112 protein-coding genes, 5 tRNA genes and 1 riboswitch (1 of these 118 running past the window's edge) are annotated in these 115,343 nt (G+C 36.8%); of the genes, 94 read left to right on the forward strand and 23 right to left on the reverse strand.

What is annotated here, in order from left to right; genetic code table 11:
- Positions 1-132 precede the first annotated feature (132 nt).
- From K7I92_RS01730 to K7I92_RS01750, 5 genes are all read left to right on the forward strand, one after another.
- Entirely contained in the window at positions 133-432 is a 300-nt protein-coding gene (locus K7I92_RS01730) for a hypothetical protein (protein ID WP_220281797.1), read from the forward strand.
- A 161-nt stretch (positions 433-593) separates the two neighbouring features.
- Entirely contained in the window at positions 594-2,066 is a 1,473-nt protein-coding gene (locus tag K7I92_RS01735) for an ABC transporter permease (RefSeq protein ID WP_220281798.1), read from the forward strand.
- Complete coding sequence (gene oppC / locus K7I92_RS01740) at positions 2,066-2,983, forward strand: oligopeptide ABC transporter permease OppC (protein ID WP_203244631.1); 918 nt, start codon at positions 2,066-2,068, stop codon at positions 2,981-2,983. The genes K7I92_RS01735 and oppC overlap by 1 nt, the downstream gene beginning before the upstream one ends.
- A gap of 11 nt (positions 2,984-2,994) precedes the next feature.
- Positions 2,995-4,104 carry an ABC transporter ATP-binding protein gene (locus K7I92_RS01745; protein ID WP_222150641.1) on the forward strand — a complete coding sequence of 370 codons (1,110 nt, stop codon included), beginning with the start codon at positions 2,995-2,997 and terminating at the stop codon, positions 4,102-4,104.
- Positions 4,097-5,035, forward strand: a complete 939-nt coding sequence (locus K7I92_RS01750) for an ATP-binding cassette domain-containing protein (RefSeq protein ID WP_203244629.1) — start codon at positions 4,097-4,099, stop codon at positions 5,033-5,035. The genes K7I92_RS01745 and K7I92_RS01750 overlap by 8 nt, the downstream gene beginning before the upstream one ends.
- Before the next feature lie 64 nt (positions 5,036-5,099).
- On the opposite strand, the gene K7I92_RS01755 is transcribed toward K7I92_RS01750, so the two are convergent.
- The gene (locus tag K7I92_RS01755; protein ID WP_220281799.1) at positions 5,100-5,429 is read right to left on the reverse strand and encodes a hypothetical protein; all 330 of its coding nucleotides are present in this window, start codon (positions 5,427-5,429) and stop codon (positions 5,100-5,102) included.
- Positions 5,430-5,523: 94 nt separating this feature from the next.
- On the opposite strand from K7I92_RS01755, the gene K7I92_RS01760 reads away from it, so the two are divergent.
- The 5 genes from K7I92_RS01760 (at position 5,524) to K7I92_RS01780 (ending at position 12,035) form a co-directional block, all read left to right on the forward strand.
- The gene (locus K7I92_RS01760) at positions 5,524-5,931 is read left to right on the forward strand and encodes a cell division protein SepF (protein ID WP_203244627.1); all 408 of its coding nucleotides are present in this window, start codon (positions 5,524-5,526) and stop codon (positions 5,929-5,931) included.
- A complete protein-coding gene (locus K7I92_RS01765; RefSeq protein WP_255594305.1) occupies positions 5,921-6,658 on the forward strand; it encodes a YlmH/Sll1252 family protein in 738 nt (245 codons plus the stop codon). The genes K7I92_RS01760 and K7I92_RS01765 overlap by 11 nt, the downstream gene beginning before the upstream one ends.
- A gap of 11 nt (positions 6,659-6,669) precedes the next feature.
- Positions 6,670-7,137: a hypothetical protein gene (locus K7I92_RS01770; RefSeq protein ID WP_220281801.1), complete on the forward strand. Its 468-nt coding sequence runs from the start codon at positions 6,670-6,672 to the stop codon at positions 7,135-7,137.
- A gap of 222 nt (positions 7,138-7,359) precedes the next feature.
- Positions 7,360-10,086 (forward strand): isoleucine--tRNA ligase, encoded by a 2,727-nt coding sequence (gene ileS, locus K7I92_RS01775; RefSeq protein WP_220282032.1) that lies wholly within the window; start codon positions 7,360-7,362, stop codon positions 10,084-10,086.
- 101 nt (positions 10,087-10,187) lie between these two features.
- Entirely contained in the window at positions 10,188-12,035 is a 1,848-nt protein-coding gene (locus K7I92_RS01780) for a flavocytochrome c (protein ID WP_220281803.1), read from the forward strand.
- Positions 12,036-12,211: 176 nt separating this feature from the next.
- On the opposite strand, the gene metK is transcribed toward K7I92_RS01780, so the two are convergent.
- Complete coding sequence (gene metK, locus K7I92_RS01785) at positions 12,212-13,306, reverse strand: methionine adenosyltransferase (protein WP_222150642.1); 1,095 nt, start codon at positions 13,304-13,306, stop codon at positions 12,212-12,214.
- 62 nt (positions 13,307-13,368) lie between these two features.
- Positions 13,369-13,455, reverse strand: a riboswitch (SAM riboswitch).
- A gap of 77 nt (positions 13,456-13,532) precedes the next feature.
- Between metK and K7I92_RS01790 the strand changes: the two genes are divergently transcribed.
- Positions 13,533-14,678, forward strand: a complete 1,146-nt coding sequence (locus K7I92_RS01790) for an AI-2E family transporter (protein WP_220281804.1) — start codon at positions 13,533-13,535, stop codon at positions 14,676-14,678.
- A 60-nt stretch (positions 14,679-14,738) separates the two neighbouring features.
- Here the strand turns inward: K7I92_RS01790 and K7I92_RS01795 are convergent, their stop codons facing one another.
- On the reverse strand, positions 14,739-15,041 hold the full coding sequence (locus tag K7I92_RS01795; RefSeq protein ID WP_203244620.1) for a NifU family protein: 303 nt from the start codon (positions 15,039-15,041) through the stop codon (positions 14,739-14,741).
- A 108-nt stretch (positions 15,042-15,149) separates the two neighbouring features.
- Between K7I92_RS01795 and K7I92_RS01800 the strand changes: the two genes are divergently transcribed.
- The 4 genes from K7I92_RS01800 (at position 15,150) to K7I92_RS01815 (ending at position 20,253) form a co-directional block, all read left to right on the forward strand.
- Positions 15,150-15,518, forward strand: coding sequence for a CvfD/Ygs/GSP13 family RNA-binding post-transcriptional regulator (locus K7I92_RS01800; protein WP_203244619.1), 369 nt, complete (start codon positions 15,150-15,152; stop codon positions 15,516-15,518).
- On the forward strand, positions 15,518-16,798 hold the full coding sequence (locus K7I92_RS01805; protein ID WP_222150647.1) for a glucose-6-phosphate isomerase: 1,281 nt from the start codon (positions 15,518-15,520) through the stop codon (positions 16,796-16,798). Before K7I92_RS01800 ends, K7I92_RS01805 begins: the two co-directional genes overlap by 1 nt.
- Positions 16,799-16,819: 21 nt before the next feature.
- Positions 16,820-18,175 carry an MATE family efflux transporter gene (locus tag K7I92_RS01810; RefSeq protein WP_220281806.1) on the forward strand — a complete coding sequence of 452 codons (1,356 nt, stop codon included), beginning with the start codon at positions 16,820-16,822 and terminating at the stop codon, positions 18,173-18,175.
- A gap of 98 nt (positions 18,176-18,273) precedes the next feature.
- Complete coding sequence (locus K7I92_RS01815; RefSeq protein WP_220281807.1) at positions 18,274-20,253, forward strand: FAD-dependent oxidoreductase; 1,980 nt, start codon at positions 18,274-18,276, stop codon at positions 20,251-20,253.
- A gap of 51 nt (positions 20,254-20,304) precedes the next feature.
- Here K7I92_RS01815 and K7I92_RS01820 read toward each other — a convergent pair whose 3' ends face one another.
- Positions 20,305-21,426 carry an FAD:protein FMN transferase gene (locus K7I92_RS01820; RefSeq protein ID WP_220281808.1) on the reverse strand — a complete coding sequence of 374 codons (1,122 nt, stop codon included), beginning with the start codon at positions 21,424-21,426 and terminating at the stop codon, positions 20,305-20,307.
- A gap of 114 nt (positions 21,427-21,540) precedes the next feature.
- Here K7I92_RS01820 and K7I92_RS01825 point away from each other — a divergent pair, with 114 nt between their 5' ends.
- From K7I92_RS01825 to K7I92_RS01860, 8 genes are all read left to right on the forward strand, one after another.
- Positions 21,541-22,839 (forward strand): RnfABCDGE type electron transport complex subunit C, encoded by a 1,299-nt coding sequence (locus K7I92_RS01825; RefSeq protein WP_220281810.1) that lies wholly within the window; start codon positions 21,541-21,543, stop codon positions 22,837-22,839.
- 3 nt (positions 22,840-22,842) lie between these two features.
- Positions 22,843-24,273 carry an RnfABCDGE type electron transport complex subunit D gene (locus tag K7I92_RS01830; protein ID WP_220281812.1) on the forward strand — a complete coding sequence of 477 codons (1,431 nt, stop codon included), beginning with the start codon at positions 22,843-22,845 and terminating at the stop codon, positions 24,271-24,273.
- 8 nt (positions 24,274-24,281) lie between these two features.
- Positions 24,282-25,184 (forward strand): FMN-binding protein, encoded by a 903-nt coding sequence (locus tag K7I92_RS01835; RefSeq protein WP_220281813.1) that lies wholly within the window; start codon positions 24,282-24,284, stop codon positions 25,182-25,184.
- A gap of 8 nt (positions 25,185-25,192) precedes the next feature.
- A complete protein-coding gene (gene rsxE / locus K7I92_RS01840; protein WP_220281814.1) occupies positions 25,193-25,849 on the forward strand; it encodes an electron transport complex subunit RsxE in 657 nt (218 codons plus the stop codon).
- Between the two features lie 2 nt (positions 25,850-25,851).
- Positions 25,852-26,424, forward strand: coding sequence for an electron transport complex protein RnfA (locus K7I92_RS01845; RefSeq protein WP_203244611.1), 573 nt, complete (start codon positions 25,852-25,854; stop codon positions 26,422-26,424).
- Entirely contained in the window at positions 26,424-26,618 is a 195-nt protein-coding gene (locus K7I92_RS01850; protein WP_220281815.1) for a hypothetical protein, read from the forward strand. The genes K7I92_RS01845 and K7I92_RS01850 overlap by 1 nt, the downstream gene beginning before the upstream one ends.
- A 1-nt stretch (position 26,619) precedes the next feature.
- On the forward strand, positions 26,620-26,898 hold the full coding sequence (locus K7I92_RS01855) for a (Fe-S)-binding protein (RefSeq protein WP_203244609.1): 279 nt from the start codon (positions 26,620-26,622) through the stop codon (positions 26,896-26,898).
- A 228-nt stretch (positions 26,899-27,126) separates the two neighbouring features.
- The gene (locus tag K7I92_RS01860) at positions 27,127-28,983 is read left to right on the forward strand and encodes an FAD-dependent oxidoreductase (protein WP_220281816.1); all 1,857 of its coding nucleotides are present in this window, start codon (positions 27,127-27,129) and stop codon (positions 28,981-28,983) included.
- Positions 28,984-29,226: 243 nt separating this feature from the next.
- On the opposite strand, the gene K7I92_RS01865 is transcribed toward K7I92_RS01860, so the two are convergent.
- Complete coding sequence (locus tag K7I92_RS01865) at positions 29,227-29,511, reverse strand: type II toxin-antitoxin system YafQ family toxin (protein WP_255594280.1); 285 nt, start codon at positions 29,509-29,511, stop codon at positions 29,227-29,229.
- 31 nt (positions 29,512-29,542) lie between these two features.
- On the opposite strand from K7I92_RS01865, the gene K7I92_RS01870 reads away from it, so the two are divergent.
- From K7I92_RS01870 to K7I92_RS01890, 5 genes are all read left to right on the forward strand, one after another.
- Positions 29,543-30,106, forward strand: coding sequence for a DJ-1 family glyoxalase III (locus K7I92_RS01870; protein WP_220281818.1), 564 nt, complete (start codon positions 29,543-29,545; stop codon positions 30,104-30,106).
- 72 nt (positions 30,107-30,178) lie between these two features.
- The gene (locus tag K7I92_RS01875) at positions 30,179-30,628 is read left to right on the forward strand and encodes a MarR family winged helix-turn-helix transcriptional regulator (protein ID WP_203244605.1); all 450 of its coding nucleotides are present in this window, start codon (positions 30,179-30,181) and stop codon (positions 30,626-30,628) included.
- Between the two features lie 12 nt (positions 30,629-30,640).
- The gene (locus tag K7I92_RS01880; protein ID WP_220281819.1) at positions 30,641-31,828 is read left to right on the forward strand and encodes a glycosyltransferase family 2 protein; all 1,188 of its coding nucleotides are present in this window, start codon (positions 30,641-30,643) and stop codon (positions 31,826-31,828) included.
- Complete coding sequence (locus K7I92_RS01885) at positions 31,825-32,673, forward strand: YwaF family protein (RefSeq protein ID WP_220281821.1); 849 nt, start codon at positions 31,825-31,827, stop codon at positions 32,671-32,673. Before K7I92_RS01880 ends, K7I92_RS01885 begins: the two co-directional genes overlap by 4 nt.
- A gap of 12 nt (positions 32,674-32,685) precedes the next feature.
- Positions 32,686-33,024, forward strand: a complete 339-nt coding sequence (locus K7I92_RS01890) for a hypothetical protein (RefSeq protein ID WP_220281822.1) — start codon at positions 32,686-32,688, stop codon at positions 33,022-33,024.
- Between the two features lie 44 nt (positions 33,025-33,068).
- Here K7I92_RS01890 and K7I92_RS01895 read toward each other — a convergent pair whose 3' ends face one another.
- Together K7I92_RS01895 and K7I92_RS01900 are read right to left on the reverse strand one after the other, a co-directional pair.
- Positions 33,069-34,238 carry a cation:proton antiporter gene (locus K7I92_RS01895; protein WP_203244601.1) on the reverse strand — a complete coding sequence of 390 codons (1,170 nt, stop codon included), beginning with the start codon at positions 34,236-34,238 and terminating at the stop codon, positions 33,069-33,071.
- Positions 34,238-34,582 carry a hypothetical protein gene (locus K7I92_RS01900; protein ID WP_203244600.1) on the reverse strand — a complete coding sequence of 115 codons (345 nt, stop codon included), beginning with the start codon at positions 34,580-34,582 and terminating at the stop codon, positions 34,238-34,240. The genes K7I92_RS01895 and K7I92_RS01900 overlap by 1 nt, the downstream gene beginning before the upstream one ends.
- 345 nt (positions 34,583-34,927) lie before the next feature.
- On the opposite strand from K7I92_RS01900, the gene K7I92_RS01905 reads away from it, so the two are divergent.
- From K7I92_RS01905 to mgtE, 18 genes are all read left to right on the forward strand, one after another.
- Complete coding sequence (locus K7I92_RS01905; RefSeq protein WP_220281823.1) at positions 34,928-35,887, forward strand: metal ABC transporter substrate-binding protein; 960 nt, start codon at positions 34,928-34,930, stop codon at positions 35,885-35,887.
- Entirely contained in the window at positions 35,880-36,530 is a 651-nt protein-coding gene (locus K7I92_RS01910; RefSeq protein WP_203244598.1) for a metal ABC transporter ATP-binding protein, read from the forward strand. The genes K7I92_RS01905 and K7I92_RS01910 overlap by 8 nt, the downstream gene beginning before the upstream one ends.
- Complete coding sequence (locus K7I92_RS01915; RefSeq protein ID WP_222150644.1) at positions 36,523-37,317, forward strand: metal ABC transporter permease; 795 nt, start codon at positions 36,523-36,525, stop codon at positions 37,315-37,317. Before K7I92_RS01910 ends, K7I92_RS01915 begins: the two co-directional genes overlap by 8 nt.
- A 13-nt stretch (positions 37,318-37,330) precedes the next feature.
- Complete coding sequence (locus K7I92_RS01920) at positions 37,331-38,791, forward strand: hypothetical protein (RefSeq protein ID WP_220281825.1); 1,461 nt, start codon at positions 37,331-37,333, stop codon at positions 38,789-38,791.
- Positions 38,792-38,854: 63 nt separating this feature from the next.
- A complete protein-coding gene (locus K7I92_RS01925; RefSeq protein ID WP_220281826.1) occupies positions 38,855-39,499 on the forward strand; it encodes a hypothetical protein in 645 nt (214 codons plus the stop codon).
- Between the two features lie 277 nt (positions 39,500-39,776).
- Positions 39,777-40,844, forward strand: coding sequence for a PTS sugar transporter subunit IIC (locus tag K7I92_RS01930; protein ID WP_220281827.1), 1,068 nt, complete (start codon positions 39,777-39,779; stop codon positions 40,842-40,844).
- A 25-nt stretch (positions 40,845-40,869) separates the two neighbouring features.
- The gene (locus K7I92_RS01935) at positions 40,870-41,793 is read left to right on the forward strand and encodes a 2-dehydropantoate 2-reductase (protein WP_203244593.1); all 924 of its coding nucleotides are present in this window, start codon (positions 40,870-40,872) and stop codon (positions 41,791-41,793) included.
- A gap of 94 nt (positions 41,794-41,887) precedes the next feature.
- A complete protein-coding gene (locus K7I92_RS01940) occupies positions 41,888-42,067 on the forward strand; it encodes a 4Fe-4S binding protein (RefSeq protein WP_203244592.1) in 180 nt (59 codons plus the stop codon).
- 140 nt (positions 42,068-42,207) lie between these two features.
- Entirely contained in the window at positions 42,208-43,221 is a 1,014-nt protein-coding gene (gene aroB / locus K7I92_RS01945; protein WP_220281828.1) for a 3-dehydroquinate synthase, read from the forward strand.
- Positions 43,197-44,282, forward strand: a complete 1,086-nt coding sequence (aroC, locus tag K7I92_RS01950; RefSeq protein WP_220281829.1) for a chorismate synthase — start codon at positions 43,197-43,199, stop codon at positions 44,280-44,282. Before aroB ends, aroC begins: the two co-directional genes overlap by 25 nt.
- The gene (locus tag K7I92_RS01955; RefSeq protein WP_220281830.1) at positions 44,270-45,460 is read left to right on the forward strand and encodes a shikimate kinase; all 1,191 of its coding nucleotides are present in this window, start codon (positions 44,270-44,272) and stop codon (positions 45,458-45,460) included. Before aroC ends, K7I92_RS01955 begins: the two co-directional genes overlap by 13 nt.
- Positions 45,457-46,473: a 3-deoxy-7-phosphoheptulonate synthase gene (aroF, locus tag K7I92_RS01960; RefSeq protein WP_220281831.1), complete on the forward strand. Its 1,017-nt coding sequence runs from the start codon at positions 45,457-45,459 to the stop codon at positions 46,471-46,473. The genes K7I92_RS01955 and aroF overlap by 4 nt, the downstream gene beginning before the upstream one ends.
- Positions 46,470-47,687, forward strand: coding sequence for a 3-phosphoshikimate 1-carboxyvinyltransferase (gene aroA / locus K7I92_RS01965; protein ID WP_220281832.1), 1,218 nt, complete (start codon positions 46,470-46,472; stop codon positions 47,685-47,687). The genes aroF and aroA overlap by 4 nt, the downstream gene beginning before the upstream one ends.
- Positions 47,684-48,118, forward strand: coding sequence for a type II 3-dehydroquinate dehydratase (aroQ, locus tag K7I92_RS01970; protein ID WP_203244586.1), 435 nt, complete (start codon positions 47,684-47,686; stop codon positions 48,116-48,118). Before aroA ends, aroQ begins: the two co-directional genes overlap by 4 nt.
- 317 nt (positions 48,119-48,435) lie before the next feature.
- Entirely contained in the window at positions 48,436-49,311 is an 876-nt protein-coding gene (locus K7I92_RS01975) for a 5'-nucleotidase, lipoprotein e(P4) family (RefSeq protein WP_220281834.1), read from the forward strand.
- A gap of 293 nt (positions 49,312-49,604) precedes the next feature.
- A tRNA-Cys gene (locus K7I92_RS01980) sits at positions 49,605-49,675 on the forward strand.
- A gap of 3 nt (positions 49,676-49,678) precedes the next feature.
- A tRNA-Leu gene (locus K7I92_RS01985) sits at positions 49,679-49,761 on the forward strand.
- Between the two features lie 90 nt (positions 49,762-49,851).
- On the forward strand, positions 49,852-51,207 hold the full coding sequence (gene mgtE, locus K7I92_RS01990; protein WP_220281836.1) for a magnesium transporter: 1,356 nt from the start codon (positions 49,852-49,854) through the stop codon (positions 51,205-51,207).
- Here the strand turns inward: mgtE and K7I92_RS01995 are convergent.
- Positions 51,184-52,209: a hypothetical protein gene (locus K7I92_RS01995; protein ID WP_220281837.1), complete on the reverse strand. Its 1,026-nt coding sequence runs from the start codon at positions 52,207-52,209 to the stop codon at positions 51,184-51,186. The two genes, mgtE and K7I92_RS01995, sit on opposite strands and share 24 nt — an antisense overlap.
- Positions 52,210-52,264: 55 nt before the next feature.
- Here K7I92_RS01995 and K7I92_RS02000 point away from each other — a divergent pair, with 55 nt between their 5' ends.
- A complete protein-coding gene (locus K7I92_RS02000; RefSeq protein WP_220281839.1) occupies positions 52,265-53,533 on the forward strand; it encodes an SLC13 family permease in 1,269 nt (422 codons plus the stop codon).
- A gap of 156 nt (positions 53,534-53,689) precedes the next feature.
- Here K7I92_RS02000 and K7I92_RS02005 read toward each other — a convergent pair whose 3' ends face one another.
- A complete protein-coding gene (locus K7I92_RS02005) occupies positions 53,690-54,679 on the reverse strand; it encodes a LacI family DNA-binding transcriptional regulator (RefSeq protein ID WP_203244581.1) in 990 nt (329 codons plus the stop codon).
- A 169-nt stretch (positions 54,680-54,848) separates the two neighbouring features.
- Between K7I92_RS02005 and melA the strand changes: the two genes are divergently transcribed.
- From melA to K7I92_RS02070, 13 genes are all read left to right on the forward strand, one after another.
- Positions 54,849-56,204, forward strand: coding sequence for an alpha-galactosidase (melA, locus tag K7I92_RS02010; RefSeq protein ID WP_220281840.1), 1,356 nt, complete (start codon positions 54,849-54,851; stop codon positions 56,202-56,204).
- Positions 56,188-57,480, forward strand: coding sequence for an extracellular solute-binding protein (locus tag K7I92_RS02015; protein WP_220281841.1), 1,293 nt, complete (start codon positions 56,188-56,190; stop codon positions 57,478-57,480). The genes melA and K7I92_RS02015 overlap by 17 nt, the downstream gene beginning before the upstream one ends.
- Positions 57,481-57,533: 53 nt before the next feature.
- A complete protein-coding gene (locus tag K7I92_RS02020) occupies positions 57,534-58,409 on the forward strand; it encodes a carbohydrate ABC transporter permease (RefSeq protein WP_220281842.1) in 876 nt (291 codons plus the stop codon).
- A gap of 3 nt (positions 58,410-58,412) precedes the next feature.
- Entirely contained in the window at positions 58,413-59,237 is an 825-nt protein-coding gene (locus tag K7I92_RS02025; RefSeq protein ID WP_203244577.1) for a carbohydrate ABC transporter permease, read from the forward strand.
- A gap of 16 nt (positions 59,238-59,253) precedes the next feature.
- Positions 59,254-60,348 (forward strand): ABC transporter ATP-binding protein, encoded by a 1,095-nt coding sequence (locus K7I92_RS02030; RefSeq protein ID WP_203244576.1) that lies wholly within the window; start codon positions 59,254-59,256, stop codon positions 60,346-60,348.
- Entirely contained in the window at positions 60,345-61,400 is a 1,056-nt protein-coding gene (locus K7I92_RS02035) for an amidohydrolase family protein (RefSeq protein WP_220281843.1), read from the forward strand. Before K7I92_RS02030 ends, K7I92_RS02035 begins: the two co-directional genes overlap by 4 nt.
- The gene (locus tag K7I92_RS02040) at positions 61,397-62,347 is read left to right on the forward strand and encodes an N-acetylglucosamine kinase (protein ID WP_220281844.1); all 951 of its coding nucleotides are present in this window, start codon (positions 61,397-61,399) and stop codon (positions 62,345-62,347) included. Before K7I92_RS02035 ends, K7I92_RS02040 begins: the two co-directional genes overlap by 4 nt.
- A 265-nt stretch (positions 62,348-62,612) precedes the next feature.
- The gene (locus tag K7I92_RS02045; protein WP_203244573.1) at positions 62,613-63,038 is read left to right on the forward strand and encodes a flavodoxin domain-containing protein; all 426 of its coding nucleotides are present in this window, start codon (positions 62,613-62,615) and stop codon (positions 63,036-63,038) included.
- A 207-nt stretch (positions 63,039-63,245) separates the two neighbouring features.
- The gene (locus K7I92_RS02050; protein ID WP_220281845.1) at positions 63,246-63,659 is read left to right on the forward strand and encodes a heme-binding protein; all 414 of its coding nucleotides are present in this window, start codon (positions 63,246-63,248) and stop codon (positions 63,657-63,659) included.
- Positions 63,659-64,771 (forward strand): iron-containing alcohol dehydrogenase, encoded by a 1,113-nt coding sequence (locus tag K7I92_RS02055; protein ID WP_220281847.1) that lies wholly within the window; start codon positions 63,659-63,661, stop codon positions 64,769-64,771. The genes K7I92_RS02050 and K7I92_RS02055 overlap by 1 nt, the downstream gene beginning before the upstream one ends.
- Positions 64,764-65,489: an HAD-IIB family hydrolase gene (locus K7I92_RS02060; protein ID WP_220281848.1), complete on the forward strand. Its 726-nt coding sequence runs from the start codon at positions 64,764-64,766 to the stop codon at positions 65,487-65,489. Before K7I92_RS02055 ends, K7I92_RS02060 begins: the two co-directional genes overlap by 8 nt.
- A 63-nt stretch (positions 65,490-65,552) precedes the next feature.
- Positions 65,553-66,269, forward strand: coding sequence for a ribulose-phosphate 3-epimerase (locus tag K7I92_RS02065; RefSeq protein ID WP_220281849.1), 717 nt, complete (start codon positions 65,553-65,555; stop codon positions 66,267-66,269).
- Positions 66,262-66,876, forward strand: coding sequence for a YitT family protein (locus K7I92_RS02070; protein ID WP_220281850.1), 615 nt, complete (start codon positions 66,262-66,264; stop codon positions 66,874-66,876). The genes K7I92_RS02065 and K7I92_RS02070 overlap by 8 nt, the downstream gene beginning before the upstream one ends.
- Here K7I92_RS02070 and K7I92_RS02075 read toward each other — a convergent pair.
- Complete coding sequence (locus K7I92_RS02075) at positions 66,869-68,374, reverse strand: transcription antiterminator (protein ID WP_220281851.1); 1,506 nt, start codon at positions 68,372-68,374, stop codon at positions 66,869-66,871. The genes K7I92_RS02070 and K7I92_RS02075 overlap by 8 nt on opposite strands.
- A 73-nt stretch (positions 68,375-68,447) precedes the next feature.
- On the opposite strand from K7I92_RS02075, the gene K7I92_RS02080 reads away from it, so the two are divergent.
- From K7I92_RS02080 to K7I92_RS02105, 6 genes are all read left to right on the forward strand, one after another.
- Positions 68,448-69,701 (forward strand): Sapep family Mn(2+)-dependent dipeptidase, encoded by a 1,254-nt coding sequence (locus tag K7I92_RS02080; protein ID WP_220281852.1) that lies wholly within the window; start codon positions 68,448-68,450, stop codon positions 69,699-69,701.
- Positions 69,702-69,783: 82 nt separating this feature from the next.
- Positions 69,784-71,379 carry a PTS transporter subunit EIIC gene (locus K7I92_RS02085; RefSeq protein ID WP_203244565.1) on the forward strand — a complete coding sequence of 532 codons (1,596 nt, stop codon included), beginning with the start codon at positions 69,784-69,786 and terminating at the stop codon, positions 71,377-71,379.
- A 205-nt stretch (positions 71,380-71,584) separates the two neighbouring features.
- A complete protein-coding gene (locus K7I92_RS02090) occupies positions 71,585-73,357 on the forward strand; it encodes a flavocytochrome c (RefSeq protein WP_220281853.1) in 1,773 nt (590 codons plus the stop codon).
- A gap of 64 nt (positions 73,358-73,421) precedes the next feature.
- Complete coding sequence (locus K7I92_RS02095) at positions 73,422-75,029, forward strand: sensor histidine kinase (protein WP_220281854.1); 1,608 nt, start codon at positions 73,422-73,424, stop codon at positions 75,027-75,029.
- Positions 75,030-75,031: 2 nt separating this feature from the next.
- Complete coding sequence (locus K7I92_RS02100; RefSeq protein ID WP_220281855.1) at positions 75,032-75,766, forward strand: response regulator; 735 nt, start codon at positions 75,032-75,034, stop codon at positions 75,764-75,766.
- 147 nt (positions 75,767-75,913) lie between these two features.
- The gene (locus K7I92_RS02105) at positions 75,914-76,684 is read left to right on the forward strand and encodes an alpha/beta fold hydrolase (RefSeq protein WP_220281856.1); all 771 of its coding nucleotides are present in this window, start codon (positions 75,914-75,916) and stop codon (positions 76,682-76,684) included.
- A 466-nt stretch (positions 76,685-77,150) separates the two neighbouring features.
- On the opposite strand, the gene K7I92_RS02110 is transcribed toward K7I92_RS02105, so the two are convergent.
- Together K7I92_RS02110 and K7I92_RS02115 are read right to left on the reverse strand one after the other, a co-directional pair.
- A tRNA-Trp gene (locus K7I92_RS02110) sits at positions 77,151-77,221 on the reverse strand.
- A gap of 13 nt (positions 77,222-77,234) precedes the next feature.
- Positions 77,235-77,308, reverse strand: a tRNA-Glu gene (locus K7I92_RS02115).
- Between the two features lie 99 nt (positions 77,309-77,407).
- On the opposite strand from K7I92_RS02115, the gene udp reads away from it, so the two are divergent.
- Positions 77,408-78,187, forward strand: a complete 780-nt coding sequence (gene udp, locus K7I92_RS02120) for a uridine phosphorylase (RefSeq protein ID WP_203244560.1) — start codon at positions 77,408-77,410, stop codon at positions 78,185-78,187.
- Here the strand turns inward: udp and K7I92_RS02125 are convergent.
- Complete coding sequence (locus tag K7I92_RS02125; RefSeq protein ID WP_220281857.1) at positions 78,184-79,221, reverse strand: A/G-specific adenine glycosylase; 1,038 nt, start codon at positions 79,219-79,221, stop codon at positions 78,184-78,186. The genes udp and K7I92_RS02125 overlap by 4 nt on opposite strands.
- 107 nt (positions 79,222-79,328) lie before the next feature.
- Between K7I92_RS02125 and K7I92_RS02130 the strand changes: the two genes are divergently transcribed.
- Entirely contained in the window at positions 79,329-79,997 is a 669-nt protein-coding gene (locus K7I92_RS02130) for a TIGR02206 family membrane protein (protein ID WP_220281858.1), read from the forward strand.
- Positions 79,998-80,100: 103 nt separating this feature from the next.
- Here K7I92_RS02130 and K7I92_RS02135 read toward each other — a convergent pair.
- A tRNA-Gly gene (locus K7I92_RS02135) sits at positions 80,101-80,171 on the reverse strand.
- 133 nt (positions 80,172-80,304) lie between these two features.
- On the opposite strand from K7I92_RS02135, the gene K7I92_RS02140 reads away from it, so the two are divergent.
- Positions 80,305-81,978: a Na/Pi cotransporter family protein gene (locus K7I92_RS02140; RefSeq protein ID WP_203244557.1), complete on the forward strand. Its 1,674-nt coding sequence runs from the start codon at positions 80,305-80,307 to the stop codon at positions 81,976-81,978.
- Positions 81,979-82,017: 39 nt separating this feature from the next.
- On the opposite strand, the gene K7I92_RS02145 is transcribed toward K7I92_RS02140, so the two are convergent.
- The gene (locus tag K7I92_RS02145) at positions 82,018-82,779 is read right to left on the reverse strand and encodes an ATP-binding protein (protein WP_220281860.1); all 762 of its coding nucleotides are present in this window, start codon (positions 82,777-82,779) and stop codon (positions 82,018-82,020) included.
- Positions 82,780-82,881: 102 nt separating this feature from the next.
- On the opposite strand from K7I92_RS02145, the gene K7I92_RS02150 reads away from it, so the two are divergent.
- Positions 82,882-83,838, forward strand: coding sequence for an L-lactate dehydrogenase (locus K7I92_RS02150; RefSeq protein WP_203244555.1), 957 nt, complete (start codon positions 82,882-82,884; stop codon positions 83,836-83,838).
- Between the two features lie 9 nt (positions 83,839-83,847).
- The gene (locus tag K7I92_RS02155; protein WP_220281861.1) at positions 83,848-84,729 is read left to right on the forward strand and encodes a ribokinase; all 882 of its coding nucleotides are present in this window, start codon (positions 83,848-83,850) and stop codon (positions 84,727-84,729) included.
- Positions 84,730-84,774: 45 nt separating this feature from the next.
- Here K7I92_RS02155 and K7I92_RS02160 read toward each other — a convergent pair whose 3' ends face one another.
- Positions 84,775-85,521 (reverse strand): nucleoside phosphorylase, encoded by a 747-nt coding sequence (locus tag K7I92_RS02160; RefSeq protein WP_220281862.1) that lies wholly within the window; start codon positions 85,519-85,521, stop codon positions 84,775-84,777.
- A complete protein-coding gene (add, locus tag K7I92_RS02165; protein ID WP_220281863.1) occupies positions 85,515-86,549 on the reverse strand; it encodes an adenosine deaminase in 1,035 nt (344 codons plus the stop codon). Before add ends, K7I92_RS02160 begins: the two co-directional genes overlap by 7 nt.
- A 158-nt stretch (positions 86,550-86,707) precedes the next feature.
- On the opposite strand from add, the gene K7I92_RS02170 reads away from it, so the two are divergent.
- The 9 genes from K7I92_RS02170 (at position 86,708) to K7I92_RS02210 (ending at position 95,813) form a co-directional block, all read left to right on the forward strand.
- Positions 86,708-87,826, forward strand: coding sequence for a BMP family ABC transporter substrate-binding protein (locus K7I92_RS02170; RefSeq protein ID WP_220281864.1), 1,119 nt, complete (start codon positions 86,708-86,710; stop codon positions 87,824-87,826).
- Positions 87,827-88,006: 180 nt separating this feature from the next.
- Positions 88,007-89,566, forward strand: coding sequence for an ABC transporter ATP-binding protein (locus tag K7I92_RS02175; protein ID WP_220281865.1), 1,560 nt, complete (start codon positions 88,007-88,009; stop codon positions 89,564-89,566).
- Entirely contained in the window at positions 89,559-90,695 is a 1,137-nt protein-coding gene (locus K7I92_RS02180; RefSeq protein ID WP_220281867.1) for an ABC transporter permease, read from the forward strand. The genes K7I92_RS02175 and K7I92_RS02180 overlap by 8 nt, the downstream gene beginning before the upstream one ends.
- Before the next feature lies 1 nt (position 90,696).
- Positions 90,697-91,665 carry an ABC transporter permease gene (locus K7I92_RS02185; protein WP_220281868.1) on the forward strand — a complete coding sequence of 323 codons (969 nt, stop codon included), beginning with the start codon at positions 90,697-90,699 and terminating at the stop codon, positions 91,663-91,665.
- 8 nt (positions 91,666-91,673) lie between these two features.
- On the forward strand, positions 91,674-92,624 hold the full coding sequence (locus K7I92_RS02190; protein WP_203244547.1) for a nucleoside hydrolase: 951 nt from the start codon (positions 91,674-91,676) through the stop codon (positions 92,622-92,624).
- Complete coding sequence (locus tag K7I92_RS02195; RefSeq protein WP_203244546.1) at positions 92,621-93,559, forward strand: nucleoside hydrolase; 939 nt, start codon at positions 92,621-92,623, stop codon at positions 93,557-93,559. Before K7I92_RS02190 ends, K7I92_RS02195 begins: the two co-directional genes overlap by 4 nt.
- 377 nt (positions 93,560-93,936) lie before the next feature.
- The gene (locus K7I92_RS02200; protein WP_220281869.1) at positions 93,937-94,737 is read left to right on the forward strand and encodes a MerR family transcriptional regulator; all 801 of its coding nucleotides are present in this window, start codon (positions 93,937-93,939) and stop codon (positions 94,735-94,737) included.
- A gap of 9 nt (positions 94,738-94,746) precedes the next feature.
- Positions 94,747-95,538 carry a Cof-type HAD-IIB family hydrolase gene (locus K7I92_RS02205; RefSeq protein ID WP_203244544.1) on the forward strand — a complete coding sequence of 264 codons (792 nt, stop codon included), beginning with the start codon at positions 94,747-94,749 and terminating at the stop codon, positions 95,536-95,538.
- Between the two features lie 29 nt (positions 95,539-95,567).
- Positions 95,568-95,813 carry a hypothetical protein gene (locus tag K7I92_RS02210; protein WP_203244543.1) on the forward strand — a complete coding sequence of 82 codons (246 nt, stop codon included), beginning with the start codon at positions 95,568-95,570 and terminating at the stop codon, positions 95,811-95,813.
- Between the two features lie 33 nt (positions 95,814-95,846).
- On the opposite strand, the gene yfcE is transcribed toward K7I92_RS02210, so the two are convergent.
- Positions 95,847-96,404: a phosphodiesterase gene (gene yfcE / locus K7I92_RS02215; RefSeq protein ID WP_220281870.1), complete on the reverse strand. Its 558-nt coding sequence runs from the start codon at positions 96,402-96,404 to the stop codon at positions 95,847-95,849.
- 49 nt (positions 96,405-96,453) lie between these two features.
- On the opposite strand from yfcE, the gene coaBC reads away from it, so the two are divergent.
- The 5 genes from coaBC to K7I92_RS02240 all read left to right on the forward strand — a co-directional run bounded on the left by coaBC (position 96,454) and on the right by K7I92_RS02240 (position 100,732).
- Positions 96,454-97,641, forward strand: a complete 1,188-nt coding sequence (gene coaBC / locus K7I92_RS02220) for a bifunctional phosphopantothenoylcysteine decarboxylase/phosphopantothenate--cysteine ligase CoaBC (protein ID WP_220281871.1) — start codon at positions 96,454-96,456, stop codon at positions 97,639-97,641.
- Positions 97,642-97,645: 4 nt separating this feature from the next.
- Complete coding sequence (locus tag K7I92_RS02225; protein ID WP_220281872.1) at positions 97,646-98,440, forward strand: type III pantothenate kinase; 795 nt, start codon at positions 97,646-97,648, stop codon at positions 98,438-98,440.
- Between the two features lie 76 nt (positions 98,441-98,516).
- Entirely contained in the window at positions 98,517-99,464 is a 948-nt protein-coding gene (locus tag K7I92_RS02230; RefSeq protein ID WP_220281873.1) for a 3-hydroxyacyl-CoA dehydrogenase, read from the forward strand.
- Positions 99,465-99,535: 71 nt separating this feature from the next.
- Entirely contained in the window at positions 99,536-100,414 is an 879-nt protein-coding gene (locus K7I92_RS02235; protein WP_220281874.1) for a YitT family protein, read from the forward strand.
- A 63-nt stretch (positions 100,415-100,477) separates the two neighbouring features.
- A complete protein-coding gene (locus K7I92_RS02240; RefSeq protein ID WP_220281875.1) occupies positions 100,478-100,732 on the forward strand; it encodes a hypothetical protein in 255 nt (84 codons plus the stop codon).
- Positions 100,733-100,941: 209 nt separating this feature from the next.
- Here the strand turns inward: K7I92_RS02240 and K7I92_RS02245 are convergent, their stop codons facing one another.
- Positions 100,942-101,712 carry a hypothetical protein gene (locus tag K7I92_RS02245; protein WP_220281877.1) on the reverse strand — a complete coding sequence of 257 codons (771 nt, stop codon included), beginning with the start codon at positions 101,710-101,712 and terminating at the stop codon, positions 100,942-100,944.
- Between the two features lie 74 nt (positions 101,713-101,786).
- Positions 101,787-103,259 carry a C69 family dipeptidase gene (locus K7I92_RS02250; protein WP_220281879.1) on the reverse strand — a complete coding sequence of 491 codons (1,473 nt, stop codon included), beginning with the start codon at positions 103,257-103,259 and terminating at the stop codon, positions 101,787-101,789.
- Positions 103,260-103,436: 177 nt separating this feature from the next.
- Here K7I92_RS02250 and K7I92_RS02255 point away from each other — a divergent pair, with 177 nt between their 5' ends.
- The 3 genes from K7I92_RS02255 to K7I92_RS07620 all read left to right on the forward strand — a co-directional run bounded on the left by K7I92_RS02255 (position 103,437) and on the right by K7I92_RS07620 (position 105,204).
- Positions 103,437-103,772, forward strand: a complete 336-nt coding sequence (locus K7I92_RS02255) for a hypothetical protein (protein ID WP_220281881.1) — start codon at positions 103,437-103,439, stop codon at positions 103,770-103,772.
- 82 nt (positions 103,773-103,854) lie between these two features.
- Positions 103,855-104,832 carry a DNA cytosine methyltransferase gene (locus K7I92_RS02260; protein WP_220281882.1) on the forward strand — a complete coding sequence of 326 codons (978 nt, stop codon included), beginning with the start codon at positions 103,855-103,857 and terminating at the stop codon, positions 104,830-104,832.
- 231 nt (positions 104,833-105,063) lie between these two features.
- Complete coding sequence (locus tag K7I92_RS07620; RefSeq protein ID WP_220281884.1) at positions 105,064-105,204, forward strand: IS3 family transposase; 141 nt, start codon at positions 105,064-105,066, stop codon at positions 105,202-105,204.
- A 70-nt stretch (positions 105,205-105,274) separates the two neighbouring features.
- Here the strand turns inward: K7I92_RS07620 and lysS are convergent, their stop codons facing one another.
- Positions 105,275-107,212 carry a lysine--tRNA ligase gene (gene lysS / locus K7I92_RS02270; protein WP_203244533.1) on the reverse strand — a complete coding sequence of 646 codons (1,938 nt, stop codon included), beginning with the start codon at positions 107,210-107,212 and terminating at the stop codon, positions 105,275-105,277.
- A 299-nt stretch (positions 107,213-107,511) separates the two neighbouring features.
- Between lysS and K7I92_RS02275 the strand changes: the two genes are divergently transcribed.
- The gene (locus tag K7I92_RS02275) at positions 107,512-108,243 is read left to right on the forward strand and encodes an HAD family phosphatase (protein ID WP_203244532.1); all 732 of its coding nucleotides are present in this window, start codon (positions 107,512-107,514) and stop codon (positions 108,241-108,243) included.
- A gap of 31 nt (positions 108,244-108,274) precedes the next feature.
- Here the strand turns inward: K7I92_RS02275 and deoD are convergent, their stop codons facing one another.
- Positions 108,275-108,988, reverse strand: a complete 714-nt coding sequence (gene deoD, locus K7I92_RS02280) for a purine-nucleoside phosphorylase (RefSeq protein ID WP_220281886.1) — start codon at positions 108,986-108,988, stop codon at positions 108,275-108,277.
- Positions 108,989-109,050: 62 nt separating this feature from the next.
- Positions 109,051-110,253, reverse strand: coding sequence for a D-alanine--D-alanine ligase family protein (locus K7I92_RS02285; protein WP_220281887.1), 1,203 nt, complete (start codon positions 110,251-110,253; stop codon positions 109,051-109,053).
- An 82-nt stretch (positions 110,254-110,335) separates the two neighbouring features.
- Between K7I92_RS02285 and K7I92_RS02290 the strand changes: the two genes are divergently transcribed.
- The 5 genes in view from K7I92_RS02290 to K7I92_RS02310 are tightly spaced (at most 12 nt apart) and all read left to right on the forward strand, a layout consistent with a single transcriptional unit that may run on beyond the window.
- On the forward strand, positions 110,336-111,571 hold the full coding sequence (locus K7I92_RS02290) for a patatin-like phospholipase family protein (protein WP_220281889.1): 1,236 nt from the start codon (positions 110,336-110,338) through the stop codon (positions 111,569-111,571).
- 3 nt (positions 111,572-111,574) lie between these two features.
- Complete coding sequence (locus K7I92_RS02295) at positions 111,575-112,063, forward strand: deoxyuridine 5'-triphosphate nucleotidohydrolase (RefSeq protein ID WP_203244528.1); 489 nt, start codon at positions 111,575-111,577, stop codon at positions 112,061-112,063.
- An 8-nt stretch (positions 112,064-112,071) separates the two neighbouring features.
- Entirely contained in the window at positions 112,072-112,926 is an 855-nt protein-coding gene (gene map, locus K7I92_RS02300; RefSeq protein ID WP_220281890.1) for a type I methionyl aminopeptidase, read from the forward strand.
- Positions 112,926-114,563, forward strand: a complete 1,638-nt coding sequence (locus K7I92_RS02305) for a putative manganese-dependent inorganic diphosphatase (RefSeq protein WP_220281891.1) — start codon at positions 112,926-112,928, stop codon at positions 114,561-114,563. The genes map and K7I92_RS02305 overlap by 1 nt, the downstream gene beginning before the upstream one ends.
- A 12-nt stretch (positions 114,564-114,575) precedes the next feature.
- Positions 114,576-115,343: the 5' portion of a ribonuclease Z gene (locus tag K7I92_RS02310; protein WP_220281892.1), read on the forward strand. Its footprint extends 141 nt past the window's final position; the window shows 768 of its 909 coding nt (coding positions 1-768); its start codon is at positions 114,576-114,578; the stop codon falls past the right edge of the window.

Raw genomic sequence — 115,343 nt, forward strand, 5'->3', positions numbered from 1 at the left:
TAATATTATATCAGATATTACATATTATTACAAATGAAAATCCCTGAATTTGACATGAAAACAGCAAAAAAGCTAGTATTTACTAGCTTTTTAAGAAAATATTAAATTCAAAACTGTCAAATTCCCGTTAAGTTGAGTGAGTATGAGTCCCTATTAGAAAAAGCGGATGCGATTTCTGATGATATGAATAAACGTTATGAAGCTTATGCGAAAGCGGAAGCTTGGCTAACCGATAATGCTTTAGAAATTCCAATATCTTGTACACCAATTGGTTATCGTGTTTCCAGAGTGAAGCCATTTACAGCAGCATACTCCGATGCTGGTCCGGGTGGCGAAAAGTACAAACACTGGGTTATCCAAAAGGAAATCGTGACAGCTGAAGAGTACAACAAGGCTAAAGAAGAATGGATGAATAAGCGTACTGCTAAATAAAAGTCGTTTGATAAGGGAGGTTCGTGAAAACTTCCCTTTTTCTATTTTTGTAAGATAAATGAAAAAGTTTTCATAAATTGTTTTGAAAAAAATGTCATAAATGACGTGAAAATGACTTAAGGTTATGATAAACTATAACAGATATAAGAAAGGGTGAGATTATGAGCCGTTATGTTATAGGAAGATTGATTCGCTCGGTATTCTCCATTGTTGCGGTTGTGATTATCGCACTAACACTGGTGTATACCCAAATCGATCGCTCGAAGATCTTCCAACAAGATCCAACATGGGTGAAGTTAAATGATGAAGATTCCAAAACCCGCTATATGAATAGCGTGTATCAACGTTTGGGTTATTTAGATTTCAAGGAACAAGGTGATATTTGTCGAGGTAAGGGAGATGGCTGTATGGTCACAAACTCGAATGAAGCCAAAGTTGCGTTTGATGAATTAAAAAATAAGGGTTATACCGTTAAGACTTATCGTACAGGACTATACTATGCAACAAAGGAGTATAGTATTTTAGACTTGGTTAAAAATTGGTTTGGGCATTTAATTGAAGTGGATCATCCATGGCGTGTTTCGGATGATCAAAATCCGAATTTAGAAAGAAAATTTTATATTGAAAATGACTATAATGGCTTACCGGCCATTAAAGGATCGGGAACGGTTCATAAATATCTTCTTTATTTCGATGATAAATTCCCTTTCATTCATCAAAACTTTATTGGTTTGAACTTTGGGGTTTCTTATCCGACTTTCGGTGGTGTGGATGTCAAAGATGTATTGACGCAAACACAGGGCTCCAGTAAGCCGTTACCAATTACTTTTGAAACAGGTAAGAAAGCCAATAGTGCTTTACAGTTGCATGCTTGTAAATATAAAGCAACGAGTACGATGGATGATTTAGATAAAGGTCGTTTCTTGGATAACTATGCGAATTGTGACAATTTACATGCGGATCCTTCTATGATTGCAACTTCCATGATGATGGGTATTATTGCCTTAATTATTACCTATCTCATTGGTATTCCGGCGGGTATGACTATGGCTTCGCATAAGGATAAATGGCAAGATAAATTAGGCACCATTTATATCAATGTTATGTCGGCAGTACCATCTCTTGCCTTCATTTACTTTGTTCAATTCATTGGTTTGAAGATTGGTTTGCCGGATAAATTTCCAACTTTGGGTGCCCATAATATTCGTTCGTATATTATACCGGTCTTAATTTTAGGCTTGATGTCTACGGGTGGTATTATGATGTGGATGCGCAGATTTATGTTGGATCAGGCAAGTTCTGATTATGTTAAGTTCGCAAGAGCGAAGGGTTTATCGCAAAGAGAAATCTTCCGTAAACATATTTTACGCAATGCTTCAATTCCCCTAGTGAATGGTATTCCGGCTGCAGTTATTTTAACAATTTCCGGGGCGGTGATTACAGAAACTGTCTTTGCAATTCCGGGCATGGGTAAGATGCTGCCGGATGCGATTAAGGCATACAATAACCCAATGGTTATTGCGATTACCTTTATCTTGACAACATTATCGATTATCTCATTATTGTTAGGTGATTTATTGGTAACGGTTGTTGACCCTCGTATTCAATTAACCTCGAAAGGAGAAAGCCGATAATGAATGATGAATTATTTACATTTGTGGATATTGATTCAGAAGCATCCGAACATATTGCCAGTCCTCATTACTCTTATTGGAAATCAGTTTCCCGTAAATTCTTTTCCAGTAAGACTGCTATTTTCTTCTTAGTGTTGTCCTTAATTGTTATATTAATGGCAATTATTTATCCATCTATTTCAGGCTTTAATCCAGCGTTGAAGCCACATGTTAACGACTTTTCCAGACGTTTTATTAAACCGAATGCGACTTTCTGGTTTGGAACGGATACCGTTGGCGATTCCTTATTTGATTCCGTTTGGTTAGGAACAAGGACATCTTTAAACTTAGCGATTATTGCGACCATTATCACAAACGTTGTTGGTGTTGTGGTTGGTGCTTTTTGGGGATATTCCAAGAAATTAGATGTCTTCATGTTAGAGCTTTATAATGTTATTGCTAATGTTCCATTCACGTTAGTGGTTATGGTCTTGATGTATGTTATCGGGCAAGGTTTCTGGCAATTGATTTTTGCTTTAACCGTTACTTCTTGGTTAGGAACGGCGTACTCTATCCGTATTCAAGTTATGATGATTCGTGACCGTGAATACAACTTGGCTTCCCGCTGTTTAGGAACATCAACACCAAAGATTATTCGTCATAATATTTTACCTTATTTGGTATCGGTTATTGTGACACAAGTTTCTCGTGATGTGCCAAACTATATTTCCTATGAGGTGTTCTTATCTTTCTTAGGCATTGGTTTAAGTGCAAACGACGTTTCTTTAGGACAATTGATTTCAAAATATTCGACTTTTATGACATCAGCAGCGTATCTATTCTGGATTCCTGTCTTCATGTCAGCGATTATTTCCGTATCGCTTTATATCGTTGGACAGACTTTAGCGGATGCTTCTGATCCAAGAACCCATATGTAAGGAGGGAAATCATGTCAGAGATGAAAATGAATTTAGATGCTTCTTTAGATAAAAATGGGAGTAAGAAAGCGGTCTTAAGTGCTCGGGATATTATCGTTAAATTTCATGTTCGTGAACGTATCTTAACCGCCATTCGTAATGTTTCGATTGATTTATACGATGGTGAAACTTTAGCGATTGTGGGTGAATCCGGCTCCGGTAAGTCGGTTTTCACAAAGACGTTTACAGGTATGTTAGAAGCTAATGGTTTTATTCCTCAAGGACGCATTATGTTTGAGGGAAAAAATCTATTGGATAATAAGAATGATAAGGAATGGGAAGCCATTCGTGGTAAAAAGATTGCGACTATTTTCCAAGATCCGATGACCTCTTTAAATCCTATTCGTTCCATTGGTTCCCAAATTACGGAAGTCATCATGAAGCACCAAGGTAAATCCATCAGTGAGGCGCGTGTTGAAGCGGTTAGCTTGATGAAGAAAGTTGGTATTAATAATGCCGAGAAACGCTTTGATGAATATCCTTTCCAATATTCCGGGGGGATGCGTCAGCGTATCGTTATTGCGATTGCCTTGGCTTGTCATCCCAAGATTTTAATCTGTGATGAGCCAACAACGGCTTTGGATGTTACAATTCAAGCTCAAATCATTAAATTGATTAAGGATTTATCGGCTGAATACCACTTCACAACAGTTTATATTACCCACGACTTAGGGGTGGTGGCGAATGTAGCGGATAAGGTTGCCGTTATGTATGCCGGTCAAATTGTGGAATATGGTACGGTAGAAGAAATCTTCTATGATCCAAAACATCCATATACGTGGGCATTATTAAGCTCTTTACCTCAGTTAGGGATCAAAGGTCAAGATTTATACGCCATTACCGGAACCCCTCCAAGTCTATTTGAAGAGATTAAAGGGGATGCCTTTGCGCCACGTAATCCATATGCGATGAAGATTGATTTTGAACAAGAACCACCCATGTTTGCGGTAACGAATACCCATTTAGCGAAGACTTGGTTAATGGATCCGCGAGCACCAAAGGTGGAAAAACCGGAAGCGATTCGCAACTTGCATGAACGTTTATTAAATACATTAGGAGAAGGAGGTATCTATCATGGCTAAGACAGATAAAGAAGTATTGATTTCAGCCAAGAATTTAGAAGTTACCTTTGGTTCTGGACATAATAAGTTTGTGGCGGTTAAGGATGTGAACTTTGATGTTTATCGAGGTGAAACCTTTTCGCTTGTGGGTGAATCGGGTTCCGGTAAGACAACCGTTGCCCGTGCTTTAATTCGTATTAATCCATTAAGCGATGGTGAAGTTATTTTTGAAGGTAAGAAAATTTCCGGTAAAATTTCAAAAGAATTGGATCGGGAAGTTGTTAAGAAAATCCAAATGGTTTTCCAAGATCCGGCCGCTTCTTTAAATGAAAGGGCAACGGTAGATTATATTGTTTCTGAAGGACTATCGAATTTCCATCTATACAAAGATGAGGAAGAACGTCGTAAGAAAGTAATCGATGCTCTTATGGAAGTGGGTCTTTTAGAGGAACATTTATCTCGTTATCCACATGAATTCTCAGGTGGTCAACGCCAACGTATTGGTATTGCACGTGCTATTATTATGGAACCGGAATTGTTAATAGCCGATGAGCCTATTTCAGCGTTGGATGTGTCCATTCGTGCCCAAGTTTTAAATTTATTGAAGAGGCTTCAAAAGGAAAGAAACTTAACAACCGTCTTTATTGCCCATGACTTATCGGTGGTTCGCTTTATCTCCGATCGTATTGGGGTTATTCATTTAGGTCGTATTGTTGAATTGGCGGAAACGAATGAATTGTTCCGTAATCCATTGCATCCATATACGCAATCATTACTGGCGGCTGTACCAATTCCCGATCCGCAAATTGAAAAGAACAAGATGGTTCCTTCTTATTCCATTGATGCCCACCATTATGATACGGATAAACCAAGTTTCCAAGAAATCAAGCCCGGTCATTTTATTTGGGCAAATGAAGCGGAAATGAAAGCGTATCGTAAGGAATTAAAATAAGACTTAAGCGAGCTTAAGTCTTTTCTTCCATCCAATCAATAAAAAATGGTTCTAGGAACCGGTATCAGTAAAATAAATGCAAGACTGCACAAAGAACTAATACAACAAAAGAAGCGTAAAAAATGTTGTTGGGAATATCTTTTCTTCTTTCGATGATATCTTCTCGGTAGGTCTTAAAATCATGGTGTTTGAGCTTTCGATAACTTAGAAAGGCATAATCCCCTTTAATCCAAGAAAGACGGAAAATTCCAATCGCAAAGTAAATGAAGCCAACCATGGCTAGGGTATTGATAAAATGCAAGAGTGTTTTTTGAAAGAAAAGGGAAATGAAAGCTAGCAAGATAGCTAGACCAACCCAGATCCAAGTATTTAAGTTGCGATAAGCTTTTAACATGTTAGTGGTATTATAAAAGAAAAAAACAAGAATGAAAAGTGTATTCTAAAAAGAAAACTGATATAATTTGAAAAGAGATAAAAGAGGTATAGATATGGGTTTTGATAAATTAAAGAACTGGATTGCTCCAATTGATGAAGAAGACGAAGATGCTTTAGAAGTCAATACACAAGAAATGGAAACCATTTCGCCGGTGAGCAGTTATGAAACAACGAAGTCGAATATAAAGAAAGTAGCAGGTGATACGCAAGTGGTATTATTTGAACCCCGTGATTTTAGCCAAGCGGAAGAGGTTGGCAAACATTTGAAAGAACGTCGTGCAGCGGTTGTTAATTTACATAAGTTACCAAGGGATGCAGCGCAACGCATGATTGATTTCTTAACCGGTGTTGTTTATGCTGTGGATGGTTCAATTCAAAAAATTGGTCATAATGTGATTTTATGCACACCAAAGAATGTTCCGGTAGAAGGCGCTATCAATTTAAACAGTGATGAAGACTAGGGATTTTGATACCTTAGTAGCTCATTTGCGTGACTTACAGTTAAAAAGTGAATTATGGAATACTTGTATCTGTTCAAACTTTTTAGAGGAAGCTGAACAAACAAAGCTATTACCTTTATTTCCTGAGAGTAGTTGTCTTTATTACTTTGGTGGATACAAAGGTGCCATGAAGAAAAAAGTCATCTTCTCACCAATGGGAGAGGATGGCTTTTCTGATATTGTTTGCCTAAAAGCAAAGATTGACCAAAGATTTCGTAAGATTGGTCATAAGGATGTTTTAGGAGCACTGATGAGCTTACAAGTGGAAAGAAGTTCCTTTGGTGATTTCTGGATAGAAAACGATGCGATTTATCTTTACACAAGTGAAGACATGGTTTCCTTTTTTGAGCAACATCTCACGCAAGTGAATCAGTTGCGTATTCATTGGGAAAGACTAACGGATTATCCTGTTTATGAAAGAGCTTTTCGTGAGTTTGAAGTGATTGTGGCTAGTTATCGAATTGATGCGATGGTATCTGCATTGATGAAAACATCACGGGAAAAAGCGAAGCACCAAATTCAAGCCGGACAAGTATCGGTAAATCATGAAATGATTGAAGATGCCGGTAAATTGTGCCATAATGGGACTACGATTTCTATACGTGGCTGTGGAAGATTTCAATTTATTGAGATGATTCGGCAGGCGAAAAGCGGTCGTCTGGTTGCGCATATGAAGCAATATATCTGAAAGGAGAGTCCATGGGTCAGCGAGCAAGATTTCGAAAAACCAAAAATGGTTATGATCGTTTTGCGGTTGACGCAAAAATGGAAGAAATGGAAGCTGGTTTATCTGTGCTGACACGAAAATTGGAGTTGTACCAAAATAGTATGGTTGAACTTCAAATGGAGAATGATCGATTGCGTCAAGAATTAGCACTTCTACAAAATAAAAGTCAAGAAGCGGAAGTTCAAGCCAACCAAATTAAGTCGTTAGCCCTCAATGAAGCAACGAAGATTATCAATACCGCTCATGAAAATGCGGACATGATGATTCAAGAAACGCTGGCGAATGCTCATTCTGTTCTAAGACAATTAACCGTTCTATACGAAGATGCGGGCATTGTGAAGAAGGAAATGAAAGAACAATTAGCGCAAATCAATAAGGAATTGGATGCGTTTAAGCTTCCTGATTTACCGGATCGGGAATGGCTAAAGTATTTTGAATAAGTGATTACGATGAACAGGACAAGCCAACTTGTCGGAAATATAGAGAGCCTTTGCTTGCTGGAAAAAGGCAAGAAGACAAGAAATGGATATCACCCGGGAGTAAACGTGATTCTGCGTTAAGGAAAAATGAAGGGTATGGTCTTTGACTATAAACTAAGGTGGTACCGCGTTTTAAAACGTCCTTAGAAGATAAGGACGTTTTCTTTTGTAAAGGAGGTCACAATGGATTACAAAGAAACTCTAAATATGCCAAAAACAGATTTTGAAATGAGAGGAAATTTGGCGAAGAAGGAACCAGCTATTTTAAAGAATTGGGAAGATAAGAAGCATTATGAAAGTATCCTAAAGCAACATGAAGGACAGCCATCTTTTGTATTGCATGATGGTCCTCCTTATGCGAATGGTAACTTACACGCCGGAACAGCGATGAATCGTTCCATCAAGGATTTTATTGTGAGAAGTCATGCGATGCTTGGTTATTACACACCATTCTTTCCGGGTTGGGATACCCATGGTTTACCAATCGAAAATGCGATTCAGAAATTGGGTGTGGATCGTAAGTCAATTTCAGCCACTGAATTCCGTCGTAAGTGCGAAGAGTTTGCCCATGGTCAAATGGCAAGCCAAATGGAAACGGAAAAGCGTTTGGGACAAATTGCCGATTATGATCACCCATATATTAGCTTACAAAAAGAATTTGAAGGTCGCCAAATTCGCAGCTTTGCGAATATGGCTTTGAAGGGAATGATTTTCCAAGGCTTAAAGCCGGTGTATTGGTCACCTTTTAATGAAACAGCCGTAGCGGATTCGGAAATTATCTATAAAGATGTCAAAGACACGACGATTTATTTGAAGTTTCCAATTGCGGATGGGAAAGGTGTTTTAGATGAAGAGGATAACTTCGTTATCTGGACAACAACCCCCTGGACCATTCCTTCTAATGAAGCCGTAGCGGTGCATCCTGATTTAGTGTATGCACAGGTATTAACCGATGCTGGTAAACTAGTGCTTTTAGAAAAGTTTGTTGAGAAATTATTAGCCAAATTTCAATTAGAAAATAAAGGTATTTTAAGAACCTTTAAAGGTCGTGAATTAGAAAACATTACCTATCATCATGTGGTCTTAGAGAAAGATTGTCCTTGTTTGTTAGGAAACCATGTGACCGATGAAGATGGTACAGGGGTTGTTCATACCGCAGGCGGTCATGGTTTGGATGACTATTTGGTTTGTCAAAAGTATGGTATTGCGCCAATTTGTTCGGTCAATGCACGTGGATACATGAATGAAGAAGCAGGTAAATATGAAGGCATGTTCTTTGAAGATTGCTCGAAGTCTATTCTTCATGATATGAATGAAAAAAAATTCTTATTGGCTGTAGAAAATATCACCCACTCGTATCCGCACGATGACCGTTTAAAGAAGAAGGTCATTTTTAGAGCTGTCAAGCAGTGGTTCTGTTCGATTGATAAAGTTCGCACACAAGCTTTAAAAGAAATTGATGAAGAAATTAAATGGCACAATTCCTTTGGTCAAAAGCGAATGCATAATATGATTGCTGACCGTGGAGATTGGTGTATTTCGCGTCAACGTCTATGGGGAGTTCCCATTCCCATCCTCTACAATGAAGATGGTAGTCCAATTATGGAAAAAGAAGTTTTTGAGCATATCGCTCATTTAGTAGATGAGTTTGGATCAAATATTTGGTTTGAAAAACAAGCACAAGATTTATTGCCGGAAGGATATACGAATCCAGCTTCACCAAATGGTTTGTTTAGTAAAGAAAAAGATATTATGGACGTTTGGTTTGACTCGGGTTCTTCTTGGAATGAACTAAGTGCACGTGGCTATGATTATCCATGTGACTTGTATTTTGAGGGTTCAGATCAATACCGCGGTTGGTTTAACTCATCCCTGATTGTTTCAACAGCTGTAAATGGTAGAGCCCCTTATAAAGAAGTGTTAAGCCATGGCTATGTGGTGGATTCAAAGGGTGAAAAGATGTCAAAATCACTTGGTAATGTTGTCAATCCATTGGATATTATTAAGGTGAATGGAGCCGACGTATTTCGTCTTTGGGCAATGGCTTCCGACTTTAAAGAAGATTTGAAGTTAGGGGATAGTAATATCAAACAAACTTCTGAACAATATCGTAAAATTCGTAATACTTTCCGTTTCTTGTTAGGAAATATTTCACGTGATGATTTTAATCCAAGCAAAGATTTAGTCGCTTTTGAGCAACTAGAAAAGGTTGATCAACAAGTTCTTGTGTTACTAAATGATCTTGTGAAGCAAGTCCGTAAGGATGTCGAAGAATACAATTACTTAGCTGTGAATAAGGAATTAATGTATTTCATGGTGAATGTGCTTTCTTCTTATTATTGTGATTTCACAAAAGATATTCTGTATGTGTCCGCAAAAGAAGATAAACGCCGTCGCCAAGTTCAAACGGTATACTGGACTTGTGTGGATGCTTTAGTGAAGTTATGGGCACCATTCTTAGTCTATACGATGGAAGAAATTTGGAGCCATTTCTCCCATTTAGGAAAAGAATCGGTTCATTATGAAGAATTCCCAAAGGTTCAAAATTATGGGCAAGAAATAGAATTACGAGAAGAAATCAATCGTTTATTCGATTTGCGTTCATTAGTCACCAAAGCAATTGAAGAAGCTCGTCATGAAAAAATAGTGGCTTCTTCACAAGAAGCGAAGCTTGTTTTAACTCTTAGCAAAGAAAACAAGAGCTTATTGGAAAGGAATTTAGGCTCTTCTTTAGCCCAATGGTTGATTGTCAGCCAAGTGGAATTGAATGTGGGAGAACAAAAGGTTGAAGTTCTAAAGGCAAGTGGTCAAAAATGCCCTCGTTGTTGGAATTATGATGAACAGGTGGATGAGAATGGTTTATGTCCCCGTTGTCATCAAGTGATGGAAACTTTTAAAATCATTCGATAGGATAAAATCGCTAGTGTTTCACTAGTGATTTTTCTTTATATAGACCATTAGTTTAATAGGTTTCTATGGTATGATAGTACTGCTGATAAGGGGGATAAATAATGAAAAAGTTTTTGTCAGTTATCTTGTTAGCTTTTACTTTGGTTTTGAGTGCTTGTTCACCAAAGTCTAGTTTAAGTTTTAAAGCCGGTACTTATACAGGTAGTGCTAAGGGCAGAAATGGTGATGTGGCAGTTGAAGTGACTTTAAGCGAAAAGAAGATTGAAACTGTTAAGATTACCAAGCAAGAAGAAACAAAGGAGATTGCATCGACTGCTTTGAAGAAGATTCCCGAAGAAATCGTGAAGAATCAATCTTTGGCTGTCGATAGTGTTTCGGGTGCTACTTTAACAAGTAAAGCTATTTTATCGGCTACGGAAGCAGCGATTAAGTCTTCCGGTGCTGATGTAAATGCTTTAAAGAAAGCTATTAAGAAGGAAAAAAAGAAAGAAGAAACATTAAACACGGATGTGGTCGTTGTTGGTGCCGGCGGGGCCGGGTTAACCGCCGCTATTACAGCGAAACAAGCCGGAAAGAACGTGGTTGTTTTAGAAAAGAAAGCCATTGCGGGTGGTAACAGTACTTTATCTACAGGTGGTATGAACGCAGCCAAAACAAAACTTCAAGATAAAAATAAGTTTGTTGAAGGTTCCGGTATTGAAAAGACATTGAAGAATGCTGAAAAGTATTCGGAATTAAAACCTTTGGCAGATAAAGTGAAAACACAATACACGGAATACAAAAAGAATCCAAGCGGTTATTTTGACTCTGTCGATTTATTCGTCTTAGATACTATGATTGGTGGTAAGAATTTGAATAATCGTACTTTAGTAGAAACATTGACTAAAAATAGTGCTTCAGCCATTGATTGGTTAAAAGAAAATGGGGCTGATTTATCGCAAGTTGGCTCTTTCGGTGGTGCTAGTGTTAAGAGAATCCATAAGCCGGTGAATGCGGAAGGTAAGACAATTGCGGTTGGTTCTTATTTAGTTCCAATTCTGCAAAAGAAAGCGGAAGAACTGGGTGTGAAGATTATTTATGAAGCGGCAGTAAAGGAAATATTAGTGAAGGACGGCAAGGCTGTTGGGGTTAAAGCGGATGGTTATACAGTCAATGCGAAATCGGTTGTTTTAACAACGGGAGGTTTTGCGGGTAACGCAGAAATGGTTGTAAAGTTAAAACCTGAATTAAAGAGTATGGCAACAACCAATACATCCGGTATCACAGGTGATGGTATTAAGATGGCAGAAGCCATTGGGGCTAATACAGTGGACATGAACCAAATCCAAATTCATCCAACGGTTGAGTATGAATCAAAATCTTTGATTACAGAAGGTCTTCGTGGTGATGGAGCTATCTTAGTAAATTCAGAAGGTAAGCGTTTCTTTGATGAAGTTGGTACACGTGATGCGGTATCACAAGCTGAATTGAAGCAACCGGGCGGTTTTGCATGGTTGGTTGTGGATCAGGCTATGGTAGATAAATCCAGTGTTATTGCCGGCTATATCAAGAAAGGTTACACCAAGACCGGTAAGAGTGCAGAAGAATTAGCAAAAGTGATTGGTGCTGATGAAGTAAATTTAGCGAACACCTTAAAGACATGGAATGGTTATGTTGCTAATAAGAAGGATCCGGAATTCAATCGTACAAGTTTTACAAATCCTTTAAATAAAGCACCATACTATGCAATTAAAGTAAGCCCCGGTGTACACCACACAATGGGCGGTATCCAAATCAATGAAAAGGCTGAAGTATTGAATAAAGAAGGAAAAACCATTGCGAACTTATTCGCTGCCGGTGAAGTAACTGGTGGGGTGCATGGGGCTAACCGTTTAGGTGGTAATGCGGTAGCTGACTTCGTTATTTTTGGGCGTATTGCCGGAACAAATGCAGCTAATAATGTTAAATAAGAATTGAAAAGTCAGTGAAAGCTGACTTTTTTAAATGGTATTGCCGGAATTGGAAGGTGAAGCGAAAGATTCTGACTATCAATGAAAATTGATACATTAGTGGCTGATTTTTATTTAATTGAAGATGGAAAGTTTGAACAGTTCACTACTAAGAATGAAGTATTAAAAAAGCCTCACTAGAGGCTGATTTTTTTAAATTGTTCCCAGGGGAGATAAGGCTTACCAAAGTGACCATAATTGGTGGTTTGGGTATAGATAGGTCTTTCAAGGTCTAATTCTTGAATCATATTTTTTACCGAGAAGTTAAAGTTTTTTTGTACAATGACTTCTAGTTCTTTATCGCTGTAAGCAGATGTACCAAAGCTATTCACATTGATAGAAATGGGATTTGGTTCACCAATCGCATAGGACAATTCAATTTGGCATTTCTTAGCTAAACCATTTGCGACAAGATTGCGACAAACATAACGAGCATAATATGCGGCGCTACGGTCTACTTTCGTTGGATCTTTGGATGAGAAACAACCACCGCCAATCGGCGCATAACCACCATAAGTATCCACAACAATCTTTCGACCCGTCGTTCCTGAATCACCCCAAGAGCCCCCGACAACAAAGGAACCGGATGGGTTGATTAAGAATTTTGTATTTTCATCAATCAATTCAGGTTTGACAACAGGAACAATAACTTGCTCATGAATAAGTTTTTTCAATTCTTCTTGACAGATGCTTTGGCTATGTTGGCTTGAAATAACAATAGTTTCAATTCGCTTTAACTCACCATCTTCATACTCAACAGTTACCTGCGTTTTCCCATCCGGACCTAGTAAAGTCGGATTTTCTCGACGAACTTGTTCGAGACGTTTCGCTAACATATGGGCACAATCAATCGCAAAAGGCATATAAGATTTCGTTTCATCCGACGCAAAGCCAAACATAATGCCTTGGTCACCGGCACTATATTCCTCATGATTAACAGCGGAGTTAATTTCTGCGGATTGTTTATTAACTTTTAAAATCACATGGTATTCCTCCGGATAACCAATGTCTTTTAAGACTTTCTTGGCAATGCCTTCATAATCAATCTTTGCGCCGGTGAAAGCTTCTCCATAAACAAAGATGGTATCGTCTTTGATGGTCGCTTCCACAGCCATGTGGGATTTGGAATCTTGTGCCAAAGCCGCATCAAGAATAGAGTCCGCAATTAAATCACAGATTTTATCCGAATGTCCAGAAGTAACCGATTCAGATGTAAAATAATATTTTGCCACAATAAAAAGCTCCTTTCCTATGTCTTATACGAGTAGTGGAAGAGCTTCCGGGGATTTCTCTTTCTTCATCGTTGTCAGCTGTACCACCTTGCGTTTGCAGGTTGGCATGAGTTCCTAGAACTGACTCTCTCCCTCATTCTTGATAAAAGACCTTCACTTTATAGCATGCAAAAAAAGGACTGTCAAATAAAGTGTTCTACGCTATAATAAGCAAGAAGGAGTGCTTATGAATTGGAAAAATATAAAACCGGAAACACGAGAACAGATTTTATCGCTAACGATTTCGGGAATGATATTGATAGTATTTTATTTTGCGATTAGATATATTCCCTTTGTGATGCAATTATGGTCAAGTGCCATTCGCGCTTTAATGCCATTTGTGTTTGGCTTTATATTCGCTTTCTTATTAAATCCAATTCGCAAGATTATCGAATATAATGTGCTAAAACCGATGGGTTGGACAGAACGAATGAAAAGAATGGTCGCCAGTTTCATTTCTATCATCATCTTTTTATTGATACTGATAGGTTTCTTCTCTATCTTAATTCCTCAACTATACGCTAGTGTACAGACCTTCTCCAATGCCTTCCCGGGATATATGCAGTCAGGGTATCGTTATTTAGAAAGTTTACCAATCAATTTGAATGAGGTTTGGAATTATCTTAACGCTACCTTACAAACTTTCTTAGCATCTCTGCAAAAATGGTTAACCTTAAATACGGCTGGAGGAATTAGTCAGTTATACTATTCAGCCGTTTCCTTTGCACGGGGTATATTAGATTTCCTTATTGGTATTATCATAGCGTTCTATATACTTTTGGATGAAGAAAAGTTGAAATCGCAATTACGAAAAGTTGTTTTTTCCCTTGTTCCTTTTCCAAGAGCAACCGGCTTTTTCAGTGTTTGCCGTATGGTGATTGATACCTTCAATAACTTTATTGCCGGTAAGGCTTTGGATTCTTTGATTATTGGTATTGTTTGTTACGTGGGCTGTTTGCTATTAAGAATTCCATACGCACCACTAGTATCAGTCATTATCGGTGTGACGAATATGATACCTGTTTTTGGACCATTTATTGGTGGCATCCCATTAACGATTATGATTATCTTAATTAATCCATGGCGTGGCTTAACATTGGGGCTATTCATCTTTATTTTACAACAGGTGGACGGCAATATCATTGGTCCAAGAATTCTTGGCTCGGCAGTTGGTTTACCATCTATTTGGGTGATGTTTTCCATTATTGCAGGGGGTGCTATGTTCGGCATCGTCGGCATGATTATTGGTGTTCCTTTATTCTCGGTGATTTATGTTTTGTTACGTAATAAAACAACGGAACGCTTGAAAGAGAAAAAAATCCATTTAAAATGAAGTGAATCTCCTTTATTGGTTTGTCCAACTTTTGGGCTTCACTTAAAAAGACCAGTCTTTTTAGTAATATGGAGTGAATTGACTATAAGGATTCGCTTCTAACATTTTAACGTCTTTGACTTCAGGAACTTCATCCATTAAGATGGCTTTAATTCCATCATTCAGTGTTACATCGATGATACCGCAACCTTGGCAAGCACCGGTCATCGATACAATAACAACACCATCATCAAAGCCAACCAATTCACAATCACCACCATCCGCTTGGATGTAGGGTCTAATCTTATCTAATGTGTGTTGGATTCTTCCTAAAAGTTCCTTTCTTTCAGGATGAATCGCAATTTTATCAATAACATCGGGCATACGTTATTTTTTCTCCTCTTTATACCTATATCCTACTATTAAGTTTTTTTAACTGTCCACTGAAGTGATTAAGGATTGTGCTATACTTAGTAACGGTAGGGGCAAGAAATGGAATATAAAGTTGGACAAGTTGTAGAAGGAAAAGTAACAGGATTACAGCCATATGGAGCTTTTGTGTCAATTGATAAAAACATAAGTGGTTTAATCCATATTTCCGAAATTTCCGATGGCTTTGTGAAAGATATTCATTCTTATGTAGAAGTTGGTCAGCTTATTAAAGCGAAGATTATTGATTTGGATGAAAAAAATAGTCAAGTGAAATTAAGCTTAAAGGCTCTTCAAAAAAGACGCTTTCACCAACGCCATGTAAGTTTGAGGGACGATAGACCGAGCTTGCCTCTGATGAGAAGGGGATTTCGTAGCATCGAAATTCAGTTAGATAAATGGATTGAAGAAGCTAAAAAGGAGATGAAATGATGATGAAATTAGACACCGGTCATGCAAATTTAAAAGAAGATATTTTTTCTTATCAAGAAAAAGTAAGTGAATTACATCAAGCCATTATCAACCAAACCGGAGCCGGAAATGACTTCATGGGTTGGGTACACTGGGCTAAAAATTACGATCAAGAAGAACTTTCTCGGATTAAAGAAGTGGCAACGAAGGTAAAGGATAAGGCGGAGGTTTTAGTTGTTTGTGGTATTGGGGGTTCTTATCTGGGTGCTCGGGCGGCGATTGAAATGATTCAAGGCTTGTATTCGGATAATAAGACAGAGCTTATTTTTATTGGCAATACCTTTTCTTCAACGTATATTTCTCAAGTGATGAAGTACATTGAAAATAAATCGGTTGTTTTAAATGTGATTTCAAAGTCGGGAACAACAACCGAAACAGCTCTTTCTTTTCGTTTATTAAAAGAATTCATGGAAAAGAAGTATGGTAAAGAAGAATGTAAAACACGTATTATTGCGACAACCGATAAAGTGCGTGGAACTTTAAAGGCTTTAAGTCATCAAGAAGGATATGAAACTTTTGTGATTCCAGATGATATTGGTGGTCGTTTCTCTGTTATTACACCGGTCGGCTTAGTGCCGATGGCGATTATGGGTATTGATATCGATGAAGTTTATGCGGGTTTAATGAAGGCTTATGAGGAATTAAACACAGCTGATTTGCATCAAAATTCAGCTTATCAATACGCCATTTGTCGTCGTATCTTGCAAAATCAGGGCTACAATGTCGAATTGTTTGTGACTTATGAACCACAATTAGCAATGTTAGCTGAATGGTGGAAGCAGTTATTAGGTGAAAGTGAGGGAAAGAATGGTCTGGGTATTTTACCGGATTCCGCTAACTTCTCGACCGATTTGCATTCCTTAGGGCAATTTATCCAAGAAGGAAAGAAGATTTTATTTGAAACAATTCTTCATGTGAATCAACCGCAAGAAGAAGTCTTCATTCCAAACGATGCGCAAAACTTAGATGGTATGAATTATTTAAGCGGCAAAGGCGTCGACTGGGTGAATAAGATGGCGGAACAGGGGACATTAGAAGCCCATACGGAAGTGGGTGCTGTTCCTAATCTTGTGATTTCTATAGAAGATATGTCGGCTTATAGCTTTGGTTATTTGTGCTATTTCTTCTTCTTAGCAACGGCTATGACTTGTTATATGATGGATATTAATCCATTTAATCAACCGGGGGTAGAAGTTTATAAGGCGAATATGTTCCGCTTATTAGGTAAGCCGGTGAAATAAGGTAGGAAGTGGGGTATATAGATGAGTGAAAAACATAATAGTCAATATATCCGCATGACCCGAACACCGGTGAACCGCTTAATTGTATCACTGGCGATACCGACGATTATTTCCATGTTGGTAACGAATATTTATAATATGGCAGACACTTACTTTGTTGGTACGATTGGTACTTCAGCCACAGCCGCAACAGGTGTTGTCGTCGCCATTATGGCTATTCTACAGGCCTTCGGTTTTATGTTTGGCCACGGTGCCGGTTCAAATATTTCCCGCTTATTAGGAAGTGAAAATAAGGAAGGAGCTCGTGAATATGGGGCGACTTCCTTTTGGCTTTCTATTTTTGTTGGTGTTTTAAGTGCTGTTTCGGGAGTATTGTTTTTAGATTCAATGTTGCGACTAATGGGTTCTACGGATACCATTCTTCCTTATGCCCGAATTTATGGTTGGTACATCTTGATTGCGGCGCCGGCTTTTACTGCTTCTTGTGTCTGCAATAATATTCTTCGCTATGAAGGAATGGCTTTTTTTGCGATGCTTGGCTTAACCGCAGGTGCTGTTTTAAATATCTTCGGTGATTATCTTTTCGTTCGGATTATGAATAGGGGAATTGCGGGAGCCGGATTAAGTACAACAATTTCACAATATATTTCTTTGTTTATATTGATTCTTCCCTTTGCCCAAGGCAAAACCCAATCGAAATTAAACATTCGTTATTTTAAAGGAAAATATGAATATATTAAAAATATTGTGACTTGTGGTCTACCTTCTTTAGCAAGGCAGGGATTAAACTCAATTTCAACCATGATTTTAAATAGCTCAGCCTCACTGTATGGAGATGCGGCGGTAGCGGCGATTTCGATTGCGACAAGAGTGGTGAACTTCATGTTCTGCATTGCGATTGGTATTGGTCAAGGCCTACAGCCGGTAGCGGCTTTTAACTATGGTGCAAAATATTATTCAAGGGTAAAAGAGGGAATGAAGTTTGCTTTAATGACCGCTTCTTCTTTGATGCTGGTTTTGGCATTGGCTGCTTTCTTTCGTGCGGATGTATTAGTACGATTATTCCGTGATGATGCGGAAGTAATGGCGATTGGGAAAGTGGCTTTGCGCTTTCTTTGTGTGAGTTTTGTGTTTATGCCGATAGCCTCTTATGGTTCAATGCTGTTTCAGGCAATTGGTGAAAGTGGGGTTGCAACCATTCTTTCGATACTACGTAGTGGCGGCATTTTAATTCCCATGATTCTTTTATTGTCCAATTTGCTTGGTTTAAGGGGCTTAGAAACGGCACAAGCCATTTCGGAAATTGTAAGTGGTTTATTAGCTATTCCATTTATTCTTCGCTCCATTCACCGCTTTCCCAAAGATTTTTATGGCTAAGAAGGAAGTTTATCTTCCTTTTTTTGGTTTTTCATACAAAAGGGGTTACATTTCGTGAAAGAATGAACTAATATGAAAGTAATGGGAGGTTTCAAGATATGAAGAAAGTGAGCAAGACTTTATTATCTGTACTACTTGCGACGTCCATGTTTGGTTGTTCAAAGGGTAGCACTACTTCTTCAAAGATGAAAGCCGGCACGTATACCGTTAGTGAAATGGGTATGAATGATAAGGTTGAAGTCTCGGTAGAAGTAGATGAAACAAGGATTAAGAGTGTTAAAGTAACAAAGCACTCGGAAACACCCGGTATTGGTGGTGAATTGAAAGATAGTAAAGGTCAAGTGATGCGAGCAGGCGGTGTTGCCCCAGTGGAATTGATTCCCCAAGAGATTGTAAAAAATCAAAGCTTAAAAGTGGATAATGTGACAGGGGCAACGATTACTTCAGCGGCGATTGTTCGTGGGGTTGAAAAGGCAATCAAAGATGCCGGCGGAAACCCGGATTCTTTCAAGAAGACAGTAAATTATGAAGCTCGTAAGGATGTTTCCGCTGATGTGGCTGTATTAGGTGGCGGCGGTGCCGGTTTGGCGGCAGCCATCGGTGCCGCTCAAAAAGGTAAAAAAGTTGTCATTATTGAGAAAGCGGGGGCTATTGGTGGCGATACATTAGTCTGTGGAGCAATTTATAATGCACCCGATCCAGCTATGCAATCCAAGGTAAAGATGAGTGCAACAGTTAAAACAACGATTGAAAAAGCACTTAGTGAAAAACCGGTGAATGAAGCCCATAAGGCATTACAAGCAGAGGTTCAAAAGCAATGGAATACCTATAAATCAAGTGGTCAAAAAGGTTTGTTTGATACGAAAGAATGGTATGCTTTACAAACTTGGATTAATGGTGATAAAGTCGCTAATCTTGAATTGGTGAAAGTATTATGTTACCAATCGTATGGTGGCATGGCTTGGATTCAAAAAATGGGTATGACGTTCAAGGATAGTATTAGTCAAGGTGCAGGTTCTTTATGGCAAAGAACGCACACTTCAACGATGCCTATGGGAACAGGCTTTATGTCTGTTTATGCAAAACAATTGGATAGCTTAAAAGATAAGATTAGCTTCATCAATGAAGCGAAAGCCTCTAAGTTAATTATGAAAGATGGTAAGGCTGTTGGGGCTGTGGTTGTGGATAATCATACAAAGAAGGAATTCAAAGTCGAAGCGAAAGACGGTGTTGTTTTAGCAACAGGCGGTTTTGCGGCGAATGCGAAGATGGTTCAGGAATATAACAAGTCCGGTAAATGGCAAGATTTAAGCAAGACAGCATCAACCAATCGTTTCTCTTCTTCTCAGGGTGATGGTATTGTGATGGCGAAAGAGGCCGGTGCTTCTTTGACCGATATGGAACAAATCCAACTCTTGTACTTAGGAAATACAAAAGATGGACAATTAACGAAATATCCAGCTCGTGCAGCTTCGGGAACAGACCAAATTCTTTTCGTGAATAAAGAAGGTAAGAGATTTGTTCGTGAAGATGGTCGTCGTGATGAAATTTGTTTGAATGTTTTGAAACAAAAAGATGCTATGTTCTATATTGTGGAATCAGCAGATGGACCCGGTTATAAAGATATTAAAGATCCAAATTGGCGTTCAGCCGATGGCTTTACTTTCAAGTATCTGGAAGAAAATGGTTATGTTGTATCCGCGGATACTTTAGAAGAATTGGCTAAGAAGTTAAAGATGAATCCGGCTACCTTAAAGGCTAGTGTGGATCAATTCAACGCTTCTGTGGATTCTGGAAAAGATGAGTTTGGTCGAACACTTTATACAACAAAACTAACTAAGGGACCATGGGTTGCGACTTCCAGGCAAGCTTGTATCCATCATACAATGGGTGGTATCACAATTGATACAATGGGTCGTGTATTGAATGAATCGAAGAAGCCGATTGCGAATTTATATGCAGCCGGTGAAGTAACCGGCGGTATTCATGGTGGAAACCGCTTGGGTGGCAACGCTGTTGTGGATACAGTTGTCTTTGGTAAGCTTGTATCGGATACCTTAGTGGCTGATCATAAGTAAGAAGAAAAAAGATGCTTGAGTAGGGAACGGTTCTCTACGAGAGCATCTTTTTTATTGGTTGAAAGTTAATTGGTCTTTTAATCCATCGGTATAAGAAATCGCGTATTGGTCTACCATGGTGTAATTCTTATCTTGAACTTTATCGGGGTTCATAACCCAAACTGCATTTATTTCTTGTCCGCTTTCTTGTTTGATTTTTTCAATTAGTTTCTTTCCATCTTCAATGCTTAGAGTAAATAAGCTTGTACTCATTGCATCAGCCAAACCGGAGTCAGCTGTTAATACGGTTACAGAACGATATTTATTGGCCGGGAATAAGGTTTTTGGATCGATGATATGGGAATAAGTTTTACCATCGCTTGCTATGTAATAACGTTCATAATCTCCCGATGTCACAAAGGAGAAATTACCTTGTTTCTTATAAGCTAATAAACCACCCGGTAGTTTACCTTCCGGATCGGTGATACCAATGGACCAAGCTTCGTTATTTGGTTTTGAACCGATGGTACGAATGTTTCTACCAACATTCACATAACCGGAGTGGACACCACGCTTTTCCAATTCTTTCGCTACCAGTTCACTCGCATAACCCTTCGCAATACCACCAACATCCAAACTAACTTTTGGATCCGTGATAAAGACCGTTTTCTTTTCTTCATCAATTTGGATTTTATCCCAACCACGATGGGACTTCGTTGCTTCTAATTCAGCTTTACTTGGCAGATTGCCCCTTTTCTTTTTCTGATTAAGAGCCATTCCTTCTTCTCGGTATTGATGCCAAAGTTTTAAAGTAGCGCCCATGGTAACATCAAATTCACCCTTGGATAAGTCGTACATCTTCTTCGCTTCTTTTAATAAATCAATGATTTCTTGTTCAACTTGAACCGGCTTTTTACCAGCTTGGTCATTGATGGTTTTTAGATTATGGATACCACTATAGCTATGATAAATATCGAAGAGTTCATTGTAATGTTTTAGAAGCTTGCTGCTTTCAATGAAATTTTTCTTAGCCTCTGCTTCTGTTTTCTTGGTATTTTCAAGATAAGCATACGAGGTATCAAAACCGGAGTCATAGCTGACATTTTTGTAGCTTGTGATTTTTGTTTCGGAACAAGCACTGAACAGGGTGACACTTAAGAGGGCGATAAGCATTTTTTTAGAAATTTTTTTCATACGCAATCAGTGTATCATATTTTGAAAGACAACATTCAAAAAGTTGAAATGTGGTATAATGTTATGCGTATTCGGGGAAAGGACTGAGATATTATGTCGATTTTTAAAGGGCCTATGAAAAGACATTTGGATGGCCATAAAGATTTAACGACATCTGTAGATGTTAATCACTCGATTGACCCTAATGATGTATGGGTGCCAATCGCCAGTGGTTCATCAGACATGACTGTCTGTGTTGAAATTGGATCGGAAGTAAAAATTGGTACAAAGTTGGCGGAAAGAAATGATCATTTCTACCTGCCGGTATTCTCACCGGTGTCTGGTACAGTGACAGAAGAAAAGAAAATGTTAGCAGGGGATGGTCGTCTGCACAATCATTTGCATATTGTGAACAACCATAAAAATGAATCTGCCCAAGCATTCAAGCCTCTTGATTACACGAAAGCAAGCCGTGAGGAATTACTGGACTTCGTTAAAAATGCGGGAGTTTTGGGTCTTGGTGGTGCCGGCTTTCCAACGTATGTGAAATACACTAAAGTGGATGGCATTGAAATGTTAGTGATTAATGCAGTTGAATGTGAACCTTTCTTAACAGCTGACTACAAAGCTATGGAAGAAAATATGGATGATTTAAAGTTAGGTGTTTTAGCCCTTGGTAAATTATCTAAAGCGACTAAGGTGGTACTTGCAATTAAAGAAAATAAGAAAGCCATGATTGCTAAACTGAAAGAGACATTTGCCGGAACAAATGTTGAAATCAAGGCCGTTCCGGACGTGTATCCAATGGGTTATGAAAGAACATTAGCTTATCAACTAACAAAGAAGAATTATGATCGTTTACCAAGTGAAATCGGTTTAATCATCAATAATGCGAATACTGCCATTGCTTTAGGGAAAGCCTTAGTAACGGGTATGCCTATTACCCATAAGTATGTGACGGTTTCCGGGGATGCCGTTAAAAATCCACAAACTATGTATGCGCCGGTGGGAACAACTTCAGGTGAATTATTAAAAGTAGCTGGTGGTGTGAAAGATGGCATTGAAGATGTTTTATTGATTAATGGTGGACCGATGATGGGTCGTGTTGTACCGAATGATCAATGGACTATTTCACAAAGTACCAATGGTGTAACGGTTATGAAACATGTCAAAGTCGATGCTGTTAACTGTTTGAGATGTGGTGCTTGTGTGGATCATTGTCCAATGGGTTTAGAACCGGTTCGTATTGCTGATGAACATAAAGTAGTGGATTATGCTCACCTAGTGAAGCTAAGAGCGATGGATTGTATTGAATGTGGATTATGCACCTATGTTTGTCCTTCTAAGATTGATGTAACGGAAAAGATGCGTCGTGCGAAGACTTTTGTTGGAGCTAAGATGAAGGCTGCTCAAACGGCTAAGGGAGGTAAATAGATTATGAAGTTCTCATTTCATTCAGCTCCTAACTATCGAGCAAAGCGTTCGATTGATGGCATTATGATGGATGTCAGTCTTGGCTTATTTGTTGTTCTTATCTATGCGATGGTTTGGTATGGTCTTAATAGTGGTTGGAATTATAGCTTACGAATTGGTTTCATGACCATCACTACTTGTGTGAGTGCCTTTTTAACGGAAGCAGTTTATTTCAAAGTGATGAAGAAGGATGTTTGCTTGTCTTTGAAACATTCTTATGTTTGGATTACAGCTTTGATTATTGTCTTAATCACGCGTATCAATGTGAGCTATTACGCATTGATTATTGCGACTGTTATTGCGGTTTTATTTGGTAAGCTAATCTTTGGCGGTTTTGGTCAAAATATTTTTAATCCCGCAGCTTTTGCGGAAGCCATTATCATGAATTCTTTTGGGGCAAGTGTAGCGACGGATTTCACAACGGGGGCAACACCAATGTCTACCATGGCTAGTCATGGTTGGGTCATTAGTGGTTCTGCATTGGATTCGGTACTAAATCAATTCAATGGCTTAACCGGTTTATTATTAGGAAATTATTACAGTACAATCGGTGCTAGTTTTGCTCTATGTATTTTGTTGGTTGGTGCCTATTTGATTTACCGTAAAGCTATTGATTGGCGTTTGACTTGTACTTATTTAGCAGCGGTTTTTGGGATGAGTTTTATCACCGGTTTATTCCATGGCAATGCACTTGAATTTGCGATTGTAAATGTCTTAGGTGGCGGTGTTGTGTTTGGGGCTGTGTTTATGTTGACAGATCCTGTGACTTCACCAGTTAGTCCGGCCGGTAAGTATGTGTTCGCCTTTGGGGCTGCAGCTTTGACCTTATTGATTCGTTGGAAAGCCAATTTACCGGATGGTGCTTTGTTCTCAATTTTATTGATGAATATGTTAACACCTGCGATTGATAAGATGGTGGATGGTAGTCAAGTAAAGGATTTCAAGCGTATTTGGCGTAATACAGCGATTGTGCTTTGTGTTTGTTTGGTGGTTCCGGTTTTAGTGGGAGCTAATTTACAAGCGAAGGAAGTAAAAGCTGAGCAAGCAAAGACTTCGGAAAAGCCAAAAGTCAAGGCTTTAAAGGATAGTGATTTCAGTAGTAATGAAGCGAAGTGTACAAAGAAGAGTAAAGGAGTGTATGCTTGTGAAGCCAAAGGCTTTGAAGGTGTTTCAAAAGCAACAATCACGCTTGAAGGAAATAAAGTAAAGAGTGTTGTTGTGGATTCCTTCGGGGATACAGAAGGGGTTGGCGATAAGGCAACGGAAGCAACAGAGCTAAAGAAATATGAAGCGGCGACAATGGATTCAACGATTGATGCCACAAGTGGAGCGACCCTTAGCTCCAATGCGTTAAAGGCAATGGTTTATAAAGCTTTACAAGAGGCAAGTAAATAGGAGGGATTATGAAGAAAAAAGAGTTTTCAAGTGTTTATAAGACAGTCCTATTAGCGGTCTTGTGTGCTATATGTGGCTTTGTGTTATCACTTATCAATGCGCTAACTGCACCGAAGATTGCGGAAAATGCGATTGCGTCGGTTAAGTCTACTTTAGAAAAAATTTGGTCAGGTGCTACGTTTTCAGATGTGAGTTCGCAATATTTGGCTAAGGATAAAACGGGTTTAATCACAGGTGTTTATGAAGCAAAAGATAAAGGTTTAGCCTTCACTTTAAAAGTAAAAGGCTATAATGCGGACGGTTTTACTTTTATTGTTGGCTTTAATAACGATGGGACGGTTGCCGGGTATAGTGCTATTGAAGAAAATGAAACCAAAGGTAAGGGTTCAAAGGCTTTTGATTCAGACTATGTTGAAAAGATGAAGAAATTAACTTCTAAGGATTCAGTGGAATTAATTTCCGGAGCAACGGTAACGACGGCAGGTGTTAGTGATGGATTTAACGCAGCCAAGGCAGTCTTTAATGAAGCTAAGGGCATTCGTTATGATCCAAATGCGAAGCCGAAGGAAGCTGAAAAGCCAAAAGTCAAAGCTTTAAAGGATAGTGATTTCAGTAGTAATGAAGCGAAGTGTACAAAGAAGAGTAAAGGAGTGTATGCTTGTGAAGCCAAAGGCTTTGAAGGTGTTTCAAAAGCAACAATTACGCTTGAAGGAAATAAAGTAAAGAGTGTTGTTGTGGATTCCTTCGGGGATACAGAAGGGGTTGGCGATAAGGCAACGGAAGCAACAGAGCTAAAGAAATATGAAGCGGCGACAATGGATTCAACGATTGATGCCACAAGTGGAGCGACTCTTAGCTCCAATGCGTTAAAGGCAATGGTCTATAAAGCTTTACAAGAGGCAAGTAAATAGGAGGGATTATGAGTGAAAAACAAGTTAAAAAACAAGGATTCTTCGGTCGTTTAATTAGCGATAACCCTGTATTTAGCATGTATCTTGGCTTGTGTTCAGTATTAGCGATTTCCACGAGTTTGAATAATGCGCTTGGTATGGGTATTGGTGTTATCTTTGTGTTAGTGTTATCCAATATGTTGGTATCATTGGTTCGTAATATTACTCCCGATGATATTCATATTCCTGTCTACATCACGATTATTGCGACTTTAGTAACGGTGTTATCGATGTTGATGCACGCATTTACACCAACTTTATTTACAGCTTTAGGGGCTTTCTTAGACTTAATTACAGTAAACTGTATTATTTTAGGTCGTGCCGAAGCCTTTGCTTGTAAGAATAATGTCGTTGATTCTATTAAAGATGGTTTCCAAATGGGCTTGGCTTATACAGGTGCTTTATTGTGTATGGCTTTCATTCGCCAAATTGTTGGAACGGGTGCTTTATCGTTAAGCAATCCATTTAATGACCGGTTGATTTTTAAGCTTCAATTGATTCCGACCGGATTTGAGATTCCATTATTTACGGAACAGTTTGGGGCATTTATCACCTTTGCCTGTCTAGCGGCATTAGTTGCCAACTATAAAAATAAGTTAACTCTACAAGAAAAGAGAGGTAAATAAATATGGACTTATTTACTTTATTGATTAGTGGTTTATTTATCAACAATATCATCCTAACGAAATTCTTGGGTATGTGTCCTTTTATGGGTGTTTCAACTAAGATGGAATCGGCTTTAGGAATGGGTGTTGCGGTTATCTTCGTTATTTTTGGATCATCCATTATTTCTTGGACGATTTATCATTATGTATTAGTTCCACTTCATATTGAATACATGGAATTGATTACTTTTATCTTATTAATCGCCGCCTTTGTTCAATTTGTGGAATTGTTTATTAAGAAGAGTGCACCATCTTTGTATAAGAGCTTAGGTATCTATCTTCCTTTGATTACAACGAACTGTGCCGTTTTATATGTGGCGCAAAATAACATTAGCCAAGCATATGATTTAGTGCATACCATGGTCAATTCGATTGCGATTCCATCCGGCTTTGCGTTGATGTTACTGATTTTCTCAACTATTCGTACCCGTCTTCAACAAAATGATGTACCAAAGGCATTCCAAGGCAATCCAATCGCCATGATTTGTGCAGCTATTATGGCAGTTGCGTTCTCGGCTTTGGCAGGTTTAGTTTAATGCCGGCAGGAATGATTGCCGCTTCAATCGCAGTTGGATTAGTGGCTTTGAATGTTTGGCTATTAAGGGCTAATCGTAAAACACCCGTTCCAAAGGATTGTGAAAATATGAAACCGGATTGCGAAGCTTGTGGTTTGTTGGATTGTGAAATACGAAATTTATACAAAGAGAATAAAGTAGAGGAAGGTAAGTAATATGGAATTTGTTTATCCAACAGTTTCGATGATTGTTTTAGGAGCTTTAATAGGAGTCATCTTATCTTTTGCTTCAAAGAAGTTTGCGGTTGAAGTGGATACACGAGTAGAGGATGTCCGTGCTCTTCTTCCGGGTTTAAATTGTGGAGCATGTGGAACGCCCGGTTGTGATGCGATGGCACAAATGTTGGTGAATGGAGAAATTGATGTAAGTCGTTGTCGTCCATCTAATCCAACTCAAAAGGAAGCGATTAAGCAATATTTAGCAGAAAATAAGTAGAAATTAGAAGTGGCTATAGCCACTTTTTATATCTGGGGAAATATATTAAGGAAAGTAAGCAACGATTGCCTTCAATGGGCTATCCAAGTTTTATACAGGCAATAATAAAAAGCCTGAATCCCATCATCTATTAGTTGAAAATGAACTGCTTTGTTAGAGATACGATTTTACTTACACGTAGACTGTAATTTTGATAGAATAATACAGTTCTATAGAGGAGGATAAGAAATGAAGAACGGTTTTAAACGTGTGCTTACAACCTTTCTGGTTGCGACACTTCTTGTGGCTTGCACTAGTAAAAAAGCATCTGTAAGCCTAAAAGCAGGTACTTACTCAGCATCTGCCAAGGGCAAGAATGGAAATGTTACGGTGGAAGTTGAATTTGATACATCATCCATTAAATCCGTTAAGGTAAAACAGCAACAAGAAACTCCGGATATCGCTGCCGGAGCATTAAAGAAAATTCCGGAAGAAATTGTTAAGAAACAATCAGTAGAGGTGGATACTGTTTCCGGTGCTACTATAACAAGCAATGCGATTATTAATGCGGTTAAGGATACTGTAAAACAGGCTGGCGGTTCTGATGATACATTTACCGGAAAGCAATCAGCCACGAAGAAAGAAACGCAAAAATACGAAGCGGATATTGTTATTGTTGGAGCAGGTGCGGCCGGCTTATCGGCCGCTTTGCGTGCAACGCAAGCAGGGGTGAAAGTATTGGTGGTAGAAAAGGCATCATCTATTGGCTTTAGTAATGGAGCAATTGCCGGTGGTCCTGCAATGGCCGCTAATAAAGTACAAGCTGCTGAAAAGCAAGAAGTTTCCGTGGAAACATTATTTAAGAAACAATATGCTTGGTCTAGGGGAACAGTCAACGCTTTATTGTTGAAGAAAGTCGTTGAAGAAGGTGGACCACTGATTGATGATATGGTGAAGATGGGCTTGAAGGCTACACTTCGTCCGGATAACTACGGTGCCGGTTTCCGTGCTCGCTTGAAGTTAGAAGAAAAGGGAGAAGGTCGTTTTAAGTTCATTCAAAACTATGTTGAAAAACAAGGTGGGAAATTCTTATTTAATACAACTGGAGAGCATGTTGTACTAAATGATAAGGGTATTGTGACCGGTATTAAGGGAAAAACATCCACTGGAGCACCGGTTGAAGTGAAAGCTAAAGCGGTTTTATTGTCGACTGGTGGATACCTTGGTAATAAAAAGCTTTTAGCAGAGAAATTTGGTCATGTTGGTGTTGTTCCATTGGGTAGTACATTAAGTACCGGTGATGGTCTTGCTATGGCAAAAGAAGCCGGTGGGGTTGAGGAAAAGAATTCTTTCTCCCTTATCTTCAATGAATTTGCCGGTGAAAATGAAAAGAGTGAAGGCTGGCGAAAGAATGATAATCTTAAATACGCTATCTATGGCGGTTTATTAGTAAATGGTAATGGTGATCGTTTCATGAATGAAGAAATTATGGCAACGAAACCATTGGCCGGTGGAGAAGAAACACTTCGCCAAGGTTATTTCTACTCCATTATTGACCAAGATTACTTAAATGGTATGAGTTCTGTTGGTGTTTATGAATATTTAGGTAAACCGGAAGGCTGGTATGTTGGTAAAATGACCCAAAAAGGTAAGGTTTTAAAAGCGAAAGGTGAACAGTTAGATAAGGCAATCAAACAAGGCTGGGCATTCAAAGCGGACACAATTGAAGAACTGGCAAAGAAGGTTAATATGCCTAATCTTACAAAGACAGTAAACACTTATAACAAGATGGCTACTAATAAGAAAGATACCATGTTCTATAAGAGTTCTTACTTTATGACGCCTGTTTCAAAAGGTCCATTCTATGCCTTTCAATATCAATCTAGTGCATGGGGAACCCTTGGTGGTGTAAAGGTGGATGATCAACTTCGTGTTATCAAGGCTGATTTCAAAGCTATTCCAGGATTATACGCAGCTGGTGTTGATGCAGGCAGTGCATTCACAACGCCATACTATGATAATGAAGGAGCCGCATTTGGTACGTCCTTATCTTCAGGTGGATTAGCTGGAAAAGAAATGGCAAAATACGTAAAAGAAGTAAAATAGTTTTATCGAAAAGGTCTGTCGAAGTGATGTGACCCCCAAAAGTTAGACTTTTTTAGCGTAGCAGTTTATATGGCCGCTCCGCTATTTTTATGCAGCCAAGAGTCTAAGCCTGTATTGCACCGGACTTAGCCATCCCGGTTTTTCTTTTCTTCTTTCATTTTTTTCTCTTTCTTCTTGCAAAATAAATTTATTTTTTAAAAATTTTCAAATGAAAAAGTGGAATGACTCCACTTTGTTTTTCAACTAGAACAAGTCACTATGTGTTCCTGTTCGTGTTAAGTACAAAATCAACTCACCATCGAAAATTTCATAAATTAAAAGCCAATCCGGAGCAATATGATACTCCCTACACTCTTTGAAATTTCCGGTTAAAGTATGGTCTTTATTCTTTTCCGGCAATGGCTTTCCAGTTGCCGGAAGGTTTAGAATATCAGTCAATAAAGATAAATCATACCCTCTCTTCTTCATCCGCTTTAGGTCTGTTTTCTTGTTTGTTAGAATAATGCACTTGAAAAAATAGCTTTGCAAGATAAATAATAAATACAAAGGAGGAATGGATATGAAAACAGCTATTTTTTTAGCCGATGGCTTTGAAACATGTGAAGCCTTAATTACCGTTGATTTATTAAGAAGAGCCGGTATGTGTATTGATATGGTATCCATGAATGAGAATTTAAAGGTTGAAAGTTCGCATAAAGTAGCGGTTCAAGCCAATGTTTTATTCCAAGAAACAAAGATAGAGGAATACGATATTCTAATTATGCCTGGGGGAAAGGTGGGGACTATGAATTTGGAAGCCAATGAAGAATTAAAAAAGGCGATTCAAAAACACTTTGAACAAGGAAGATTCATTTGCGCCATTTGTGCGGCACCTTCTATTTTAGGTCATCTGGGTTTATTAAAAGGCAAGAAGTATACTTGCTATCCAGGCTTTGAGGAAGAACGTTTTGCTGGTGAGTACCAACAAAGTTTAATTGCTCAAGATGGCAATATAATCACCGGAAGAGGAATGGGAGCTACCATTGATTTTGCTTTAGCGATTATTGAAAGATGTGTTGGTTTAGAGGCACGTAAACAAGTTGAAAAAGGAATTCAATATGAACACTCCTTTTTAGAACAATAACCTCAGAGATGAGGTTATTATTGACTATAGTCCGAAATCAGACTAATATGGACGTGTACAATAGGGGAAGATATGGATAAAAAGATACAAGAACAACTGTCTATCATGAATCATAGTATTAAGGAGATCATGGGGATTTATCGAAGCGCTGTTTCCCAAACCGGTATATCCGAAAATGAATTTTGGGTATGGTATACCTTAATTACTTCTGATGAAGCAGTTCGCCAACAAGAGCTTGTGTCGATGTGGTCTTTATCCAAACAAACCATTCACTCGATTGTCAATCGAATGGTATCGAAAGGGCAAATCAGTTTAGAAGTAGACATTAAAAATAAGCAGAAAAAAGTTATTCGACTAACCGAAGAAGGAAAAAAGTTCGGTGAATCCATTGTTCGACCGGTACTGAAGGCAGAAAGACGATCCTTTGCGAAGGTGGATGAAAAAGATCGTTTAGCAGCCATTCATTTTTTACAAACTTATATTCAAATTGTACAAAAAGAGATTGGTCTTAAAGAAGACTAGAAAGGAAAGAAAATGATATTTTGGATAATCGTACTAGCTGTGTTGTTGTATTTTCTATATACCTTTTTCATTTCCTTAGGAAAGGCTTTTAGAGTTTATCCAAAGACAGAAATATATCACCATTTTGCTCTTTTAATTCCGGCTCGGAATGAAGAAGTGGTGATTGGTCCCTTGATTGAATCACTTCAAAAACAGAATTATCCAAAGGAGGCTTATGATATTTATGTCTTGGTCAATAATAGCCAAGACCGTACTGAAGAGATTGCTTTAAGTAAAGGGGCGAAGAGGATTAGTATGGATCGCCCGGTGCATTCTAAAGCGGATGTATTAAAAGTGGCTTTTGAAAAATTAGTTACCAATCAAGAGATAGAAGCTTATATTATTTTTGATGCAGACAATTTAGTTGATGCTCATTTTTTAGAGAATATGAACCGCGCTTATGGACAAGGTTACCGACTATACCAAGGTAGAAGAACAGGTAAAAATGTTCAGGATAATTGGTTAACCTCTTGTTATGAAGTGTTCTATATTTTACAAAATATGGTGTTTAATCATGCTCACGTGCAAGAAGGACATAGTGCTTCTTTAAATGGTACAGCTTGGATGATGGAAAAATCTTTCTTAAAAGACTATGGTTTTTCGGCTGAATTATTGACCGAAGATATTGAATTAAGCACGATAGCTCTACTACATGGTGAAAAGATTGGTTATGTGCATGAAGCTTTTGTTTATGATGAATATCCGGCTAAGCTAAAAACCGCTTGGATTCAATTAAAACGTTGGGTGTTTGGGCAATTACAATGTATGCGAAAATATACTTGGCAATTATTAAAAGAAACGGTGATTCATCGTTCTTTAAGTTGCTTGGATATGGTGGTGATATTGGTTTTCCCATTAATCGTGGTTTTATTTTTTGCGATAGTAATTGGAATGTATTTTTTACAAGCCGGCTTTGCCCGGTGGTTAGGGAAATCCATTCTTTGGATTTTGTTAGTAGCCTATGGCTTGATGCTGATAGTATGGTCTTTTGCGATTCGAAAGAATGGCTCAAAGCTGGTAGAACTTTGGAAAGGAATGGTTTTTTTTCCGGGGTTTATCTTTTTGTTTATATTACTGATTGTCTTGAATTTATTCCGTAAAAAGATTGAATGGCAAGCAGTTGTTCATGATCGGAAGCTTAGAATTGAGGATATGAAATGATGGAATTTTTAATGAAATGTTGGGGAATGTTTGTGGCACCAAGAGGAACTTATGAGGCTGCCGGTATGTTTTCTTGGGGGCATTGGCTGTTACTTGCAATGACAATTATTGGTGTTACCATAGCATTAAAGAAAACTTTACAGTTACCTTATAAGCAAATTGAAAACATCATTCATAATTTAATTGTTTTATTGACTATTTTAGAAATTATAAAAATATACTTTAACTTCCGTATTGGCAATGCGACTATTTTAACGGCTTGGGTACCAATGTACTATTGCACCATTTGTATCTATGCCGGCTGGTTGATGATATATGGTCAAGGCACATGGAAATATTGTGGAGAAGTGTTTTTAGCGACAGGTAGTTTGGTTGGTGGAAGTTGTTTCTTGTTGTATCCAAGTTCTTCTTTATTACTCTATCCAGCTTTGCATTTCTTATGTGTACATAGTTTTTTCTATCATGGTTGCATGGTTTATATTGGTATATTGATGAATCGAAGCGGCTATTTTAAAATTCAGAAACAAGACTTTGATTTATATGCTCTTTATGTGTCTGCCTTTTGTGTGGTGAGTTGGATTTTGAATATCTTTTTAGATACGAACTTTATGTTTATTTCCACTCCTTTTGAAGGAACTTTCTTAGAAACATTATTTAATGTGTTAGGACCTGCTTATACGTTATTGTTGATTATTGTGCAAGTAACAGCACCATTTTGGCTTGTCCGATGGATCCAAAAGAAAACAAGTTTATTATCAAGACCGGCTTGGTATCCGGACATTTCATTAAGACTAGAAGAAGAAAAGAAGGTGGTTCCAATCAACTTACCAAAACATATTGGTTAATAGGAGGATGGTATGGTAGGAAAATATCAGGTTGTCACATTATGTGGAAGTACTCGTTTCAAAGATGAATTTATGCAAGTACAAAAGAATCTTACTTTAGCTGGTAAGATTGTGATTAGTGTTGGCTTATTTGGTCATTCTGGTGATAATGAGGTTTGGGAAAAGATGGATGAGGGTACTTTGACGAAAACCAAAGAAATGTTAGATGATATGCATAAAAGAAAAATTGATATGGCGGATGAAATCTTTGTGATTAATAAAAATGGTTATATCGGCGATAGTACAAAATCAGAAATTGCTTACGCTAAGAAAATGGGTAAAAAGATTTCTTATTTAGAAGAAGCTAAGTAGGTATACACTAAAAAACAATGTCTTTTGAGGACATTGTTTTTATATTAAACATGGATTTCATTTGCTTGTTTCAAAGCAAACTTAGCCGCTAATGGTCCAATTAGTTCATAGACTAAAGTGGCGGAAAGAATAATAGTTTGAATTTCCTTACCAATTTCTCCCGGCATATCTTTGATGACTAAAGTAGCTAAACCAATGGCTACTCCGGCTTGAGGCATAAGGGCAAAGCCAATGTAGTTTTTAATGACAGATGGTTGTTTTGATAAACCAGAACCAAGATAAGATCCCAACCACTTTCCACCAAAACGAAGTACGATGTAAAGAACGCCTAAAACACCAACTTTTGGTAAAGCGGCTAAATCTAATTCAGCTCCCGATAAAACAAAGAAAAGAATGAAAAGAGGGTAAGTCCAATCATTGATGGACAGCAATACTTTTTGAGCATCTTTTCGAGTATTCACATAAGCAGAACCCAAAGCCATGCAGACTAATAAATCGCTTAAGCCAAGGTATTTCGCTAAAGCACAAGCCATTAGTACAAAACTAACACATAGGGACATTCGGTTCATAACCACTTGGAAATAGCGATGTAAGAATGATAGACAAATGCCTAAAACAATTCCTAGGACTAAAGAACCAAGTACCTTTGCGATTGGTAATAAAATGGTACTTATAAAAGAGAAACTTTGGTGGTTAACCATGCCAACGGCAATGGAAATAGAAATAGAATAAGCGATTAAACCAATTGCGTCATCCGCCGCCACAACGGGTAGTAACATTCTTGTTAAAGGACCATCTGCTTTGTATTGGCGAATAATCATCAAAGTGGCGGCAGGGGCTGTTGAAGCGGCCAGTGCGCCAAGGATAAGACATTCCGCTGGTGGAAAGCCTAATAATAAAGTGATTGTATCCACAATAAGAACTGCCCCTAAGGCTTCAAAAAGAGTGATTATTAAAGCCGGTTTTCCAATCGCCTTTAAAGCTTTCAATTCAAATTCATCACCAATGGAAAAAGCGATAAATCCCAAAGCCACTTCGGGAATGACTCCTAAAGACGATAAGATATCATGGTTGATAAATTGTAAAAGATGAGGGCCAATCAATACGCCAATAAGAATATACGCTGTTACATTTGGTAATTGAGCTTTTTTAGTGAGTAGGGTTAATAGTAATCCGGTTAAAATGGCTAAACCAAGATGAAAGGTAATACTCATCAATCGCTTACCCCTTCCCATCTAGTGACAGGTACACAGAATAGAACCCCACTATTTGGTAATTTTAAGTCACCGGAAATTTGATGAATGATTTCAATTCCTTTTTGGATTTGTTCATCTTTGAGAACAACCATAATGAGCTTGTTTTGAGGGCGTTCCGGATTTAGGAATTGACGTAAGCCGCCGAACATAGATAGTTCACTTACGGCATTGGAATTGTTTAAATTCGCTAACATCCCTTCACAGTCCAAGACACTAGCACCATGGAAGCCGGCTTCCATCATTTTCGCTAAAATGGGAGAAATACTTTCTTCGTGATTTGTAATATGAACAAGTAATTGCATAAATAGATAAATATCCCTTTCCTTTTATTATTATAAGATTAGTTAGGGTATGTTCAAGAAAAGTTCGGATTTAATCTGATTTATCTCAGGAAATAACATTTGAATATTATCGCATTTATAATCACATAATAATTGAGCAATAATTCAACTATAAAGGTAGATAACACTTGCGTGAATATTCATTCAAATGAACAATCAAAGCATTGAAAAGCCTTATTTTATCGTTATTTTTAATAGATTTTATCTTTTTGAATAATAAGGCTTGACGAGTGAAACATAGATGAGTATATTTGTGATATTGAATTCATTTCATTCAACTATTAGATTAGGGAAAGAGAGGAAAAAATGAACCATCTGATTAAAAAACTATTGGCTGTTTTCTTGGTTTCAACTTTGGGATTGGCTGGATGTTCGAGAAAAGCAACGACACGTGAAGCAAAACAAAAGAAGAAAGTCATTTATACGACCTTTTATCCAGTGCGGGATTTAACGAAGCGTATCGTTGGCGATAAGATGGAAGTCCATCAAATTATCAGAGGGGATCAAGAGCCTCATGATTATGAACTTCAAACCAAGGATATGGCTGAAATTTCAAAGGCTGATTTGATTGTTTATAATGGGGCAGGGATGGAATCCTTTATGGATAGTCTTAAAAAAACGGTAAAAGAAGATAAGAAGTTTCTTGATTTATCGAATGGCTTAACGCTTCTTGAAGCAAAAGCGAACCATGACCATGATAAGAAAGAAAAGCATAAGGACGAACATAAAGAAGAACATCATGTGAATCCACACACTTGGTTAAGTATAAAAAATGCGATGGTTGAATTACAAAGCATTTATGAAAAAGTATCACAACTAGATTCAGAAAATAAAGATTTTTATAAGAAAAACTTAGAGAAGTCTTTAGCTGAATTTAAGAAATTAGATGAAAAATTTAAGACAGAATTAGCGAAATTACCGGCTAATTCGGAGAAATATTTTGTGGTATCTCATTCTGCCTTTAACTACTTAGCAAGGGATTATGGTTTAAAACAAGTTGCGGTTGCGGGTATTTCTCCGGAGGAAGAACCAACAGCGAAACAGTTAAAAACATTGGCGGATTTTGTGAAGAGTCATAAAATCAAAGTGATTTTCTTTGAAGGTAAGGCAACACCAAAAGTAGCGGAAACCTTAGCAAAAGAAACGGGTGTTCGTACCGATGTTCTTTATACCTTAGAAAGTGTAACAAGCGAAGAAGAGAAACTAGGGTATCTTGGATTGATGGAAAAGAACTTAGAAAATTTGGTGAAATCATTTCATGAATAAAATTCTTCAGCTATCCAATGTAGGCTATACCTATGACAACAAAGAATGGATTTTGCGCCATTTAAATAGTGGCATAAATGAAGGTGAGTTCGTTGCGATGGTTGGAGAAAATGGGGCTGGAAAGAGTACTTTGCTCAATCTAATCCTAGGCAATCTAAAAGCCCAAGAGGGTGAAATTCGCTTATTTGGGGATTTGGTGCAAGAGAAGAATCACTATGAAGATATCGCTTATATCTCGCAAAATTCCGTCATGAATTATCGCCACTTTCCAACAACTGTTAGCGAAGTGGTTAAAGTTCATTTGCGTTATTTAAAAAAAGGAAAAGATGATTCATCCTATTTGAAGCTGGTTAACTTAGAAGAACAGGGCAATAAGACATTAAGTGAATTATCCGGCGGTCAGCTTCAAAGAGTAGCTATTTTGTTGGCGTTGATTAAGAACGCAAAATTCATCCTTCTGGATGAACCAACCACAGGGGTAGACCAAGTCTTTTCGGAAGAACTCTATCAAATGCTTGAACAATTGAGGAAAGAAGGCAGAACCATTTTAATGGTTACGCATCATCTTCAGGATGTGCAAAGTCATGTTGATCGAGTTTTAAAAATTGTGAATGGACAATGTGAGGAGGTTCAGTATGCTTGATTTGTTAAGCTATGAATTCATGCAAAGAGCCTTCCTTGCGGGAACTTTATTAGCGATTATCTTACCTTGCATAGGCTTACCAATTCTATTAAAGCGTCTATCCATGATGGGTGATACCTTGGCACATTCTTCTTTAGCGGGTGTTGCGATTGGTTTGTGCTTAGGAATTAATCCTTTATTAGGAGCTATTGTTGCCTGTGTGATAGCTGGTCTCAGCATCGAGTTTATTCAACAAAAATTAAAGTCTTATCAAGAAATATCAACGGTGATTATTCTGGCCGCCGCAATTGGCTTAGCCGGTATCTTCTCCGGTTTTACAGGAAATAGTAATTCCATTAATTCCTATTTGTTTGGGTCAATCGTAACCATTTCGGATGATGAGTTTTATTTGGTTATAGGAATATCAATACTGGTGATTGTCCTTTATCGATGGATATACGATCAATTGTATTTAAGCGTCTTTGACGCAAAGGCGGCTCCAATTTTAGGAGTCAATGCGAAGTTTGTGAATTTTGTATTCACCTTCTTAAGTGCAATTGCGATTTCTATTTCTGCGAAAACCATTGGCTCTTTGATTGTGTCCTCCTTGTTGGTTATACCGGTCATCTGTGCGATGCAATTTGCACGCACTTATAAGGCGACCTTATTCTTATCCATTGGTTTATCATTTTTGTTTGTTTACTTAGGATTGTTGGTTTCTTACTATGCCGATTTGAAACCGGGATCCGTGATTGTGTTAATCGCGGTGGCTTTCTTAATCATCGCAATGTTTATTAAAAGAAAGTAAAAAAGGAAGAAACATGAATTCTATTGTTAAAAAATCAAGTATGGCTATTTTGACTATTCTTTCTTTAAGTGCGTGCACTTTAACGCAAAAGCCGGTTTCTAAAACAGAGCCTGAAAAGAAAGAAGTTGTGGAAACAAAAGTCACAACCTATGAAAAAGATACGACGACAACGGTCTTAGTGGATGACACAAACATCCAAAAATCCAACATTACCAAAATTGTAAAACATGGGGATCATTGGCATGTTTATACCAAAGATGGTAAAGAACATATTACTTACACGAATCCATCTCATTTAAAGGATGCTAATCATTTGGATTTAATTCCAGTTATCACGTTAAAGCAGTTAAAAACAAAGAAAGTGGTGTCTATCAAGGTTCATGGTAATCATTGGCATGTGTATACAGCGGATGGTAAAGAATATTTAACTTACCAAAATCCATCTTCACTATTTAAGAAAATTAAGATTACTAAGTATGAAGGTTCTCATCATCCTAAAAAACCAAGTCATTCTATGCCAAATTTAGATTCTAAACCATCGGTGTATAAGATTCTAAAACATGGCGATCACTATCATATTTACACAACAGATGGTGGAGAATTCATCACCCACCAAGATCCTCGTCCCTTTTATCCAAACGCTAAATATGGTGAATACAAGGGAAATCATGCGGACCATCCTACCAATAAGCCAAAAAACCCAAAGGCGCTTTTACCAAAGCCAAGTGTTCCTAATCAAGATAAAGAAATGGGACCAATTGTCGGTGTTTTGCGTTTATCGGATTTAAAGGGTAAAAATATCACAAAGATTGTTGACCATGGTGACCATTTTCATGTGTATGAAAATGGCAAAGAAATTGGTATCACAAAGGAAAATCCAAAGGCTATGTTCCCTAAGGCAGAATATATTCCGAATGAAACCAAACCCGAGAAACAACCGGAAATTAAAGATAAAGATAAATTCACTTATGAGGATGTGAAAGAAAGGTTTGATAAAAAGGTAGAAAAAGTTCTATCTAAGAACCTACAAAAAATGACGCATTATGGAATGGTTACAGATGGCTTGGCTGTCTTTGGTATTCAAACACCAGATAAAAATGGTAAGTATTTCTACTGGTTACATGATTCCCATTATCATGCGATTAGTATCAATGACATCATTGCTATGGAAAAGCAAGGTTATTTTAATGGTGTTACAGCGAAAGAAGTGGTTGCGTTTTTGAAGTATAAAGTTAACCATGGTTATGAAATCAAAGATAAAATTGATACCGAAGAAGAAATGGAAGCTAAGGCAAAGTTTATTGCTGATTACTATAAGGTACCAGTTAGAAGAGTACGATGGTTTCTAGGTAATTATGTGATTATCGTCAATGGGGATGAGTTGGTAAGAATTTCAGCTTCTGATTTAAGTTATGAAGACGGCGTTGTAAAAGCACTAACTGTTTTACCCAAAATGAAAGAATTATCAAAATAAGGAACTAACAAAATTGAGCTAGAAACAGCTCTTTTTTCATATAATAATAACAAGAGGTAGACTATGAAAATGCATTTATACGGAAACTTACAAGAACAAAAACCTATTTTGTATCTATTTATGGAAACAAAAGAGCGATTGGCTTTTGAAGAAATGTACGCCAACACAAACTTTGTTGCACAAATTCATTTGGTGATGATAGATGAATTTGATTGGAACGGGGATTTAAGCCCTTGGCCAAGTGAAAAGCTGTTTAAAAAGGCAGATGATTTCAAAGGTCATGCGTCTAATTTCTTAGAAGCCTTTGAAAAGGAACGATTGGATATTGAAAAAGGAATTTCTTTTTCACAACGTTGGATTGGCGGGTATTCCTTAGCCGGTTTATTTGCTTTATATAGTTCGATACAATCAACCAGCTTTCAAGCTGTTTTATCAGTATCAGCATCGCTTTGGTACGATAACTTTGTGTCTTATTTGAAACAAAATACTGTTTATGCCAAAAAGGTTTATTTTAGTTTAGGCAATAAAGAAGCACAATCTAAGAATAATCGGATGGCTGAAGTTGAAATATGTACGAAAGAAATTTATGGTGTTTTAAAACAAAGAGGAATTGAAACTACATTTGAATGGAATGAAGGTGGGCATTTTCAAGATCCGGAGGCAAGAATTCTAAAGGGTATTCAATGGCTGTTGAAAAAGAAAAATTAGGAAAGATGGATTAAAAATGAAAAATGTAAAAAAATTTAAAGTTCATGAAAGAATGAAATAAAAACAAATTTAAAAGGCTCAAAATACTGCTTTTTTGAATTATTTTATTCTTTAAAGTAAAAGGGAAAGTGAAAAAAATTTAAAATTTCAAACAATAAAAGAAAAAAAGATGGGAATTTGATGGGATTTTGAAATTTTTTTACTTGAATTTAAGGATGGAGGAGCTAATATAAATATATAAAGTGAAATCGTTCACATAATTAGGAGGTAGATTCGTATGTCTGAAAAAGCTGTTCAAAAAGAAACAGTTGGTTCATTTATTCTTAAAATCTTAAATGGGACAACTATTGCGATTGTAGTGGCTTTAATTCCAAATGCGATTTTAGCAACATTTCTAAAGCCATTTGCGTCAAATCCATTGGTTGCGGATTGGCTACATATTGTAACCGTATTCCAATTCTTTACACCAATTATGGCTGGTTTCTTGATTGGTATGCAATTTAAGATGAATGCTATTCAGTCCGCTACATTAGGTGGAACGACCTACATTGCTTCGGGAGCTTGGAAGTATGTGACGGCTATGGCGGCCGGTAAGGAAGTTGGTTTGTTCCAATTGGCCGGTATTGGTGATGTTATTAATACCATGTTGATAGCGGCTTTGGCTGTTTTGGTGATCAAAGCCGTTAGTCCAAAACTAGGTTCATTGAACTTAGTTCTCTTACCAATTATTGTTGGTTTTGGTGTAGGTTGGATTGGAACACTTACATTACCTTATGTTTCCATGATTACAACCTTAATTGGTAAAGGTATTAATTCCTTTACCACTCTACAACCAATCTTAATGAGTATTCTTATTTCAATTTCATTCTCTATCATTATCATTTCGCCAATCTCGACTGTTGCAATTGGTTTAGCCATTGGTTTAAATGGTATGTCCTCAGCGGCGGCCGGTATGGGCGTTGCTAGTGCGGCGGCTTTGTTGGTGTGGGCAACCTTAAAAGTAAATAAACCTGGCGTTCCTACAGCCATTGCTTTAGGTGGTATGAAGATGATGATGCCTAATTTCCTAACCAATCCAATTATGGCTTTGCCGGTTGCGACAACGGCGGCGATTAGTTCCTTAACAGTTCCTCTTTTAGGAATGGTTGGTACACCTAGTTCAGCAGGATTCGGTTTTGTTGGATTAGTTTCACCATTAGCGGCTTTAAACGCCGGTTCAGTGAATGTGTGGATGATGTTAGTGGCTTGGATTGTGGTTCCTTTCGCAGTTGGCTATATCGTTGACAAAGTGTTAGGGGATATGCTACATCTGTATAAGAAAGAAATATTCGTGTTTAAAGGTTAATCAATTATAGAAAGAAGGATAAAAAATGTTAACGTATATTGCCGGTTCAGGTGCGATGGGATGTCGCTTTGGTTATCAATTATTTAAAGCAGGTAAAGAAGTTATTTTATTAGATAAGTGGGAAGATCATATTAAAGCCATTCAAGAAAATGGTTTAAAGATTGTTGGTGATCAAGAAGATTGTGTTCGTATTCCAATTATGAAACCGGAGGAAGCGACACAAAAAGCCGATTTCATCATCTTATTCACAAAAGCAATGCAGCTGGAAAATATGCTACAAAGCTTAAAAGGAATTATCACGGATAAAACAAAGGTTCTGTGCTTACTAAATGGTTTAGGACATGAGGATGTGATTAAAAAGTATATCCCGGAAAAAGATATTTTGATGGGTGTTACGGTTTGGACAGCTGGTCTAAAGGGACCGGGAACGGCTTTATTAACCTCCACCGGTTCGGTTAACTTACAATCCATTGATCCAAAGGGAGAAGCAGAAGCGAAAGCTTTTGTGGACTTAATGAATGAAGCCGGTTTGAAGGTTACTTATGATAAAGATGTGGTTCCATCTATTTGGCGTAAAGCTTGTGTTAATGGAACGATGAACTCCACTTGTGCTTTGTTAGATTGTACCATTGGTGAATTCTTTGCAAGTGAAGAAGCACTAAGGGTTGTCAATACAATCATTCATGAATTTGTAGCAGTTGGCGAAGCGACCGGTGTTGAACTGGATGAACAGGCGATTAAGGATTATGTGATGCATACATCCGTTGTGGCGGCCGGTCACTATCCATCTATGCATCAAGATTTAGTTCAAAATCATCGTCTAACGGAAATTGATTACATCAATGGAGCAGTAGCGAAGAAAGGTGATGCCTTAGGTATTCCAACCCCTTATTGCCATATGATTACCGATTTAGTTCATGCTAAGGAACATGTTTTAAAGATTAAATAGAGGCTGATTTTTCAGCCTTTTTCTTTTGTAAGAAGTTAGTCTTTTCTAACATGGCTTGTCAGTTGTACAATCAAATTACGAGGAGGATTTATTCATGCCGGTGACAGTTGATAAAGATACTTGTATTGGTTGTGGAGCTTGTGTTGACACTTGCCCCGTAGGAGCTTTAAGCTTAGATGAAGATGGAAAATCCGAATGCGATGAAAACACCTGTATTTCTTGTTTCTCATGCATTCCCGTTTGCCCAGTCGAAGCAATTTCCGAAAAAGACTAATCAACAACATGAGAAGAGCCAATGCCCGGGCTCTTTTTCATTTCTCTAAGACGATAGAAACAATTGAAAGAAAGCCGGAAGAAAGTTATCATAATTCAGTAAACATCGCTATTTTTTTGGTGTGCTGATAGGAGAAAGAAATGAAGAAAATAGATGTTAAAATCCCAAATAAGAGCTATTCTATTTATCTGGAAGATGGATTGCTTGCTCATTTAAATACCTATCTAAATACACAAAAAAGGTACATCATCATTAGCGATACAGGTGTTCCAAAGAAATGGAAAGATTTGATATTAGACCAATTATCAAATACCGCTCTAATTGAATTTGAACAAGGAGAAAAACATAAATCCTTAGAAACATATTCTTTTCTTTTAAAGAAACTTGTGTCCTTAAAGGTAACACGCAAGGATATGATATTGGCTTTAGGGGGTGGGGTTGTTGGTGATTTAGCCGGTTTTGTAGCGAGTACTTATCGACGTGGAATTGCCTATATTCAAATACCCACAACCACTTTATCCATGGTGGATTCTTCAATTGGTGGAAAAACAGCGATTGATTTAGAAGGCTATAAAAATGTAGTGGGAACATTCTATCAACCGGAGTTGGTTCTTATCGATCCTTTGGTTTTAAAGACATTACCGGTAAGACAAGTTTATAATGGCTTAATAGAGGCTTTAAAAGCCGGTTTGATTGCGGATTCCAGTTTATTTCAACTCTTTGAACAAGATGAATGGGTGATGGAAGATATTATCGAAAAAAGTCTATTTGTTAAAAAGAAAATTGTTGAGAAAGATGAAAAAGAACTTGGATTAAGAATGATTTTAAATTTCGGACATACATGGGGACACGCTTATGAAGCTTATGCGAAAGGAAAATTATTGCATGGCGAAGCGGTTGGTCTGGGTATGCTGGAAATGTTAGAAGAACCATTAAAAACAAGGCTTCAACGTGTTTTAAAGAAAATGAATTGTCCGATTCACTATGAAGTCAATCGTGAAAAACTCTTACCTTATATGGAACAAGATAAAAAAGTCAATTCTGCCGGCATTTCCATTGTTTTGGTTAAACAACTAGGGGAAGCCACAATTCAAACCATTTCATTTTCGGAATTAGAAAGGATGGTCGTATGTCCAACCATATCGGTGAAATAATTCGTCTAACGGTTTTCGGGGAAAGTCATGGAACTAAGCTGGGTGGTGTTTTAGAAGGTATTCCAGCAGGTATTTTATTACCGCTTGACTACATTCAAGATAAATTAAAGTTAAGAAAGGCGAAGAGCTCTATCTCAACGGCTCGTCAAGAAGAAGATCGACCTGTCTTTTTATCAGGTATTCATCATGGTTATACCGAGGGAACGGCGATTTCGTTTGTGCTGGAAAATAAGAATGCACAATCCAAGGATTATGAATTAAATAAACCAAGACCATCGCACGCCGACTATGTGGCCTATGAAAAGTATTTTGGTTATATGAATATGGCGGGTGGAAATATGTTTAGTGGTCGTTTAACCGCTATTTTTGTCGTTGCCGGAGCGCTTTGTCAGAAATTATTGGAAGATAAGGGAATTTATATTGGCAGTCATATTGAACAACTATATAATCTTCAAGATCGACCATTTCAGGTGTATAAGGAAGATATTCAAGTGTTAAGTCAATTGGATTTTCCGGTTTTAGATAGCTCTATTTCAAAATCCATGCAAGAATTGATTTTAGAAACAAAAGAAGAAAAGAATTCTCTTGGGGGTATTTTAGAGACGGTTGTCATTGGTCTACCACTTGGCTTAGGGAATCCGTTGTTTGATGGTTTAGAAAGTGAATTATCGAAGTCTTTATTTTCTATCCCCGCTATTAAAGGAATTTCATTTGGCTTAGGTTTTGATTTTACAAAATACAAAGGTTCAGAAATCAACGATGCTTTGTACTATGATAATGGTGCTGTTAAAACAAAGACCAACCACAATGGCGGTATCAATGGTGGTATTTCAAATGGAATGCCATTGATATTCCATACCGTTGTAAAACCAACATCATCGATTGGCTTATCGCAAGATACGATTGATTTAGCAAACAAAAAGAACACAAGGCTTGCCATCCGAGGAAGACACGATCCGGCCATCATTCATCGGGCAAGAGTGGTCGTTGACGCTATGACTGCTTTTGTGATTTTAAACGCCTATATGAAACGAGAACAGGAATGTCTATGGCACGATTAGGTTTAATAGGTCATCCCTTACATCACTCCATGTCTTCTTTTATCCATCATTTTTTCTTAAATAAAGAGTATCAATTATGGGATATTTCCGAACAAGAGTTGGCTTCTTTTATCCAAGAAGAAGATAGTTTGAATGTGACTATACCGTATAAAGAAAAAGTTCTATCTCTTTTAAAAAGTTTAAGTAAAGAAGCGAAAGAAATAGGGGCTGTGAATACCATTCATCATTGTATTGGCTATAATACCGATGCTTCGGCTTTTGCGGATTGTTTAAAAGTCCATGGTTTTAAGGCAAAGAAGAAAAGGGTTTTAGTTTTAGGAACAGGTGGCGTTTCTAAGGCAATTCGTTATGTATTAAAAAAAGAAGGAGCTGTGGTTCAACCGGTTTCTCGAAGCAAAAAAGACAACGCGATTGCTTATGAAGAAATTAAGGATATGGATTACCAAGCCATTGTGAACTGTACACCAGTGGGCATGTTTCCAAGATTAAATGAAAGCTTAACTAAGTATTTGGATTTTTCAAAAGTTGAATGGTTGGTGGATGTTATCGCTAATCCAATGCGTACGAAGTTATTGCAAGAAGCTCCTTGCCCCTCCATGAGTGGTTTAGAAATGTTGGTTCGTCAAGCTGCTAAGGCGGATGAAATCTTTTTTGGTGTGGACATAAATGAAAAACAAATTCAATCTTGTTTAAAGGCGCTTTGTTTTGAACAAAGGAATATTGTTTTCATTGGTATGGCAACTTCCGGCAAAAGCACCATCGCAAAAGCCTTTAATAAAGAGGCTTTGGATATGGATGCTATCATTGAAAAAAGAGAAGGTCTTTCCATAAATTGTCTTTTTCAAGAAAAAGGAGAAGTTTATTTTCGGAAAAAAGAATTAGAAGTAGCGAAAGAATTAGCGTTATCCAATCACCAAGTCATTGCGACAGGTGGGGGAATTGTTTTGAATGAAGAAGCGATGACTTACTTAAGAGCCAATGGTATTCTTATTTGGGTGAAACGGGATGTGGATAAAATGATTTTAGATAATCATCGTCCACTTTATCCATCGAAGAAAAAACTATATCAAATTTATGCGGAAAGAAAAGAATTGTATGCGAAATATGCGGATATAGAATTAGATAATAATTCATCCATAGCGGAAACCATCTTTCGCTTGAAGGAGAAAATAAAATGATTATAACGATGAAAAAAGAAATGCCAAGAGAAGAAATGGGAAAAATGCGAGCGCATTTTGAAAGCCTTGGTTTACAGGTGCATGAAATACCGGCCGATGAATTCTATATCTTCGGTTTGACAGGTGATACAGCTTCCTTAGATGAAAGTTCCATTAAAGCAAGTCCTTGGGTAGAAGTGGTGCGTCGTATTTCAGTCCCTTATAAATTGGCTAACCGTGCTTTTCATCCGGAAGATTCTCTTGTTCAAGTGGCTGATTTCAAGATTGGCGGTCAAGAAAAGATTGTTTTAATGGCGGGTCCTTGTTCTGTGGAAAGTGAAGAACAAATTATTCGTATTGGTACAGCGGTGAAAGAGTGTGGTGCTTCGGTTTTAAGAGGTGGCGCATACAAACCTAGAACATCGCCTTATTCCTTTCAGGGTTTGGGCTATGAAGGTATCTTAGCCATGAAAAAAGCGAAAGAAAAAACAGGATTGCCTATTATTTCAGAATTAATGTCGAGTGATAAATTAGAGGAATTTGTTGAAAATGTGGACATCATTCAAATTGGCGCGCGAAATATGCAAAACTATGATTTATTGAAAGCGGTTGGTCGCACGAAGAAACCAATTTTATTAAAAAGAGCTTTGTCAGCCACGATTGAAGAGTGGATTATGTCAGCCGAATATATTCTTTCATCCGGTAATCCAAATGTGATTTTGTGTGAACGAGGTATTCGTGGTTTTGAAAAGTATACGCGAAACACCATGGATTTAGCGGTGGTTCCTATTATTAAACAAAGAACGCATTTACCAATTGTGATTGACCCATCGCATGCGACAGGGGATTGGAAATTAATTGAAGCGGTATCGTTGGCATCCATTGCGGCAGGGGCGGATGGCTTGTTGATAGAAGCTCATGATAATCCAGAGAAAGCGTGGTCTGATGGAGCGCAATCCTTAAAACCGGAAAAGTTAAAAGAGTTGGTTCCAAAAGCAAAATTGGTTGCGAAGGCGATAGGGCGTGAATTATGACTTCCGTTTGTATTGAACATTTTAATGGGCAAGAAATAAGTTTAAAGGTACCGACTTCTAAGTCTTATGGTCACCGTGCTTTAATAGCGACCTCTTTAGCCAAAGGGGTTTCCAGCATTCAAAATCTTTCGGATAATCAAGATATTCAGGCAACTATGGCTTGTTTAAGAGGCTTGGGTGTTTCATTTCGACAAGATGGAACTCAAATCTTTGTGCAATCTAATTTTCATCTACAAGATAAATTAGTACTAGATTGTCATGAAAGTGCTTCAACACTTCGTTTCTTAATTCCTTTGGCTTTGACAGGTAATTCACCAATTGAATTCACCGGTACGAAACGACTTTTAGAAAGAGGACAAATGGTTTATGAAAAACTGGCGAAAGAAAAAGACTTTCTCTTCCAAAAAGAAGCTTATTCAATTCTAGTAAAAGGACCCATTCAAGCGGGTCATTATGTGGTGGATGGTGGTATTTCTTCACAATTCATCACCGGTCTTTTATTTGCGTTACCGTTATTAGATGGAAATTCCAGCTTGGAGATAAAAGGAAAGTTGGTTTCAAAAGATTACGTTGAAATGACTTTAGATATGCTTCGCTTAGCGAAAATTAAGGTTGAGAAACAAGGAAATTGTTATTTCATAGAAGGTAATCAAAACTATCAAGCCTTTGATTATGGAGTTGAAGGGGATTATAGTTCCGCCGCTTTTCTATTTGCGCTAGCCTTTTTACAGAATAAAGATATTCATATTGAAAATTTAAATAACCATTCCAAGCAAGCCGATTTTAAAATAATCGAATTTTTAAAACAGCTTGAAACAAGGCAAGCTTCCTTTTTCGATGTAGAAGATTGTCCGGATCTTGCGCCTATCTTAATGGCGGTTGCTTCACAATTAGAGGGTAGAAGTCACTTTAAGAATATTCACCGCTTACGTATGAAAGAAAGCGATCGTGTTCAAGCCATGAAAGAGGAACTAGAGAAGCTTGGGATTGAAATGGAAGTCTATGCAAATGATGCTTTTATTACCGGGGGAAGGTTAAAACCAAATCAAGTGTTATATGGTCATCAGGATCATCGCATTGTGATGGCTTTGTCGGTATTGGCTACTTTAACTAACCATACTATGATTCAAGGTAGCGAAGCCGTGCAAAAAAGTTATCCGCAATTCTTTAATGATTTAAAGAAACTGGGCGTTAGAGTGGAGGAAAAAGAATGAAAACCATTTGGATTATCAATGGACCAAATTTAAATATGTTGGGTATTCGTGAAAAAGAAATCTATGGAAGAAAAAGTCTGAAGGATTTAGAGAAACAATTATTGAAAGATAATCCAAAGGTTCAATTGGAGTTTTTTCAGTCCAATCATGAAGGTCAAATCATTGATTGGCTTCAAGAAGCTTATTTTAAAAAAGTGGATGGTATTGTTATTAATCCGGCCGGTTATACCCATAGCTCGATTGCGTTAGCCGATGCCATCAAAGCCATTTCACCGCTTCCCGTTATCGAGGTCCATCTTTCTAAAGTAGATGAAAGAGAAGAATTCCGAAAAATTTCATACATCAAACCTTATTGTTTAAAACAAATTCAAGGAGAAGGATTTCAGAGTTATCAATTAGCGATAGATGATTTATTGAAATATATAGAATAAATCTTGTGGACTGTCATTAAATAGAAGTTCAAATTAGATGAGATGGGAATAGGCTTTAGAAATGAAAGTCAGCTTATTTGTCGACGCAAAGAATCTAGTTCCAGATATTATGATATAAGTGATACATCATTAAGTAAAAGTAGATTTAATCTTTTAAATAAGTGGTTTAAACCTTATCTTCAACGATGCTTCATATTGCTTGAATTCTTACATATTGAAAAACACCTTAGGCTATTATAAGCATGAATATATTGATTAACAAAAATAGGATACGATATAATGTCTTTGTAAGATTGTAATAAATTTAGGAGGATATTATGTTTAAGAAAAAGTCTATTTTAATACTATCTGCACTGTTATTATTAACTGCTTGTTCAACACCTGCTAAAAAGGCAACAGAAGCGCCTAAGCAACCAGTTGCAACTCAAGAAAAGAAAGACGGCGTTAAATTACCTGCTCAGGGAATGATGGCTGTTGCTTGGTATCAAACTTCTGCTGAAGCCAAGGCACTTTATACTCAAGGATATAATGCTGCTATTAAATCATTAGAAGAAAAAATCAAAAATAATAAATCAAACAAAAAATTAGCAGTTGTTCTTGACTTAGACGAAACTGTATTGGATAACTCACCAATTCAAGCACATTATGCCGTTAATGGCAAAGCATATCCGGAAGGATGGCACGAATGGGTTATGTATGGAAAAGCTGATGTTGTTTATGGCGCAAAAGAATTTTTAGATTTTGCTAACAAAAACGGTGTTGGAATTTTCTATGTAACAGATAGGAATGCTGAAACTGAATTTGAAGCTACTAAGAAAAATCTTATAGAAAAGAAACTTCCTTTACAGTCCGATGCAAATCTAATGTTAAAAGCTAAGGGAGAAAAAGGGAAAGACGCTAGAAGAAAGAAAGTTGAAGAAACACACAAAATTGTTATGTTAGTTGGGGATAACTTACACGACTTCGCAACTCCAAAAGATGGCTCTCTACAAGGAAGAGATAATTTCGTTAAAGAAAATGCTAAAGAATGGGGAGATAAATTCATCATGTTACCAAACCCAATGTATGGAAGCTGGGAAGGAACATTATACAACAACGACTTCAAAAAATCAGACGAAGAGAAAGACAAACTTAGAAAATCAGCTTTAAAAATATTTAATATAGAAAAAAAGACAGTTGAAGAATATAAATAAAAAAATAAATATTACAATTTTACAAAAATAAAAACACTCCGTTGTAAAATGAAGTGTAACAAAAAAAGACATGCTCATCGGATATACTAAGTCGCAAAATAAGTATAGAAAGAGATGAGCATGCCTGCTGTTTATTTTACCACAAAACACTCTTATCATCACCTTTCCAAAGCAGGAGGTTCGGGTAAAATGAAGTTTTGACAATCCTAGACTGTTATATAAAGTTTTTCAATTTATGTCTTGCAAAGAAAAGAAATATTCGGTAATATATTAAAGCAACTTAAATAAGTAACGGTTCCTTAGCCAAGTGGTAAGGCAGCTGACTGCAACTCAGCGAGCGCCGGTCCGACTCCGGCAGGAACCTCTTGGGGAAGTGGCGGAATGGTAGACGCACAGGACTTAAAATCCTGTGTTGGAGACAGCGTGTGGGTTCGAGTCCCATCTTCCCCATCACGAGAAGTCAGGTAAAAACCCTGGCTTTTTTCATGTAAAAAAGGACTTGAGTTGATATAATAAAAAAGCATGAAGGAGGTAGATAAGATGGATGAATTCATGGAAGAAATGAGTGTCAGACAACTTAGAGAGATGATTGATCATTCAGAAGCTGCTTCCCTTTCGGAATATATACATGAAATCAATGCGGTGGATATTGCTCATTGTGCTAAAGAGTTAGAAGATGAAGAAATATGGAAGCTTCTTTCACTTCTAAATGTGCAAGATATTGCGCTTATTCTGGAACAATCCGATGAAGAATTGGGGATGCGTATTATTGATAATATTCCTTTAGAGGATGTGATGGATGTTTTGAGTTACATGCAAAAGGACGATATTGTTGATTTGATTGGTGAAATGCCTATTGGAAAAAGAAAGAATTTTATCAATAAGATGCACAAAGGAGATCGAAGCATCATCTCGCGTTTGTTGGAATATCCAGAAGATTCAGCGGGTGGTATTATGACCACTGCTTATATTGCTTTGAAAAGTGATTTACCGGTCGCAGAAGGCTTGCATAAAATTCGTGAAATTGCCCCAAAAACAGAAGTGATTGAAACCATTTATGTCGTTAATTCTCGTGGTCAACTAATAGGAACAGCTGATTTACGTAATTTCTTAACAGCACCAAAAGGGGATTTGATTTCCAGTTTTGCAAAAGGAAATGTGATTTCTGTTCCACCGGAAATGGACCAAGAAGAAGTAGCTCGTTTGGTTTCTAAATATGACTTAAATGCGATTCCTGTGGTGAATAAACATAATGTGATTTTAGGCATTATTACCGTCGATGATGTCATTGATGTCATGATTGAAGAGTATAACGAAGACATCTTGGAATTAGGGGGTGTATCAAAGGAAGAAAGTTTAGATACAACCTTATGGGAATCGGTTCGCTTACGCTTACCATGGTTATTGATTAATTTAGCGACAGCCTTTTTAGCTTCTATGACAGTTAAGATGTTTGAGAATACGATTGCTCAAGTCGTTGCCCTTAGTTCCATTATGACGATTGTGACAGGAATGGGAGGCAATTCCGGCAGTCAGACACAATCCATTATGGTTAGAGCCATTGCTACGGAAGAGATTAGCTTTAAGAAACACTTCCAATCTTTTAATAAAGAAATACTTCTTGGTATCATCAATGGTGCTATCAATGGCTTGGTTACCGGTATTGCGGTATGGATAATTTATCACAATTTCTATTTAGCATTGATTATCTTTATCGCAATGATTGGTAATTTAATTGTTGGTGGGGTATTTGGTTTTGCGGTTCCGGTATTATTAAAAAAACTGGGAGCTGATCCGGCGGTTGCTTCCAGTATCTTTTTGACGACGGCTACGGATGTATTGGGTTTCTTTATATTCTTATCCCTAGCGAAGTTATTCTTGCCATGGTTGGTGTAGAATATGACGAATGGTTTGGGTGTCATAGATATAAAATTTGATTTTTTCTTCCTCTAATGTTTCATCAATCCGACTGTAATACAGTTGGATTTTTTTGTATAAAGACTGATAGGATTCACTCATTTGAAAATCTTGTCCTGTGTATAAGGAATAAAAATACCAGAAGCTAAGTGTCCACATGACTTCATAGCAACTTTCTTCAATCCAAAAATCGCCTTTCTCTAAAGGAAGATCAACTTGTTCCAATAATTTTTCGATTAGAAATAAACCGTCCTGTGGAGATTGCCAAATATCCGTGTACACATAATTAAACGAATTTAGATATTCTTCATTAAAATAATCAAAAGCATCACCTAACATAAAATGAACTTTTTTTGTTTGTGGGAATTGTGGGTAAAGAAAGCGCTGAAACATCGAAAGAACAGCTTCACTTTTTTCAATTACGGTAATTTCTTTAACCTTTGGATTATCCAAAGCAAACCATAGGAAATAGCCAATTCCCAAACCGAAGGTAAGTACTTTTCCATGAGCTTTTTGAGCAGGGCGATAATTAGTATTGTATTCACTTGGAGCATCCATCATCCAATCCTTATCGTCTTGATAGAGATAAAGAGTTTCAAAGTGTTGATCCATGGCTCTTAATTTCATCCAATCGTTTAATTCCCGTTGCGGATCTTTTTGAATTTCATCACTATTGAATAATTCAAAACCGGCTGTCTTTTCTTTCTTGAAAGAGAAATGTTCATCTTTAACATAATCTAAGTGAATCTGCCGGTGATAGGGATTATTTTCCCATTCTTTTGTGGATAGAAAAAGAGAGGGCCATTCTTTCTTAGGACCTTGAAATTCCGCAAAGTTAGCTTCTTGGAGTAGTTTTTGAACCTTTCTTTCGCCAGCTTCGGTTACATGATAAGCCAAAAAATCAGCTTTATAGTCTTGTTGGATATGGGCTAGACAACGATTAAAAAAGGCATCTAATGTTTTAGAAACTTGGATATTCATTTCTACTATTATACTGAAAGTGTTAAGATATTAGAATGTCGAAAGAGGAGAATTTATGGCACTGGCTCTTGGAATTTTTATTGTCATGTATGGCTTACTTTTATTTTTGCCGAACTATCGCCCTTATATTGCCTTAGGGGCGGCTGTTCTTTTTGTGTTAGTGGGAATCTTACCAATTTCTCATGTTCTCGGGGCAATCAACCGGAATGTGATTTTGATGCTAGCGGGAACGATGATGGTTGTTGAATTATTTATTCAGTCGCAAATGCCAATGTTGATGGCGGAAAAGTTACTTCAGATGACACCAAATGTGAAATGGGCAGTGATTGTATTAAGTTTATTTGCGGGAATCGTGAGTGCCTTTGTCGATAATGTAGCGACTTTATTGATGTTAGCACCAATTGGTTTATCGGTTTCTAAGAAGCTAAATATCAATCCAATCCCAATTATTATTTCCATTTCAGTCTCTTCTAATTTACAAGGAGCGGCGACTTTGGTGGGGGACACAACTTCTATTTTATTAGGTGCTTATGCCCATATGAGTTTTAATGATTTTTTCTTTTATCAAGGTCGACTATCGATTGCTTTTTCAACAGAAATAGGGGCTTTATTAACAATACCTGTTTTATTGTTCTTGTTTCGGAAAGAAAATGAAAAAGTATCGGTTCAAGTGGAAACGAAGGTAATGAATTTGGTGCCTAGTGGTTTGTTAATGGGGATGGTTGCTTCTTTGATTTTCGCTTCTCAATTTGAAAATAAACCAGAATTAACCAATGGTATGATTTGCGTAGGATTTGCATTATTTGGATTGTTATATGAAGTGCTTATTCGTAAAAAGAAAGAAAATGCTTTATTGGTGATGAAAGCGATTGATGTTAAGACTTTATTACTATTGACCGGCTTGTTTATTGTCATTCAAGGTATTACTGATGCTGGTGTGATTACGGAGATTGCGAAGCTTTTTGTGAAGATTGGCGGTCATTCTGTTCTATTGATGTATGTTTTGATATTGGTAGTATCGGTTGTGCTTTCAGCTTTTGTGGATAATATTCCTTATGTAGCGACAATGTTACCGGTGGTGCAAGGTATTGCCATGAATATGGGTATTCAACCAACGCTTCTTTATTTTGGCTTATTGATCGGATCTACTTTAGGTGGTAATTTAACACCGATTGGAGCTACCGCAAATATCACCGGTATTGGTATCTTAAATCGTGCCGGTTATGAGGTTGGCACGAAAGATTTTATGAAGATTGGTATCCCGTTTACCTTAGTAGCTGTCATTGGTGGCGGTCTATTCACTTGGTTTATTTGGGGAATTTAGGTGTTAAAAGAAAAACACCTTTTTTCATGCTTGATAGAGATTTAACAGTTTCTTTTGTGATAGATTTTTATTTTCTGTTTTCTCGTAAGTTTTGCCATAATAAAAAGTAAATCTCCTTTAATTGCTTATCCGATTTTTGGGGGTTCACTTCATTTTTTATTCTTTTTTTGTGGATTGTCGAACGATCAATTCAACAGGGAGAAGAAGTTGATAGTTATATTGCGTATTGGTTTTGATTTGTTTGGATAATAACTTAGCTCCTTCATATCCCATTTGTTTGGATGGTAAGTCAACGGTTGTTATAGGTGGGTCAAAATTGGCGGAAAGGGGATTGTTGTTGAAACCAACGACAGCAATATCATCAGGACAATTTTTTCCAAGTTCTTTTAATCTTGAAATAACGGTGGTTGCTAGGGCGTCTGATCCGGCAAAGATAGCTTCAACATCCGGATGTCGTTCCAGCAATTCATCAACCTTTTCAGCACATATTTCTGCATTCCATTGGCAATCAAATAGATAACTTGAATCAAAATTGATTCCATGAACATCTAAGGCGTTTTTATAGACCATTAAGCGAATAGGATGATAATAATTATCATCGCTTGTGCCCCCGATATAGGCAATTTTTTGATAATGACTTTGAAATAAATGATTCATAATGAGTTGATTAGCATGAACTTTATCGTAACCAATGTTTGCGTAACCAGGTACAAAATGATCAATGAAAACAAACTTACAGTGTAGACTAGATAGAAATTCTTCTCTTTGATTGGGCAAATCTGTAACAATGAGTCCATCGAGTTGTTTTAACTGATTTTCAATATGAGAATAATTGTCATGAAATTGCTCGTAATTGGCAATCAGAGAAATGACGACATCATGCTTGGAACAGTATTCTTGTATACCTGCCAAAATATCATAAAAGAAAGAATCTCCATAGGTGTAAGTAAGAGACATGAGTATTCCAATATGAATTGATTGTTTGTTGTTGTATTTTCTTGGTTTATAGCCTAATTCCTGCACGGTTTGCAAAATTTTTTCTTTGGTTTCGTTGGAAATCTTAAAAGCAGGGTCTTCTTTTAAAACCCTAGAAACAGTAGCGGGGGATAGATTTAATTTTTTTGCTATAGCTCTAATAGTGGTCATTTTTTCTCCTTGTGAAATATTTACTAAACAATTTTAACTCTTTCTATCATTTATTTCAATAAAAAGTCATTATTTTTTGCTGTAAGCCTTTACAAAGAAAAAACTTCAGAATATAATTCAATTATAGAAAGTAAACAAATATAATGTTTACTAAACATAGGAGGAGGAAATGAAAAAGTTTGCTTTTATTGGAGCCGGTTCTCTTGATTTTACAAAAGATCTGGTTCGCGACATTTTGACCTTTGAAGCATTTCGAGACTGCGAACTTTACATGATGGACATCAATCCAATTCGTTTAAAGTATGCAGTGAAAGGGGTTCAAAAAATAATTGATGCAGGGAAATATCCTGCCAAAGTGGTTGGAACATTAGATCGAAGGGAAGCCTTAAAAAAGGCCGATGGTGTTTTGATTACCATTTTACAAGGTGGCGTGGATGTTTGGCGTCACGACATTGAAATTCCAAAAAAATATGGTGTGGATGTCTGTGTTGGTGATACACGTGGTCCTTCCGGGATTTTCCGCTTTTTAAGAACAGCTCCGGTCATCTTGGATATCATTCGTGATGCCGAAGAAGTTTGTCCGAATGCTGTTATTTTAAATTATACAAATCCAATGGCAATGTTGGTTAGCTATCTACAGTCCATGAGTAAGATGAATATTACAGGCTTATGTCATAGTGTTCAAGGAACGGCGGAAATGCTGGCAAGATGGATTGGCGCGAGTGATAAGAAGGTGGAATATACCTGTGCCGGGATTAACCATCAAGCTTTCTATTTGGAATATAAGGTCGATGGCAAAGATGCTTACCCGGATATCTACAAAGCGATTCAGCGAGAAGAAATTGCTAATGAAGAACCGGTCCGAATTGAAATGTTTAAAAATCTTGGTTATTTTGTGACAGAATCTTCCGGTCATAATTCTGAATATGTATCTTGGTTTAGAAAACGTCCTGATTTAATTGAAAAGTATTGTACGCATGGAACAGGTTGGAATCCGGGAGCTCATGCGTATATTCTGGATGAATATTTAGGTAGAGAAGACACTTGGGAAAAGGAATATCAAGAATGGTTAAATTCAAGTGATGTCGAGCTAGAGAGAGGTCAAGAATATGCCTCCAATATCTTTAATGCTATTTTTGGCGATCAAACACCATTTTTCTTCAATGGCAATTTAAAAAATCATAATTTGGTAACGAATTTAAAAGAAGGAGCTTGTGTGGAAGTTCCGGTGGTCGCTACCAAAGAAGGTATCACACCAATTAAACAAGTCACCCTTCCAGACCACTTATCCATCTTAGTGAATAACTCTGCCATGATTGAAGAATTGGCAGTGAAGGCAGCCATAAATGGAGATCCAAATCTTGTTTATCAAGCTTGTTTATATGATCCTTTGACAGCTGCGGTATGTAGTATGACAGAAGTGAAAGAGATGGTTCAAGAAATGTTAAATCAAAATAAAGAATACTTATCTTATTTTAAAACACTAACAATCGATATGGAGAAAGTACATGAAAAAAATAATTAGTGCCATTATGGCAATACTTTTCTTAGTCAATATTGCCGGATGTTCTAAGAGTTCCAGCACAAGCCAAAAATCCGATAAAAAAGTCGTTTTGAAGATGTGGGCTCATCAAAATGAACCTTGGAATAATGCGTATAAGGATATCATAGCGAATTTTGAAAAAGAAAATCCAAATATTCGTGTAGAATTGGAAACATTTCCTTATAATGATTTTGAATCGAAGGTACAAACTTCTTTGATTAATAAAGAAGGAGGTGCTGATATCTATGAGTTGTGGGGTGGTTGGGCCCTGGATTTTGCGCCAACAGGAGCTTTAAAAGAAATCCCAAAAGAATTTGCTGAAAAAGTGAAAAAAGAATGTTATCCAGCAACTTATGGTGCTTTGGTGCATAAAAATAAATTATATGCTGTACCGATTGAGTTTAATATTGAAAATGGAGGTATGGTGGTTAATCTTCATCTATTAAAAGAAGCTGGTTTGAAAGTGCCGAAAACTTGGGAAGAATTAAAACAAACAGCTATTAAAGGAACTAGAAAAGATGGGAATAAATTTAAAGTAAAAGGGTTTGATTTTGTTAACTGGGATTCCGTATCTTATTATTTCTTGTCCTTTATTCTTCAACAAAAGGGAGCTTATATCAATGAAGATGGCACAGCTTTTAATTTCGAGACTGCAGAAGCCAAAAAATCCTTTGCAGAATTAGCTAAATTGGTGAAAGAAGATAAAGTAACAAATTTAGAGGGGCTGACTGGCGGAGGTAATTTAGAGGGTTATCAACAATTATATGCCAAACGAGCAATGATGGTTCCTCGAGGACCATGGATTGTTTCAGAAGGGATTCAATCTTTTAATCTTAAATTAGGAAAAGACTTTGATTATGTTGGGGTTCCTTGGTATACCAATCAACACCGATTTGCGGCTGAAACGGGATGGTCCTTAGCTATTAATGCAAAATCAAAGGAAGCGGCGGCCGCTCAGAAGTTTATTGAATATGTTTATCAACCAAAAGTAATGGAAAAATTAAATATTCGTTGTACTCAAATTCCTGCCCAAAAAGAAATTTCTCAAAGTGCATCTTATCAAAAGGAAATGCCTTATACAAAAGTGTTATTAGATATTTTGGATAATTCTCAATTCATTGGTCGCTTCAATACCGATCGTTTGAAAGAGGTTGTGAATGATACTTTTGTTAAATATTGTTCAAATGAATATAAGACGATAGAGGAAGCACTGAAAGAATTAAATAAAAAAGCGAATGCTTTTCTGAAGAAGAAATAAGCAATTGGCAAGGAATCTATCCTTGCCAATTTTATCAGTAGATAGAAGGACTTATGAAAAATAAAAAATTTATTTATTCCGTGATAATACCAACGGTTGTATTTATGTTCATTTTCATTGTGATTCCAATTGGAATAGGTTTAGCCATCTCCTTTTTCAACTATAATCCCTTGCGTGATAACAATGCTTTTGTTGGCTTTGAAAATTTTGTAAAGTTATTAAAAGATAAAGAATTCCTAGTGGCTATGAAAAATACATTTGTTTTTGTTTTTGGGACGGTTTTCTTAAATATCTGTCTTTCTTTAGCTTTAGCGTATTTTATTAGTCGTTTTAAATCCAATAAAGTAAGAAGTCTATTTCGTATGATTTTTTTCTTACCATGTATTGCACCGGTCGTTGCCACATCAGTTGTTTTTTCAAGATCGATTTTTCCAACGGATACAGGACTATTAAACATGGGATTAAATGCGCTTGGTCTGGGAAGTGTTAATTGGCTCGGGGATTCTAATGTATTAATGATTTCGGTTATTGTCTATACTCTTTGGGTGGATGTGGGATATAACATTATTTTATTTTCAGCCGGGATGGATGGTATTCCAAATCACATTTATGAGGCCAGTGATTTAGATAATACTAGTGAATTTAGAAAATTTTTTAAAATCACTTTACCTCTATTGGGTCGGACTTTTCAATTTGTGTTGGTGCAGACTTTAATTAGTCATTTTCAAATGTTTGCTCAATTTTCTGTTTTGATTTTGAAAGATGGTTCAAAAAATTCCGGTTTGGTTCTTTCCCGATATATTTACAAAACAGCTTTTGAACATAAAGATATGGGATATGCCTCGGCTGTTTCACTCGTTCTTTTCATCATCATCATGATTTTATCTTTCATTGAACAAAAGAAAACACAAGTGGATTGGGAGTATTAACTTATGAAAAAAGATATAAAAATATCAAAAATGATTCGTATTGTTTGTTTGGTGGTTTTTTCTCTACTTTTTTTAGCACCATATTTTTGGATGCTTTCAAATTCTTTTAAATCGACATCCGAAATTTTGTTAGAACCACAGCATTTATTACCCACAAAATTTACGTTGGCCGGATATATCAAAGTTCTGACAAAATCACCATTTTTTAGATGGCTTTTGAATAGTTTATTCATTACGATTATCGACACCGTAGTTATTTTATTTACTAGTTCTATCATAGGCTTTGTGCTTTCTAAATATCGATTTAAGTTAAGGAAAACAATGTTTTATATCATCCTGTTAACGATGATGGTACCGGCAACGGCTATGATGATTCCTAATTTTCTGTTGATTTCCACATTGGGCTGGTATGATAAATTAATTGCCCTCATTGTGCCTACTTTTTTCAATGCCTTTGGCATTTTCCTTTGTAAGCAATATATTGATGACTTGCCGAAAGAATTGTTTGAAAGCGCTATGTTGGACAATGCGTCTGACTTAAAAATCTATTTTAAAATTGTATTACCATCGATTAAGCCGGCCATTGGTAGTTTAGCGATTTTTACCTTTTTAGCTCTTTGGAATGATTATTTAACTCCACTGATTATGCTAAATTCAGCAAAGAATATGACATTACCATTAGCGTTATCCTTTTTCAGTGCACAACATATGTCCGACTTGTCAGCAACGATGGCGGCCGCTTCTTTGATTATGATTCCCGCTTCTGCTATTTTTATTCTTTTCCAAAATCAATTTATTAAAGGCATTACCATGAGTGGTATGAAATAAAAGGAGGAATGTGATAATGGTCAATGTAAAATTAAAAGATATCAATAAAGTTTATAACAATAAGACACATGTGGTTCATGATTTTAATTTGGATATCCAAGATCAAGAATTTGTTGTTTTTGTTGGACCTTCAGGTTGTGGTAAAACAACGACCTTGAGAATGATTGCCGGTTTGGAAGATATTAGTGCAGGAGAATTGTGGATTGATGGTAAAAAGGTCAATGAAGTGGAAGCGAAAAAGAGACATGTTGCCATGGTTTTTCAAAACTATGCTTTATATCCTCATATGACCGTTTATAAAAATTTATCTTTTTCCTTAGAAAACAATAAAGTTCCAAAGGAAGTGATAGAACAAAAAGTGCATGAAACCGCAAAAATTTTGGGTATCGAAGAATATTTAGAACGAAAGCCAAAACAATTATCTGGTGGGCAGCGTCAACGTGTCGCTTTAGGAAGAGCAATTGTACGAGACGCTAAGGTTTATCTTATGGATGAACCATTAAGTAATTTGGATGCTAAATTAAGAATCCAAATGCGAACAGAGCTGATTGAGCTCCACAAAAAAATTAAGGCAACCACCATTTATGTAACGCATGATCAAACAGAAGCGATGACAATGGCGGATAAAATTGTTGTGATGAAAGATGGCTATATTCAGCAAGTGGGTTCCCCGGAAGAAGTTTATGAAAAACCGGTTAATCGTTTCGTTGCCGGCTTTTTAGGTAGTCCACAAATCAATTTTTTGGAAGGGATATTTGATGGAAAACAGTTCTTGATAGATGGAACAATGAATTTTGATATACCAGAATTCATGTTAGCGAGTTTAAAAGAATATAAGGGAAAACCTTTGGTGGTGGGAATAAGACCGGAAGATATTTATGTGGAAGATATTGTTAAATGTACATTTCCGAGTGCGGTTTTTGATTTTAAAATTCACGTAAAGGAAATGCTGGGGCATGAATATATCCTTCATGGAGATATTCAAGGGCAAACACTCATCATTAGAGCTCCATTAAGGATTTTAGATAAGAATACACAAAATTTATCGGTGGCTTTTGACTTAAATAAAATACACTTATTTGATTTAGATTCAGGAGGTTCACTTTTATGATTTCATTAGAACAATTTAATCCTATCAGCGAGGCGGTTGTCAAAAAAACAAAGATTGATCAAGCGAAATACCCTGTTATCGACTTTCATACTCATATGGGAAAACTATTGTTGAAAGATCAGTATGATTCTTTGTATGATACCGAAACTTTTTGTGCTGAACTAGATTCCTTGAATATTAAACATTCTGTCAATTTAGATGGTTTTTTTGGGGAAGAACTAGTTAAAATGAACGAGAAAATCGGGAATTATAAAAATAGAATTACAACCTTTATGGGGATTGATTTTACAGAGTTTGATTCTCCTTATTTTCCGGAAATGACCCGAAATAGCATTTTAGAGTCCTATGCCCAAGGAGCTAGGGGAATTAAATTATGGAAGAATATTACTTTATACAAAGGGATTCGAATGGATAATCCTAAATTAAATGTTATTTATGAAACGGCGGCTGAATTGGATATTCCAATGCTAGTGCATATAGCGGATCCAATTGCCTTTTTCAGACCTTTAAGCGGCACCAATGAAAGGTATGAAGAATTAATTAAAAATCCAGAATGGAATTTTTCAGATCGCTCTAAATATCCTAGCTTTGAAGAATTGATGGCTATGCAAGAGAAAATGATTCAAGAGCATCCGAAGACTAAGTTTGTGATTGCCCATATGGGCAGTTATGCAGAAAATTTAGCTTGGGTAGCGGAACAATTGGATAAGTATCCTAATATGTTTGTGGATATAGCGGCTAGAGCGGCAGAGGTGGGACGAGTTCCATATTCTGCCAAAAGGTTTTTTACCAAGTACTCCAAGCGTATTTTATATGGGACCGATTCTCTTCCAACAGACTTGAGATTGCAGAAGGTTATGTTTCGGTTTTTGGAAACGGATGATGAATATTTTCCGTATCAGCCAGAAGGGGAAAAACCGGACCAAGGAAGATTTTCCATTTATGGAATTTCCTTGTCGGATGAAGCATTAAAGGATATCTATTATAGAAATGCTTGTTCGCTTTTGCATATAGATGTAAAAACGTTTGAAAAGAAAGGTTTGGAAAAATGAAAGAAAGCTATGTAATGGGAGTAGATGGTGGTGGAACTAAAACGGCTTTTGCTCTTTCTAAAAAAGATGGAATTATTTTGTCTTATATAGAGCTTTCGAGTATTAATTATCATGAATATGGCATAGAAACATGTAAAGAAATTATACAGAGTGGTATAGCAACTTTGTTGAAATCATCGGGAATTTCGATGGAAGAAGTAGAGGCAATTTGTTTTGGATTACCTTGTTATGGGGAAAATAGAGAATTAGATAATTCAATAGAAAGAGCTTTAAATGAAAGTCTGAAGATTCCTAACAAAATTTATGTGAATGATGGTGTGGTTGCTTATTTTGGAGCTTTAGATGGCTGTCCCGGAATAAATATTGTGTCAGGAACCGGTTCCATTGCCTATGGAATGGATGAAAAGGGGAAAATAGCTAGAGTAGGTGGCTGGTCAGAACAAATTGGTGATGAAGGAAGTTGTTATTGGATTGCTAAAAAAGGACTAGAGCTTTTTTGTAAGGAAGCCGATGGTCGCTTAAAAAAAGGGGCTTTATATGATTTGTGCTATCAGTATTATTCCTTGGTTGAAGATTGGGATTTTGTGAAAGTCATTGAAAAGCATTTTCTACAAAATAGAAGAAATACCGCTTCTTTTCAAAAGGTGGTATTAGAGGCCGCTAGGTTAAAGGATGAAGAGGCTATCAAATTGTATGAATTAGCCGCAAAGGAGCTTGTGTTACATGCAGTCGCTTTAAAAAGACAACTTCATTTTAATGAAACACAAGTTTTTGTGTCCTTAACAGGCGGTTTATTAAATGCGAAAGAATTCATAATAGAACCATTGACTAAGGAATTAAAAGAAGCCGGTTTCCAATATTGTGCTTATAAGAAATCCCCTTTGGAGGGAGCTTTATTATTGGCTATGCAAAAAATAGGGTCTAAAAGAAAGGTAACTGGTATTTAAAGTCGCCTTTTCAAAGGGGATTTTATAACCAGTTAAGCATCCTTGGTAGGATTTCATAAACGAGAGATATTGATGTGATGTCGATACATCATAAATAACTAGAGAGAATAAGAACTTCAAAAGCGAAATAATAACTCAGTGATATATACACACGCAAAACTTATCATAATTTTAATTCTCCTAGAGTTTATTTGGGAAATTTAAAAAATACCTCTTTCCAAAAATTGAAGTAAGTTTATAATAGTCAAAGTAAGAGGAAAAAATCATGAACCGGAAAGTATTAGCGATTCGTTATTTTAGTAAGACAGGTAGTATTAAAAAGTTAGCCGAAGCAATGGCTCAACAAATTCATGTGGATGCTTTGGATGTTAGTCATCCTGTCCTAAAGGCAGATATTCTATTTCTGGGTGCTTCCGTGTATTGGTTTGGTTTGGATCCTAATGTAAAAGAATTTGTGAAAACACTTCACCCTGACCAAGTAAAGAAAGTGGTTATTTTTTCAACCGCAACCTTTATAGAAAGGGCATATTCGGAATTAAAAGAGCTGCTTGAAAGACAAAATATTGAAGTGATTAATCGCCATTTTTGTTGTCATGAAAGCTTTATGCCTTTTCACTCAGATTGTCCAACAACAGAGGATGTTAGTGACGCAAAGCGTTTTGCAAAGGTATTAAGTGAAAAGTTAGATTGATTCGACGATGATAGGCAGCCAATTTCTTGGGCGTTAAAATAAATATACGATCTATTAGTACATAGGGATTGATTTCTTGTATATAGAAGAAGTCAGTCCTTTTCATTTGTATGAAATCCATTTCGTTTAAAAGCTACCACATCAATGAGAAACACAAATAAAAAAGTCATTCGGGGAAAATGATAAAGTGATAGTGGAGGTGTCATCATGAAACAATTTGTGGTAGATAAAAAGTTTATAGAACGTGTTTCTTATGCATTAAGATTGTGTGCTGAGCAAAATGTGATTGGCTATGAACTTTTTTTACATGGTAAAACAATTCTGTATTATAGCGACATTCAATTAAGCTTAGATAAAGGGAATTGGATTAAAAGAAAACGCAAAACTTGCATCCGATTTGAACAATCCACTTTAGACTTAAGTATAAAAAATCAGGGTGACTTAGCGAAATTTTATCTTAAGTATGGTCTGCAAGAACAGTTTTATTGTTTAACGCCCGGTTCAGTACCCATCTTTAATGAACATGAACAGTGTGTTGGTGCACTAACAATCACCGGTCTAACGCCTGAAGAGGATCATAAAATGGCTCTGGAAGTATTAGGCATAGAAGGAGGCATATAATGTTTAAATATTCACAGAAAACAATTGTCAATTATGGAGTAGGAAGCTTATCAGAAATTGGAAAACTTGTATCCCGTTATGGAAAGCGCTGTTTATTTATTAATAATGGCGAACCTTTTTTAGAATCAGCCTATAAAATTGTAAGAGCGTCTTTAGTAGACCAAGATATTCGTTTTGATGAGTTTTCTAATATTCAAGCCAATCCAAGTGTTGAAAATGTTATGGAAGGCGTTGCCTTGACGTTACAAAATGATTATGACATTGTCTTCGGTTTAGGTGGAGGCAGTGTGATGGATAGTGCTAAAGCCATCTCTTTTCTTGCCAAAGAGACCAATATTAATTGGCAGGATGTATTTTCAACGTATACCTCACCCCACACCGATTATGAAGATCGCAAAGATGTATTACCACTCATTCTTACACCAACCACATCAGGAACAGGATCAGAAATCACTCAGGCTGCTGTTTTAACTTATGGTGATGAAAAATTAAGCATCTTCCATCCACAAATACGGGCTAAAGAAACCCTTATTGACCCGGAGTTAATGTTAACCTTACCCGCTTCAGTAACAGCCCAAAGTGGCTTCGATGCTTTTACGCATGCTTTTGAAAGTTATGTCAGTTTGAATGCCAATCCATTGGCACAACAGGATGCTTTACATGCGATGAAAAAGATTGTTGAAACATTACCGGCTTTAATGAATAATCTTAATAATCTTGAACTTAGAGAAGCGATGGCTCTTGCTTCTCTTGTAGCAGGTCGTGCTTTATCTAATTCAGCCGCTTCAATTCCCCATCCTTTAGCTGAAGTAATAGGGGGCTATACAAATAGAGCTCATGGTGCTATTCTTGCGTCATTGTATCCATCCTATATTCAAACATGTCAAAAAGAGAATACACCGGCTTTTCAAACAATTTCAAACTATGTATTTGGTAGTGAAGATTTATATGAAAATATTGTGGGCTTCTTAGAACAAATTCAACTTCATCATACTTTAATGAACTTTATTGAACAGGAAGAAACATTAGAAAAAATATTAGCCCATCCTGTAATGGAACATTTACCTTTTGCTGATGCTAAGACACTGAGGACCATCATTAAAAATGCCTAAAATCATTGCAATTGATTTAGACGGTACTTTGCTGGATGATGAAAAAAAAGTATCTCAAGCCAATCAAAAGGCAATCCAAACGGCACTAAACGCCGGTTATCAAATATATTTATGCTCTGGTAGACCCTATGCGTTTGTCATGAAAATCAAAGCACAATTAGATGATCGCTTAAACATCGTGGCGTTTAATGGTGCTTATTGTCAAAATGAAAAAAAGGTCAAAAGTGTGTCACTTACCTATTTAGATTTAATCGCGATTGATCAAACGATCGATGACAATGCACCTTGTTTTTTTAAATCAATGGATTCGGTGTATTACACCCATGAAGATGAACGTTTCTTTTATGAAGGAATGGCAAAAAAACAAATCAATAAAATAGAAGACATAAAGTCTTGTGAAATTTTAAAAGTAGTGATTCTTAAGCAAAACAAGCATGCCCAAGCGCTGAAAGATTTTGTACAGGTTTATGAGTATGGTGATGCGGGTATGGAAATATCGTGTAAACAGGTGGATAAGGCTCTTCACTTTCAGAAAAATCATTATTATGCCATTGGCGATGGTATGAATGATTTGCCTTTATTTAAAAAAGCGGCACGTAGTTTTGCGATGAGTAATGGCGATAAACTTTTACTTGAATATGCGGATACTATTGTTTCAAATAATAGTCATGAAGGAGTTGCAAAAGCGATTGCCATGATTTTAAACTTACCGCATTAATACAGTACCTAAATATATACTATCAACATAAAAACAACTTATAATAACGATGGAGGGACAATTATGAAACACATTAAAATTGCAGCCGGTTTAGCCCATGTTGACTATGGGCATATTGCAGATATTGTTAAAGAAGTAAGCGATGCAGGAGCGGATTATATTCACTCCGATGCCGCTGATATGCATGATTTACAAAATATGAAATTAATGGGAGGTCACCAAGTGATTGCCGGGATTCGTCCTTATACAAAAGCCCCCATTGAATGTCATATCTATACGGTCACAATGGATCGTATGTTTATTGAACAAATTGCTGAAGCAGGTGCTCAAATGCTCATCATTCCGGCGGAGCATTTTATTGGTGCACAGCTTGCGTATATCATTAATTGGTGTCGTGAATTGAATTTAAAAATCGGCTTAACCTTGGGGTGCTATACACCACTATGCTTTGTTGAAGAATCAATTTACGATATTGATAGATTGCATATTGTTACCCATGGTGTTGATGAAACGGATGGTAAAGACAATTGGGGCTGGCGAAGAAGTGTAACCGACCTTGTCAAAAGAGCTCGCGTTATGATTGATGAGAAAAATCCTGATTGTGAACTGGCAATTGATGGTGGTCTACGTCAAGAAAACATGGATGAATTAATCGCCTGTAATCCAGATGTCATCGTTTTATCTTCCGCTATTTTCAAAGATCCACAAGGACCAGTAGCCGGTTATAAAAATTGTCGTAGGGTAATTGATGCGGCAAGCCAAAAATACAATCTTGAATAAAATACAAGTGCAAGCGAAAACAGTGATAGCAATCATTTTGATTTCCTTACTTACCACACTTGCTGTCAACTTCTTTTTCGTCTTTGATAATCTTGCGCCGGGGGGCTTAACGGGACTGGCTTTAGTGTTGGCACGAATCATTAAGCTACCCATAGAGTACATGGTGCCCTGTATTACAATTCCATTATTCATTATCGGCTCTTTGCGACTTGGTGCCTCTTTTGGGATTAAAACCTTAAGCATCAGTCTATTGACTTCATTGATGATGAGGCTTGTGGCTAAAATGGATGTATTACACTTAGTGCGTCAATTTTCTCCAATGTTGGCATTTGCCTTGTCGGCATTGATTGCAGGTGTTTTCATTGGAATTTCTATCAGCATTTCCATTAAAAACAAGGCAAGTACAGGTGGAACTGATTTATTAGCAACCTTAATTAAATCGTTTTTTCATTGGAACTTAGCTATGCCAAAAGTGATTGCTTTGATTGATACGACCATTATTGTTTTAAGCGGTATCATCAATCGTAATATTGCGGTTTCCTTTTGGAGTTTCATCTCGTTACGCATTATCGTTAAAACGATAGAAAAAACGACTCGGATTAAGTGATGTTTTCCGGATCGTTTTTCTTATTGTAGTAATACAAAATTTCATTTCTGAGATAATCAAGATCGTCTTTAGAAGGAAGTACATTAATACTAAGTATAGGAGTTTTATATTGATTCTCTTTTGTTGCTTGAGAGTTAATGATCAGTAAATCAGCATCATGCTCCATTTCTTTAAATTCATTATAGGGAATAATTTTCTCTATCTTAATTTCCGGAATGCTATGTTCTAAACGATATTTGAGTAATTGACCGCCGGAAGGGGCAATCGTACAAATCAGAATTGTCCGTAGTGGTTTTTTAAAACGTTCAATCGCCGAAGCGAGATGAAGGGCTAAAAAACTCATCTCATTTTCTTCCAGCTGATTCCAAAAAGGATCATTAATCATGGCAATGCTCCTTTTAACAATGCGAAACGTATTTTTATACTGTTTCTCGATATCAGGTAAAAGGGGATTTTGGATGATAATATCATGTGCCAAGCGAATGGCTGTTGGTTTAAGGTGATTTAAAAGATTTTGAATTAATTGCATATCTGCCACAAAAGCATGGGGTAAAAGGCTTGTCCAAGTGACTATCAATTGATTGACAAATTGTTCCACTTGATAATTATTCTCTTCTTTAGTATTTAGATAGGCCAACAAATAAACTTGCAAATAATAGTATTCATGTTCATGATACTCGGTTTTCTGAATCTTTTCTAAAAGGGCAATGATTTGGCTTGCGACGTCAAGATAAGGTTTTTCTTGCAGGGCTAATTTGAAGGTCTCTGAAATCTCGACAGTGGGAGAAAATTTCTGACGCGACATCATGACGAGAATTCTAATAATAAAGTGTGCATAATTATTGATAGAATCAAACTTAGAAGAGAAATCCGGTAAATGTTCAATAAGATAAGCAATCTCATCATCAGTCATATCAAAACCGGGATGTAAAAAATCACCACTACAAGCCCCTTTTTCTTTTTTAATAATTTTAAAAAGGATGTGAAGGGTCTGTTCTTTGGCTAATAAATCAAAGATAGCATTGCGCAGGGCACGTTCTTTACCACTTAAATAAAAAGTTTTATCTTCATACCTTTGTAAAGTTAGATGGTAATATAAAAATAACTTTTCTATCGATTTAATATCACTATAAACACTTGATTTTGAAATATAAAAAAGTTCAGAAAGATTGTCCATGTTGTAATTTGTTTCAGTTAAAAGCGTTAAAGCAATCGCATCTTGTCTTATTTTAGGGCTTAAATCAGAATCTTGATTGTATGACTCTAAGAGCATTTTTAACTGATGTTGCTGTTTTTCACTACAATTAAGTAGGATACCATACCCTGTTTTTCTTTCTAGCGTTATACCATATTGGGCTAAAAAAGGCTCAATTAAGTCTAAATCGTTTCGGATGGTTTTATTGGAAACATCTAATTGCTCTGCTAATTGACTACTAGAAATGTAATTGTTTTGATCACATAAAATATTGAGTAACTGTTTGCGCCGTTGTTGCATCATAGAACCTCCTATTGTTGTATCATAGAGCCTCCTAATATTAATTTAACTATATCACAGGAAAGGATGAATATTGATGAATGAAAAAGAATTTTTAGATGACTTAACAAAACTAATCGCACAAAGATCCATCCGCGATTTATCAACCCGAACAGCTAATGCCCCTTTTGGTAAAGGTATTAGAAACGCAATGGATACGTATTTAGAAATCGCTGAAAGATTGGGATTTAAAACAGGCGATGTTGATGGTTATGCCGTCTATGCCCAACTAGGTGATAATGAAAGAGAACTAGGCATTTTAGGGCATTTAGATGTTGTTGAAGTGACAGATTTAAAGGCATGGAGACATGATCCTTTCCAACTAAGCCGAGAAGGGGATTTGTTAATTGCTAGAGGTGTTAATGATGACAAAGGTCCTTTGTTATGTGCACTTTATGCAGCCAAAGAAGCCTACGATAGGGCACAAGAACCTAAAAGAAGCGTCCGAATCATTGCCGGCGGTGCGGAAGAAACAACTTGGGAATGCATGGAGTATTACTTCCAACACCACGCACAACCGGAGCTCGGCTTTTCTCCCGATGGTAATTTTCCAATCGTTAATGGCGAAAAAGGAATTATTTGCTTTTCACTTAAGTTTAAAAATGAAGTCCACGATAAAATAAGTTCAACCCCTATCGTCAATTATATCTGCCATGATTTAAAGTTTAATAATAAAAGTTATACAGGGGATAAAATATTATCACGCAACCCACAACGGGGGGATAATTCCATTGATAAATTATTGGATGATTTAGATGGTCAAGCTATTGCTAAAAGAGCTTGGGCAAAGCTTATTAGAGATTTCTTTTATCATAATCCCTATTTAAACAACACAAAATTCCATTCAGAACACTTCGCAATGGGAAAACTAAGCGCTTGTTTGATGTCTTTAAATAGTGATGAAGACCAAGTGATTTTAAATGTTGATTTTCGATATCCGATATCCACCAATAAGCAAGAGATTATCGGCAATCTTGAAGTAATGAAATCACTTTATGATTTTGAATATGAAGTGATTCGTGAAAAACAACCTCTCTATGTCGCAGAAGAAAGTGAACTTATTCAAAAACTTAAGACAGCCTATGAGACGGTGATGAAACAAAAGGCAGATGTCTTAACTAAAGGTGGTGCGTCTTATGCCCGAGTCATGGATTGCGGCGTTGCTTTTGGTGCCTCATTTCCTTGGGATGATCCGAAACCACATATGCCTAATGAACAAATGTCCATCGACTCATTAAGAAAAGCGTATGCTATATATGTCGAAGCAATCAGGCTGTTATTGGAAATTTAAAAGCTTCCCCATTGATATGGCACATCAATAATTGTGAAACGAAATACATAATCATAAAATATAAACGAAAGGGGAGGATATCATGAAGAGACTTCAAGCAAAACTACAAACATTTTCAGGAGCAATGATGGTACCAATCATCTTACTTGTTCTTGTCGGTTTTTTTGTGGGTATTGGAAGCGCATTCACGAATTATATTTTTACAAAAGGAACAGTTTTACACGGTTTATTTAGTCTTATTACGAGTTTAGGTTTTATGTTTATGAATAACTTACCTGTATGGTTTGCTATAGCGATTGCATTTACCCTCGCTAAAAAAGAAAAGGGTTGGGCGGCCTTTGCAGGTATCGTACTTTATTTATCCTATATGACCGGTATTAAAAACTTCGCCGCCCTTCAAGGATGGACAGCAGAAACAACCAGTATCAAAGCCTTACTCAGTCAAGGTTATACAGAATTAGAAGCCATGAACTTTAATAACCTATGGGGAACTTCACTAGGTATATTCACTTACAACATGGGCATTTTCTCAGGTATTGTAACGGGACTTGTCACAGCGAAAATCCATAACCGCTTTGTGGATACAGAACTGCCTACAATGCTTGGCTTTTTCGCAGGAACCAAAACGGTCATTATTATGGTTGTCCTTGCCTCCATACCCCTTGCGATAGGAACCTACTATCTTTGGCCGTTTATCGCAAAAGGGCTTGCAAGTATTACTCATTTTATTGGTAAATCCGGCTTATTTGGAACTTTTGTCTTTGGTACGGTTGATAAAATGTTATTACCATTTGGTTTACATCACCTTATTGCCTTCCCGATTGAATATTCAGCAGTCGGTGGCGTGATGAAAGTTGATGGAGTGGTCTATGAAGGAATTAAAAACATCATGAATGCCCAAGCGGCCAGTGCCGGAGCAACCGGGTATCTTATAAGAAACTTTACCTCAGGAAGAATCCTATTCCAATTGGCCGGTTTGCCGGGGGCGGCTTATGCTATGTACAAACTTGCAAAACCGGAAAATAGAAAGAAAGTTGCAGCACTGCTTGTACCGGCGGTTATGACATTAGCTCTTGTTGGTATATCAGAACCAATTGAATATACATTTTTATTCTTGGCACCGCAATTGTATTTCTTCATCTACGCACCATTATGTGGTTTAGCTTATGTGATTGCAGAGGTGTTCAAAATATCTATTGTAGGTAATGCATTGCTATTTATGATACCGAACCTATTCCAACCACATAAGGTTCATGCGATGAGTTTAATCTTCTTATTGCCATTAACCTTTGCTGTTTACTACTATGTATTCAAAGTCGCAATTCAAAAATTAAATCTGAATACACCGGGACGTAAAAGTTCTGATGCGGAGTTAATCTCTAAAAAAGAATACCAAAAAATTCAAGCCGTACGCGAGGTAGAAGGAAAAGAATTAACCCTCGAAGAAAAAATAATTGAAGCACTTGGTGGCTACAATAACATCATCTCAGTTACAAACTGTGCAACCCGACTCCGTGTTGAAGTCAAAGACGCAGATAAAGTCCTTGACCGTGCTATTTGGGAAAATGAACTCCATGCTTTAGGGGTGGTTCAAGCCAAGAATAATTTCCAAATTATCTATGGTGTTCAAGTACAATCGATTGCTACGAAAGTAAAAGATTTACTAGGTATTGATTAGTTGTCTAAGGAGATTAAATCGTGAATTCAGGAAAGATAGATTAGGAATCTATCTTTTTTATTCTAATCAATCATAAAGATGTTTTCTTAGCTAAAGAAAGAATGCTGTTTTTTTATGAAAATTTATAAATTTTATCAAGATATTATAAATACCCTAAACCTTGTCTTTTCTATAATGGAAGTAGATAAAAATAGGAGGAGAAAAGATGTTTAGAAAGACTGTGTTAAATTTAACACTTGCTTGTACATTAGCTTTGGCTGTTGCCGGTTGTTCACAAAAGAAAATGACTAGTCTAAAAGATGGCACTTACACCGCCAGTACAACGGGTCATAATGGACCATTAGAAGTCAAGGTAACTGTCGCTCATGGAAAGATTAAGGACATTGATGCAACGAAGAATGTTGAAACAAAAGGGATTGGCAGCTTAGCGATTGAAAAAATCAAGAATAAAGTTATTGCGAAACAAACTTTAAATCTGGATACAGCAACTGGTGCAACGATTAGTTCTGCAGCAACGTTAAGAGCCTTAAAGGATGCGTTAAAAGAAGCTGGTTTAACGAAAGAAGCAGTGGATGGAATGCCGAAAGAAAGCATTAACCAAGTTTTAAGTGAAAAAGAATACCAATACGATGTGGTGGTTATTGGTGCTGGTGGGGCCGGTTTAACCGCCGCTATTCAAGCAAGAGCTAAGGGGGCTAAAGTTTTAGTTTTAGAGAAAACAAGTCAAGTTGGTGGTAACACGTTAGTATCCGGTGGTGGAATCAATGTGCCGGGTACCGATTTACAAAAAAAGAAGGGCATTACTGATTCGGTTGAACTTTATAAGAAAGACACATTAAAAGGTGGTGATAATGTAGGAAATCCAGAATTAGTCGATACGTTGTCTTCAAAGGCTTTAGATGCTTATCAATGGTTGGTAAAGGATGTGAAAATGAACTTCATCCAAGACCGTGTGCAACAATTTGGTGGTCATTCAGTGGCTCGTGCTGTTATTCCGGTTGGTAATTCCGGTTATGAAATGATGTCTAAATTAGAAAAATTAGCGATGGATAAGGGTGTTGATATTTTCAAAAACACCAGTGCTAAGAAGTTGATGGTGGACGATAAGGGAGTTATTACTGCTGTGATTGCTGAAAATGCCGGTAAAGAAGTGAGATTCATAGCGAAGAAAGCGGTTGTTTTAGCTTCTGGTGGTTTTGGTTCAAATATTGCAATGCGTAAAGAATACAATCCAGCTTACGATGAAAAATACAAGACAACTTGTATTTCAGCCAGTTCCGGTGACGGTATCAATATGGCGAAAGATATTGGTGCCGCTTTAGTGGATATGAAACAAATTCAAGTTTATCCAACTTGCAATCCACAAACGGGTATTATTTCTTATGTCGCAAATGCTCGCTTTGATGGTGGTATCTTAGTGAACCAAGAAGGTAAGCGATTTGTGAATGATATGGGACGTCGTGATGTTATTTCCAACGCTATCTTAGCTCAACCGGGTAAGTATGCTTATCTATTATGGGGTCAAGAAGTCGAAAAGAATGGTCACATGACCAAAATGCACAAGAATGAATTTGAAAACTTAAAGAAATCCGCTTTGTTATTTGAAGCGAACAGCATTGAAGAATTAGCTGAAAAGACAAAGATTGATGTCACAACATTAAAGAAAACATTAGAAGCGTACAATGGCTATGTGAAGGCAGGTAGTGACCCGGAACAACAACGTGGGGGAAAATTACGTACGATTTTGCAAGGACCTTTCTACATTCAAAAAGTAGCCCCGGCCACGCATCATACAATGGGTGGCGTGAAGATTAACTCAAAGGCAGAAGTTTTAAATAAAGATGGAAAAGCAATTCAACACTTATTCGCAGCCGGTGAGGTGGCTGGTGGTGTTCATGGTACCAATCGTTTAGGTGGTAATGCGATTACAGACATTGTTGTGTTTGGTCGTATCGCCGGTGAAAACGCCGCTAAGTAAATAAACTTTGAACTGAGGTACATCAGTACTTCAGTTTTTTTGTGATACACCTTAAAATAAGTCTATGAAAAGATTATATGATGTTATTGTCCATCGTGTTTTTTTGATGTTGATTGCGTCTATTCTTTGTATCTCATCTATTTCTGTATTCACAATTTATCGTTATATATTACCCAATATGCAACAATTGGTAGACAATCATGTGAAGACCCAAGTTAGTGATATAAATTTATGGTTCCAATTTAATAGTGAATTAATTCGTTTGTATGCTACGCAATTTCAAAATGAAGAAATATCCTCTAAAAATAAAATCCACCTTCTGCATAAGCTTGAAGAATTTAAGGAAAAGTCCAACATTCAATACGATTCCTTGGGATTTATTACAAAGGAAGGGCGTAAGTATGTGACCGATAATTCCAGCTTTAGTGTGGATGATCGTTCCTATTTTGCAAAATTAAAATCAAGTAATCAAGATGTGGTGATTTCCGATGTGATTGAATCGAAATCGAATAAAAATAAAATTATCTTAATCCTAGCAAAAATATACGATGAAAAGCACCAAGAGAAAGGTTATATCAGCGCCGCCTTAAAGACTGAATATATCGAAAATCTAATGACCAATGTCGCAAGAGATTTCCATGCTTATTTGAAAAATAATAAGAATGAAACAGTGTTAGGAAATGATCAATTTCAACATACAGGCATTCATTTTGAAAAACAGTTGTATTCCTATTTAAATTTAACGTATGTTTTGGATATTCCACGAAGTTATTACATGAATACCATTCTTCTAACGGTTGTTCTTATTACTTTAGTGACGATGCTTTTATTGCTCGTTACCCAAAGAGTAACGCATCATGTGGTACATCGTTTAGTGCATCCAATTCAAAGCTTGGAATCGGTTATGCTGAAAACAAAGGATGGTGTTTTAGAAAAAAATGAGGAAGAAACGGAAATTCTTGAATTTAATCGTTTAAACCAAAAATATAACCAAATGATTGATGAAATTCATCATTTATTACAACAAGTCAAAGTAAAAGAAATAGAGCGCAACGATGCGAATAATAAAGCTATGTATGCCCAAATAAAACCTCATTTCTTGTATAACACATTAGAAACAATTCAAGCCATGGCATTTGATCATGAGGATGAAGATGTTGAGAAGGCTATTCATGATTTAGCGGTTTTCTTTCGCATTAGTTTGAGCAATGATCGACAAATTATCACTGTTCAAGAGGAAATTAAGCATGCACAAAGCTATCTGAATATTCAAAAGTTACGCTATCAAGATGTTCTTCAATATTCTTTTAATATCCAAGATTTTGATTTAGAAAGACCATTTTTGAAATTTACTTTACAACCATTAGTGGAGAATGCAATTTACCATGGCATCAAGCTATTGAAGAAAAAAGAGTTAATTGTAATTCGTGTTTATCAAAGGGATGAAGATATTGTGATGGAGGTTGAAAATGTGTTTGAAGAACTAGATTTCAAATATATTGAAGAAATCAATCGAACTTTAAAGACAGGGAATAGATTGGATAATCAAAAGGGTTATGGTTTATTTAACGTGAACGCTAGAATTAAGCATCAATATGGGGAAAAGTATGGTGTTTGTTTAATAGCTGAAAATAATCGTTTTATTAGTCGTATGGTGCAACCGGGGAGATGAAGATGAATATATTGATTGCGGATGATGAAGAAATTATTAGACAAAATTTTATGAAACGCATTATAAAGGCCGGTCTACCATTTGACCTTATCTTTAAGGCAACGAATGGTGAGGAAGCTTTACAACTATTCAAGGAAGAAAGTATGGATATCGCTTTAATTGACATCAATATGCCTTTTAAAAATGGATTGGACTTAATTCGTGATATTCGTCAACAAAATAAAGAAGTTATCCTAATTATCGTATCGGGTTATGATAACTTCCGTTTTGCTCAACAAGCTTTGGAATTAGGGGTATTTCGTTACCTTTTAAAGCCGGTGGATGCGCAAGAATTTATTTCGGTTATTCAAGAAGCTATGGAACAGATTAATCAACATAAAAAGCCGCCGTATTCTTTATTAACGAAGAAAATATTGAAAGATATTCAAGCTAATATCAGTAATGAAAGCTATGGCTTAAAAGATTTGGCTAATCATCTTCAATTCAGTGAAGGACATATCACAAAGCTGATTAAAAAAGAATTGGCGAAAACATTCGTGGATTTAGTCACAGAACTTCGTATTCAACATGCCAAATATTTAATTGATAACAATGAAGTTAATTATAAAATGTATGAAATTGCGGAGGCTTGTGGTTTTCATAATCAATATTATTTCTCTCAAGTGTTTAAAAAGGTGGTGGGTGTTTCACCAAAGCAATATAGTTTTCGGAATTTAAATCCGGTAATAGAAAAGTAGATTTCTTATTTTGAAATCTACTTTATTAGTATAGAAGCAAGAACCGGCAGTACCAATGATAAAGAAGCATATAGAAAAAATGGCTTAAAAATGGTACAACATCAAGCAATATAAACAAAAATAGTTTAAATTTAGAGGTAGTGTAGGATGAGGCTTCATGAATTTGGCGATAAAAAATTTCCACATATATTACTGATACATGGTGGAGGTAATTCTTGGTGGACTTATCTTCGACAAGCTCGTATATTATCAGATCAATTCCATGTGATTTTACCAACACTCGATGGTCATGGAGAAGAATATCAAAAAGATTATATTTCAACTGAAAAATCTGTACAACAAATCATGGATTACATAAAAAATAATTGTAATGGAAAATTGTTTGCTATAGGCGGTGTTTCTTTGGGCGGTCAAATTGCAATTGAGTTATTATCATTAGATAGTGATATAGCTCAGAAAGCAATAATAGATGGTAGTATTTGTATTCCGCAACCAAATTTATCACGAATTAGTACGATTATTGTAAAAATATTTGGAAAACTTATGTTTAGCAAATCAGCCGGCAAAATTCAATTAAGTTTGATGAAAAAAATGTATCCTAATATGGCTTATCCCGAAAAAATAGGAAATTATTATATGGAAGATATGCCAAGGTTACCCATGAAAACATTAATAAAAATGTATAAAACATACATGGGAACGTATAGATTGAAAGAAAGTATTACAGAAAACAAAGCACAGGTTCTATATATTTATGGTGAGAAAGAAATGCGTTGTGTCAAGGAATCAGCTAAACTATTTCAAAAGATGCATCCTGCTTGTATTCTCTACGAAGCTAAAGGTTATAATCATGGGTATTTATCTGCGTACTTACCATTAGAGCGGATACAACCGGTTAATCCCTTTTTAACTAATTGATAATTTAATAAAAACCAACATAGAACAGTAAATCAAAAAATGAAAAGCTGGACTTAGCTGTTTCAAGTCATGAACTTTTATAAAAATATATGGCAAATTATGCTTAACTATAGGAAATTTTTCAGATGATTATCTTCAAAAATTATCTAAGCTTAAGATTACGAAAGATATGAGTGCACAGATGCAATATCAACTAAGTAACCATTATGGTGTTCTTATATGGCTAGGTTGTATACTTATATCAATTTTAATTTCTGTAATAATAGGATTAATAAATAAGAAGGGAAAATGTATCCTAAAATAAATGAGAACTTGAATAAACTTTACTTGAGATTTGTAGAGTACCTCCATAGGAAGATGATTAGATATTAAGGAACATGAATGCTATGAGCCATTATTGAGTTGTTGCACTTGATTTATCAATTGGAAAAGTACAAAAAAAAGGAAGCCTAGCTTCCCTAATCGACAGGGGTGGAGAGAATCGAACTCCCGTCAGCGGTTTTGGAGACCGATGTACTACCATTGTACGACACCCCTATAAAAAAATAAGTGACGCGTACGGGATTCGAACCCGTGAATGCCGCCGTGAAAGGGCGGTGTGTTAAGCCGCTTCACCAACGCGCCATATCGTGCTAGATGATAATAACATGATAGGGTTGTAATGACAAGCATTTTTGAAAAAAATACAAAAAATTATTATAATAAATTAAAGGAGAATTATATATGATTGATTATACAGAAGGATCAGGAAAACAGTATCATATTGGCGTTGGCAAAGGTGATGTTGGACGCTACGTTTTCTTGCCGGGTGATCCAAAGCGTTGTGAAAAAATTGCGAAGTATTTTGACCGACCAATCATGGTTGGTGATTCAAGAGAGTTCATCACTTATACGGGTTATCTAAACGGTGTAAAGGTTTCCGTTACTTCAACCGGAATTGGTGGTCCAAGTGCTTCTATTGCTATGGAAGAATTAGTGGCATGTGGAGCGGATACTTTTATTCGTGTTGGAACTTGTGGAGGTATGGATATTAATGTGAAAGCCGGTGACATTGTTGTAGCGACCGGTGCTATTAGAATGGAAGGAACCAGCAAAGAATATGCACCAATTGAATACCCTGCCGTAGCTGACTTAGATATGGTTAATGCTTTAGTTGAAGGTGCTAAGAGAGTGGATGCCTCCTATCATACAGGTGTTGTCGAATGCAAAGATGCTTTCTATGGTCAACATCGTCCAGAAACCTTGCCAAACGGTCAGGATTTATTAAGAAAGTGGGATGCTTGGTTAGGCATGGGCTGTAAAGCTTCGGAAATGGAATCCGCCGCTTTGTTTATCGTGGCCGGGTATTTGCATGTTCGTTGCGGGACAACGCTATTAGTTGTTGCCAACCAAGAAAGAGCGAAACAAGGTTTGCCAAATCCACAAGTGCATGACACAGATTTAGCCATTCGTTCCGCTATTGAAGCGGTTAAATACTTAATTGAAACAGACGAAGATAACTAATAGAAATACAAGCGATAAGGATCAAATGCAGAAGAGAAAGCCAAGAGCGAACTCTTCTTTTTTTCTAGCCATTGATAATCAAGAAAAGGGAATTCTTCACTCACTTCAATCGCGTAAGCTTCAATTTGCCAAATACGATGAGAAAAGATATGTTTATGATTTTTTAATTTAGTGTAGGAAAGAACGGGAAGGGAATATTCCTTTAGGAAATCATCAATTTTTATAAAAGAATTTAAGTTAACCGGTTCGTATAAATTCGCTAATAAGCTACCAGCGGAACGTCTATGAACTAAAATTTTATCTTTCGTGTAGAAAATTAAAAAACTATGATTCTCCGTTTTCTTTTTTGTCTTAGAAATACGGACGGGTAATTCATTTTGTTTTTGTTGTAAGAAACTAAAACACTTTTTAAAAATAGGACAATTTTGACAATTTGGATTTTTAGGTAAACAAACTTGTTCACCAAGTTCCATGATAGCTTGATTAAAATCACCATTATCCGTACTATTTTCTTTTGTGTATAAAGGTAAAAGCTGTTCTTTAACAAGTGACTTCATGGTCGGATTTAAGACATTTTGATAAATTCCTTCGTGACGACTATACACTCGTAGAACATTACCATCAATGGCTGGTACTCCTAAACCAAACGCAAAGGACGCAATCGCTCCGGCGGTATAATCACCAATACCGACCAGCGATTGAATATCTTCTAATTTATGAGGGAAGATACCTTGAAATTTATCTTCAATTTGAATCGCCGCTTTTTTAAGATTACGAGCTCTGGAATAATAACCCAATCCTTCCCATAGGAACATTAAATGGTCATCTGAAACAGTCGCTAAATCATGAATGCTAGGTAATTCTTGCATAAAACGTTCGTATTTTGGCAAGACGGCTTCAATCCGTGTTTGTTGCAACATAATCTCAGAAATCCAAATAGGATAAGGATTTTTAGATAGACGCCATGGATAATTAAGATGATGACTTCGGTACCAGTGGATTAATTGTTGAAATTCTTTTGCTTGAAAGGACATGCTTCTATACTAACAGACTTTTTTGTTTAAAATATGACTATGCTTCAAGTCAATTTTTAAAATTAGGGCTTTTCTTTTTTCCTAAATTTCCTTTATACTAAGCAAGTATGGATCAATTTTTTAGTACGCAAGGAACAGCGAGTGCTTTTGTGCCCCCAATGTGGGTATATATTTCAGCTATTATTGTGATGGCTTTAGAAATGGTTTTTTGTTTGAAATATCACGATAAAGCATGGCTGAAGAAGTTCTTTTGGCTTTTTCAGCTTATTCAACTAGTCATTCTTTATGGTTTTTACATGGTTCAAAGAATTTCAATTTCAATTAGTTTGCCTTTATACCATTGTCGAGCCGCCATGTTTTCTTTGATGTTTATGAAAGACAGCAAGCTTAAAAAAATGTTTGCGGTGATTGGTATTTTTGGTGGGTTGCTGGCAATTTTTATTCCAATCATGGATAAATATGCTTGGCCACATGTGACCTTGGTTTCTTTCTATTGGGGACATTTTGCGCTATTTGGAAATTCCTTATTGTACCTTTTAGAAACCAAAAAGAAACTTTCACTTAAAGAAATTATTGGCATCAATTTGCTTATTGATGTTTTCTTGGCACTGGTTAATGAACTAACAAATGGAAATTATGGTTTCCTAAGAGAAACACCACTTGTTGCCGGTTGGTCATTTTTAGCTAGATTAGTTTGTGTCACTTTATTCTTCTGCTTGGTTACGTATGGCATTCAAAAACTTACGGATTATCTTCAAACAAGGGTAAGTGTTTAGTTGAATAGATAGGATTGGCAAAATGCCAATTTTTTTATTGAATGAAGTGTAGAAGCTTTGTAACAAATAAAAAATCCCCTTGATTTGGGATAATAAACATAAAAGCAGGCGACGAGAATCGAACTCGCGTATTAACCTTGGGAAGGTCACATTCTACCATTGAATCACGCCTGCAACACCTTTAGTATAGCACTTGTCTTTCTTTCTGTTAAAAAAATTGAAAGCTAAGGCAATCGGTATCTTTTCTTTTTCCTTAAATTCGATTAGAATTTATTCTGTAGGAATGCGCAAAGCATGGAGGAAACGAATGAATCTAAGTAGTTTGCGATGGGATGTGATTTTAGGAGGGTTCGGTTTATTCCTCTTTGGTATTGGTTTTATGGGGGATGGTCTAAAAGCCGTTGCCGGTGATAAATTAAGAGATTACATCAATAAATACACCACCAACCCGTTTTCCGCTTTGATTATTGGTATTTTAATTACAATTATTATGCAGTCATCTTCGGCTTCAACCGCCATTACAATTGGTTTGGTGCGAGCCGGTTTGATGACTTTACCACAAGCTGCCGGCATCATTATGGGCGCTAATATTGGAACGACTTTTACCTCTTTATTAATTTCTTTGAATATTGATAACTATGTTTTATATTTTGTATTCTTGGGGGCAATGATTGTTAGTTTTGGTAAGAAAGCAAAAGTCAAGTCTCTTGGTACGATTATAATGGGCTTTGGTTTAATCTTCTATGGATTAAACGCAATGGGTTCAGCTTTAAGTGCCATCAAGGATTTACCGGAATTTGCTCAATTTGCGAAGGATATGGCAACTAATCCATTCTTAGGCTTATTTGCAGGTACGGTAATGACGGGAGCTGTACAGGCTTCTTCGGCAACGATTGGTATTGTGCAGAAATTATATGCGGCCGGGGCTTTGGAATTCATTGCGGTTTTACCATTTGTATTTGGGGCAAATATCGGGACAACTGTAACGGGTATCTTGGCTTGTATTGGTGGTAGTACAGCCGCCAAACGAACAGCCGGTATCCATATCTTATTCAATATCATAGGAACAACCGTAGGAATGATTTTCTTGCGTCCATATACCAACTTTATTGTTTGGCTATCAGGAATATTTGGTATTACGGGTATGGCGCAAATAGCGGTAGCGCATATGGTGTTTAATACAACCGCAACCATTGTTTTCTTCCCATTCATGAACCAATTCTGTGATTTAATTCGTAAAATTCTTCCCGGTGAAGAACCAAAACGTATTGAAATCAATATTGATGAATTAGATAGTAACTTAGCGGTGAACACCATTCCTTCTGTAGCGATTGACTCAGCTAAGACAGCAATCGTGAAGATGGCTTCAGTGGTGGATCAAGATAATCAAGATATTAAAGGGTATCTAAATAAACCGGGAAATGATGAAGATTATGAAAACCTAATGACCGGTGAAGATACAGTGAATAAATTGGATAAGAAGATTACCGAATTCTTAATTGCGATTTCTAAAAATCAACAATTAACACCATCGGATCAAACAGAATTGCGTCGTGGTTTAGAAATTACGAAGAACTTGGAACGTATTGGTGACTTGGGTATTAATTTAGTGGAATTCTTTAATATGGTTCGTGAGGATAAGACCACTTTCTCACCAGCAGCGATTGTGGATATGAACACCATGTTTGATGAATTAAATGAAATGATGAAGCTGTGTATTCGAGTGTATGAAGAACGGGATGAATTGGTTTATCATGAATTAATGGGAAAAGAAAATGAGATGGATGAAACAGAGTACGCCGCTCGTCAGGGTCACTTTACACGGATGGCTAATGGTGAGTGTACATCCTCGATTGCCTCTTCGGTGTATGTGGATATACTGGGAACGATTGAGCGTATGGGTGACCATGCTTGTAATATTGCTCGTTCAGCTATCTTGGATTATATTGATCAGGATGAACCTGACTTTGAAAAGCACTAATAAAAATAGAAAAATTAGGACTGGCTCCTAATTTTTTGTCTATTTAGAATGGTGCCGCCAATCCTTAGCCTTTACCCAAAGATTGAATTGTTTTTGATTGGATAAAGAAGTTAAGAAATTTTCTTTGGCGGTTGGGAAAGTGTGATAAATTTGCTTTAATAATTCTTTGGTTTCTTGGCGTTTGGTGTAGCCGTCGTTTGGACAAGTGCTTTTCACAAGTGGAAGCTTTTCGTGTTTGACGGTTTTACGAATCTCGTTTTCAAAGCAATAAATGAAAGGACGAATAAAATCCATATTCGATACTTTTAAGTGCATAGCAGGAGAAAAGGTAGAAATACGGGCTCCATAAATCATATTCATAAATAAAGTTTCGATGGCATCATCAGCATGATGGGCAAAGGCTACTTTATTACAACCATGTTCTTGTGCAGCCCGAATAATCGCTCCCTTTTTTAATTTAGAACATAAGGAACATTGGATTTTATCATTCTTGGGATGTAGTTTTAAAATTTCGTAGAGTTGAGTAGGATAATCCACGTATTCAATCTCTTTTTCTTGAAAGAAAGCTTTCAGGTCAGTAAAATCCATATTTCCAAACCCCATTTCCAAATGAATTCCAAGGACGGAGAAATCTTTATTAGCAATACGTTTGGCCGCTTTTTGATAAAGTGATAATGCATAGAGTAATAAGACAGAATCTTTACCACCAGACACACCAACACAGATACGATCACCATTTTGAATTAAATTAAAATCCGCGTCGGCTTTAAATAGTTTACCAATCACTTTTTTCATTGACATGTAACTAATTTTAACAGAATTTTTAGTTTTGTTTATAGAAATGATTAGCTTTTAGCAAGCTTTTTTATAGGAAATGAATATAATGAAATTGGAGGTAAAGTTATGAGTATTAATTTTAGAAAGGTTGCCGTCATTGGGACTGGTTTTGTCGGCTCATCAAGTGCATTTGCGTTAATGCAAAGCGGTCTTTTTTCAGAGATGGTCTTAGTGGATGTTATGAAAGATAAGGCAGAAGGAGAAGCGATGGATATTAATCATGGTGCCGCTTTATGCAATCCAATGAATATCTATGCTGGTGATTATGCGGATATTAAAGATGCGGCTATCATTATTTTAACGGCCGGTGCTAATCAAAAGCCCGGCGAAACACGTTTGGATTTACTAAAGAAGAATATTGCCATTCATTCATCCATTATGGCGGAAATTCGTAAACAAAATTGTGAAGGTATTTTATTAGTTGTCGCCAATCCGGTGGATGTTTTAACCCTCTATGCTCAGAAGCATTCTGGTATGCCTGAAAATCGTGTCTTTGGTTCAGGGACAGTATTGGATACGGCACGTCTTCGTTATTTGATTGGTAATAAATTAGATGTGGATGCACGTTCAGTGCATGCTTATGTGATTGGTGAACATGGGGATTCAGAAATAGTAACTTGGTCAAATGCGAATGTATCCGGTGTCCCTTTAGCGGATTTCTTCGCTTTAAGAGGTATGCAAGGCAGTCTTGATTTAGAAACAGCTCAGAAAGATATTGCGGATGATGTGAAGAATGCCGCATATAAGATTATTGAACGCAAACATGCCACATACTATGGTATTGCCGCTTCAGTCGTTCGTATTTGTCGTGCCGTTTTAAAAGATGAAAAGAGCATTTTGCCAATTAGTACAGGCTTGCATGGGGAATATGGAATTGATGATGTTAGTTTAAGTGTTCCTGCCATTGTTGGTCGTAATGGGGTGGAGGAATTAGTGCCTATTCTTCTTTCTGAACAAGAAAGAGATGATTTATCAAAGTCAGCGAGTGTTTTAAAGAAGTCTTTGGAAGAATTGGATATGTAGGGGTGAAAAATGAAGGTATTAAGCTTTGGTTCCTTGAATTTTGATTATATGTATGAAATGGATCATTTTGTTCAAGCAAAAGAAACTATTTCATCACTGCATTATAGTCGCAATTTTGGCGGTAAGGGCTTAAATCAGTCCATTGCTTTAGCGAAGGCGGGACTTGAAGTCTATCATGCCGGTATGGTTGGATTGGATGGTCAAGCATTTATTGATTACTTGCAGAAATATGGTGTTAAAACGGATTATTTAACTAAAAATGAAAGTCTTGCGACAGGGCATGCCATCATTCAAGTTTGTCAGGGTGAGAATTGCATTATCTTACATGGTGGTGCGAATGAAGCGATTGATTTTAAACAAGTGGATGAAGTACTAAGTCATTTTGAAAAGGGAGATTTGTTGTTAATTCAAAATGAAATCTCTTCTTTAGCGTATTTAATTGAAAGGGCACATGAAAAGGGATTAAAGATTGCATTTAATGTGGCACCAATGAATGATAAAGTGTTCCAATATCCTTTATCGTTTATAGATTATTTAATTGTGAATGAAGTCGAAGCAAAAGGTTTAGGAAATTGTGATTCTGATAAGATTGAAGATATTATTACTTCCCTGCAAAAAGCATATCCACAGACGGAAATTGTGATGACAGTGGGTAGCCGGGGTTCTTATTACATTCATGGTCAAGAATTAGTACACCAAGAAGCTTTTGTGGTTCAAGCGAAAGATACTACCGCGGCCGGCGATACGTTTACGGGTTTTTTCTTGGCAACGCTGTTCCAAGGAAGCACAATACAAAAAGCCTTACAAGTCGCTAGTAAGGCTGGTAGTATTGCTGTAACCAGAAATGGGGCAGCCCAAAGTATTCCAAGCATAGAAGAAGTAAAGAACTAAGGATTATTGTACCGAGTCCTAAAAATCTAACTTTTGGAGGTCATCTTATATTCCATTAAATTTTTGATGCAATTGATAAATGGCTTCTAAAGCTGTGACAATTTCTCTTCGTTCTCCTTCCATGGTTTTCTGTCCTTCATCCACGTAATTGCCAATTGAATCAGCGGTGTCTTTTCCCCATAACACAACATTGTTTAGGATTGACATCGTTTTAATATGGCGCAATTTTCCAACGGTGAACAAAGTCGCTGTTTCCATATCAGACCCTAAGATACCAAGATTAGACCATTGTGCTTCTTCTTGAGCATTGGTGTCGATATAGAAGCTTTCATGACTATGAACAATGCCCACATGATAAGACCATTGCTTTTCTTTCGCGACATTGATACAAGCTTGTAAGAAATCAGAATCACTAACAGCCGGGTAGCGAATATCAACATAAGCTTGGGAAGTTCCATCATCACGAATGGCCGCTTGGGCAAAGATTAAATCGCCAAGTTGAATATCACTTTGTAAGGCGCCACAAGAACCAATGCGAATCATGGTATCTACACCAATGTGTTTTAACTCCTCTATTGCAATGGCGGTAGAAGAACCACCAATTCCAGTTGAAATAGCGATTATATCCACACCTTTATAGCTACCTTTCATGCTTCGAAACTCACGATTGTAAGCTAATTCAACACAGTTTTCTAAATAAGGTTTAATACGGTCTAAACGATCCGGATCACCAGGCATAATGGCGTATTTCACTTGTAGAGTATCATTTAGATGAATGTGGGGTTCTAACATATTTCAGCCTCCTTTAAAGCTTGCTTTAATTCTTGTATGATTTCTTGTTTTTCATAATCGCTAATAAAAGCGGATTGAATGGCATAAAGGTTCATTTGAATAATATCTTTCTTTCTAAAGCCCATTTCATTAATACAGTGTCTATATTCATCCTCTAAAGTAACACCGGCTAAAGTCATATTATCAGTATTAATGGAAACAGGAACACCAAGATCATATAGCTTTTTTACTGGATGTTTTTGATAAGAAGGAACGGTTTGGCACTGGACATTGGAAGTAGGACATATTTCTAATAGAATGTGTTTTTCTTTTGTTGTTTGGCATAGTTTTAAGTTATCAATCAGATGATGACCATGTCCAATTCTCTGCACACCAAAGTCGATTGCATCTTGAATGGATTGAACGGGTTCACTATCTCCTGCATGACAAGTACAAGGAATGCCAAGTTCTTTAGCTTTTATAAAGAAAGAACGAAAATCACTTAAAGCCACAATTCCTTCAGCACCAGCTAAATCTAAAGCTACCACGCCTTTTCCTAAATATTTTTGACAAAGTTCAATGGTTTCTAAATTTGCTTCTTTATTAACGGATATAGGTCCAAGACTCATCATACAAGTGATGATACCAATTTGAATGCCGGGATAAAGGAATAGAGCTTGTTTGCGACCTTCTAAGACAGCTTCAATGGCTTTGGTTTGGGATAAGCCTTGTTGCGTATGCAACTGAGGAGCAAAACGGATTTCAGCATAGCGAAGATTTTGTTTGGCTAAATCTTCAATCAATTCTTTGGTGATGCGAATTAGAGAGGCTTCATCTTGCATCACTTTTAAAGGATGATCAAACATTTTCAGGTATTCATTTACACTTTTAGCATGAGAGCAACGACGAATGTATTCTTTGTATTCAGATAGTGTATTAGTAGGCATTGTTATCCTTTTTTGCATTGCTAATTCCCAAACGGTTTTCATACGAAAAGAACCATCTAAATGAAGATGTAAATCAATTTTAGGAAAAGAAAATTCACTCATTAAAAAGGACCTCCGATTTTTTCTCTTATTTTTGTATATAAACTTGTTGACAAAGGAACGCTTGTCGCAATAGAATGATGATAGTGAAAACGCTTACAGATATTTTAACTCATTTGGGTTGATTTTGTAAAAGTTAAATCGCTTTGGAAGGAGAAAAGATGAAAAAATTATACAAAGCACTTTTAGCGCTATTCTTAATCGTTCCATTAGTTGGTTGTGGCGCTAAGAAAGATGATGGAAAGGCTTCAACAGACAAGAAAGGTAAAGTCTATAAGGTAGCTTATTTGATTAATGGTAACTTAGGTGACAAATCTTTCTTTGATTCAGCGATGGCCGGCTTAACGAAACTTCAAAAGGATGGTCGCATCACGTTAAAGACAATTGAAATGGGCGGTACGGAACAAGATAAACCAAAATGGTTATCTACTTTATATGAAGTTTCCGAGAGTAAGGAATACGATGTGATTGTTGTGGGTACATACCAAATGCCTGACTATCTAAAGGAAGTGGCTACGAAGTATCCCAATCAAAAATATGCTATTTTTGATGATAACACACATGTAGGCGCAAACAAGAACGTCTTGAACCTAACTTACAAGCAAAATGAATTGGGTTATGTGGTAGGAACATTCGCCGCTTGTATGACAAAAGATACAAAGGTAAAGAATATCAACCCAGAAAAGGTATTAGGTTTCGTTGGTGGTGTGGATAGTCCGGTTATCAATGACTTCTTATATGGTTATATCGAAGGAGCACGTGCTGTGGATCCGGAAATGAAAGTGGATACTCGTTATACCAATGACTATGTAGATACCGCTAAAGCTAAGGAATACGCTTTATCCATGATTGCTGATAAGAAGGCAGATATTATTTGGGGTGTTGCCGGTAACGCCGGTAATGGTGCTGTGGAAGCGGCTTTGGAAAAGAAAGCTTGGTTTATTGGGGTTGACTCCGACCAAGAGTTATCTTTATCCGCAAACGCCGCCGCCGCTACATTAACTTCCGGCTTAAAGAATATTGGTAATTCTTTGATTTGGGTATTTGACGAATTAGATGCTGGTAAAGAACACTGGGGAACAGAAGTTTCTTTAGGCTTGAAAGAAAATGGTGTTGGTATTGTAACGGATAAGAATTTTAAGAAGTATGCTTCGGCAGAGACACAAAAGAAAGTTAATGAAGCCTCGAAGGCTGTTTTAGATGGTAAAGTGAAAGTTTCGTCTGCTTTAGGCGATAAAGAAAAGAAATTAGAAAAATTGCGCGAACAAGTGCGCCCTTAATCACGTAAAGAAAGATTGATGAGATAGGGCAACTTATCACATTCATCCTCTATTTTTACGAGAAGTAAAAATTTATCGTACGTATTGTGTTTAGATCCAATTTTCTTCTCATTTCCAAGGGAGGGGGATTGGATTTCTTTTTTCATCATTTAAATAATCAATTAAAGAGAGGTAAACATTATGAATGAAGAATATGTCATTCAAATGAAGGGCATCAAAAAGATTTATCCGAATGGTGTAGTTGCCAATCAAGGTGTTAATTTGGATGTTCGTAAAGGTGAAATTCATGCTCTGATGGGTGAAAATGGAGCTGGTAAATCAACTTTGATGAAGATGTTGTTTGGTTTGGAACAGCCAACGGAAGGAGAAATTTTCATCAATGGTGAAAAGGTGAATTTATCATCACCAAATGTGGCGATTGCAAAAGGAATTGGAATGGTGCATCAACACTTTATGTTGGTACCAAGTTTGACAGTAGCTGAAAATATTGTTTTAGGAATGACACCAAAGAAAAATGGCATTTTTATTGACCGTCAAAAAGCTATTCAAATTACAAAGGAGTATTCTAAGAAATTTAATTTGTTGGTGGATCCAAATGCACGCGTTGTGGATATTCCCGTTGGTATGAAACAAAAAGTGGAAATTTTAAAGGCATTGGTTCGTGGAGCTAAGATTTTAATTTTAGATGAGCCGACCGCAGTTTTAACCACCCAAGAAACAGTGGAACTGTTTAAAGAATTAATTCATTTAAAGCAACAAGGCTATACTTTAATCTTTATTTCCCACAAGTTGAATGAAATTATGGAAATTACCGATCGTTTAAGTATCTTACGAGGTGGTAAATTCTTAGGTGTTTATGAAACTGAAGATGTGACACCGGAGAAAATTTCTCGTTTGATGGTTGGTCGTGATGTGGTTTTACGAGTTGAAAAAGAATCAGCGAAGCCAAGTGAAGAAGTGCTTAAAGTGCGTGATTTAGAATTCGTGAATGATTGGGGCAAAAAAATGCTGGATAAAGTTTCTTTTTCGGTGCGCAAAGGAGAAATTCTAGGAATTGCCGGAGTGGAAGGAAATGGGCAAAAGGAATTGGTGGATATGTTATTTGGCTTGGATCGACCAAATGCGGGTTCTGCTACAGTTAATGGTGAAAACGTTCTTGGTCTAAAGCAACAACAGCTTCGTCAAAAACATATTTCCTTAGTTCCGGAAGATCGTATGTTATATGGAATTGCGGCCAGCGCATCAGTTGAAGAAAATCTTTTATCCGATCGTTGTTCGCATAAAGAATATAATAAGGGACTTTTATTCAATATGAAAGCCATTCATGAAGCTTCGGACAAACTCATTCAAGAGTATAAGGTTTTGTGCAAGAATCATGATCAAAAAGTGGCTATGTTATCGGGTGGTAATATTCAAAAGGTTGTTGTGGCGCGTGAATTTTCTAATCAACCGGAATTGATTATTGCTGATCAGCCAACACGTGGAATTGACGTTGGAGCAACGGAGTTCATTCGTAGGAAATTAGTGGAATTATCCCGCTCAGGTATTGGTGTTTTATTAGTATCTGCCGATTTAAATGAAGTCATGGAATTATCGGATAGCTTGATTGTGATGTATGGTGGAAAGATTGTGGCTTATTTTGAAGATACGTCGAAATTGGACGATGAAACCATGGGACGTTATATGTTAGGACTTCAGAAACAAACACCAGAAGAAATAAAGAGGGTATGTCATGAATAAGAAAAGAAGCTTGATGTTCAATGTGGTTCGAGGAGCCATGGCGATTGGAATTGCTTTATTGGTAGCGGCTGTGTTTATCTTTATTAGTTCTAAAGGTGATTCTTTAGGGGAAAAGCTAAGCTCTACTTTCTCTGCTTTATCGACCATGTTATTTCGACCTTTATTAAAGGTCGACGGTAGTTTCAGTGTTAAGAGTTTTACCGATATTTTGGCAAGTATGATTCCAATTATCTTCACCGGTTTAGCAACTTGTGTGATGTTTTCTGCGAATCAATTTAACTTGGGGTCGGAAGGCGGTATTCTTCTTGGTGCTTTTGTGACTTCTTTGATAGCTGTTTATGTGCCTTTACCGGGGGCTTTATTACCAATAGTTGCTATATTGGCAGGAACTCTTGTGACGGGTCTAATGATGTTAATACCGGCGGTTTTTAAGGCAAAATTAAATGTGAGTGAGATGGTTAACTCATTGATGTTGAACTATGTCATTATGTACATCATCAAGTTCTTAATGAATACCTTTATAGCTGATAAAACAAAGGGTACAGTACAAACGGCAAATTTCCAAACAAACGCATTATTGCCACAACTAATTGATAATGGATCAAAATTATCGATTGGTTTTGTTGTGGCCATCGTGATGGTTATTCTCATTACTTTATTCATGTATCGCACGCGCTGGGGTTATGCGGTTCGCATGATTGGTATTAATAAAGAATTCTCGATGTATTCGGGATTGAATGTAGCCTTCATCATCATTTTGACCCAAGTGGTTGGTGGTTTATTAGCTGGAATGGGCGGCGGTATTGAAATGCTTGGTAAGAATATTTATTTTGACTGGACGACTTTACCGGGTTATGGCTGGACTGGGGTTACGGTTGCGATTTTGGCTGGCAATAATCCTGCTTTTACACCATTAGCAGCCTTCTTTATTGCGTATTTAGCAAAAGGCTGTACATTAATGTCTACTTATACAAGCGTACCAGCACAATTAATTGATATTATCCAAGCAACCATTTTCTTATTCTTTGCTGCGAATCAATTCTTAGCGAAGTATCGTCAACGCTTGGTAGTTAAGAGTGCTGAAGAAGAGCTAAAAGAAAAATTAATTAGTGAAGGAGGTAAACAATAATATGTTTGAACTAATATTAACTCCTGAATTCTTCTTCTCGGTATTTCGTATCACAGCTCCAATTCTATTTGCGGCATTAGCGGCGGTGATTTGTGAAAAGGCGGGAATTTCAAACATTGGTTTAGAAGGAACGATGATGCTATCAGCCTTGTTTGGTTCTTTGTTTGCGTATTATTCATCCAATTGGCTGATTGGTTTAATCGTAGCGATTGTAACGGGTATTTTAGTTAGTTTATTGATGGGCTTCTTTGCCTTTCACTTAAAGACCGATGTCATTTTGACGGGAACGGCCATCAATATGATTGGCTCCGGTGGAACCATTTTCTTGGTTAAGATTATTACAGGAATGACGGAAGGCAAACAATTTACTTCAACGACTTCTTTTATTACCAAAGAATTACAGATACCGGACATTCATATTCCTGGTTTGGAAGCTATTCCATTTGTTGGTTCAGTTCTTTCGGGGCATAATTTATTGACCTATGTGGCTTTTATTTTAGTGGCTGTAACTTGGATTTTATTGTATCGAACATCCTTAGGCTTAAATATTCGTTCAGTTGGAGAAAATCCAAATGCGGCTTCTTCAGTGGGTGTTAGCGTAAAAAAAGTGAAGTACATTACAATGGCGATTGCTGGTATTCTTTGTGGATTGGGTGGTGCCTTCATGTCGATGTACTATGCGGCTGGTTGGTCTTTGGATATGGTAGCAGGACGTGGTTTTATCGCTTTAGCGGCACAAGCTATGGGAGCAGGTGAACCCGTAGGGGCGATGTTTGCGGCAATGATATTTGGTTTAGCTCAAGCTTTAGGCATCAAGATTTCAGCAACCGGTATTGATTCAAACCTGGTTTCGCCAATTCCATATTTGATTACCATCATTGGTTTAGTTATCTTTGCTTTACATGAAATTCGTAAAGCAAAACGTTCTCGCTCAAAAGAAGCTTTACAAGAAGTCAGTGGTGATAAATAAGGAAGCCTATGAAAAAGATAGCGTTAATTTTAGATGGGGATCCAGGACATGATGACGCAATTGCTTGGGTTTTAGCTAAGTCGAATCCACTTTTTGATATACTTGCGGTAACAAGTGTGGCAGGTAATCAGACTTTGAAAAAGACAACGTATAATACACAACGCATTTGTACATTATTAGGTATTCAAGCTCCGATTGCGAAAGGAAGAGAAGTGCCTTTAATGGCAGATTTAATTACAGCTAGTAATTTTCATGGAGAATCGGGTTTAGATGGACCCGCTTTACCGGAACCTAGTATGGAATTATCGCCTTTATCTTCGGTTTCTTTAATGGCAAAGGTTTTAAAGGAAAGTAAGGAAAAAGTAACGATTGTTGCGACAGGTCCTTTAACCAATGTAGCTGAATTATTATTGGTACACCCAGAACTAAAGGAAAAAATTGAACGCATCTCCATCATGGGAGGAGGTTTGCGTAATGGTAATTGGACATCAGCGGCTGAATTTAATATTTATGAAGATCCAGAAGCGGCGGATGTTGTTTTCAAAGCGGGTATTCCTTTGATTATGTGTGGTTTGGATGTGACCGAAAAAGCAATTGTCTATCCGGAAGATGCGCAGAAAATTAGGGAGGTTGGTAATCAAGTAGCGTCTATTGTGGCGGATTGGTTGGCCTTCTTCTTTAAGCATCATAAGGAACTTGGTTGGAATGGTTCACCCTTGCATGATCCTTGTGCTATAGCGGTTTTAATGAAGCCGGAAATCTTTGAAATCAGGAATGCTTATGTACAAATTGATACGAAAGGACAATATACAAGAGGAGCGACGATTGGTGATTTGGATGGTAAGTTAAGTGGAAAGGCTTGTAATGTTCAAGCTGTTATAGGCGTTGACCGTCATGCGTTTGTAGAATTGTTGGTGGAAAGCTGTCAAGCTTACCAAGGACATGAGGTGAAAATATGAGTGATGTTATTCCGATATGGATTGATACGGACACAGGTGTTGATGATGCGGTTGCTCTATTATGTGCTTTTCAATTAGATAATCTTTTGATTAAAGGTGTATCAGCGGTTGCTGGTAATGTTGGTCATGATCGAACCTTTGTGAACGCTAGAAATGTGTGTTCATTAGCCCAAAGAGAAGATATTAAAGTATATCCGGGGGCTAATAAGCCTTTGTTGATTGATTTAAAGGATGCGGCGTTTGTGCATGGAGCAGACGGTTTAGGTGGATCTATCCTTCCAGATTCAAATGCACCTTTGGAAGAAAAGAGTGCTTGGGATGCGATTTATGAAGCGGCTTTAGAAGAAAAAGGAAATTTAGAAATCGTTGCTGTAGGACCACTAACGAATCTGGCACTTTGTTTGTATAAGTATCCGGACTTAGTGAAATATGTAAAACGTATTTTAATCATGGCCGGGGCGGCGCAAGGGGGTAATAGTACACCATGTTCTGAATTTAATATTCATGTAGATCCACACGCGGCGGAAACAATCTTTAAATGTGGTATTCCAATTATAATGTTTGGTTTAGATGTGACCATGAAAGCTTACCTAGAAGTAGATGAAGTCAAGGAAATGGCGAAAGAAAAAACGGCTGTGAATGAATTTTATCTCGCTTCCACAAAATCGAACATTGATTTATACACCCGTTATTATCGTCCAATGTTGTGCTTACATGATGTTTGTCCAATTCTTTATTTGAAGTATCCCGATATTTTTAAAGGGCAAAAAGCCGGTGTTTATGTAGAAACTCAATCTGAGATTAGCTTTGGTAAAACCGTAACGGATCTTTGGAGTGATGCAAAGTTTCCGGACCGACACACTTTTGTGATATTAGATGTTCATCGAAATCGTTTTAAAGAAATCGTGTCTAATTTATTAGCCCAATACAAATGAAAACCACTTTTCTAAAAAAGTGGTTTTCATCACATAAATATTTTATAGGGGGAGAGAATGAGTATCAGTTCTTTTAACTGACACCCATAGAATAGAAGAAGAATATGGGAAGATAATGGATTTAATCTGAATTTTATGTGAACATTTCTTCTAGCCAAAAAGAAAACCGACCGAAGTCGGTTTTCTTTCTATAAATGGGAGAGAATGAAGAATCAGTTGTTATCAACTGACAGCTATACTATATCTAAAGGATGTGTGGAATAAATGAAAGACAGGTGAATTTTATCTGAACATTTAAAAAGAATTTTTAAAAAACAGTAATGCCGTTGAAAGCATTTTTATTTACTTTTACAATAGATACCGGAGGTTTGTAGAATATGAAAGTAAATGAATTTGCGAAAAGAATTGGTTTGCCAAATTCAACAATTCGTTTTTATGATCGAATTGATATTACTGAAAGTACGCGTGTTGAAACGAATAATTACCGTAATTATAATCATTTAGACGCATTAAATATTTATAGTGCCCAATCCTTAAGAGGCTTTCATTTTAGTATTGATAAAACCAAGCAAACTTTGAATTCAAACTTAGCGGAATGTATCGAAAATTTTAACAATGAAGAAAAAGAACTGGAATTAGAAATTCTTCGCTCTAAACAACGCTTATCCCGCTTACAAGAAATCATGCGCTTTGTTGATCAAGCAGAGAAAACGCATAACCAATGCTTTGAATACGATGTGGATGATTATTATATGGTTGAAAGCTTTGGTCAAGCAGAAGAAAAGAAGCTAAGTGAAAGGGAGAAAAAGAGCATTGAAGAGCTAAGTGATGCGTTACCATTTAGCTATGTAGCCATTCATATCCGTAAAGAAGATATTTTAAATGGAAAAGATAGAATTCCAACGCAAGTGGGCTTAGGAATTTTAGAGAATAAGCGAAAACTAATTGGCTTAGATTTGGATTCAAGTGTGCAAAAATTCCAAGGTGGAAAAAAATTATCAGTTTATGCTTATGTTGAAGATCCTTTCTTATTAGACCGCTCGCTTCTTTTGCCTATTTTGGAGAAATTAGAAAAAGAAGGAAAAGAGCTAAGGGATTTTTATGGAAGATTGTACATTTCTTATACAGAAAATAACATTCGTTTCCATGGGATTACCGTTGGTTGTTCAATTGATTAAAATGATCGTATGAAAACAATTTTTTTTGATATTGATGGAACTTTATTATCTTTTCAAACACATCGTATTTCTAAACAAACCTTACAATCCTTATATCAATTAAAGGAAAAAGGCTTTCAATTAGCCATCGCTTCCGGTCGTTCACCCATTCAATTACCAAGCCTTGATTCTTCTTTAATCCGTTTTCCTTGGGACGCTTATGTATTATTGAACGGGCAGTACGTGTTAAATGCTAAGAAGGAATGTGTATATGATTTAGCAATCCCGGAAGAAAGTGTGCGTAAGTCTTTTGCGTATATGGCTAAAAAAGAAGCGGTTTGTGCTTACTTTGCGAAAGATCAATCGTTTTATGTTTGTCAGAATAAGAAAGTGATGGATTGTTTTAAACAAAATCCTTACTTACCTAACTTTTATGAAACAAATTCCATGGAAGAAATTTTAGCAAAGAAGATTTACCAAATTTGTCCTTATTTCTCCGAAGAGGAGGATAAAGCCTTTTTAGAAGCCGTTCCAGCTGTGAAATCACAACGTTGGATTGATGTGTTTGCGGATATGGTACCGGAAGAAGGTGGTAAATCGAAGGGTATTGAAAAGGCAATCGAATTATTTGGCTTTTCAAAAGAATGGGTTTGTTTTGGCGATGGTGGAAACGATAAGTCCATGCTTCAAAAGGCAACATTGAGCATTGCCATGGGGAATGCAAAAGAAGATATCAAAGCAATAGCGGATTATGTGACGGCAAGTGTAGATGATGAAGGTATTACACAAGCTTTAAAACATTTTGGGTTTTTATCAAAATAGAATATACTTAAGAAAAAGGGAGAGTGTGTATGTTACTAAAAGTAGTTCGAGAAAAAGAAGTAACTTATTATAATAGTTACCAAATTAAAGCGGTTATCGTTAGTCGTGTGTATGAAGATGATGGTTCTTACGACGTTAGTTTCGACATGTATAATGGTTTAGAACCAATTCGTGTGTTTAAAGACAAGGAAAAAGCGGAAGAATTTGTGCAACGTTTGGCAACGATGATGTCAGATGAAAAAGCTTATGTCTTAGTCGATTGCGATAAACTCTAAGAGCTTAGGCTCTTTTTTTATGAAAAAAGCTGATTACCCAGCTTTGAAAATACAAGAAATAGAATAAGCTTGATGATCGAAAGTGTAGGTTTGGAAATACTCTTCAGTTAATAGAGCATAAGTAGCTAAATGATTGCCTTTGGGAATAGCGACGCTACCAGGGTTTAAGAAATAAATATCTTCTTTTAAATTAACGCTTGGAATATGCGTGTGTCCAGAAAGAAAGAGATCACCTTTCTTTAGGAAAGAATAACTTTTGGGTTCATAGATATGACCATGACTTAAGAAACAACGCTTATTGCCCAGCTGAAAGAAGGAATAATCAGCAGTAATAGGAAAGTTTAAGACCATTTGGTCAACCTCGGAATCACAATTTCCACGCACGCAAATGATTTCTTTTTGATAAGTATTCAATAATTGAATGACTTCTTTTGGTTGGTAATCCTTTGGTAAATGATTGCGGGGACCATGATAAAGAAGATCACCTAAAAGTAAAATTCCATCCACTTGATGAAAATGGTAAGCATCCATGACTTTCTTACAAGCATCAAGTGAACCATGAATATCAGATGCGACTAAATAGGTTTTCATAAAGGCTCTCCTTTTCGACGTGCTATAATATCCACAAGTGAGGTATTGTATGATAAACAAACATATTGTACTTGGTATTACAGGAGGTATTGCGGCATTCAAAGCGGCATCCCTCGTTACTAGTTTAAATAAACAAGGTTATGAAGTGCAAGTATTGATGACAAAATCAGCTTGTGAATTTATCACTCCTTTAACTTTTGAAACATTAACGAAGAAAAAGGTCTATGTGGATGTTTTTGATAAGAGTGAAGACGTTCTTGTCCATCATATTGAAATTGCAAAATGGGCGGATTTATTTGTGGTCGCACCAGCTACGGCAAATACGATTGCTAAGATGGCGAATGGTTTTGCGGACGATATGTTAACAAGTAGCTTTTTAGCGTCAACCTGTCCCAAATTGATAGTGCCTTCTATGAATACACATATGTTGGAAAATGCAATGACACAAGAAAATCTTAAAAAATTAGTGTCCTATGGCATTTCGGTGATGGAAAGTGATACAGGTTTATTAGCTTGTGGGGATGTGGGAAAAGGAAAATTCCCGGAGTCTGAAGCTATCATAGAAGAAATGGAACGTTTATTAGTACGTGAAAAAGATTTACTGGGTAAGACGGTTTTAATCAGTGCCGGACCTACTTTAGAAGCATTAGATCCGGTTCGTTATTTAAGTAATCATTCTTCGGGAAAGATGGGCTATGCTTTAGCGAAGGAAGCGAGAAATCGTGGCGCAAAGGTTTATCTGGTTAGTGGACCAGTTCGCTTGGGACAACCAAAGGATATGGAAGTTATTCCCGTTCAATCCGCAAAAGAAATGGCGGATGCCGTGTTTTCTCATTTTGAGCAAGCAGATATAACGATTATGGTAGCTGCGGTAGCGGATTATCGTCCATTAGAAATAAAGGAAGAAAAGATTAAGAAACAAGATTCAACTTGGACATTAACCTTAGAAAGAACAACCGATATTCTAGCTACTTTAGGTGAAAAGAAAAAAGCAACGCAAATTCTGGTTGGCTTTGCGATGGAAACTGAAAATTTATTAGAAAATGCACAAGCGAAGCTCATGAAAAAGAATTGTGATTACTTAGTTGCGAATTCTATTCGTGAAGTTGGCTCCGGTTTTGCCGGGGATACCAATCATGGCTATATCTTGTCAAAGAGCACCCAAGTGGATTTAGGCTTGTTGACAAAAAAAGAATTGGCGAAGAAAATCATCGACCAAATCAGCAAAGGGGATTAAGAGGATGTTAGTGTGTGTGGATGTGGGGAATACGAATATTGCGATTGCTCTAATGCAAGGGAATACGATAGTGGATCGCTTTCGTTTGATGTCAAAGACACCTAGAACATCAGATGAATATGGTTTCTTTTTAATGAATTTGATGGACAAGGCTGATGTGGAAGTGGCGGATTTAGAGGGAGTCATTTTATCCTCCGTTGTGCCAAAGTTAAATTATTCTTTGATTTCTGCTTTTAAAAAGTATTTGCATTGTAATACGATGATGGTTAACCATAAGATGAAATTAAACTTTCAATTGGTAACACCATATGCGGAACAAGTTGGTGCGGATCGAATTGTGAATTGTGCCTATATTCATCATTTTCATTCTAAGGGTGGTATTGTTGTTGACTTTGGAACAGCAACAACCTATGACTATGTGGATGAAAAAGGGGATTTTAAGTATGTTATTATTCAACCGGGTTTAGGTATTTCGGCAGCCGCTTTAACCAGTCAAACTGCTCAATTACCGGAAGTAGAGATTAAAAAACCAAACTCCATTTTGGGAACAAGTACTGTAACAGGTATGCAAGCGGGAATGGTGTATGGTTACCTAGGTGCAGTTAGAGAAATCATTCAAACGGCTAAGAAAGAATTGAATGATGAAGAAGCTTATGTGGTAGCGACGGGTGGTCTTGGTAAAGTCATTGCTAAAGAGTTGCAAGAAATTGATGAATATGATGGTGACTTAGCGTATCGAGGTATGCGTCATCTCTTTGACTTAAATAAAGAAGATTATGTAAAGAATTCAGATGACTGAGTTCTTTTTTCTTGGGCATTATAAGAGTACTATTTTTTTTCATCCGTATAATGAGGGTAAAGGAGGTATTCATATAATGAATTGGAAAAATGTGACAATTGCAGGTGGTGGTGTTTTAGGTAGCCAAATTGCTTTGCAGGTAGCTTACAGTGGATATAAAACAACGATATGGCTTAGAAGTGAGGATTCTATCACTCGTACTAAACCAAAGCTAGAAAGGTATAGAGATTTATACATCGCCGATTTAGAAAGTATGAAAGATGGGAAACATTACTTTCCTGGTTTGAGCAGACAAAAGAAACTTAGTGTTTCAGAAATGGATGCTTTGATTGAAAACTTTAAGAAAGCCTATCAGAACATTGTTTTAACAACTGATTGGCAAGAAGGTTTTGCGGATGCGGATTTTATTATTGAAGCAATCGCAGAAAATGTGGAAGAAAAGAAAGATTTCTATACGAAATTAAATGATTACACAAAGAATGATGTCGTAATAGCAACGAACTCTTCGACTTTATTGCCAAGTCAATTCAAGTCATGTATAAAGAATAAAGAGAATTATCTAGCTCTTCATTTTGCAAATCATATTTGGCGTCAAAACACGGCTGAAATTATGGGTCATGATGAAACGGATAAAAACTCTTTCGATGCTGTCGTAGACTTTGCTCAAAGTATCCACATGGTTCCTTTAAAGCTCTTTAAGGAACAGCCGGGTTATTTATTAAATTCTATGTTGGTGCCGTTCTTAAGTGCCGCGCAACAGTTATTGGCTGATGGTGTTGGTAATGTAGAAGATATTGATAAGGCTTGGACGTTAGGAACAGGATCTCCGCTTGGTCCCTTCCGTATTCTCGATATTGTTGGCTTACAAACGGCTTATAACATTCAAATGATGAAGCCAAGCGCAAGTGACCCTCAAACACCGGCAGGGCGTGTGGCAACAATGTTGAAAGCGTATTTAGATGCAGGTAAAACAGGGGTTAACGCAAAGGAAGGCTTTTATTCCTACAAGGAAGAAGGAAAGTAATTTTCCTTCTTTTTTCATCTTGAAAGCCTTTTTTTATTTCATTATTATTATCTGAGAATAGGGGATTTTGTATGTCAGATATGGTTTTGATAAAGCCGAAAAGAGTTAGCGTTAAGAATATGATGATGATTGTCTTAGGATCCGCTATATACGCTTTTTCTGTGAATTATTTTTTATTACCATTAACGCTTTATTCGGGAGGGATACCAGGTACTTCCCAAGTATTAAGAACATTATTTTTTGCGCATGTTACACAAATGGATTTAGCAGGTTTGATTAACTTGCTATTTAATATTCCTTTGTTGATATTAGCCTATAAAACCATGAAAAAAAGAATGGTGGTTGGTACGATTGTTTCGGTCATTCTTCAAACATTGGTATTTACTTACTTTATGATGCCGAAAAAACCTATTTTAGATGATAAATTAGCGGGTATTGCGATAGCCGGTATTTTAGGTGGTGTTGGCTGTGGTTTGATTTTAAGTAATGGGGCCAGTGCTGGTGGTTTGGATTTATTGGGTTTATATATGAGTTCAAAGAGTAAATCCATCTCTGTTGGTAAATTTAATACCTTGTATAACGTACTTTTATATATGGCTATGGCGCTGTTATTTAATGTTCAAACAGCTTTGTATTCGATTATTTATATTGTGGTATTTTCGTTAACAATCGACCGCTGGCACTTACAAAATATTGAAATCAAACTAATGATTTTTACACATAATCCGACTGTCAAAGAAAAGATTATGAAAGAGTATGGTCGGGGAGTCACTTGTTGGGATGGTAAAGGAGCTTATACCAACCAACAAACCGAAGTGCTTGTGGTAATCGTAGATAAATCAGAAGTGAATGACGTGAAAAAGGATATTCGTCGTTTAGATAAGGAGGCTTTTGTGATAACGACCAGTGTCTTGGATATTAGTGGTGGCTACCAAAAGCGATTATTGTAGTTTTTTGAAGTGCCTGGAATGAATGGTGCTATAATGAATAGGGGAAAGGGAGTAAGTCGTACAATGTTAGTCAAGGATCTTTTAGCTGTTTATAATCGGAATGTGGATGATGAACAAAAGGCCATCATTATTGAGGATAATCATGAATTATTTCAGACCACGGAAATTTTAAGTCCCATTTATTTTTTGACGAAATTAAAGGAAATTTCCTATGCAGAATTGATTAATACATTTGGAGAACGAGAGGTGGATAACTTTTTTGATGAATTGGCTGACCAACGTTTTGGAACAACGTATTTAACCATTCGATTAAAATAATAGGAAGAGAAGAATGGAAAAAGGAGAAGAAATCATTTCTTCTCCTTTCTTTAATGAATAGGACTAATACTTTTTTTCAGTATTGTTGCGAATCACAAACGCCATCGACAAGCGGTTATCGTGAATAAGCCCAAGCCCAATGTACGCCAAGCCTTCACATTTGTTCCTTCTATGACATTCCAAGGAAGGATAGGGAAATTCATCCAAATTTATTTACTGGTCTTTGAGGCATTTTGTTTGTAGAATTTATAAGCTTCTAAAATAATACCGGCAATTAAGACAAGGCGACTTAATTGGAATAGGTAATAGCCGATTCCTTTTTGTAAAAGAGAAGAAGTCATTTTTTTACCTAAACCAAAGGCAGAACCCAGAGAGCTGATTTCTTGAAGGGTTTTATTGATTTGCCCAGTAGTAATGAAGCCAAGTAAAATGGTAATCAAAGCCAATCCGGGCAGAATATAGGATTTATATTTCCATTGAATTTTTTGTTTAAAAAAGATTGTAGCGATACCGGCAATAGCTAGAATAAAGAAAATAAAACCACCACCAAGACTACCTGTTGGTGCGATTAAATTCATGGATTTGCCAAGCATTGAATAGTAGGGCAAGATACTTCCTAAGATAACAGACACAAATCCCACTAAATAAATGATTTCACTTAGATTCAACGAAATGCCTTGTACTTTTAACCTTTCTTTATCCGCAAAATCATTAGGGATGCTTTCATCCCATTTTTTCGTTGCATTGACGACATTGCCAAGCGTGTGTTGAGCCTTTTCTTTGATGTTATCTAAATCAATGGACTTTTTGAAAACTTCTTTTTTGAGGACTTCCTTTTCTTCATCCGATTTGGTGTTCCATTCTTCTTCTGTTAATCCAGTGTCCAGGTAAGGTTTCCCGTCGGTTTCACAAAAGCGTTTTTCACCCTCTTCTAAGATATGAATCTTATCGCAAGATTCACAAATAAATACATGTTTCATCTATTTTCTCCCTTATTTATAACTTAATTTTATCATATAAAGAACATAAAAACCGATAAATTTTTGTGGCTTGTTTAGGCATCCGATTGCGAGAATCCATTCTTCATCAACAAGCTGGCTGTATATAGAACCTTATCTAAAGTTAGATATGTTTCTTTTTTTGCCATTTGAGCAATGGTTTCATTGGCTTGTTGGAGTAAGGAAATATCTTTCGTTGCCAAGAATTGTTGGTCGTTTTGACGAATGAGGGCATGACCTTGAGTTTGAACCGTATTTTGGTAGCGTTCAATCGTATTCGCTGTTTCCGCAAAATGAGCATCACTTAAGGCGGCAATAATACGATTTGCCCAATAGAAGTTTTCGGTGGTCACTTCATCTGTGGTATTAGCTAAATAATCCGGTGTTTTCTCAATAGTGGTATAAAAAGGCACAAAAGCATTAAATACATTTGATCCATAACAAACCCATTCTATTGAACGATTTTCCTTTGGCATATAAGGGCGAATTTGCGTACAGGATAAGAAGTTATTACGGTTAATACCAATAGGACGATATTTTCCTTTTAATAAAGGATTAGCGTGGTTGCTGTAGGGATCAAAATCAGTCCCTTGATAATGATGAGAAAGAACGTATTTTACATCTTCAATCGTAATCTTTCTTTCTGGTTTTAAAGCAAATGGTAAACTATCCATTTCTGGTTTGTAATCGGCATGTTCACCATCCCATTGATAGGTGTTTGGGTTAAAGTATTTTAGCATCATCCAAGCTCTTGGTGTGTTATACACATGGTCAGCATCCGCATGAGAACCAAAAGTCCATCGCGGATTGAAAGTTCCATCTAAGGATAAGTCTAAGAAATTATCTTGCACAAAGTCTTTTAAATCTTTAGAACATAGATAATTCTCAGCATTTCCATAAGCATCCGCAAAGTCAAAATGGTCAATTCCTAATTGGTTAGGCATAACAACGTATTGATCATCAGGTACACGAATTGCCATCCAATGGTGACCACCAATGGTTTCTAACCACCAGATTTCATCCACATCTTGAAAGGCAATCCCATTCATTTCATAAGTACCATATTTTTCCAATAAAGAACCTAGGCGTAAAATACCTTCACGAGCGGAATGAATGTAAGGCAGGGCAAGGGTGACGATGTCTTCTTCACCAATGCCACCAATGATTTCAGGACGATTATCCGTTGCGGTCTTGTATTCAACCAAAGGATCCGCTGCCAGAACTAATTCATTGGAAGTAATGGTTTCCGTTGCCGTCATGGCGATATTTTCTTCATTGACACCAGTCGCTGCCCAAATACCCATTTTGCCTAAAGCATCGGGCATAGCGGTATAACGCATAGGATTTTTCGGTAATGGAATTTCCACATGAGATAAAACCGATTGATATGTTTTTGGTTGCTCTTCCGGATGAACGACCACAAATTTCTTGGCTGTAAATTCTCCAGCTGGGGAATCTTCGTTTCTAGCCATCAGGGTTGAGCCATCATAACTGGCTTTTTTACCAACTAATAAGGTGGTACACGGCATAATTTTTTTCTCCTATCTAGTGTTTATTATGGTATCAACAGCATTTCATTATTTCAGTTGAAATAATTATAAAAATGCCTCCATTTATTTTATTATGTAGGAAACCATCCACAGATGAAAGAGAAAAAGAGTTATTTCTAGGTAAACAAAAAAGGTAGCGAGGGTGATGCGGTTGATATGGCTGACCCAAATAATCCTTTGATTATTGAAATTAAAGGAAGTAGTGCAGAAAAAACTTCTGCACCTAATAGTTTTAGTCCCTCTGAACGTTTTGATGATTTGGTTTTTGTTAGACTAGAGAAATACGATGATGTGTTAAAAATATATCGCACAGGGATTAACTCTGAAAAATTAAAAAGCATAAAGGTTAATTCAACCCAAATTGTTGAAGATCAGCAAAAGCAAGGTCGTAGACCTAGATTTTCAATTCAAAAAATGGTTGTTGAAGCCTATCAGTTAGAACCTGATGTAATTTTCAACATTCGAGATAAAACGATTGAACGCAAGAAATAGCAGAGAGGAGCAGGAGCATTCCTTTCTTTTCTGCTATAAATGTGCGGCGTGCCGCAAATAATTTAAACAAGGAGGAAAACGTATGAAAAAAAGGACAGTAGGTAGTTTTTTTTCAGGTGTAGGAGGAATTGACTTAGGTTTTGAGAATACTGGTCTCTTTGAGATTGTCTATGCAAATGAAATTGATAAATATCCTGCTATAACATATGAAAGTAATTTCAATTTAAAAGTTGATGTAAGAGATATCAAAGATGTGAAAGGAAAAGAAATTCCTAATTTTGATATTATGGTTGGCGGTTTTCCGTGTCAATCATTCTCTTTGGCAGGATATAGACAGGGTTTTGATGATGAAAAAGGCAGAGGAACATTATTTTTTGAGATGGTTAGAATTTTGAAAGAAAAAAGAAAACTAAATAAACAACCTAGAGTTGTTTTCTTTGAAAACGTAAAAAATTTGGTAAGCCATGATAACGGGAATACATTTAGAGTAATTTTGGAAGAATTGAATGACTTAGGATATAAAGTGCAACAACAAGTTTTAAATGCTTGTGAATATGGAAATATTCCTCAAAATAGGGAAAGAATTTACATTGTTGGATTTCTAAATGACTTAGAATACGAAAAATTTCATTTCCCATTGCCCATTTTAATGGAAACAAAATTATCTGATGTTATTGATTTTAAACATAAACAAGATAGTAAATATTATTACACGAGTGAAAATTGTAAATTTTTTAACGAGTTAGAGAATAATATGAAAACGTCACATACAATTTATCAGTGGCGTAGAATTTATGTAAGAGAAAATAAAAGTAAGGTGTGTCCTACCTTAACAGCAAATATGGGGACAGGAGGACACAATGTTCCTTTGATAAGATGTAACACAGGTATAAGAAAATTAACACCTCGTGAGTGTTTTAATCTTCAAGGTTTTCCTAAAACATTCAAATTACCAAAAGATTTGAGCAATACTAGATTATATAAGCAAGCAGGAAATAGTGTTGTAGTATCTGTGATAGAAAAAATAGCATTTTGCATAGCGAAGGCTTTGTCTATTTAAAACGATAATCTATAACCGGACATGGCTGTGGAAAAACTGTACTTACAAGGTAGTAGAGAAGCATGACTTAATTGTTGGAAACTTAGACTGATAATGAAGGGACATAGAATACAGTTTTCCTGATTTAGATAAAATGATATTACTAAGTGAATATTTTTAAGTATCTAAGGTCCATTTATTAAAGGGAAAAGAAGATGTGCTTTTATTGAAATCAAAAAGCAACATGATGTTGTGTACTATAGTTTTGATGAATTGAGATTAGAGATAGAAATATTTATACAGTGTTATAACGAGCAACGAATAAAAGAAAAGTTAGGATGGAGGAGTCCTGTTCAATACAGGCATCATCTTTTAACTACCCAAAGAAAATGAGACAACCGAGGTCGTCTCGTAAAAAAGTCTAACTTTAAGGGGTCACCTCATTCACATACAGCTTTTTGTTTTAGTATAACTTAGCACCGGCCGGAATATGATTATCCACCATTAAGACATGAAGTACCTCTTCTTCCTTTTCAGTGTGTATAGCGGAAATAATCATCCCACAAGAATCAATTCCCATCATCTTACGGGCCGGCAGATTTGTGATTGCGATTAAGGTTTTGCCAAGCAATTCTTCTGGTTCATAGTACATATGAATCCCCGATAGAATAATACGGTCAACACCAGAGCCATCATCTAAAGTAAACTTCAATAGCTTAGTGGATTTAGGAACAGCTTCACAAGCTTTCACTTTAACAGCGCGGAAATCAGATTTAGAGAAAGTTTCAAAATCAACTTCTTCTTCAAACAAAGGCTCAATCTTAACTTTTGAGAAATCAAGTTTTTCGTTTGCTATAAAGAAACCATCATCCTTTGAACTCGATAATTTCTTTCCTTCTGTTCCTAAAGGCTTCATGGTTGGGAATAAGAGAACATCACGAATGGACTCATTTCCTGTCAGTAACATAACGAAACGGTCAATCCCAAAGCCAATACCACCTGTTGGAGGAAGACCATATTCTAAGGCTTCTACATAGTCTTGATCCATTTCTGAAGCTTCTTCATCCCCAGCCTCTTTAGCAACTAATTGATCTAAGAAACGCTGTTTCTGGTCAATTGGATCATTTAACTCAGAGAAAGCGTTGTTCATCTCAATACCCATAATGCTTAATTCAAAGCGCTCTGTGAAACGAGGGTCTTTACCTTTTTTCGCCAGTGGGGAAACTTCGATTGGATGACCCCAAATAAAGGTTGGTTGTTCAATCTTATCTTCACAGAATTTTTCAAAGAATAAACTAATGATATGACCAACGGACTTTTGGTGCTCTTCTACTTCAATATGATGTTCTTTCGCTAATTGAAGGGCTTCTTCTACAGACATTTCTTTCCAGAAATCAATACCGGTGCATTCCTTGACTGCATCGACCATATTCCATTTCTTGAATGGTGGTTTTAAAGAAATTGTCTTGCCCATGAATACAAAGTCTGTCTTACCAAAGACTTCCATCGCTACATTTTCATAAAGACCTTCGGTTAAATCCATCATGCCTTGCATATCAGAATAAGCACAATAAGCTTCCATAGTAGTGAATTCAGGATTATGTTTTAAGTCCATTCCCTCGTTACGGAAAATACGACCAATTTCATATACACGTTCCAAACCACCAACAATTAATCGCTTCAAAGGTAATTCCGTTGCAATACGAAGATAGAAATCACGGTCTAAAGCATTATGGTGTGTGATAAAAGGACGAGCTGATGCACCAGTTAATAAAGGTTGTAAAACAGGTGTTTCAACTTCGATATAACCTTGGGAATCCATGTAATGACGAATAGCAGAAATAATTCTTGATCTTAAAATTGCCACATTTCTGGAATCATCATTGGTGATTAAGTCTAAATAACGACGGCGGTATCTTTCTTCTTTATTTTGCAGACCATGGAATTTATCGGGCAAAGGCAGTAAAGCTTTTGTTAGGTGAGTGTATTCATGCGCTTCAAGTGACAATTCACCTGTTTGTGTTTTCATAATAGAACCTTTAATGCCGATGATGTCCCCTAAATCACTTTTTTTGAATAATTCATAGCTTTCTTCACCAACAATGCGTTGATTCATCACAATTTGAATGCGACCAGTCTTATCTAGTAAGGAGATAAAACCCATTTTACCCATTCTGCGCTTCATCATGATACGACCGGCAACGGTTGTTTCAACTGGATTTTCTTCTAATTCTTCTTTGCTTTTAAATCCATACAAATCTTTGATTTCTTGGGCATGGGATTCTTGGTGGAATCCTTGACCAAAAGGGGCAATTCCTTGTTCAACTAAGGCGTTCATCTTATCTAAACGTGCTTGCATTTGGTCGTTTAATGGTAATTCTTGTTTCTGATTGTTTGCCATATAACCTCCTTAAGACAATAAAAGCACTTCGTTTAGGGACGAAGTGCTTGTTCGTGGTACCAACCCTAATTTACGGAATTATTCCGCCTATTTAGTCAAAAGTAACGTTTTTCACCGGTTCACTCCAGAGTCTTTAGCACATACAACTTCCCTTGTCTAACTTTCACCATCATAGACTCGCTAAAAGGTTCTGTTCTAAGGCCTTCTCCATCAACGTGTACAGCACTATTCTACAATTGTTCTGAGTTCATTTCAATTCCTGTTTAGTGGTATAATGCAAAAAATAAGGAGGTGTTTCTATGAGCCAAGTCGCCGCTTTTTTTGACATTGATGGAACAATTTATCGAGAAGGGTTGATTACCGAGGTTTTTAAGAAGCTCGTTACCCATGAGATTATTGAAGGGGAACGCTGGCGTGATGAAGTTCAACCAGCTTATTTAGCTTGGGATCGACGCCAAGGGGACTATGATGATTATTTACAGAAAATGGTCGCTATTTTCAAGGAAGTGTCCGTTGGTATTTCTTCGGAACACATTACTCTAATTGCGGATCGCGTGATTCAACAAAAGGGGGAAAGAGTGTATCAATTTACCCGTAATGAAATTAAGAAACATAAAGAATTAGGTCATAAAATTATTGCGATTTCCGGTTCGCCGGATGCGTTGGTGAAGAAAATGGCAGAGAAATATGAATTTGATGATTGGCGTGGAACCATTTACCATGTGGATAAAAAGGGTTACTACACAGGAGAAGTAACTCCGATGTGGGATGCTGAAAGTAAACGAAAAGCCATTCATCAATTAGCTAAACAATATGATTTAAATTTACAAGAGTGCTACTCATATGGAGATACCAACGGTGACTTTGCGATGTTTGAGGAAACCGGATATCCAAGCTGTATCAATCCAACCAGAGAACTCCTTCATCGTATACAAATGACCGATGAAATTCGCAAGAAAATACAAGTGGTTGTGGAAAGAAAAGATGTGATTTATCACTTGAATATTGATCACATTTACTTAGATAGTTAAAAAGAAATGGATTTCCATTTCTTTTTAACTTCTAGTCCGCAATGGCTGCATCAAGAGCAATTTGCATCATACGGGTGAAACTGGTTTGTCTTTCTTCTGCGCTGGTTGCTTCATGAGAGACAACACTATCGGAGATGGTTAATAAACAAGCCGCATTCTTAGCTAAGATACGAGCATTGTTGAATAACGCAAAGCTTTCCATTTCAACACAAAGACAATGTTTCTCATTGACTAATTCTTCAAGGCGACTCTTAGCTTCGTTGTAGAAAACATCTGAGCTATGAATAACACCTTCATGAACGGGAATATCTAAATTTTTAGCTGCTCTCAATAGCTTTTCATTTAGTTCTTTCGATGGATAACCATATTCATCTTCATAACCTGATTGTACCTTTGCATAACTACTTTCAGAATAAGCCGCATTGGCTAAGATAACATCAAACATCTTTAACTCCGGAACATAAGCCCCGGCAGAACCAATACGGATGATATTTTCAACATCATAATCCTTGAATAGCTCATAGCTATAAATACCAATGGATGGCATACCCATACCAGAAGCCATAACGGATACCGGCTTACCTTTCCAAGTTCCTGTATAGCCTTGGATACCACGAACGTTATTCACTAAGACAGGATTTTCCAGGAATGTTTCAGCAATGAATTTTGCTCGTAATGGATCACCGGGCATTAAGACAGTTTTCGCAAATTGACCTTTTTCAGCACTATTGTGTGGAGTTGACATAATAACCTCGCTTTCTTATAGTTCCATTATATAGAAAGTTCGGCATTTTTCCAAAGCTATCCTTATCGAGATGAAGTTTTACTTCCTTTAGAACCCTTACTACCACCTTTTGCCATATTTTCCAAGATATTAGATGAAAAAGAAGTGGTTAATTGATTACGACGACGTTCTCTATCTAAAGCTAGGGTAATCAGTTGGTTCATTAGCTTAGTGAAATCAACATCTTCTTCTTGCCATAAATAGAAAGCAAGGGAGCCGGGAATAGTATTAATTTCATTCACATAAATTTTCTTTGTTTCAGCATCCATAATGAAATCAATACGACAAACACCAGCTGAATCTAAAACACGGAAAGTGTCTTTTGCCAGTTGTTGAATGTATTTTGTTTCTTCGTTAGATAAAGGAGCGGGCACCATTCTTGAAGTCGCCGCCATACCAGAATCCCCTTTACTCCCCCCAGCTCCATACTTTTTATCAAAGTCTAATAATTCCTTTTCTTGCTGGGTTACTTCTTCTAAAACGGAAGCCTTTGAACCGGTATAATCACCAATTACAGAACAGTTGATTTCTCGCATTGGTTTGATAACTTTTTCAATAATAACTTTTTCATCATAACGCCTTGCGTCTTTAAATGATTCCAAAAAATCTTCATGATTATGAGCAACGGAGATGCCGATTGAAGACCCCGTACGAGCCGGTTTTAAAATGACCGGATAGCCTAGGGTATTCACTTTTTCTAAGATTTGTGTTTGATAGTTTTCAATATCTTGTCCATAAACCCAAAACCAAGGTGTAATTGGTAAGTGATTGTCATGAAGAATATGTTTTTGGAATACTTTATCCTGACCAACAACAGACCCATAAATATCACACCCCGCAAAAGGGATTTTCAGCATTTCAAATAGACCTTGAATGATACCGTCTTCACCGGTAGTGCCATGTATAACAGGGATAGCTAAATCAATATTTCCTAAATCCTTTTTTTGAAAAAGACCGGTATGAATTGGACGAATGACACATTCATTACCTAAATTAACCAAAGTTACCTGTGTACTTTCCTTTAATAGAGCCGGAAGATTAGTGAAACTTTCCACTGCGAAAAATTTTTCTAAATTGTAATAAATTTTACGATCTTTTGCGATATAAAGAGGGATGACTTCATATTTATTCTTATCTAAGGCATGGATGGCTTGCTGGGCAGAAATAATTGATACCTCATGTTCAACCGACTCACCACCAAAAAAAACACCAATGCGTAATTTCATGTTAAAAACTCCTTTTTACTCATCCCATTATATAATGAGTTTAGGGTTTTGTGCTATGATGAACAAAAAGAGGTGAAAAGAAATGAGAGCCTTAGTTTTATCTGGCGGTGGCACAAAGGGGGCCTTTGAACTTGGAGTGGTAGAAGCATTGAAAGAAAGAGATGCGTATCATTTTAATTTGATTTGTGGAACATCGGTCGGTGCTTTAAATGCCTTATTATTGGTTCAAAACGATTGGGATAAGATGAAAGATATGTATGCCCAACTAACAAGAGACCAAATTGTTCAAAATTTCATTCCTGATGACTTGAAGTTTCATACATTGATTGAACAACGCAAAAATTTGTCTACTAGTATCCGCGCTTATTTTCAACAAAAAGGATTGGATGTCAGTCCTTTAAAGCAGATGATTGATGATTATTATGACGAAGAAAAGTTTTTCTCTAGTCCGATTGATTTCGGGATTGTGGTAGCTCGAGCAAAAGATAAATCCGGCGTTTATGTGAATAAAGAAATGATGAAGGTACATGGCAAAGAATGGTTATTAGCCAGTGCTTCTGCCTACCCGGCTTTTCCAGTATGTACGATTGATGGGGAAGACTACATTGATGGTGGCTACTTTGATAATGTGCCGATTGATTGTGCTTTACAAAAAGGGGCTGATGAATTATTTGTGGTGGATTTAGGTGAAAAGCCACTACATCCGGAATGTGTCGGTGTTCCTTTTATTACCTATGTGCACCCACATTTAGAATTACCTCATTTCTTAGAATTTGATGTGAAGATGTTGGCTAGAAATCGTCGCTTAGGTTATCTTGAAACTAGGAAAGCACTCGGGGATTATGATGGTTATCATTATACTTTCCAACATTTTCCAACACCTCAGTTTTTCCGCTCTTTCTTTGTGAATTTACTTCGTTATGAAAGAAAGATTGAAGTGATTCATACGAAAGATAGTCATATTCATGCCGGTTATATTCAAGAAAGAGCTTTAGCTTTTAGTCTTGAGAAACAATTGGATGAAAAAGGTCTATTCATTTCTTTTTTAGAAGAAATAATGGTTTTCGCTAATTTGAATGATGAAATCATCTATTCCTATGAAGCCTTGAAGAATGAATTACTGATAGCCTTTAAAGAGGCTTTGATAGAACATATTTCTTTAAAAAAGAAGAAGGGATTAAATCCTGGAGAGGCCTTTGAGGCATTATTACAAACAAAAGTTTCGGGCAGGGAATGGATGAATGAAGAAGAGGCTTTGAATATTTATCCAAATGAATATGTGTTGGTGCAGTTCTTTATTGAAATGATGAAAGGATGAATTATGGCTATCGCAAAATTTGAAAAAGTGAGTTATGAACAATTTAAAAAAGATTTTTTAAAACAAGGCTATGGTGAAGAAGAGATTGAGAAGGCGTATCAGTTTGTACAATTACCAAAGCGTAGTACGGCCGGTTCAGCTGGTTATGATTTTGTTTGTCCTCTGGATGTCAATATAAATCAGGCAGGTCAGCTAATTCCAACAGGAATTCGTGCTAGAATAAAGGTCGGTTATGTTTTACTAGTGGTACCAAGATCTTCTTTGGGATTTAAGTGCCGTTTGGCCTTGGATAATAGTATTGGTGTTATTGATCGTGATTATTATCAATCGGATAATGAGGGTCATATTTTAGTGAAAGTGCATGCATCCAAGACAGTGGATTTAAAAGCCGGTGATCGTTTTGTGCAGGGGATTTTTGTGCAATATGGTTTAGCAGAAGAAGAGGAAGTTGAAACCATGCGTAATGGTGGTATTGGTAGTACAAACGAATAGGAGAAAATATGGATCAAAAAAAATGGAAAGAAATCATGGAACAAGAACCCATTCCCAGTCATATCTTAGAAAAAATGCAGATGCTAAGAAGACATGGGGAAACGGTGATTGCCGATAAGTATATCAAAAGACCAACCATGATTGAAGGCATTCGTAAAGCCGCTACCTTGAATACAGCTGTATTAGATGAAGTTGAAAAACACATTCATGTGGGTATGAGCACACAAGAAATTGATGATATTGTGGCTGAATTCACCGAACAAAATGGTGGTATTTGTGCCCCTTATCATTTTGAAGGCTTTCCAAAGCACGTGTGTACTTCTGTGAATGAAGAAGTTTGTCATGGTATTCCAACGCGATTAAAGAAACTTCATGATGGGGATGTCATCAATGTGGATTGTACAACGATTGTGGATGGTTATTATGGGGATGCTTCGAGAATGTTTTACATCGGTGAGGTTTCAGAAGCAAGGAAGAAACTTTGCGAAGTTACGAAAGAAGCTTTGGAAATGGGCTTAAAGGCGGCCCAACCATGGGCTCATGTGGGTGATATTGGTTATGCTATACAAAATTACATCAAAAAAACCAGTTATTCGATTGTTCGCGATATTGGTGGTCATGGCGTTGGCTTGGAATTCCATGAAGATCCTTTCGTTGCTCATATTGGTCAGAAAGGAAGAGGCATGGTTTTAGTTCCCGGCATGGTGATTACCATTGAGCCAATGATTAATGCAGGTGGAGCCGGCGTGGTCATCGATCCTTATAATGATTGGACAATTTCAACCAGAGATGGCGAAGATTCTGCCCAATGGGAATATACGATCTTAATCACTGAAGAAGGAAATGAGGTATTAAGTTATTAATGTTAAATGAAACAATTTATGTGAGTGGTCATCGGCATCCGGATAGTGATGCGATTTGTAGTGCCATTGCGTATGCGAATTTATTGAATGAAACAGGAAGAAAAGCATTACCTTGTCGACAAGGACCATTAAATGAAGAAACGAAGTTTATTTTAAAGCGTTTTGGTTTGGATAATCCTTTATTGATGACGGATGCTAGAGCTCGTTTGTGTGATATTGAATTGGATACACCAACGACCATCAAAACACATGAGACAGTTCATCATGCTTGGCATTTGATGGAAAATACACAAAATAGAAGTCTGTTTGTTGTGGATGACGAGGGAAGGTTAAAAGGGGTTTGCACAACTTCTGATTTATCGCGTTTTCGTTTTCATCCGGAAACAGACTTAGAACAATTGATGAAGACCGCTACTTTAGCGAACATTTCAAGAACCATTGGTGGTCACATTCGTTTTCAACCGGAACATTTCAGCTTTAATGGTCAAGTTCATGTGATTACAGTGGAAAAGATGGAAGATAGCCCCTATGAATTAAGGGATTGTATTGTGATGATGTCGGTGGGTTCAACGCGCCAAATCGATGCGATTCGAGAGGGAGCTAAGTGTCTTATCTTAACGATGGCGACTTGTGCATCGTTAGAGGTGATTAATGAAGCGAAGCGTTGGGGTTGTGCCATTATTGAAACATCTGAAAGTACCATGCACACGGCAGCTGTTATCAACGAGAGTTATTCAGTGGAACAAATTATGTCAGCTAATCCAATCACTTTTTTGGATATGGAGTATGTGGAAGATGTTGCTGTGAAGATGAATCATTCACGTGTGCGTTCCTATCCGGTTTTAAATGATAAGGGGGATATCGTTGGTGGAGTTTCACGATACCATACAAGAAATTATCATAAGTTACAAATTGCTTTGGTAGACCATTCCGCGACCAATCAATCGATGCAAAATATTGATAAGGGGGATATTGTAGCGATTGTGGATCATCATCATATTGGTGATATTACAACGAGTCATCCAATTGAATACCGCAATCATCGTTGTGGCTGTACTTGTACGATTGTTAATCTTTTATACAAAGAAGCTGGTTTAGCACCATCCAAACAAATGGCAGGGATAATGATGTCCGCTATTTTATCAGACACCTTGAATTTTAAGTCAGCAACAACAACGCAAGAAGATCGAGACACAGTGGACTATTTGGCTAAGATTGCGGAAATTGAAGATGTGAATGCTTATGCGATTGAAATGCTGGCGGCTTCAGTTGCTTTAAAGGATTCAACCCCAAAGGATATTCTTTACCGCGATTTGAAGTTCTACGATGTGGATCATTATCACATTGCGATTGGGCAAACAAATTTCTCCCATACAGAAGAAGTGCAATCCTTGATACCAAAGATGAAAGAACAGGTTTTCAAGGAACAAGAGAAGAAAGATTTGGATTTATTAGTTATGTTATTTACCGATGTCTTGGGCAATGGTTCTTACTTTGTGTATGGTGGTCCAATGGGCTATGTGTTAAAGGATTTATTGGAAACCATTATTGATGACCATAGCGGTTTTGATCCGAAAATTATTTCTCGTAAACAGCAATTAATGCCGAAGTTATCGGAATTATTAAAACAACAGTAAGAAAGAGGCAACATGATAGAAGTTCATTTAATTGGAACTGGTGGAACTGTTCCATTACCAAACCGTTGGTTAACTTCGCTATATATTAAGGTCAAAGGAAAAGCTACTTTGATAGATTGTGGTGAGGGAACACAGATTGCTCTACAAGAACAAGGGCTCTCTTTGAAACAAATTGATACGATTATTTTGACGCACTATCATGCGGACCATACGGCCGGTCTACCCGGTTTATTGCTAACTATGGCAAAAAATAGCCGTACGGAACCAATTCGTATTTATGGACCAAAAGGACTAAAGGAAATTATTCAAGGGGTTAGCTTAATTGCTCGTTTTATTCCCTTTGCGATTGAATGCATTGAAATGGATGGTCATTCTCATTTTAGACTAGAAGATTTAGAGGTACAGGCGTTTCCATTGGTGCATAGTGTGGAATGTTTGGGATACCGTTTTGATTTGAAGAGAAAACCAAAATTCTTAGTTGAAAAAGCACAGGCTTTCGGTTTGCCGGTGCAATATTGGTCTAAACTTCAAAAGGGAGAAATGATTACTTTTAATGGTCAAGAAATTCAACCAAGCGCTGTTTTAGGAGATAAGAGAAAAGGTATTTCTTTTGTATATGCGACAGATACTAGACCGGCTAGTTCCTTGGTGCAACAGTCTTTACAGGTGGATTTGTTGGTGGCGGAAGGAATGTATGGTGATGTTGAAAAGATAGAGAATGCACAAATGAATAAGCATATGATGATGCAAGAAGCTTGCGATATCGCTCGAAAGTGTCAG

The organism is Bulleidia sp. zg-1013 (genome assembly GCF_019798045.1).
Taxonomy (GTDB): domain Bacteria; phylum Bacillota_I; class Bacilli_A; order Erysipelotrichales; family Erysipelotrichaceae; genus Bulleidia.

Bases quoted from the DNA above. Each gene is read 5' to 3' on its own strand.
- K7I92_RS01755 (WP_220281799.1), bottom strand. From the start codon at position 5,429: ATGTTAAAAGCTTATCGCAACTTAAATACTTGGATCTGGGTTGGTCTA.
- K7I92_RS02005 (WP_203244581.1), bottom strand. From the start codon at position 54,679: ATGACCACTATTAGAGCTATAGCAAAAAAATTAAATCTATCCCCCGCT.
- K7I92_RS02150 (WP_203244555.1), top strand. From the start codon at position 82,882: ATGAGTATTAATTTTAGAAAGGTTGCCGTCATTGGGACTGGTTTTGTC.
- K7I92_RS02255 (WP_220281881.1), top strand. From the start codon at position 103,437: ATGGCTGACCCAAATAATCCTTTGATTATTGAAATTAAAGGAAGTAGT.
- K7I92_RS02185 (WP_220281868.1), top strand. From the start codon at position 90,697: ATGTTTGAACTAATATTAACTCCTGAATTCTTCTTCTCGGTATTTCGT.
- K7I92_RS02285 (WP_220281887.1), bottom strand. From the start codon at position 110,253: ATGAAATTACGCATTGGTGTTTTTTTTGGTGGTGAGTCGGTTGAACAT.
- K7I92_RS01930 (WP_220281827.1), top strand. From the start codon at position 39,777: ATGTCTGAAAAAGCTGTTCAAAAAGAAACAGTTGGTTCATTTATTCTT.
- K7I92_RS01880 (WP_220281819.1), top strand. From the start codon at position 30,641: ATGATATTTTGGATAATCGTACTAGCTGTGTTGTTGTATTTTCTATAT.
- aroQ (WP_203244586.1), top strand. From the start codon at position 47,684: ATGAAAACCATTTGGATTATCAATGGACCAAATTTAAATATGTTGGGT.
- K7I92_RS01780 (WP_220281803.1), top strand. From the start codon at position 10,188: ATGAAAAAGTTTTTGTCAGTTATCTTGTTAGCTTTTACTTTGGTTTTG.
- deoD (WP_220281886.1), bottom strand. From the start codon at position 108,988: ATGTCAACTCCACACAATAGTGCTGAAAAAGGTCAATTTGCGAAAACT.
- K7I92_RS02245 (WP_220281877.1), bottom strand. From the start codon at position 101,712: ATGAAACATGTATTTATTTGTGAATCTTGCGATAAGATTCATATCTTA.
- K7I92_RS01935 (WP_203244593.1), top strand. From the start codon at position 40,870: ATGTTAACGTATATTGCCGGTTCAGGTGCGATGGGATGTCGCTTTGGT.
- K7I92_RS01905 (WP_220281823.1), top strand. From the start codon at position 34,928: ATGAACCATCTGATTAAAAAACTATTGGCTGTTTTCTTGGTTTCAACT.
- K7I92_RS01830 (WP_220281812.1), top strand. From the start codon at position 22,843: ATGAAGTTCTCATTTCATTCAGCTCCTAACTATCGAGCAAAGCGTTCG.
- K7I92_RS02295 (WP_203244528.1), top strand. From the start codon at position 111,575: ATGGCTATCGCAAAATTTGAAAAAGTGAGTTATGAACAATTTAAAAAA.
- K7I92_RS01850 (WP_220281815.1), top strand. From the start codon at position 26,424: ATGCCGGCAGGAATGATTGCCGCTTCAATCGCAGTTGGATTAGTGGCT.
- K7I92_RS01765 (WP_255594305.1), top strand. From the start codon at position 5,921: ATGAAGACTAGGGATTTTGATACCTTAGTAGCTCATTTGCGTGACTTA.
- K7I92_RS01820 (WP_220281808.1), bottom strand. From the start codon at position 21,426: ATGAAAAAAATTTCTAAAAAAATGCTTATCGCCCTCTTAAGTGTCACC.
- K7I92_RS02195 (WP_203244546.1), top strand. From the start codon at position 92,621: ATGAGTGATGTTATTCCGATATGGATTGATACGGACACAGGTGTTGAT.
- K7I92_RS02080 (WP_220281852.1), top strand. From the start codon at position 68,448: ATGAATGAAAAAGAATTTTTAGATGACTTAACAAAACTAATCGCACAA.
- K7I92_RS02275 (WP_203244532.1), top strand. From the start codon at position 107,512: ATGAGCCAAGTCGCCGCTTTTTTTGACATTGATGGAACAATTTATCGA.
- K7I92_RS01910 (WP_203244598.1), top strand. From the start codon at position 35,880: ATGAATAAAATTCTTCAGCTATCCAATGTAGGCTATACCTATGACAAC.
- K7I92_RS01920 (WP_220281825.1), top strand. From the start codon at position 37,331: ATGAATTCTATTGTTAAAAAATCAAGTATGGCTATTTTGACTATTCTT.
- K7I92_RS01825 (WP_220281810.1), top strand. From the start codon at position 21,541: ATGAAAAGACATTTGGATGGCCATAAAGATTTAACGACATCTGTAGAT.
- K7I92_RS01810 (WP_220281806.1), top strand. From the start codon at position 16,820: ATGAGTGAAAAACATAATAGTCAATATATCCGCATGACCCGAACACCG.
- K7I92_RS02205 (WP_203244544.1), top strand. From the start codon at position 94,747: ATGAAAACAATTTTTTTTGATATTGATGGAACTTTATTATCTTTTCAA.
- K7I92_RS02055 (WP_220281847.1), top strand. From the start codon at position 63,659: ATGTTTAAATATTCACAGAAAACAATTGTCAATTATGGAGTAGGAAGC.
- K7I92_RS01860 (WP_220281816.1), top strand. From the start codon at position 27,127: ATGAAGAACGGTTTTAAACGTGTGCTTACAACCTTTCTGGTTGCGACA.
- K7I92_RS01770 (WP_220281801.1), top strand. From the start codon at position 6,670: ATGGGTCAGCGAGCAAGATTTCGAAAAACCAAAAATGGTTATGATCGT.
- K7I92_RS02210 (WP_203244543.1), top strand. From the start codon at position 95,568: ATGTTACTAAAAGTAGTTCGAGAAAAAGAAGTAACTTATTATAATAGT.
- K7I92_RS02305 (WP_220281891.1), top strand. From the start codon at position 112,926: ATGTTAAATGAAACAATTTATGTGAGTGGTCATCGGCATCCGGATAGT.
- K7I92_RS01895 (WP_203244601.1), bottom strand. From the start codon at position 34,238: ATGAGTATTACCTTTCATCTTGGTTTAGCCATTTTAACCGGATTACTA.
- K7I92_RS02175 (WP_220281865.1), top strand. From the start codon at position 88,007: ATGAATGAAGAATATGTCATTCAAATGAAGGGCATCAAAAAGATTTAT.
- rsxE (WP_220281814.1), top strand. From the start codon at position 25,193: ATGAGTGAAAAACAAGTTAAAAAACAAGGATTCTTCGGTCGTTTAATT.
- K7I92_RS02170 (WP_220281864.1), top strand. From the start codon at position 86,708: ATGAAAAAATTATACAAAGCACTTTTAGCGCTATTCTTAATCGTTCCA.
- ileS (WP_220282032.1), top strand. From the start codon at position 7,360: ATGGATTACAAAGAAACTCTAAATATGCCAAAAACAGATTTTGAAATG.
- K7I92_RS01995 (WP_220281837.1), bottom strand. From the start codon at position 52,209: ATGAATATCCAAGTTTCTAAAACATTAGATGCCTTTTTTAATCGTTGT.
- K7I92_RS02065 (WP_220281849.1), top strand. From the start codon at position 65,553: ATGAAACACATTAAAATTGCAGCCGGTTTAGCCCATGTTGACTATGGG.
- aroF (WP_220281831.1), top strand. From the start codon at position 45,457: ATGATTATAACGATGAAAAAAGAAATGCCAAGAGAAGAAATGGGAAAA.
- K7I92_RS01750 (WP_203244629.1), top strand. From the start codon at position 4,097: ATGGCTAAGACAGATAAAGAAGTATTGATTTCAGCCAAGAATTTAGAA.
- K7I92_RS02145 (WP_220281860.1), bottom strand. From the start codon at position 82,779: ATGTCAATGAAAAAAGTGATTGGTAAACTATTTAAAGCCGACGCGGAT.
- K7I92_RS01745 (WP_222150641.1), top strand. From the start codon at position 2,995: ATGTCAGAGATGAAAATGAATTTAGATGCTTCTTTAGATAAAAATGGG.
- K7I92_RS01835 (WP_220281813.1), top strand. From the start codon at position 24,282: ATGAAGAAAAAAGAGTTTTCAAGTGTTTATAAGACAGTCCTATTAGCG.
- K7I92_RS01845 (WP_203244611.1), top strand. From the start codon at position 25,852: ATGGACTTATTTACTTTATTGATTAGTGGTTTATTTATCAACAATATC.
- K7I92_RS02250 (WP_220281879.1), bottom strand. From the start codon at position 103,259: ATGCCGTGTACCACCTTATTAGTTGGTAAAAAAGCCAGTTATGATGGC.
- K7I92_RS01790 (WP_220281804.1), top strand. From the start codon at position 13,533: ATGAATTGGAAAAATATAAAACCGGAAACACGAGAACAGATTTTATCG.
- K7I92_RS02235 (WP_220281874.1), top strand. From the start codon at position 99,536: ATGTCAGATATGGTTTTGATAAAGCCGAAAAGAGTTAGCGTTAAGAAT.
- K7I92_RS01890 (WP_220281822.1), top strand. From the start codon at position 32,686: ATGGTAGGAAAATATCAGGTTGTCACATTATGTGGAAGTACTCGTTTC.
- K7I92_RS02160 (WP_220281862.1), bottom strand. From the start codon at position 85,521: ATGTTAGAACCCCACATTCATCTAAATGATACTCTACAAGTGAAATAC.
- K7I92_RS02030 (WP_203244576.1), top strand. From the start codon at position 59,254: ATGGTCAATGTAAAATTAAAAGATATCAATAAAGTTTATAACAATAAG.
- K7I92_RS02000 (WP_220281839.1), top strand. From the start codon at position 52,265: ATGGCACTGGCTCTTGGAATTTTTATTGTCATGTATGGCTTACTTTTA.
- K7I92_RS01875 (WP_203244605.1), top strand. From the start codon at position 30,179: ATGGATAAAAAGATACAAGAACAACTGTCTATCATGAATCATAGTATT.
- K7I92_RS02125 (WP_220281857.1), bottom strand. From the start codon at position 79,221: ATGTCCTTTCAAGCAAAAGAATTTCAACAATTAATCCACTGGTACCGA.
- oppC (WP_203244631.1), top strand. From the start codon at position 2,066: ATGAATGATGAATTATTTACATTTGTGGATATTGATTCAGAAGCATCC.
- yfcE (WP_220281870.1), bottom strand. From the start codon at position 96,404: ATGAAAACCTATTTAGTCGCATCTGATATTCATGGTTCACTTGATGCT.
- K7I92_RS01815 (WP_220281807.1), top strand. From the start codon at position 18,274: ATGAAGAAAGTGAGCAAGACTTTATTATCTGTACTACTTGCGACGTCC.
- K7I92_RS02040 (WP_220281844.1), top strand. From the start codon at position 61,397: ATGAAAGAAAGCTATGTAATGGGAGTAGATGGTGGTGGAACTAAAACG.
- K7I92_RS02105 (WP_220281856.1), top strand. From the start codon at position 75,914: ATGAGGCTTCATGAATTTGGCGATAAAAAATTTCCACATATATTACTG.
- K7I92_RS01805 (WP_222150647.1), top strand. From the start codon at position 15,518: ATGATGAAATTAGACACCGGTCATGCAAATTTAAAAGAAGATATTTTT.
- udp (WP_203244560.1), top strand. From the start codon at position 77,408: ATGATTGATTATACAGAAGGATCAGGAAAACAGTATCATATTGGCGTT.
- K7I92_RS02015 (WP_220281841.1), top strand. From the start codon at position 56,188: ATGAAAAAAATAATTAGTGCCATTATGGCAATACTTTTCTTAGTCAAT.
- K7I92_RS02140 (WP_203244557.1), top strand. From the start codon at position 80,305: ATGAATCTAAGTAGTTTGCGATGGGATGTGATTTTAGGAGGGTTCGGT.
- K7I92_RS02050 (WP_220281845.1), top strand. From the start codon at position 63,246: ATGAAACAATTTGTGGTAGATAAAAAGTTTATAGAACGTGTTTCTTAT.
- K7I92_RS02190 (WP_203244547.1), top strand. From the start codon at position 91,674: ATGAAAAAGATAGCGTTAATTTTAGATGGGGATCCAGGACATGATGAC.
- mgtE (WP_220281836.1), top strand. From the start codon at position 49,852: ATGGATGAATTCATGGAAGAAATGAGTGTCAGACAACTTAGAGAGATG.
- K7I92_RS02035 (WP_220281843.1), top strand. From the start codon at position 60,345: ATGATTTCATTAGAACAATTTAATCCTATCAGCGAGGCGGTTGTCAAA.
- aroC (WP_220281829.1), top strand. From the start codon at position 43,197: ATGTCCAACCATATCGGTGAAATAATTCGTCTAACGGTTTTCGGGGAA.
- map (WP_220281890.1), top strand. From the start codon at position 112,072: ATGGATCAAAAAAAATGGAAAGAAATCATGGAACAAGAACCCATTCCC.
- K7I92_RS01760 (WP_203244627.1), top strand. From the start codon at position 5,524: ATGGGTTTTGATAAATTAAAGAACTGGATTGCTCCAATTGATGAAGAA.
- coaBC (WP_220281871.1), top strand. From the start codon at position 96,454: ATGATAAACAAACATATTGTACTTGGTATTACAGGAGGTATTGCGGCA.
- K7I92_RS02020 (WP_220281842.1), top strand. From the start codon at position 57,534: ATGAAAAATAAAAAATTTATTTATTCCGTGATAATACCAACGGTTGTA.
- K7I92_RS01855 (WP_203244609.1), top strand. From the start codon at position 26,620: ATGGAATTTGTTTATCCAACAGTTTCGATGATTGTTTTAGGAGCTTTA.
- K7I92_RS01940 (WP_203244592.1), top strand. From the start codon at position 41,888: ATGCCGGTGACAGTTGATAAAGATACTTGTATTGGTTGTGGAGCTTGT.
- K7I92_RS02045 (WP_203244573.1), top strand. From the start codon at position 62,613: ATGAACCGGAAAGTATTAGCGATTCGTTATTTTAGTAAGACAGGTAGT.
- K7I92_RS01800 (WP_203244619.1), top strand. From the start codon at position 15,150: ATGGAATATAAAGTTGGACAAGTTGTAGAAGGAAAAGTAACAGGATTA.
- K7I92_RS01735 (WP_220281798.1), top strand. From the start codon at position 594: ATGAGCCGTTATGTTATAGGAAGATTGATTCGCTCGGTATTCTCCATT.
- K7I92_RS01915 (WP_222150644.1), top strand. From the start codon at position 36,523: ATGCTTGATTTGTTAAGCTATGAATTCATGCAAAGAGCCTTCCTTGCG.
- K7I92_RS02090 (WP_220281853.1), top strand. From the start codon at position 71,585: ATGTTTAGAAAGACTGTGTTAAATTTAACACTTGCTTGTACATTAGCT.
- K7I92_RS01925 (WP_220281826.1), top strand. From the start codon at position 38,855: ATGAAAATGCATTTATACGGAAACTTACAAGAACAAAAACCTATTTTG.
- K7I92_RS02260 (WP_220281882.1), top strand. From the start codon at position 103,855: ATGAAAAAAAGGACAGTAGGTAGTTTTTTTTCAGGTGTAGGAGGAATT.
- K7I92_RS02240 (WP_220281875.1), top strand. From the start codon at position 100,478: ATGTTAGTCAAGGATCTTTTAGCTGTTTATAATCGGAATGTGGATGAT.
- K7I92_RS01795 (WP_203244620.1), bottom strand. From the start codon at position 15,041: ATGCCCGATGTTATTGATAAAATTGCGATTCATCCTGAAAGAAAGGAA.
- K7I92_RS02225 (WP_220281872.1), top strand. From the start codon at position 97,646: ATGTTAGTGTGTGTGGATGTGGGGAATACGAATATTGCGATTGCTCTA.
- K7I92_RS02060 (WP_220281848.1), top strand. From the start codon at position 64,764: ATGCCTAAAATCATTGCAATTGATTTAGACGGTACTTTGCTGGATGAT.
- K7I92_RS01870 (WP_220281818.1), top strand. From the start codon at position 29,543: ATGAAAACAGCTATTTTTTTAGCCGATGGCTTTGAAACATGTGAAGCC.
- K7I92_RS02230 (WP_220281873.1), top strand. From the start codon at position 98,517: ATGAATTGGAAAAATGTGACAATTGCAGGTGGTGGTGTTTTAGGTAGC.
- K7I92_RS02025 (WP_203244577.1), top strand. From the start codon at position 58,413: ATGAAAAAAGATATAAAAATATCAAAAATGATTCGTATTGTTTGTTTG.
- K7I92_RS02180 (WP_220281867.1), top strand. From the start codon at position 89,559: ATGAATAAGAAAAGAAGCTTGATGTTCAATGTGGTTCGAGGAGCCATG.
- K7I92_RS01900 (WP_203244600.1), bottom strand. From the start codon at position 34,582: ATGCAATTACTTGTTCATATTACAAATCACGAAGAAAGTATTTCTCCC.
- K7I92_RS02290 (WP_220281889.1), top strand. From the start codon at position 110,336: ATGAGAGCCTTAGTTTTATCTGGCGGTGGCACAAAGGGGGCCTTTGAA.
- K7I92_RS01955 (WP_220281830.1), top strand. From the start codon at position 44,270: ATGGCACGATTAGGTTTAATAGGTCATCCCTTACATCACTCCATGTCT.
- K7I92_RS02155 (WP_220281861.1), top strand. From the start codon at position 83,848: ATGAAGGTATTAAGCTTTGGTTCCTTGAATTTTGATTATATGTATGAA.
- melA (WP_220281840.1), top strand. From the start codon at position 54,849: ATGAAAAAGTTTGCTTTTATTGGAGCCGGTTCTCTTGATTTTACAAAA.
- aroB (WP_220281828.1), top strand. From the start codon at position 42,208: ATGAAGAAAATAGATGTTAAAATCCCAAATAAGAGCTATTCTATTTAT.
- K7I92_RS02130 (WP_220281858.1), top strand. From the start codon at position 79,329: ATGGATCAATTTTTTAGTACGCAAGGAACAGCGAGTGCTTTTGTGCCC.
- K7I92_RS02100 (WP_220281855.1), top strand. From the start codon at position 75,032: ATGAATATATTGATTGCGGATGATGAAGAAATTATTAGACAAAATTTT.
- K7I92_RS02200 (WP_220281869.1), top strand. From the start codon at position 93,937: ATGAAAGTAAATGAATTTGCGAAAAGAATTGGTTTGCCAAATTCAACA.
- K7I92_RS02075 (WP_220281851.1), bottom strand. From the start codon at position 68,374: ATGATGCAACAACGGCGCAAACAGTTACTCAATATTTTATGTGATCAA.
- lysS (WP_203244533.1), bottom strand. From the start codon at position 107,212: ATGGCAAACAATCAGAAACAAGAATTACCATTAAACGACCAAATGCAA.
- add (WP_220281863.1), bottom strand. From the start codon at position 86,549: ATGAGTGAATTTTCTTTTCCTAAAATTGATTTACATCTTCATTTAGAT.
- K7I92_RS01885 (WP_220281821.1), top strand. From the start codon at position 31,825: ATGATGGAATTTTTAATGAAATGTTGGGGAATGTTTGTGGCACCAAGA.
- K7I92_RS02095 (WP_220281854.1), top strand. From the start codon at position 73,422: ATGAAAAGATTATATGATGTTATTGTCCATCGTGTTTTTTTGATGTTG.
- K7I92_RS01975 (WP_220281834.1), top strand. From the start codon at position 48,436: ATGTTTAAGAAAAAGTCTATTTTAATACTATCTGCACTGTTATTATTA.
- K7I92_RS02085 (WP_203244565.1), top strand. From the start codon at position 69,784: ATGAAGAGACTTCAAGCAAAACTACAAACATTTTCAGGAGCAATGATG.
- aroA (WP_220281832.1), top strand. From the start codon at position 46,470: ATGACTTCCGTTTGTATTGAACATTTTAATGGGCAAGAAATAAGTTTA.